103 protein-coding genes, 3 tRNA genes and 4 pseudogenes (1 of these 110 running past the window's edge) are annotated in these 112928 nt (G+C 65.9%); 46 read left to right on the top strand and 64 right to left on the bottom strand.

Going from position 1 to position 112928, the window contains the following annotated elements; genetic code table 11:
- The 3 genes in view from GTK09_RS11755 to GTK09_RS11745 are tightly spaced (at most 31 nt apart) and all read right to left on the bottom strand, a layout consistent with a single transcriptional unit that may run on beyond the window.
- On the bottom strand, positions 1 to 293 hold the 5' portion of the coding sequence (locus GTK09_RS11755; protein WP_163463352.1) for a hypothetical protein. The gene continues 238 nt to the left of window position 1, outside the view; only the first 293 of its 531 coding nucleotides appear in the window; the start codon lies at positions 291 to 293; the stop codon falls past the left edge of the window.
- A 31-nt stretch (positions 294 to 324) separates the two neighbouring features.
- Positions 325 to 1632 (bottom strand): relaxase/mobilization nuclease domain-containing protein, encoded by a 1308-nt coding sequence (locus GTK09_RS11750; RefSeq protein ID WP_163463351.1) that lies wholly within the window; start codon positions 1630 to 1632, stop codon positions 325 to 327.
- The gene (locus GTK09_RS11745; RefSeq protein WP_203560992.1) at positions 1629 to 2111 is read right to left on the bottom strand and encodes a hypothetical protein; all 483 of its coding nucleotides are present in this window, start codon (positions 2109 to 2111) and stop codon (positions 1629 to 1631) included. Before GTK09_RS11745 ends, GTK09_RS11750 begins: the two co-directional genes overlap by 4 nt.
- Positions 2112 to 2482: 371 nt before the next feature.
- On the opposite strand from GTK09_RS11745, the pseudogene GTK09_RS11740 reads away from it, so the two are divergent.
- Positions 2483 to 3130: pseudogene (locus GTK09_RS11740) on the top strand (DDE-type integrase/transposase/recombinase); the annotation flags it as partial.
- A 165-nt stretch (positions 3131 to 3295) separates the two neighbouring features.
- Here GTK09_RS11740 and GTK09_RS11735 read toward each other — a convergent pair.
- The 3 genes from GTK09_RS11735 to GTK09_RS11725 all read right to left on the bottom strand — a co-directional run bounded on the left by GTK09_RS11735 (position 3296) and on the right by GTK09_RS11725 (position 5865).
- A complete protein-coding gene (locus GTK09_RS11735) occupies positions 3296 to 4186 on the bottom strand; it encodes an SDR family oxidoreductase (protein WP_163463350.1) in 891 nt (296 codons plus the stop codon).
- A gap of 78 nt (positions 4187 to 4264) precedes the next feature.
- Positions 4265 to 5260 (bottom strand): zinc-binding alcohol dehydrogenase family protein, encoded by a 996-nt coding sequence (locus GTK09_RS11730; RefSeq protein WP_163463349.1) that lies wholly within the window; start codon positions 5258 to 5260, stop codon positions 4265 to 4267.
- Complete coding sequence (locus tag GTK09_RS11725; protein ID WP_163463348.1) at positions 5257 to 5865, bottom strand: NADPH-dependent F420 reductase; 609 nt, start codon at positions 5863 to 5865, stop codon at positions 5257 to 5259. The genes GTK09_RS11730 and GTK09_RS11725 overlap by 4 nt, the downstream gene beginning before the upstream one ends.
- A gap of 151 nt (positions 5866 to 6016) precedes the next feature.
- Here GTK09_RS11725 and GTK09_RS11720 point away from each other — a divergent pair, with 151 nt between their 5' ends.
- A complete protein-coding gene (locus tag GTK09_RS11720) occupies positions 6017 to 6376 on the top strand; it encodes a winged helix-turn-helix transcriptional regulator (protein WP_163463347.1) in 360 nt (119 codons plus the stop codon).
- 53 nt (positions 6377 to 6429) lie between these two features.
- Positions 6430 to 6681 (top strand): annotated as a pseudogene (locus tag GTK09_RS11715) (helix-turn-helix domain-containing protein); the annotation flags it as partial.
- 4 nt (positions 6682 to 6685) lie between these two features.
- Here the strand turns inward: GTK09_RS11715 and GTK09_RS11710 are convergent.
- Together GTK09_RS11710 and rbbA are read right to left on the bottom strand one after the other, a co-directional pair.
- Entirely contained in the window at positions 6686 to 7798 is a 1113-nt protein-coding gene (locus tag GTK09_RS11710) for an ABC transporter permease (protein WP_163463458.1), read from the bottom strand.
- Positions 7799 to 7800: 2 nt separating this feature from the next.
- A complete protein-coding gene (rbbA, locus tag GTK09_RS11705; RefSeq protein ID WP_163463345.1) occupies positions 7801 to 10590 on the bottom strand; it encodes a ribosome-associated ATPase/putative transporter RbbA in 2790 nt (929 codons plus the stop codon).
- Here rbbA and GTK09_RS11700 point away from each other — a divergent pair.
- The gene (locus tag GTK09_RS11700) at positions 10537 to 10833 is read left to right on the top strand and encodes a TetR-like C-terminal domain-containing protein (RefSeq protein WP_163463344.1); all 297 of its coding nucleotides are present in this window, start codon (positions 10537 to 10539) and stop codon (positions 10831 to 10833) included. The genes rbbA and GTK09_RS11700 overlap by 54 nt on opposite strands.
- Before the next feature lie 321 nt (positions 10834 to 11154).
- Here GTK09_RS11700 and GTK09_RS11695 read toward each other — a convergent pair.
- The 3 genes and pseudogenes from GTK09_RS11695 to GTK09_RS11685 form a co-directional block, all read right to left on the bottom strand.
- Positions 11155 to 11325 (bottom strand): annotated as a pseudogene (locus GTK09_RS11695) (IS3 family transposase); the annotation flags it as partial.
- A 201-nt stretch (positions 11326 to 11526) separates the two neighbouring features.
- Entirely contained in the window at positions 11527 to 12927 is a 1401-nt protein-coding gene (locus tag GTK09_RS11690; protein WP_163463343.1) for a sensor histidine kinase, read from the bottom strand.
- On the bottom strand, positions 12924 to 13601 hold the full coding sequence (locus GTK09_RS11685; protein WP_163463342.1) for a response regulator transcription factor: 678 nt from the start codon (positions 13599 to 13601) through the stop codon (positions 12924 to 12926). Before GTK09_RS11685 ends, GTK09_RS11690 begins: the two co-directional genes overlap by 4 nt.
- 106 nt (positions 13602 to 13707) lie before the next feature.
- Between GTK09_RS11685 and GTK09_RS11680 the strand changes: the two genes are divergently transcribed.
- Positions 13708 to 14400: a phosphatase PAP2 family protein gene (locus GTK09_RS11680; RefSeq protein WP_163463341.1), complete on the top strand. Its 693-nt coding sequence runs from the start codon at positions 13708 to 13710 to the stop codon at positions 14398 to 14400.
- A 68-nt stretch (positions 14401 to 14468) separates the two neighbouring features.
- On the opposite strand, the pseudogene GTK09_RS27450 reads toward GTK09_RS11680, so the two are convergent.
- Positions 14469 to 14922 (bottom strand): annotated as a pseudogene (locus GTK09_RS27450) (ISAs1 family transposase); the annotation flags it as partial.
- 185 nt (positions 14923 to 15107) lie between these two features.
- On the opposite strand from GTK09_RS27450, the gene GTK09_RS11670 reads away from it, so the two are divergent.
- Positions 15108 to 16964 carry a DEAD/DEAH box helicase gene (locus GTK09_RS11670; protein ID WP_163463339.1) on the top strand — a complete coding sequence of 619 codons (1857 nt, stop codon included), beginning with the start codon at positions 15108 to 15110 and terminating at the stop codon, positions 16962 to 16964.
- A 6-nt stretch (positions 16965 to 16970) separates the two neighbouring features.
- Here GTK09_RS11670 and GTK09_RS11665 read toward each other — a convergent pair whose 3' ends face one another.
- The 6 genes from GTK09_RS11665 to GTK09_RS27990 all read right to left on the bottom strand — a co-directional run bounded on the left by GTK09_RS11665 (position 16971) and on the right by GTK09_RS27990 (position 24419).
- On the bottom strand, positions 16971 to 18227 hold the full coding sequence (locus GTK09_RS11665; protein ID WP_163463338.1) for an arsenic transporter: 1257 nt from the start codon (positions 18225 to 18227) through the stop codon (positions 16971 to 16973).
- 88 nt (positions 18228 to 18315) lie between these two features.
- The gene (locus GTK09_RS11660) at positions 18316 to 18903 is read right to left on the bottom strand and encodes a protein-S-isoprenylcysteine O-methyltransferase (RefSeq protein ID WP_163463337.1); all 588 of its coding nucleotides are present in this window, start codon (positions 18901 to 18903) and stop codon (positions 18316 to 18318) included.
- Positions 18900 to 20150: a DMT family transporter gene (locus GTK09_RS11655; protein WP_163463336.1), complete on the bottom strand. Its 1251-nt coding sequence runs from the start codon at positions 20148 to 20150 to the stop codon at positions 18900 to 18902. Before GTK09_RS11655 ends, GTK09_RS11660 begins: the two co-directional genes overlap by 4 nt.
- A 112-nt stretch (positions 20151 to 20262) precedes the next feature.
- Positions 20263 to 21270: an LLM class flavin-dependent oxidoreductase gene (locus tag GTK09_RS11650; RefSeq protein WP_163463335.1), complete on the bottom strand. Its 1008-nt coding sequence runs from the start codon at positions 21268 to 21270 to the stop codon at positions 20263 to 20265.
- 164 nt (positions 21271 to 21434) lie between these two features.
- Positions 21435 to 22475 carry a magnesium transporter CorA family protein gene (locus tag GTK09_RS11645; protein WP_163463334.1) on the bottom strand — a complete coding sequence of 347 codons (1041 nt, stop codon included), beginning with the start codon at positions 22473 to 22475 and terminating at the stop codon, positions 21435 to 21437.
- A gap of 189 nt (positions 22476 to 22664) precedes the next feature.
- Positions 22665 to 24419, bottom strand: a complete 1755-nt coding sequence (locus GTK09_RS27990; RefSeq protein ID WP_163463333.1) for a sensor histidine kinase — start codon at positions 24417 to 24419, stop codon at positions 22665 to 22667.
- Positions 24420 to 24833: 414 nt separating this feature from the next.
- On the opposite strand from GTK09_RS27990, the gene GTK09_RS11635 reads away from it, so the two are divergent.
- From GTK09_RS11635 to GTK09_RS11625, 3 genes are all read left to right on the top strand, one after another.
- On the top strand, positions 24834 to 25202 hold the full coding sequence (locus tag GTK09_RS11635) for a cupredoxin domain-containing protein (protein ID WP_163463332.1): 369 nt from the start codon (positions 24834 to 24836) through the stop codon (positions 25200 to 25202).
- A 5-nt stretch (positions 25203 to 25207) separates the two neighbouring features.
- Entirely contained in the window at positions 25208 to 26047 is an 840-nt protein-coding gene (locus GTK09_RS11630) for an FTR1 family iron permease (protein ID WP_163463331.1), read from the top strand.
- A gap of 140 nt (positions 26048 to 26187) precedes the next feature.
- Positions 26188 to 26263: transfer RNA gene (locus GTK09_RS11625), tRNA-Trp, on the top strand.
- A gap of 109 nt (positions 26264 to 26372) precedes the next feature.
- Here the strand turns inward: GTK09_RS11625 and GTK09_RS27440 are convergent.
- From GTK09_RS27440 to pedA1, 10 genes are all read right to left on the bottom strand, one after another.
- The gene (locus GTK09_RS27440) at positions 26373 to 26789 is read right to left on the bottom strand and encodes an ACT domain-containing protein (RefSeq protein ID WP_312869802.1); all 417 of its coding nucleotides are present in this window, start codon (positions 26787 to 26789) and stop codon (positions 26373 to 26375) included.
- Positions 26790 to 26791: 2 nt separating this feature from the next.
- Positions 26792 to 27601 (bottom strand): hypothetical protein, encoded by an 810-nt coding sequence (locus GTK09_RS27435; RefSeq protein ID WP_246217861.1) that lies wholly within the window; start codon positions 27599 to 27601, stop codon positions 26792 to 26794.
- Positions 27602 to 27645: 44 nt separating this feature from the next.
- A complete protein-coding gene (gene pedC / locus GTK09_RS11615; protein ID WP_163463456.1) occupies positions 27646 to 28458 on the bottom strand; it encodes a lanthanide ABC transporter permease protein PedC in 813 nt (270 codons plus the stop codon).
- A gap of 35 nt (positions 28459 to 28493) precedes the next feature.
- Positions 28494 to 29291 (bottom strand): lanthanide ABC transporter ATP-binding protein PedB/LutE, encoded by a 798-nt coding sequence (gene pedB, locus GTK09_RS11610; protein WP_163463330.1) that lies wholly within the window; start codon positions 29289 to 29291, stop codon positions 28494 to 28496.
- A gap of 126 nt (positions 29292 to 29417) precedes the next feature.
- Entirely contained in the window at positions 29418 to 30059 is a 642-nt protein-coding gene (locus GTK09_RS11605) for a cupredoxin domain-containing protein (RefSeq protein ID WP_203560991.1), read from the bottom strand.
- A 55-nt stretch (positions 30060 to 30114) separates the two neighbouring features.
- A complete protein-coding gene (locus GTK09_RS11600; protein WP_163463329.1) occupies positions 30115 to 31089 on the bottom strand; it encodes a PQQ-dependent catabolism-associated beta-propeller protein in 975 nt (324 codons plus the stop codon).
- A 73-nt stretch (positions 31090 to 31162) separates the two neighbouring features.
- Positions 31163 to 31438 carry a hypothetical protein gene (locus GTK09_RS11595; RefSeq protein ID WP_163463328.1) on the bottom strand — a complete coding sequence of 92 codons (276 nt, stop codon included), beginning with the start codon at positions 31436 to 31438 and terminating at the stop codon, positions 31163 to 31165.
- Between the two features lie 143 nt (positions 31439 to 31581).
- Entirely contained in the window at positions 31582 to 32217 is a 636-nt protein-coding gene (locus tag GTK09_RS11590; protein ID WP_163463327.1) for a response regulator transcription factor, read from the bottom strand.
- Positions 32214 to 33671, bottom strand: coding sequence for a sensor histidine kinase (locus tag GTK09_RS11585; RefSeq protein WP_246217860.1), 1458 nt, complete (start codon positions 33669 to 33671; stop codon positions 32214 to 32216). Before GTK09_RS11585 ends, GTK09_RS11590 begins: the two co-directional genes overlap by 4 nt.
- Before the next feature lie 87 nt (positions 33672 to 33758).
- Positions 33759 to 35045 carry a lanthanide ABC transporter ABC transporter substrate-binding protein PedA1 gene (gene pedA1, locus GTK09_RS11580; RefSeq protein WP_246217859.1) on the bottom strand — a complete coding sequence of 429 codons (1287 nt, stop codon included), beginning with the start codon at positions 35043 to 35045 and terminating at the stop codon, positions 33759 to 33761.
- Between the two features lie 125 nt (positions 35046 to 35170).
- Here pedA1 and GTK09_RS11575 point away from each other — a divergent pair, with 125 nt between their 5' ends.
- From GTK09_RS11575 to GTK09_RS11555, 5 genes are all read left to right on the top strand, one after another.
- Positions 35171 to 35719 (top strand): DUF3280 domain-containing protein, encoded by a 549-nt coding sequence (locus GTK09_RS11575; protein WP_163463326.1) that lies wholly within the window; start codon positions 35171 to 35173, stop codon positions 35717 to 35719.
- A complete protein-coding gene (locus GTK09_RS11570) occupies positions 35716 to 36846 on the top strand; it encodes a (5-formylfuran-3-yl)methyl phosphate synthase (protein ID WP_163463325.1) in 1131 nt (376 codons plus the stop codon). The genes GTK09_RS11575 and GTK09_RS11570 overlap by 4 nt, the downstream gene beginning before the upstream one ends.
- Positions 36847 to 37182: 336 nt before the next feature.
- A complete protein-coding gene (locus tag GTK09_RS11565) occupies positions 37183 to 37830 on the top strand; it encodes an amino acid kinase family protein (RefSeq protein ID WP_246217858.1) in 648 nt (215 codons plus the stop codon).
- A 111-nt stretch (positions 37831 to 37941) separates the two neighbouring features.
- Positions 37942 to 39390 (top strand): DUF6513 domain-containing protein, encoded by a 1449-nt coding sequence (locus GTK09_RS11560; protein WP_163463323.1) that lies wholly within the window; start codon positions 37942 to 37944, stop codon positions 39388 to 39390.
- A 4-nt stretch (positions 39391 to 39394) separates the two neighbouring features.
- Positions 39395 to 39970: a DUF447 domain-containing protein gene (locus tag GTK09_RS11555; RefSeq protein WP_163463322.1), complete on the top strand. Its 576-nt coding sequence runs from the start codon at positions 39395 to 39397 to the stop codon at positions 39968 to 39970.
- 21 nt (positions 39971 to 39991) lie between these two features.
- Here the strand turns inward: GTK09_RS11555 and GTK09_RS11550 are convergent, their stop codons facing one another.
- Positions 39992 to 40420, bottom strand: a complete 429-nt coding sequence (locus GTK09_RS11550; protein WP_163463321.1) for a type II toxin-antitoxin system HicB family antitoxin — start codon at positions 40418 to 40420, stop codon at positions 39992 to 39994.
- Positions 40421 to 40456: 36 nt separating this feature from the next.
- Entirely contained in the window at positions 40457 to 40648 is a 192-nt protein-coding gene (locus GTK09_RS11545) for a hypothetical protein (protein WP_163463320.1), read from the bottom strand.
- A 228-nt stretch (positions 40649 to 40876) separates the two neighbouring features.
- On the opposite strand from GTK09_RS11545, the gene GTK09_RS11540 reads away from it, so the two are divergent.
- Genes GTK09_RS11540 through GTK09_RS11530 form a run of 3 tightly spaced genes read left to right on the top strand, consistent with a single transcriptional unit; the run spans position 40877 to position 44585 of the window.
- On the top strand, positions 40877 to 41386 hold the full coding sequence (locus GTK09_RS11540; protein WP_163463319.1) for a 2Fe-2S iron-sulfur cluster-binding protein: 510 nt from the start codon (positions 40877 to 40879) through the stop codon (positions 41384 to 41386).
- Complete coding sequence (locus tag GTK09_RS11535; RefSeq protein WP_163463318.1) at positions 41383 to 42354, top strand: FAD binding domain-containing protein; 972 nt, start codon at positions 41383 to 41385, stop codon at positions 42352 to 42354. The genes GTK09_RS11540 and GTK09_RS11535 overlap by 4 nt, the downstream gene beginning before the upstream one ends.
- Positions 42354 to 44585, top strand: coding sequence for a molybdopterin cofactor-binding domain-containing protein (locus tag GTK09_RS11530; protein WP_163463317.1), 2232 nt, complete (start codon positions 42354 to 42356; stop codon positions 44583 to 44585). The genes GTK09_RS11535 and GTK09_RS11530 overlap by 1 nt, the downstream gene beginning before the upstream one ends.
- Before the next feature lie 112 nt (positions 44586 to 44697).
- Here the strand turns inward: GTK09_RS11530 and GTK09_RS11525 are convergent, their stop codons facing one another.
- The 4 genes from GTK09_RS11525 to GTK09_RS11510 form a co-directional block, all read right to left on the bottom strand.
- Positions 44698 to 45642: a Hint domain-containing protein gene (locus GTK09_RS11525; RefSeq protein ID WP_246217857.1), complete on the bottom strand. Its 945-nt coding sequence runs from the start codon at positions 45640 to 45642 to the stop codon at positions 44698 to 44700.
- A 349-nt stretch (positions 45643 to 45991) separates the two neighbouring features.
- Positions 45992 to 46681 (bottom strand): Hint domain-containing protein, encoded by a 690-nt coding sequence (locus GTK09_RS11520; protein ID WP_246217856.1) that lies wholly within the window; start codon positions 46679 to 46681, stop codon positions 45992 to 45994.
- Positions 46682 to 47884: 1203 nt separating this feature from the next.
- Positions 47885 to 48439 carry a GNAT family N-acetyltransferase gene (locus GTK09_RS11515; protein ID WP_163463314.1) on the bottom strand — a complete coding sequence of 185 codons (555 nt, stop codon included), beginning with the start codon at positions 48437 to 48439 and terminating at the stop codon, positions 47885 to 47887.
- Complete coding sequence (locus GTK09_RS11510; RefSeq protein ID WP_163463313.1) at positions 48436 to 49470, bottom strand: hydantoinase/oxoprolinase family protein; 1035 nt, start codon at positions 49468 to 49470, stop codon at positions 48436 to 48438. The genes GTK09_RS11515 and GTK09_RS11510 overlap by 4 nt, the downstream gene beginning before the upstream one ends.
- Positions 49471 to 49638: 168 nt before the next feature.
- Here GTK09_RS11510 and GTK09_RS11505 point away from each other — a divergent pair, with 168 nt between their 5' ends.
- The 5 genes from GTK09_RS11505 (at position 49639) to GTK09_RS11485 (ending at position 52574) form a co-directional block, all read left to right on the top strand.
- A complete protein-coding gene (locus GTK09_RS11505) occupies positions 49639 to 50385 on the top strand; it encodes a HisA/HisF-related TIM barrel protein (RefSeq protein WP_163463312.1) in 747 nt (248 codons plus the stop codon).
- Between the two features lie 101 nt (positions 50386 to 50486).
- A tRNA-Thr gene (locus GTK09_RS11500) sits at positions 50487 to 50561 on the top strand.
- Positions 50562 to 51046: 485 nt separating this feature from the next.
- Complete coding sequence (locus tag GTK09_RS11495) at positions 51047 to 51556, top strand: DUF2306 domain-containing protein (protein WP_163463311.1); 510 nt, start codon at positions 51047 to 51049, stop codon at positions 51554 to 51556.
- Between the two features lie 271 nt (positions 51557 to 51827).
- Positions 51828 to 52031, top strand: a complete 204-nt coding sequence (locus GTK09_RS11490) for a hypothetical protein (RefSeq protein WP_163463310.1) — start codon at positions 51828 to 51830, stop codon at positions 52029 to 52031.
- 285 nt (positions 52032 to 52316) lie between these two features.
- Positions 52317 to 52574: a DUF2171 domain-containing protein gene (locus GTK09_RS11485; RefSeq protein ID WP_163463309.1), complete on the top strand. Its 258-nt coding sequence runs from the start codon at positions 52317 to 52319 to the stop codon at positions 52572 to 52574.
- Between the two features lie 199 nt (positions 52575 to 52773).
- Here GTK09_RS11485 and GTK09_RS11480 read toward each other — a convergent pair whose 3' ends face one another.
- From GTK09_RS11480 to GTK09_RS11455, 6 genes are read right to left on the bottom strand one after another with little or no spacing between them, the layout of a single operon-like run.
- The gene (locus tag GTK09_RS11480) at positions 52774 to 53460 is read right to left on the bottom strand and encodes a LutC/YkgG family protein (protein WP_163463308.1); all 687 of its coding nucleotides are present in this window, start codon (positions 53458 to 53460) and stop codon (positions 52774 to 52776) included.
- Positions 53457 to 54884, bottom strand: a complete 1428-nt coding sequence (locus GTK09_RS11475; RefSeq protein ID WP_163463307.1) for a LutB/LldF family L-lactate oxidation iron-sulfur protein — start codon at positions 54882 to 54884, stop codon at positions 53457 to 53459. Before GTK09_RS11475 ends, GTK09_RS11480 begins: the two co-directional genes overlap by 4 nt.
- Positions 54885 to 54894: 10 nt before the next feature.
- Positions 54895 to 55353 carry a DUF29 domain-containing protein gene (locus GTK09_RS11470; protein WP_163463306.1) on the bottom strand — a complete coding sequence of 153 codons (459 nt, stop codon included), beginning with the start codon at positions 55351 to 55353 and terminating at the stop codon, positions 54895 to 54897.
- A 4-nt stretch (positions 55354 to 55357) separates the two neighbouring features.
- The gene (locus GTK09_RS11465) at positions 55358 to 55822 is read right to left on the bottom strand and encodes a DUF29 domain-containing protein (RefSeq protein ID WP_163463305.1); all 465 of its coding nucleotides are present in this window, start codon (positions 55820 to 55822) and stop codon (positions 55358 to 55360) included.
- On the bottom strand, positions 55819 to 56358 hold the full coding sequence (locus GTK09_RS11460) for an O-acetyl-ADP-ribose deacetylase (protein ID WP_312869800.1): 540 nt from the start codon (positions 56356 to 56358) through the stop codon (positions 55819 to 55821). The genes GTK09_RS11465 and GTK09_RS11460 overlap by 4 nt, the downstream gene beginning before the upstream one ends.
- A complete protein-coding gene (locus tag GTK09_RS11455; protein WP_203560998.1) occupies positions 56355 to 57155 on the bottom strand; it encodes a (Fe-S)-binding protein in 801 nt (266 codons plus the stop codon). Before GTK09_RS11455 ends, GTK09_RS11460 begins: the two co-directional genes overlap by 4 nt.
- A 186-nt stretch (positions 57156 to 57341) precedes the next feature.
- On the opposite strand from GTK09_RS11455, the gene GTK09_RS11450 reads away from it, so the two are divergent.
- From GTK09_RS11450 to glcF, 7 genes are all read left to right on the top strand, one after another.
- Entirely contained in the window at positions 57342 to 58643 is a 1302-nt protein-coding gene (locus tag GTK09_RS11450) for a DUF3422 family protein (protein ID WP_163463304.1), read from the top strand.
- A gap of 100 nt (positions 58644 to 58743) precedes the next feature.
- Positions 58744 to 60237 (top strand): FAD-linked oxidase C-terminal domain-containing protein, encoded by a 1494-nt coding sequence (locus GTK09_RS11445; protein WP_163463303.1) that lies wholly within the window; start codon positions 58744 to 58746, stop codon positions 60235 to 60237.
- 15 nt (positions 60238 to 60252) lie between these two features.
- Positions 60253 to 60843: a Uma2 family endonuclease gene (locus GTK09_RS11440; protein ID WP_163463302.1), complete on the top strand. Its 591-nt coding sequence runs from the start codon at positions 60253 to 60255 to the stop codon at positions 60841 to 60843.
- 14 nt (positions 60844 to 60857) lie between these two features.
- Positions 60858 to 62084 (top strand): glycolate oxidase subunit GlcE, encoded by a 1227-nt coding sequence (gene glcE / locus GTK09_RS11435; protein WP_163463301.1) that lies wholly within the window; start codon positions 60858 to 60860, stop codon positions 62082 to 62084.
- Positions 62085 to 62108: 24 nt separating this feature from the next.
- Positions 62109 to 62324 (top strand): DUF433 domain-containing protein, encoded by a 216-nt coding sequence (locus GTK09_RS11430; RefSeq protein WP_163463300.1) that lies wholly within the window; start codon positions 62109 to 62111, stop codon positions 62322 to 62324.
- Positions 62321 to 62674, top strand: a complete 354-nt coding sequence (locus tag GTK09_RS11425; protein WP_163463299.1) for a hypothetical protein — start codon at positions 62321 to 62323, stop codon at positions 62672 to 62674. Before GTK09_RS11430 ends, GTK09_RS11425 begins: the two co-directional genes overlap by 4 nt.
- Positions 62675 to 62687: 13 nt before the next feature.
- The gene (gene glcF, locus GTK09_RS11420; RefSeq protein WP_163463298.1) at positions 62688 to 63989 is read left to right on the top strand and encodes a glycolate oxidase subunit GlcF; all 1302 of its coding nucleotides are present in this window, start codon (positions 62688 to 62690) and stop codon (positions 63987 to 63989) included.
- 12 nt (positions 63990 to 64001) lie between these two features.
- Here glcF and GTK09_RS11415 read toward each other — a convergent pair whose 3' ends face one another.
- The gene (locus GTK09_RS11415) at positions 64002 to 65027 is read right to left on the bottom strand and encodes a DNA topoisomerase IB (protein ID WP_163463297.1); all 1026 of its coding nucleotides are present in this window, start codon (positions 65025 to 65027) and stop codon (positions 64002 to 64004) included.
- Positions 65028 to 65217: 190 nt separating this feature from the next.
- On the opposite strand from GTK09_RS11415, the gene GTK09_RS11410 reads away from it, so the two are divergent.
- Positions 65218 to 65436, top strand: coding sequence for a hypervirulence associated TUDOR domain-containing protein (locus GTK09_RS11410; protein WP_163463296.1), 219 nt, complete (start codon positions 65218 to 65220; stop codon positions 65434 to 65436).
- 51 nt (positions 65437 to 65487) lie between these two features.
- On the opposite strand, the gene GTK09_RS11405 is transcribed toward GTK09_RS11410, so the two are convergent.
- Positions 65488 to 65934: a YqaA family protein gene (locus tag GTK09_RS11405; protein WP_163463295.1), complete on the bottom strand. Its 447-nt coding sequence runs from the start codon at positions 65932 to 65934 to the stop codon at positions 65488 to 65490.
- Between the two features lie 264 nt (positions 65935 to 66198).
- On the opposite strand from GTK09_RS11405, the gene chrA reads away from it, so the two are divergent.
- Positions 66199 to 67578, top strand: a complete 1380-nt coding sequence (chrA, locus tag GTK09_RS11400; RefSeq protein ID WP_163463294.1) for a chromate efflux transporter — start codon at positions 66199 to 66201, stop codon at positions 67576 to 67578.
- A gap of 21 nt (positions 67579 to 67599) precedes the next feature.
- Here the strand turns inward: chrA and GTK09_RS11395 are convergent, their stop codons facing one another.
- On the bottom strand, positions 67600 to 69162 hold the full coding sequence (locus GTK09_RS11395; RefSeq protein WP_163463293.1) for a DUF2125 domain-containing protein: 1563 nt from the start codon (positions 69160 to 69162) through the stop codon (positions 67600 to 67602).
- 141 nt (positions 69163 to 69303) lie between these two features.
- Positions 69304 to 71085, bottom strand: a complete 1782-nt coding sequence (locus GTK09_RS11390) for a hypothetical protein (RefSeq protein WP_163463292.1) — start codon at positions 71083 to 71085, stop codon at positions 69304 to 69306.
- A 345-nt stretch (positions 71086 to 71430) separates the two neighbouring features.
- Between GTK09_RS11390 and GTK09_RS11385 the strand changes: the two genes are divergently transcribed.
- Positions 71431 to 72258, top strand: coding sequence for a DUF1194 domain-containing protein (locus GTK09_RS11385; RefSeq protein WP_163463291.1), 828 nt, complete (start codon positions 71431 to 71433; stop codon positions 72256 to 72258).
- Between the two features lie 164 nt (positions 72259 to 72422).
- On the opposite strand, the gene GTK09_RS11380 is transcribed toward GTK09_RS11385, so the two are convergent.
- The 4 genes from GTK09_RS11380 to GTK09_RS11365 all read right to left on the bottom strand — a co-directional run bounded on the left by GTK09_RS11380 (position 72423) and on the right by GTK09_RS11365 (position 76102).
- Positions 72423 to 73433 (bottom strand): GlxA family transcriptional regulator, encoded by a 1011-nt coding sequence (locus GTK09_RS11380; RefSeq protein ID WP_163463451.1) that lies wholly within the window; start codon positions 73431 to 73433, stop codon positions 72423 to 72425.
- A 203-nt stretch (positions 73434 to 73636) separates the two neighbouring features.
- Positions 73637 to 73927 carry a hypothetical protein gene (locus GTK09_RS11375; protein WP_163463290.1) on the bottom strand — a complete coding sequence of 97 codons (291 nt, stop codon included), beginning with the start codon at positions 73925 to 73927 and terminating at the stop codon, positions 73637 to 73639.
- A gap of 168 nt (positions 73928 to 74095) precedes the next feature.
- Positions 74096 to 74740: an exopolysaccharide biosynthesis protein gene (locus GTK09_RS11370; RefSeq protein ID WP_163463289.1), complete on the bottom strand. Its 645-nt coding sequence runs from the start codon at positions 74738 to 74740 to the stop codon at positions 74096 to 74098.
- 213 nt (positions 74741 to 74953) lie between these two features.
- Complete coding sequence (locus GTK09_RS11365) at positions 74954 to 76102, bottom strand: patatin-like phospholipase family protein (protein WP_163463288.1); 1149 nt, start codon at positions 76100 to 76102, stop codon at positions 74954 to 74956.
- A 187-nt stretch (positions 76103 to 76289) separates the two neighbouring features.
- Between GTK09_RS11365 and GTK09_RS27165 the strand changes: the two genes are divergently transcribed.
- Together GTK09_RS27165 and GTK09_RS11360 are read left to right on the top strand one after the other, a co-directional pair.
- Positions 76290 to 76436 (top strand): entericidin domain-containing protein, encoded by a 147-nt coding sequence (locus tag GTK09_RS27165; protein WP_203560989.1) that lies wholly within the window; start codon positions 76290 to 76292, stop codon positions 76434 to 76436.
- Positions 76437 to 76614: 178 nt separating this feature from the next.
- Positions 76615 to 78183 (top strand): adenylate/guanylate cyclase domain-containing protein, encoded by a 1569-nt coding sequence (locus tag GTK09_RS11360; protein WP_163463287.1) that lies wholly within the window; start codon positions 76615 to 76617, stop codon positions 78181 to 78183.
- Here GTK09_RS11360 and GTK09_RS11355 read toward each other — a convergent pair.
- The gene (locus tag GTK09_RS11355; protein ID WP_163463286.1) at positions 78110 to 80077 is read right to left on the bottom strand and encodes a glycosyltransferase family 2 protein; all 1968 of its coding nucleotides are present in this window, start codon (positions 80075 to 80077) and stop codon (positions 78110 to 78112) included. The genes GTK09_RS11360 and GTK09_RS11355 overlap by 74 nt on opposite strands.
- A gap of 290 nt (positions 80078 to 80367) precedes the next feature.
- Here GTK09_RS11355 and GTK09_RS11350 point away from each other — a divergent pair, with 290 nt between their 5' ends.
- Entirely contained in the window at positions 80368 to 81216 is an 849-nt protein-coding gene (locus GTK09_RS11350) for a transporter substrate-binding domain-containing protein (protein WP_246217855.1), read from the top strand.
- A 21-nt stretch (positions 81217 to 81237) separates the two neighbouring features.
- Here the strand turns inward: GTK09_RS11350 and GTK09_RS11345 are convergent, their stop codons facing one another.
- Complete coding sequence (locus GTK09_RS11345; protein ID WP_163463284.1) at positions 81238 to 81648, bottom strand: tellurite resistance TerB family protein; 411 nt, start codon at positions 81646 to 81648, stop codon at positions 81238 to 81240.
- A 207-nt stretch (positions 81649 to 81855) separates the two neighbouring features.
- On the opposite strand from GTK09_RS11345, the gene GTK09_RS11340 reads away from it, so the two are divergent.
- Positions 81856 to 83511, top strand: coding sequence for a lysine--tRNA ligase (locus tag GTK09_RS11340; RefSeq protein WP_163463283.1), 1656 nt, complete (start codon positions 81856 to 81858; stop codon positions 83509 to 83511).
- Between the two features lie 74 nt (positions 83512 to 83585).
- On the opposite strand, the gene GTK09_RS11335 is transcribed toward GTK09_RS11340, so the two are convergent.
- Together GTK09_RS11335 and GTK09_RS11330 are read right to left on the bottom strand one after the other, a co-directional pair.
- Positions 83586 to 84350 (bottom strand): thermonuclease family protein, encoded by a 765-nt coding sequence (locus GTK09_RS11335; protein WP_163463282.1) that lies wholly within the window; start codon positions 84348 to 84350, stop codon positions 83586 to 83588.
- 8 nt (positions 84351 to 84358) lie between these two features.
- A complete protein-coding gene (locus tag GTK09_RS11330; protein WP_163463281.1) occupies positions 84359 to 85012 on the bottom strand; it encodes a S24 family peptidase in 654 nt (217 codons plus the stop codon).
- A gap of 264 nt (positions 85013 to 85276) precedes the next feature.
- On the opposite strand from GTK09_RS11330, the gene GTK09_RS11325 reads away from it, so the two are divergent.
- Together GTK09_RS11325 and GTK09_RS11320 are read left to right on the top strand one after the other, a co-directional pair.
- Complete coding sequence (locus tag GTK09_RS11325; protein WP_312869799.1) at positions 85277 to 86293, top strand: YihY/virulence factor BrkB family protein; 1017 nt, start codon at positions 85277 to 85279, stop codon at positions 86291 to 86293.
- A gap of 78 nt (positions 86294 to 86371) precedes the next feature.
- Positions 86372 to 87751, top strand: coding sequence for an L-serine ammonia-lyase (locus GTK09_RS11320; protein WP_163463280.1), 1380 nt, complete (start codon positions 86372 to 86374; stop codon positions 87749 to 87751).
- Here GTK09_RS11320 and GTK09_RS11315 read toward each other — a convergent pair.
- The gene (locus tag GTK09_RS11315; protein WP_163463279.1) at positions 87738 to 88625 is read right to left on the bottom strand and encodes a LysR family transcriptional regulator; all 888 of its coding nucleotides are present in this window, start codon (positions 88623 to 88625) and stop codon (positions 87738 to 87740) included. The two genes, GTK09_RS11320 and GTK09_RS11315, sit on opposite strands and share 14 nt — an antisense overlap.
- 95 nt (positions 88626 to 88720) lie before the next feature.
- On the opposite strand from GTK09_RS11315, the gene GTK09_RS11310 reads away from it, so the two are divergent.
- The gene (locus GTK09_RS11310) at positions 88721 to 89125 is read left to right on the top strand and encodes a tautomerase family protein (protein WP_163463278.1); all 405 of its coding nucleotides are present in this window, start codon (positions 88721 to 88723) and stop codon (positions 89123 to 89125) included.
- 48 nt (positions 89126 to 89173) lie between these two features.
- Here the strand turns inward: GTK09_RS11310 and GTK09_RS11305 are convergent, their stop codons facing one another.
- On the bottom strand, positions 89174 to 90475 hold the full coding sequence (locus GTK09_RS11305) for an SH3 domain-containing protein (RefSeq protein ID WP_163463277.1): 1302 nt from the start codon (positions 90473 to 90475) through the stop codon (positions 89174 to 89176).
- Positions 90476 to 90795: 320 nt separating this feature from the next.
- Complete coding sequence (locus tag GTK09_RS11300; RefSeq protein ID WP_163463276.1) at positions 90796 to 93003, bottom strand: 3-hydroxyacyl-CoA dehydrogenase NAD-binding domain-containing protein; 2208 nt, start codon at positions 93001 to 93003, stop codon at positions 90796 to 90798.
- A gap of 157 nt (positions 93004 to 93160) precedes the next feature.
- On the opposite strand from GTK09_RS11300, the gene GTK09_RS11295 reads away from it, so the two are divergent.
- Positions 93161 to 93964: an EAL domain-containing protein gene (locus GTK09_RS11295; protein WP_163463275.1), complete on the top strand. Its 804-nt coding sequence runs from the start codon at positions 93161 to 93163 to the stop codon at positions 93962 to 93964.
- Here the strand turns inward: GTK09_RS11295 and GTK09_RS11290 are convergent.
- From GTK09_RS11290 to GTK09_RS11280, 3 genes are all read right to left on the bottom strand, one after another.
- Positions 93947 to 94279 carry a hypothetical protein gene (locus GTK09_RS11290; protein ID WP_163463274.1) on the bottom strand — a complete coding sequence of 111 codons (333 nt, stop codon included), beginning with the start codon at positions 94277 to 94279 and terminating at the stop codon, positions 93947 to 93949. The genes GTK09_RS11295 and GTK09_RS11290 overlap by 18 nt on opposite strands.
- 2 nt (positions 94280 to 94281) lie before the next feature.
- The gene (locus GTK09_RS11285) at positions 94282 to 95490 is read right to left on the bottom strand and encodes an acetyl-CoA C-acetyltransferase (protein ID WP_163463273.1); all 1209 of its coding nucleotides are present in this window, start codon (positions 95488 to 95490) and stop codon (positions 94282 to 94284) included.
- Positions 95491 to 95854: 364 nt separating this feature from the next.
- Positions 95855 to 96382, bottom strand: a complete 528-nt coding sequence (locus GTK09_RS11280) for a MerR family transcriptional regulator (RefSeq protein ID WP_246217854.1) — start codon at positions 96380 to 96382, stop codon at positions 95855 to 95857.
- 251 nt (positions 96383 to 96633) lie between these two features.
- On the opposite strand from GTK09_RS11280, the gene GTK09_RS11275 reads away from it, so the two are divergent.
- From GTK09_RS11275 to GTK09_RS11260, 4 genes are all read left to right on the top strand, one after another.
- A complete protein-coding gene (locus tag GTK09_RS11275; RefSeq protein ID WP_163463272.1) occupies positions 96634 to 100539 on the top strand; it encodes a peptidoglycan-binding protein in 3906 nt (1301 codons plus the stop codon).
- A gap of 127 nt (positions 100540 to 100666) precedes the next feature.
- A complete protein-coding gene (locus GTK09_RS11270) occupies positions 100667 to 101596 on the top strand; it encodes a sulfite exporter TauE/SafE family protein (RefSeq protein WP_163463271.1) in 930 nt (309 codons plus the stop codon).
- Positions 101593 to 102522 (top strand): TIGR02186 family protein, encoded by a 930-nt coding sequence (locus tag GTK09_RS11265; protein WP_163463270.1) that lies wholly within the window; start codon positions 101593 to 101595, stop codon positions 102520 to 102522. Before GTK09_RS11270 ends, GTK09_RS11265 begins: the two co-directional genes overlap by 4 nt.
- 59 nt (positions 102523 to 102581) lie before the next feature.
- Positions 102582 to 103106, top strand: a complete 525-nt coding sequence (locus GTK09_RS11260) for a DUF3429 domain-containing protein (protein WP_163463269.1) — start codon at positions 102582 to 102584, stop codon at positions 103104 to 103106.
- A gap of 31 nt (positions 103107 to 103137) precedes the next feature.
- Here the strand turns inward: GTK09_RS11260 and pdeM are convergent, their stop codons facing one another.
- The 4 genes from pdeM to GTK09_RS11240 all read right to left on the bottom strand — a co-directional run bounded on the left by pdeM (position 103138) and on the right by GTK09_RS11240 (position 109310).
- Positions 103138 to 103851 (bottom strand): ligase-associated DNA damage response endonuclease PdeM, encoded by a 714-nt coding sequence (gene pdeM, locus GTK09_RS11255; protein ID WP_163463448.1) that lies wholly within the window; start codon positions 103849 to 103851, stop codon positions 103138 to 103140.
- Between the two features lie 210 nt (positions 103852 to 104061).
- A complete protein-coding gene (locus GTK09_RS11250) occupies positions 104062 to 105696 on the bottom strand; it encodes an alpha-amylase family protein (protein WP_163463268.1) in 1635 nt (544 codons plus the stop codon).
- Between the two features lie 73 nt (positions 105697 to 105769).
- Positions 105770 to 108325, bottom strand: coding sequence for a ligase-associated DNA damage response DEXH box helicase (locus GTK09_RS11245; RefSeq protein ID WP_312869796.1), 2556 nt, complete (start codon positions 108323 to 108325; stop codon positions 105770 to 105772).
- Between the two features lie 67 nt (positions 108326 to 108392).
- Positions 108393 to 109310: a DMT family transporter gene (locus GTK09_RS11240; RefSeq protein ID WP_246217853.1), complete on the bottom strand. Its 918-nt coding sequence runs from the start codon at positions 109308 to 109310 to the stop codon at positions 108393 to 108395.
- Between the two features lie 338 nt (positions 109311 to 109648).
- On the opposite strand from GTK09_RS11240, the gene GTK09_RS11235 reads away from it, so the two are divergent.
- Together GTK09_RS11235 and GTK09_RS28140 are read left to right on the top strand one after the other, a co-directional pair.
- A tRNA-Gln gene (locus tag GTK09_RS11235) sits at positions 109649 to 109722 on the top strand.
- A 105-nt stretch (positions 109723 to 109827) separates the two neighbouring features.
- Positions 109828 to 110016, top strand: a complete 189-nt coding sequence (locus GTK09_RS28140) for a DUF6538 domain-containing protein (protein WP_376767995.1) — start codon at positions 109828 to 109830, stop codon at positions 110014 to 110016.
- Between the two features lie 409 nt (positions 110017 to 110425).
- Here GTK09_RS28140 and GTK09_RS11230 read toward each other — a convergent pair whose 3' ends face one another.
- Positions 110426 to 111565: an FAD-dependent monooxygenase gene (locus GTK09_RS11230; RefSeq protein ID WP_203560988.1), complete on the bottom strand. Its 1140-nt coding sequence runs from the start codon at positions 111563 to 111565 to the stop codon at positions 110426 to 110428.
- A 330-nt stretch (positions 111566 to 111895) separates the two neighbouring features.
- Positions 111896 to 112928: response regulator (locus GTK09_RS11225; protein ID WP_163463267.1), on the bottom strand; the 1033-nt coding region annotated here is incomplete at its 5' end.

The raw sequence follows: 112928 nt of genomic DNA, 5'->3' as shown, positions 1-112928 counted from the left end.
CACCAGTTGGGGTCAATCCGGAAGCCGATGAGGATGGCGGAGAAGACGACGAAGGCCGGGACGAGGACCGCGCCGGCGAGGCCGCGATAGATGAACAGCCGCGCTTCATGCGGCTCTATGGTGATGGAGCCGAGCTTGAGCGGCGTCATCCAGGCGCACAGCGCCAGGATGGTCATGATGACGGCGAGAAACGCCAGCACGGCAAAGAGAAAGATGCCGATGAAGGCGAGGCCTGCTCCGACCAGCGCGATGGCAAACGCCATCCCCCCGTCATTGCTGTTGTTCGATGACATGCCCGTTCACTCCTCTTGATAAGAGCGCGGCCTATCGCTCCAGGCGAAGCCCCCGGCTTCTCTGGCGTCCGCTGCCGCGTTCCGGTTGACGGGCGCGGCTTGGTTCACGCGCCGGGCCATCCCGCCCGGTCGTGAAGGCGAGGAAGCGCCCGATCTCCCCGCGCAATTCTCGAAGCTGCCTGGCCTGCTCGTCCCGCAGCGCCTTGATGCGGTCCTGCAAAGCGGCCCGCTGGCTCAGCTGTTTGTCGATCAGCGCCTGACGCGCATCCGCCTGGCGTTGCCACAGCGCGGCCATCGCCGACTCGTTGCGGCGGCGCATGTCCTGGTACTGCCCGCTCACACGCTGCCAGATACCGGGCAAACCGCGCGGCAGGGACGCGGAGCGGCTTCTGATCTCCGCCTGCCATTGCGCTTTATGCTCGGCCTCAAGGCGGACCCTTGCGCGGCGGTGCCGGGCGGTCATCTCCGCCTTCTGATCGTTCAGCGCCTTGGCGGTTTCCGCAAACTTCGCCTTGCTCTCCGCCACATGGCGGCGGATCGCCGGCGTCATGCGCTCGGCAATGCGGGCTTTGGTCTGATCGACGGACCGAAGATCGGCCCCGTCGCCAAGCCGGGCGCGGACGTCCTTGGTCTTGAGGTCCAGCATCCGGGAGAGGGCATGAACGCTGCCGTCATGATCGACGACGACATGCCCCCGCCGGTCGCCGCGTGCCAGGAACAGGCCTTTGCTTTCCAGCGCGGCCTCGAACCCGCGCTGGCAGTCGGAGGTTTTCCAGCACTCCTGGATGATGAGCTTCTGCCAGCGCGGATCGACGCCCTGGCGTTTGCCTTGCTGCCATTCGGCGAGAGTAAAGCCGGTGGGATCGCGCGCGGCCTTGTCCAGCATGCCGCGCGGCATGTCCCAGCCGTGATCGAGATAAAGCGATTGCGAGACGCCCTGCAGTTTGGTCTTGAAGAACGACATCTGCTTGGCCGTCATCGTCTCGGCGTCGATGCGGCTCCACACACAATGGCAATGCCGCCGGCCTTCCTTCTCATGGAAGACGACCGCGCGCGGCTGGCCGGTCAGCCCCAGCTTCTCCTCGACCTGGCCGATGGCTGCCTCGAACTGCGCCGCACTGACGCGGGCGCTCTCCGGCGGGCTCAGGCTCAGCGAGAAGAGATATTGTTTGCAGTGCGTCCCGCGCGCGATGGCTTCAGCTTCCTTGAATGCGCCCTTGAGGTCATCGGAGGCAAAGCCGCGCAGCTCGTGCACCCGTACATGCTCGTTATCTTCCACCTTCATCAGATGGCGGGCGAGGTCCTGTCCCCCGCCGCGCTGCGAGCCCTTGAGGATCATGGTGCCGCCCCGCCCATCTGCAGGCCGAGCGCCTCCATGAGCAGGCGGCGGAGTTCCCGCACATCCGCCAGCGTCTCTTGCAGCTGGGTTTGCGTTTCAGGATCGACGGGCAGGGAACCGGAGCGGGCGGCGCTGGCCAGTTCCGCGAGGTGCGCGCCCAGCTCGGATTTGCCGAGGAGGCCGAGCAGCCTCGCAAGCGCCTTCCGGTCCTCAATGGGTTGGCCGGTGCGCCGCTTGCGCTGACCGCTGCCATCCAGGACCTTGACCCGGATATAGGTGCCGAGCGGTTCGCCCCCGGCTTCTCGCGCCAACTGGGCGCGCTCCTCTTCACTGAGGCGAATGCTGAACGGCGCGGCGCGTTTGCGCTTCGGCCCGTTCGCCGCTTCAGGCGGCGCAAGCCGTACTGTAGGCCGAGGTTTGGAAGGCGGTACGTCCGGCAGGCCGGTCGCACTGGCGAAGACATCCCCTACGGAGAGCATGGCGGCACCTGAAAATCCGAGGATTTTGGGTGCTCAAGCAGGGTATTCCACGCCTCCAGCGTCTCGAACAGCTCGTTCGAGGTCTCGCTGTCCAGGCGCACCACCATTTCTCTTGTTTAGACAGGATTGAACCGCGCCAGGTCCTCCGAAGGCTCCAACGCTTGAGAGACTGGAGCGATGACAAGCAAGAGGACGAACAGGTTTTCACCTGAGATCCGCGAACACGCTGTGCGAATGGTGCTCGGACAGCAGAGCGAGCAAGCCTCGCAATGGGCGGCGATGGGTTCGATTGCAGCGAAGATCGGCTGCATGGCCGAGACGCTCCGGAACTGGTTCGGCAAGCGGAGCGCGACCAGGGTCTTTGAGCCGGCACGACCAGCGGGGAGCGTGACCGGATCAGGGCGCTGGAGCGGGAGAACCGCCAGTTCAAGGCGCCGTGTCCGAAACCCCGTGGGTTTCCGATTTTTACGTATGTCGCCACCTGGCCCGGCAGGGCCGGCCCAGGTGTCTACGTCGCTTTCGTGATCGATACCTTCTCCCGGCGCATTCTCGGCTGGCGGGTGTCGCGCTCGGCGCGGACGGACTTCGTTCTCGATGCTCTGGGACAGGCGCCTCACGATTACAGGCCCGTTCGCAAAGGCGGCCTCGTCTATCACGGCGATCGCGCCATGCAATACGTCTCGATCAAAAACACCGAGCGCCTCGCCGACGCCGGCATCGAGCCATCGGACGGACGCGTTGGAGATTGCGAGGACAACGCCGTCGCCGAGACGATCAACGGCCTCGACAAGACCGAAGTGATCCATCGGCGCGGCCCCCGGAGAAGCTGCTGGGCCGTCGAATTCGCCACCCTCGAATGGGTCGACCGGTCCAACAACCGCCGCCTCCTCGAACCCATCGGATACATTCCCCCCGCCGAGGCGGAGGATCGCTCCTACGCTCAGCTCAAGATGACCTCGATCGCAGCGCAGCACGCAAACAAATCAGCCTCCGGAGAACCCGGCGCGGTCAGCAACTGACATTTTCATTATTGCCGTCCAGCTGCCCGAACGGGCATTTTTTGTGTCTTCCTCCGGTGACCAAAGATCAAACACTCAGGGTTTCCAGTCGAGATCGTGGCGGAGACTGGCGCAAAATTCGCACGCGCCGATCCCGATATCATGGTCCAATGGAATTGTTGTAGACTAATTCTTGGTCCCAAGTTCGAGCGAAGCATAGTTGGCTCGCAGGAACTCGGCCGGCGTCGTCGGCTTGCGACCAAGGAGTTTCTCCAGGTCGCCGGTCTGGCCCTCCCATTCGCCGACGTTGACGCCCTGGACCCAAGTAAGCACAAACCTTGCAGCCGGTTCGGGCATGCCTGCCGAGACGAGATTGGCGATATACTCCTGATCGGAGACGGCTTTCAACGGCACAGGCTTGCCGCTGATGTCCGACAGGATCTGCGCGATATCCGAAAACGACACCGCCGGTCCGCCATACAGAGAGTAGGACTTGTTCTCATGGCCAGCCTCGGTCAGCACGACGGCATGGGCTTCGGCCAGCTCCTCACGGGAGGCATAGCCCGCCTTGCCTGTGCCGGCCGGCGTAAGAACACCCTTCTCCAACGGATTGCCACCGACATAACCCTGAATATTTTCGAGAAATGGCGGATGGCGCACCAGCGTATAGGTCAGGCCGGAAGCCTTGAGTTTTTCCTCGGCAAAGATGTCCTCTTCGGTGACGTGGGGCAGCTTGATGGTCGATTCGGGATTGTGGATGATCGGCATGTAGACGACGTGTCTAACGCCCGCCTGCTTCGCAGCCTCGATGACGTTTTGATGCTGAGTATTGCGATCGGTAAAGGCGTGGGTGGACACGAGCATGACCTTGTCGATCCCTTCAAAGGCGCGCACCAGCCCCTCACGGTCGAGGTAGTCGCCCTTCCGGATCTCGATTCCCCCAGCAGCAAGATCTGCAGCTTTATCCGGATCGCGCGCGAGGCCAACGATATCGTTGGCGGGCACGCGCTTCGAAAGATGCTTGAGGGTCATGCGGCCGATGTTGCCGCTCGCGCCGGTGACAAGGATTCTCGTCATTGATTTTCCTATCGATTCATGGAGTTGCTGCAGCACAGTTGCGCCGCAAGTGAGTTGATTTCGGGGGGCGAAGAGTGGTCAGACGACGATCACGATCTTCCCGACCGTTCGCCGGCTCTCGAGCTGTTCGTGTGCGGTCTTCATGTTCTCGGCGGTCAGTCCCTCGAACTGCGTCGAAACGATCGTGCGCAGCCCACCAGAGACGGCGCGATCGGCGATCTCGGCGTGGATTTTGCCCTGACTGGCCAGATCGAACCCGCTGATCACTTTTGCGAACACCATCTCGGTATGAAGAGAGATGGATTTCGACACGATTGGGCTTGCGTCGAACGGCGGTGCGATATCGACGGCAGACAAGTGGCCGAAGGGCCTCAACAACTCGGCGAACCAGCTCAAATTTTCCGCAGTTCCGGCGGTCGAAAACACCATGTCCACCTGGTCGATGCCGGCGGCTCCGAGCTGGGCGATCACATCCCGGCTGTGATCGACGACCAGATCTGCCCCCATCATCTCGCACCAATCCTTCGATTCCGGACGTGAGGCGGTGGCAATGACGAACGCGTCAGTTTTGGCTTTCAGCAACTGGATTGCCATGGAACCCACACCGCCGGCGCCGCCGACAACGAGCACACGGTCGACACCGGCTGGCAGCGTATCGCGGTCCCGGAACACCGCCTCCCATGCCGTCAGCCCCCCGATCGGCAAAGAAGCGGCATCGACGAATGCAAGCCGATCGGGAACCTTGGCGACGACGCGGTGGTCGACGGCAAGGCGTTCTGCCCAGCATCCGTCGCGGGTAACGTCGCCGGTGCCCATGACGCGGTCGCCAATCGCGAAACCTTTCGCATTCGGACCGACCTGGAGCACCACACCCGTGAACTCCCAACCCAGAATGACGCGCCCACCGCGTTCCGCGCTGCGCACGCTTCTGATCAACGCCTCGCCGGGATTGAGCCCGATCGCTCGGATATCGATCAGCAGATCAGAATCACGCAGCTTCGGTTCAGCGACGTCCATATCCTGGATCGCATAGGCATCCAGAGCATGCGCCTTCTCGTAAGCGAGCGCCTTCACAGCACGAACCGATCTATGAGGGTCAGGTTGAGACCCGCCAAGGGACCACCGACCTGCTGCTGCCTGCCGCCGATCGCGAGTGTGCCGAGATCGACAGCGGCGAAGCCGACCTGTTCGAGCACTGTGATCAACGTGTTCTTCGCGCCGGCGTCGTCACCCGAGACGAAGAGGACGGTTCTCGGCTTTTCAGGTGACGCGTCATCGATCCACTGCATGGGGATCGAGTTGAACGCCTTGATCACCTTGGCGCCGACCGCCTGATCGGCGACGATCTCGCTCGATGTGGGGCCTGAGAGGTCGCCGAGATCGCTCGGGTTCTCGGGGTTGATCCGGTTGGTGGCGTCGACCAGGGTGCGGCCGGACCAATCCGGGACGGACGCGAGCGCCTCCGGGACCCGTGACCACGCGACGCTCAGGACGACTACGTCCTGCTCGGCGGCCTGTTGCGGGGTGCCGGCCGATGCACCGCGACCCAATTTTCCGACAACATCAGCCAAGGTGTCGGGCCCCCGGCTGTTGCTGAGCAGGACCTCGTGGCCAAATGGCAGTATGCGGCGCGCAATCGTCTGCGCAACGGCACCTGCCCCGATAAATCCGAATTTCATGAAGGCCTCCTGGAACTCCGCATGCGCTGTGTTGGCTCACGGATCATCGACCGCCTTGCGCGTCGACACCGTCGTCCAATCCACTTAAGACAGAGCAGACTCTGGCTCCAGTACTGACTATTTTGTAAGTGTCGAGATTAGGAAGATCCCAATGACCGAGGCGACTTTCCAATGTGGCCTGGAAGCGGTTCTGGCCATCCTTGGCGGTAAGTGGAAGCCGCTTATCGTCTATCATCTCGCCGGCGGCTCAAAGCGAACCGGCGAACTGCGCCGGCTGGTCACCAAGGTGAGCGAAAAAATGCTGATCCAGCATCTGAAGGAACTGACGGACGACGGCGTCATTCGCCGTATTGATTACCGGAAGGTGCCGCCACACGTTGAGTACGAACTGACAGACTTTGGCCGGAGCCTTGCGCAGGTACTCGCGCCGCTTTGCGAATGGGGAACGCACCACAATGCGGAAGTCGCGATGATCGTACAAAAGCGGGAACACGCAGCGAGGGTGGCTTAACGGCGTCGAGCCCGCACGACCAGCGAGGAGCGTGACCGGGCTTCCACGACCGCTTCCAGAACGCGGGGGGCATGGCGCCGACGGAATGCCTCACGGCGTGGCGGCGGACTTTGGCCAAGGACTTCTTGCGCAAGCGCGAGTTGAGCGTGAGCGCAGTTGCCCGGCAGGTGGAGTATCGCTCCGCCAGTGCCTTCAGCGTGGCGTTCACGCGTGAGGTAGGAGTGTCGCCGGCACGCTTTGTGCGGGAGGCCGCCGCCGCATTGGCCGGCGCCACGGCAGAGGAATTCGAAGGCGCCATCGCCTGATGGGCTAGCGCAGCGACCAACGGAATCTCCATAGCGAGAACGAAAAGAAGGCAAGGCCGATGGCGACGAGGCTCAGAAGCTGTGGCCAGATGACGTCGAGCCCTGCGCCTCGAAACATGATCGATTGTGAGAGCGCGACGAAATGCGTGTCGGGCGCGAGCGACAGGAGGATGCGCAAGCCCGGGGGCATGTTCTCGACCGGCGTCAGCCCGCCGGCGAGGATCTGGAGCGGAAACAGCACGAGCATCAGGAGCAGCCCGAACTGCGGCATCGAGCCGGCGATGGTGGCAAGGAAGATGCCGAGCGAGGTCGTTGCAAAGAGCTGGAGCGCCATTCCGAGCATCAGGAGCCACAGCGAGCCCGCCACAGGAATGGCTAGCCATGTCTGCACCACGACGGTGATGGAGAAGAACGCCGCGCCCATCACCACCACTGCCATCGGCCAGATCTTGCCGAGCATGATCTCCGCAGGCGTCACTGGCATAACGAGAAGGTGTTCGATCGTGCCGTGCTCGCGCTCACGGATAAGCGCCGCGCCGGCCAGGATGACCGAGAGCAGCGCGACATCGTTGACGACCTCCATCATGGCGCTGAACCAGTTCGGATTGAGTTCCGGGTTGAAGCCGGCGCGCAGCACCAGATCAACGGAGGCGGATTCGGCGACGCGGTAGCGCTGGAGGAACTCAGAAATTTCGCCCGATACGATAGCCTGCACGTAACCAGCGCCGGTGAAGGCCTGCGTCATCCGCGTTGCGTCGACATTGAGCTGCATGGCCGGTTCGCTCCCAGCCAGAAGGTCGCGCTGGAAGTTCGGCGGGATGACGAGCGCAAAGGTATCGATGCCCTCGTCCATGCGCCGGTTCATCTCCGAAAGGGTAATCGCTTGCGGCGGGCCGAAATGGGGCTGGTAGAACGCCGAGGCGATGCGCGCCGACACTGGCGAGGCGTCCTCGTCCACGATGGAGATCGGCGCCCTGTTGAGCGTGAAGGGCATCGAGACCGCCGCCGCATAGATCTGGATCGTGAACACCACGCCGATCAGCGCCAGCAGGGTTGGCGTGCGCAGGAGGTTCCACAACTCCTTGATACCCAGACGCCAGATGGTCGAAATCCGTATTGTCACCGCGCCTGTTTCCGCAGGAAGAACACGCTCAAGGCGAGGAGGACCGGTCCGGCCGCGAGCAGCGACAGGAGCGAGGCGGCGAGATCGCCGAAGCCAAGCGCCTTCGAGAAGGCGCCGCGCGAAACGGTCACGAAATGGCTCGCCGGGTTGATCGCCCCGATCAGCGCGGCCTCGCCCTCCATGGAGGCGACGGGGTCGATCATGCCGGAATACTGGACGGCCAGCGTCATGGTGACGACGGTGGTGAGGAAGATCGCGGCGATCTGGCTGTTCATGAAGCTGGAGATGAACAGCCCGAGCCCGGTCGCCGCGATGGCGTAGAGCAGGCCTCCCAGCGCGTACGCGAGCAAGCTGCCGGTGAAAGGCACGCCCTGCACGAAGATGGCAAAGATGGTCAGCATCGCGAGATTCACCATGGCGAGGCCGACATAGGGGATCTGCTTGCCGAGCAGGAACTCCAAGCGGGTCACGGGCGTGACGTAGAGATTGACGATCGAGCCGAGGTCCTTTTCCCGCACGATCGAGAGCGTCGCCAGCATGGTGGGTATGAACAGCAGCACCAGAGCAATGACGGCCGGCACCATGGCGATGAGGCTCTCGACGTTGGGATTGTAGCGGAACCGCGTCTCGAGCTGAAAATCCGCTTCCAGTGCCCGATCTCCATGGGTTTCCCTTGCCTGCCGCATCAGCCAGTGGGCGTGCAGCCCTTCCACGTAGCCTTGCGCGGTCTCGGCGCGCGAGGCCATGGAGCCGTCGATCCATCCGCCGATTTCCACGTCGCGGCCAGCCGCCACCTCGCGCGCGAAGCCAGGCGGTATCTCGATGGCGAGGCTGAGTTCGCCGCTGCGCATGCGCCGGTCCATGTCGGCATGATCGAGGATCGGAGGACGCTCGGTAAAATAGCGTGAGCCCGAGATGTCGAGCGTATAGTCGCGGCTGAGCGTCGTCTGGTCGTGGTCGAGGACCGCGAAGGGCAGGTCTTCGACATCCATGCTGATGCCGTAGCCGAGGACGAACAGGAGCACCAAGCTGCCGATGAAGGCGAAGGAGGCGCGGATCGGGTCGCGGCGCAGTTCAAGCGCCTCGCGCCGGGCATAGCTCATGATCCGGCGCAGATCGAGCCAGCGCCTCTGCGCCGGCTGATGCCCAGGCCCGATCGCATGGACGATATCAGAGGCGACGTCCGCTTTCGGCTTGGTGTCAGACACGCCGCCCTCGTCCTCGATCGCCGCCTCAAGATAAGAGACGAAGGCTTCTTCGAGATCGGCGCTGCCGCGCTTCTCGACGATGGCGGCCGGCGTGTCCGACACCAGCACCTTGCCGGCGTGCATCAACGAGATGCGGTCGCAGCGCTCCGCCTCGTTCATGAAGTGCGTTGAGATGAAGATGGTCACGCCGTCCTTGCGCGACAGATCGGCGAAGCTTTGCCACAGCGCATCGCGCGCGATGGGATCGACGCCAGAGGTCGGCTCATCGAGAATCAGGATTTCGGGGGCATGGATCATGGCGACGGCCAGCGACAGGCGCTGGGTGACGCCGAGCGGCAAGGCGTCGGGCAGCGATTCCAGCACCTCGATCAGATCGAAGCGCCTCGCCATCTCCTTAATGCGGCCCGGTATGTCCTTGGCCCACATCTGGAAGAGGCGGGCGTGCAGGTCGAGGTTCTGCCGAACGGTCAGCTCAAAATAGAGCGAGAAGGACTGCGACATGTAGCCGACGCGCCGGCGCGTATCGAGATCGTGCGGATCGACCTCGCGCCCGAACAGCTTGGCGGTGCCCTCGCTGGCCGGCAGCAGGCCGGTCAGCATTTTCATGGTCGTCGTCTTGCCGCAGCCGTTCGAGCCGAGGAAGCCGAAGATCTCGCCGCGAGGGATGCGAAAGCTGACATTGTCCACCGCAGTGAAGGTGCCGAAGCGGATGGTGAGCCCATTGGCCTCGATCGCCGGTTCTTCGCCATCGCTCTGCGGGCGCGGCGGAATCTCGACCTGGCGATGTTGGCTGCGTTTTTCCTCCGGCAAGAGAGCGATGAAGGCCTCGTCGAGCGAGGAACTCGCAGTCTTTTCCTGAAGCTCGGTCGGCGTGCCCGTCGCGAGCACGCGACCGCCGTCCATGGCGACGAGCCAGTCGAAATCGGCCGCCTCGTCCATATAGGCGGTCGCAACGATCACCCCCATGCCCGGCCGGTTCGCTCTTATGTCGTTGATCAGTTCCCAGAACTGCCGCCGGGCCAGCGGGTCGACGCCGGTTGTCGGCTCATCGAGGATGAGGAGGTCAGGGTCGTGAATCAGCGCGCAGCACAGGCCGAGCTTCTGCTTCATGCCGCCGGAGAGTTTACCGGCCGGGCGATCTGGAAAGGGATCGAGACCGGTGGCGGCCAGAAGCTCGTGGATGCGGCGCTCGCGCTCCTTGCGGGCATGGCCAAAGAGACGGCCGAAGAAATCGACATTCTCGAACACGGAAAGCGTCGGATAGAGGTTCTTGCCGAGCCCTTGCGGCATATAGGCGATGCGTGGCCCGATCTCGCTGCGATCACGTGCCTTTCGCATGTCAGCGCCCAGCGCTTCGATCTCGCCGGCCTGGACCTTGCGCGCCCCGGCGATCAGCGAGAGGAGCGTCGATTTCCCGACGCCGTCGGGCCCGATCAGGCCCAGCATCTTTCCCGCCGGGAAGTCGAAACGATGAGTCTGCGTGAGATCATGCAGGTGTACCGCAGGCCTGAGACGATAAAGATCATGTTGAGCTACACCCGATTGATGGCGCGGCTCATCGGTTCGGTCTGCGATCATCCGGAGATCATGGCGGCTTACGACGCGACCTATATGGAACCGAGACGCGTCCTGTTTGGAGAGATCCTCGATCGCGCGAAAGCCGAGGGGGCCCTGCGGCCGGATGCAGATATCGAGAACATCATGGACATGTTCATCGGCGCGATGATCACTCGTCTTCTTCTGCGCGGCCGTCCGGAGGGCATCGAGGAGGTGCGCGACTATATCGATCGGCTTTTCGCGCAGCTCTTTGCCGAGCCGTAACGGAAGGCGGCTACACGACATGACGGCCTCCTCGCCGGGACCACAGTCCGGCGAGTCCGCGAACAACAACCCGTTCGTGATGGCAAGGGGCCGGCAGGACGAGCGACCCTCGCTCGACTAGCGGACGGCGGCGGGATCGGTCGTTGACGAGATTGCTTGAAGTGACAGGGCCGTCGCGGCGTTCTGCAGCACGAAGGCCCCCTGTCTTGCGCTTTCCATTGCCCCAGGGCTGGTCAATGCAGGAACCCTTGACGCGACGGCGGCCAACCGCACGAAACGACTGTGTCGCGTGCGGCCGACCGGTTCAACGGATGAGATGTCGACGCCGGCGGCACCTTCCAGACGCTGGGAACGCCTCTGCGTGATCTGATTGGGATGGACATCACCCGGTTGGGTCAATTCGACCAGCGTCTTCTCGCCGCGTACCGCCGCGAGCGCTGCCTTGGCCGTGAAGGCCGGGCCGTGCTTCCGCCTGGCTCGTCGTCTCTCCAGATCGCTGCCATTCTGGCCGCCTTCAGGCAGACAATCCCCGCAGTGCGCTGTGCAGATTTGCCGAGCCATCTCTCACCGCATCAGTTCAACGAGCCGGTGCAGGAAGAACTTCGCGATCGTCGTGCCGTTGGCGGAAAGATGACGCCCAAACTACTACGAACGTTGCCGTGGATCGCGTCGATGGCTTTCTGACCGATGGTTTCAAGACATTTGTCCGATTTCAGGCCTTTGGTCCGAGCTGAAGGCCATTCGAAATGCTGCGCCGCTCACTGTCGGGTCGAGGCTGAAGGTTCCCCTCATGCGCCGCATGGCAGTTTCACAGATCGAAAGTCCTAGCCCGCTTCCGGAGCGTGTATCGTCGTTCCCCCGGACGAATCGGGCGAAGTTCGAACGGGGAAAGCCACGAGGCAGGCCCGGACCGCTATCGGCGACCAGCAGCGTTCCGTCGTCGGAGATGGACACGTTGACGGTGCTGCCGACCGGCGTGTGTTTGCGGACGTTCTCCAGGAGGTTTCGCAGGATCAGGGCGATCAGTGTCGGATCGCCGATTATATGCACCGGTATGTCCAGGCCGTCTGCCTCGATCGACCAGCCGGCGGATACCAGCCGCGGGGCCGCCTCCTGCAGGACTTGGGCGACGGTCTCGCCGAGATGGAGCGACTGAAGGGAGAAAACCGTACTGCCATCCAGCCGGGCGATCTGCAGCAACTGCTCGATGAGGCGGGCCATGGCATCGATGTCCTGCATGGCCGCATCCCTGTCCGGGTCGGAGGCGAGGCTTTCCAGCCGCAGCTTGAGGTCGGCCAGCGGCGTCCTCAGCTCATGGGCGGCATGGATGGAGAAATCGCGTTGAACGACGGCACCAGTCCTGATGCTGTCCAAGGCATGGTTGACGGCCGCAATCAACGGCTGAACCTCCGCAGGTGCCGACGCGCCGGCAAGCCGCTGATGCCCCAAATTGTCAAAGGTGATCCGTTCGGCCTGCGCCGCCACGCGCCTCAATCCCCGGAGACTGACGCGAACGATGGTCACTGCAGTGATGACCATGACGACGAGCATTGCCAGCGCCGCCCATCCCAGCTCTTCGAGAGACTGGGCAAAGAACGTGTTGGTCAAAGCGGTGACATCCGAACGCGGTCGCGCCAGCCGGAGCCATACCCCTAACTCCGGCACAAAAAGTTCGGCGATGAGGACTGGTCCGGTGCCATCAAGCGTCAGCCCGCTCAGAAGAACCGGTTCCGGGTCTGCCGGTCCAGGGCGTCCGGCTGGAGCATTGGTGTCGGAGCGATCCAGCACCGTCCCCGCCCTATCCGTGACGGTGTAGCCGTAGACGGGCCGTGTGCCCGACAGCAGCCCGGTATAAGGCGGGTCGAGCTCCACGGATGGCTCGGCCGGGCGGTCGAACACGACCGTTCCGTCCGGCTCGCGCCGAAGCAATTCCGCCCATTCCTCGACTTGAGACGATAAGCCGCGTTCTTCTATGGCGAATTGGCCGCGCGTGAACTCCATGGACAGGATCGTACCCGCACCGATCAGGGTCAGCGCAGACATCACGGTCACGACGACCGCGAGCCTCACATCGAGGCGATAGGCCCGTCTCATGATCGGGTCTCGCTCAGAATGTAGCCCAGCCCTCGCAGCGCCTTGAGCTCGACCGTCGCCCCCGCGTCCGAGAGCTTCCTGCGAAGCCGATGAACCAGCGTCTCGACCGCGTTGTCCGACCAGTCCTGGTGAAGCGCATAGAGATGCTCGCCCAGCATCCGCTTCGGGGTCACGCGGTCGCCGGCACGGATCAGCTTGTCGAGGGCTGCATGCTCCTGGGCGGTCAGCCTGACGTCCCGATCGGCCACGGTCAGGCTCGTGCTGTGAGGGTCGTAGAGAAGATTGCCGATGCGAAACTCGGCCGCCGTGATGTCTGCGGAGCGTCGTCGCAGCGCCCTCATTCGGGCCAGCAACTCTTCGGTCGCAAACGGCTTGACGAGATAGTCGTCAGCCCCAGCATCCAATCCGGCCACCCGGTCTCCGATCTCGTCCCGCGCGGTGAGCATCAACGTCGGGGTCCGCAGGCCGGCGGCGCGGATGGACCTGACGAGCGCCCGCCCATCGCCATCGTCGAGCATGACGTCCACGATGCAGAAGTCGTATGGCGCTATTTTCCAAGCCGCCTCGGCGTCCGCGACCGTTGCGAACACATCGACCGCATGACCGGCCTCGGTCAGCCGTCGCCCCAAGGCCTCGGAAAGCAAGCGATCATTTTCGACCACCAGAATTCGCACCGCGACTCTCCCTAACCTTCCGTTGGCTGGTCAACGCGAAGCTCTCACCGTGCTGGGCCCGAGCCTGCAAGTGTTCTGCAAGCTAGCCAGCGCATGCGCCGGCGCCATGAGCGCATCCCTATCCAACCCCGTTTCATCTGGCGCGAAATCGGACTTTCTGATTATCGCGTTCTCGATTGGCATTTTGGCAACCAGCACGTTTTTCTGGTTCTTTCCAGAAGTCGATCTGGTTGTGAGCCGCTGGTTTTTCAGCCCCAGCGACGGCTTCATCTCGTCCAGCAATTCGAACCTGCAATGGCTCCGGAAAAGTTCTCCCTGGGTCCTGGGCGGGGTTGTTCTCGTTCTCTTGAGCCGCATTCTCCGGGATGCCATCCACGGCGCCTTGACCTGGTCACGGGTGCGCAAGCCGATCTGGCTGCTGTCCGGATTAGCCGTTGGTCCGGGCCTGATTGTGAACGGCCTCTTGAAGGAGCATTGGGGCCGACCCCGACCAAGGCAGGTCGACGCCTTTGGAGGGGACGCAGTTCACCAAATGGTCTGGGTCATCAGCGATTGGTGCGATCGAAACTGTTCCTTTGTCAGCGGAGAGGCTTCCTCGTCGGCGTGGCTCGTCGCTGCGGCCCTCGTTACGCCCAAGCCGATAAGGCTGGCCGCAACAGCAACGGCCCTTATCTATGCGGGAGCGTTGTCGCTCAACCGGATCGCCTTCGGCGGACACTTCCTTTCGGATGTTATCCTCGCCTGGCTGATCTGCGGGCTCGTCTTTGCAATTCTTTATCGGCTTATTCCAGACACGTGATCGCAAAGCGAAAACGTGGACGGGTGCCGCTCAGTGAGCCGAGATAGGCTCCCGTTCCGGCGCAATCCCGGTATGGCTTCCGCGCCGAGCATCGGACTGCTCGGGGTGGCGAAGGCCGAGAGGAGGTGGACAACCCGGCGCTCCGGTCGTGGCTGCGGTGCGAGGTCTTGCCGTCGATGGCAACAGGGTCGACCCGCTCGAGCCATGTCGCCCGCACCCAATCGCTGAAAGCCCGAGAGAACAGCGCCGGATTGATCCGGTTCATCAGGGTAGTCAGCCGGCATTCGCCCGGAACGCCATGCTCATGGGGCAGAAAGCGCTACAGGAAGTGCAGGTGCGCCGCGCTCCGGGCGGTGATGTTCTCGTCGTCGTCGCAGTCGGCCATCGAGCCGCAGACGATCAGCAACAGAACCTCCCGCAGATTTTCGATCTCGGCAAATCCTCCGCCAGAACCCACAGGTGGGAAGTCCGGCTCCAATCCTCGGCAGAATGCTCATGGGTACGGCTCCTCGGCTCAACCACTTTCGTGGAACCAGCCTTTCCAAAAGTCGTCAGCTACCCTCACATGAGTTCGAGGTGCTTGCGGATACCGTCTCCATTTGAACCGCTCGCGTCGCTGTGCCATAGGAACGGGCAGGGTGGAGATTTTCGATGTCTGGATGCCGCGCATCGCGCGTCGCGCCGACCCGCCGTTCCAAGGACGTTTCATGCCGTTTCGCACTTCCATCACCCCGCTCGTCCGGGCGCTTTCCGAGCGCGGCTACGAAGAGCCGACACCCGTGCAGGACGCGGTGCTGGAGGAGGGGACGGCGGAACGCGACCTCCTCGTCTCGGCCCAGACCGGCTCCGGCAAGACCATCGCCTACGGCCTCGCCATCGCCGGAACGCTGCTCGGCGACGAGGAGCGCTTTGCGCCCGCCGGCGCGCCGATGGCGCTGATCGTCGCGCCGACGCGGGAGCTGGCGATCCAGGTCACCGCGGAACTCACCTGGCTCTACGCCCATTGCGGCGCCGAGATCGTCACCTGTGTCGGCGGCATGGATCCGCGCGCCGAGCGCCGCAAGCTCGAGCGCGGCGCCCATATCGTCGTCGGCACCCCGGGCCGGCTGCGCGATCACCTGGAGCGCAACGCGTTGAAGATCGGCGGCCTGAAGGCGCTGGTGCTCGACGAGGCCGACGAGATGCTCAATCTTGGCTTCCGGGAAGATCTGGAGTTCCTGCTCGAGGCGACGCCCGCCGAGCGGCGGACCCTTTTGTTCTCCGCCACCTTGCCGAAGACCATCATGGCGATGGCCAAGCGCTATCAGCGCAATGCCCAGCGCATCGAGGTGGCGAAAGGCACGACCGGCCATGTCGACATCGAATACCGGGCGATCCGCATCGCGCCGAACGAGGTCGAGCATGCCATCGTCAACGTGCTCCGCGAAGCCGAATCGCCGAGTGCCATCGTCTTCTGCAACACCCGCGAATCCGTCCGCCATCTCTCCTCCGGCCTTGCCGAGCGGGGCTTTTCCGTCGTGACCTTGTCGGGCGAGCTCGGCCAGGCCGAGCGCAATCAGGCGATGCAGGCCCTGCGTGATGGCCGGGCGCGGGTTTGCGTGGCGACCGACGTCGCGGCGCGCGGCCTCGACCTGCCGAGCCTCAACCTCGTCATCCATGCCGAACTGCCGAGCGACGCCGAGACGCTGCAACACCGCTCGGGCCGCACCGGCCGGGCCGGCCGCAAGGGCGTGTCGGCGCTGCTGGTGCCGATTTCGCGCCGCCGCAAGGCCGAGCGCCTGCTTGCCGAGGCCAGCATCCGTGCCGTCTGGTCGGGCGCGCCGTCGGCCGAAACCATCCGCCGCCTCGACGAGGAGCGGCTCCTGTCCGATCCGCTCCTGACCGAGCCGGCCAGCGAGGAAGATCTGACCGCGGCCAAGCGTCTCCTCGAGACCCGCAGCCCGGAGGATCTCGCCGCCGCGCTGGCGCGGATCTACCGCGCCCGGCTGCCGGCGCCGGAGGACGTGTTCGATCCGGGCTTCGGGCCGGACCTGAAGGTCGCCAAGGACAGGGACTACGCCGCCAAGAGCCGCCGCCCCGACCGCGACGGCGACGGCGACCGCGGCGGCCGGGAGCAGGTGCGCGGCGGGCCGGTGGTCTGGTTCCACATGGATGTCGGCCGGCGCAACAATGCGGACCCGAAGTGGATCCTGCCGCTGATCTGCCGGCGCGGCAAGATCACCCGCCAGGAGATCGGCGCGATCAAGATCTTCGATCGCGAGACCAAGTTCGAGATCGCCGAGAGCGTCGCCAAGAAGTTCGCCGCCTCGGCCGAGGTCAGCGACGGCGACGACATCACCATCTCCTTTGCCGACGGGCCGGCGGGCGATGCCCCGCGCGGCAAGTCGGGCCCGGGCCGGGGCGGCAAGCCCTTTGCCGGCGGCAAGCCGGGCTTCGACCAGCCCCGGGGCAAGAAGCCGTTCCATCGCAAGGGTGGCAAGCCCGAGGGCGCCTGGGCGCCGGGCGGCGCTCCGTCCGGTGCGCCGCAGGGCAAGCCGCGCAAGCCGAAGCGTCCGCAGGGCTGAGGCGCGTCAGACCATCGACGCCGCGAGCGCCAGAGCCAGCGCCGGCAGCGTGACGACGATGCCGATTTTCAGGAAGGCGAGCGCGCCGTAGCGGATACCCTCCCGGCGCAGCGCCAGGAGCCAGAGGATCGTCGCCAGCGACCCGGTGACCGAGACGTTCGGGCCGAGATCGACGCCGATCAGCACCGCGTCGACGATCTTCGGCGAGACGTCCGCCGCCGCGACGACGCCGCCGGCGACGAGGCCGAGCGGCAGGTTGTTGGTGAGGTTGGCCGCGATCGCCGTCGCGGCGCCGACGATCGGCGCGGCCCAGGCGCCGGCTTCCAGAGACACCCATCTCAGCGCCGCCACCAGTTCCGCTTCGAGGCCGATCCGGTCGAGCGCGCGGACGATGACGAACAGCCCGGCGACGAGGACGAGGGTCGTCCAGGAGACGCCACCGAGCGTGGGCCACGGGCTCCGCCTTTCGCCGAGCGAGACGAGCAGCAGCGTCGCGAGGCCGGCAAGCGCCGTCGGCAGGCCGAGATCGGCGCCCAGCGCCGAGGCCGTCAACAGCGCGGCGACCGCAAGGCCGAGGCCGAAGGCCGCAACCTTGCCGCCGCGCGACAATTCCGGCGTCTCGTTTTCCGGTTCGATGCGCTTTCTGAGGCTCCTGCGCGTGACGAGAAGGAGCACGGCATAGGTGACGAGGATGGCCGCGAGCGACGGCAGGGCGAAGCGCGCCAGCCATTCGCCGAGGGGCGGCATGTCGGAACCGAAGACGACGATGTTCGCCGGGTTGGAGATCGGCAGCACGAAGGAGGCTGCGTTGGCGACGAAGGCGCAGACGAGGAGATAGGGGATCGGGTCCTTCGCCTTCGCCGCCCTGGTGACGGCGATCACCGCGGGGGTCAGCACCACCGCCGTCGCGTCGTTCGACAGGAAGACGGTCACCAGCGTGCCGACGCCGAAGATCAGCGTGAACAACCGGACCGGCGAGCCCCCGGAGGCCCGTGCGGCGCGGGCGGCGAGATAGTCAAACAGGCCCTCGCGCCGGGCGATCTCGGCAAGCAGCATCATCCCGGCGAGAAAGAGATAGACGTCGGTGCCCGAAGCGATTCCGGCGACACCCTCCGAAACGGGCAAGAGCTGCGCGATGATCAAAAGGGCGGCGCCGAGGGTCGCGAAGATCCATTCCGGCCAGCCGAAGGGCCGGACGATCACGCCGGCGATGGCAAGCGCCGCGATGGACGACGTGGCAAGCGTCGCAAGTTGCTGGGTCATGGGAAGGGCTTCATCCGGCTTTTGCGAAAGGAGCCGCCGGGGGATGGTGGAGACGGACGGAGCTTGCCACGAAAGGTCCGGCCTCGCCTCAGTAGATGCCGGGAACGAGCCGGGCGGTGCGGGCGCGATAGTCGCGGTAAGCCTGTCCGAACGTCTCTTCCATCATTGCTTCTTCCGGCCCGACGCGCAGGAAATACAACGTTCCGAAGCCGACGAGCCCGGCGAGCCCGGCGACGAGGTTGGGCAGGAGCAGGGCCTGGGCGAGCGCCATGGTCCAGAAGGCGGTGTACATCGGGTGGCGCACCTGCCTGTAGATGCCGCTGGTGACGAGTTCGTGCTTCTCGCGGATGTCGAGGGAGACCGACCACATCCTGCCGAGCGCCTTGTGGGTCAGGCGGAAGAGGACGAGGGCGGCGATCATCGCGGCGACGCCGAGACCGGTCTGGACCGGCGAGGGAGAATAGGTCGCAAAGCGCGGAAAGCCCGTGGCGACGAAGATCCCCGGCAGGATGCCGAGGCCCGACAGAGAGATCAACATGCGGACCGTCTCGGCCCGGCCCCGTGCGGTCTTCTGGACACGCCTGCGCTTTGCCCGTCGCTCGAACGGATAGCGGATCACGTACCAGCCCGCGACCAAGAGCACCCAACAGATCTTGCCGAAAAGCGCCGCGCTCATGCCGAGCCTCCCGTCGCCGGGGCTGCAGCCGAGACGTCCTTCGGCGGTCCCGGCAACGGCTTCAGCGGCGGCCGGTCGAGGCTTGCCTCATAGGCGAAGTCGCCGAGCGGGTGCGGACCGGTGAGGAGCAGGTGGAAGGAATAGGGCGCGCGCCGCTCGACCGGCAGGACGAACTGGCGGTGCAGCCGGAAGAAGTCGCGCTTGATGCGCTTGTAGGTCTCGGGCTTCACCAGCTTCCTGAAATGAATGCGCACCACCCGCGGCGTGCGGCCTTCTTCGATGTCGAGGGAGGTGGCGGGATTGGACTTGTAGAAGTTGATCGGATCGGACAGTCCCTGGCAGTCGGTCCAGGGAACGAGCCGCTCGGTGACGAGGCGCTTCACCGCCGCGCGCTCATCGCGCGCCGCCGGATGCAGCGCCGTCTTCATCAGGCTCGAACCCACGGTGAGGAGGTGCGGCTGGCAGCCCGCCAGATCCGGCCGGCTCAGCGCGTCGTCGAGCGCCATGACCGCCAGGACGGCGCCGAGGCTGTGGGCGGCGACCACGAGTTCGGTGCCCGGCTCTTGCGCGCCATCGGCGAGCCGCCGGGCAAGTTCCTCGGCCTGCAGGCGGACGCGTTCGCCGATCGCGGTGTTGCGCCGGCGGCAGATGTCGCGTGCCATCGCCCAGTCGTCGAGGGCCGTGAGGAGGTGCAGCTTCCTGTTGGCGAGATGGAGAAGGCCGACGAAGACGGCGATGGCGATCGCAATGCCGAGGAGGGACGCGGCCAATGGGCCGAGATCGGCCGCAAGGCTGGCCGCCAACCAGCCGAGACAAAGGCCGAGGGCGAGGGAGGCGAGCAGCACGACGATCGGGTAAAGATAGAACAGGCCGTAGCGCCAGCTCACCGTAAAATAGCGAAAGACCGTGCCGGAAAACAGGAAGTCGGCAAGCGCCACGTAGCCCGAGAGGAACCGCCGCCAGAACGGCCGGGCCGCATAGGACAGGATGAGATCGCCCCAGTCGAAGAAGACGATCTCGGTGTCGGTGCGCCAGGGGCGATTGCCGGGCGCAGCGCCGCCGAGCCGCACGTTCAGCTTCGGAAACAGACCGCCTGGGCCGTTCGCGCCGGCCGGCTCCTCGAGACCGACCGTCAGGTCGAACAGCGCGGCGGCGGATTCGGCGCCGCGGCGAAAGCGCCTGACATGGGCGTCGCCGCGTAGCGGCTCGAAGCCGGGAAAGAGGCAGACGAGCCGGCGCGTGATCATGCTTCTCCCCGGGCGCTGTGGTTTGGACCGCGGAGGAGGCTCTAACGCACTCAGGCGGCAATAAAAAGTGCCCCCTGCGCCGGCCCGGCGCCTTGGCGCGAGCGAGGGCGGCTCAGGCCGCCCGCCGCGCCGCACCAATTCGTTTCATCGCGCCGGCGGCGATCTCGAAGGACTTCAGCCGTGCCCGATGGTCGTGGATCTGACCGGTGAGAATGACCTCGTCCGGCCGATAGCGAGCGACGAGCGCGGTCATCTGGCGTTCGACCGAGGCGGGCGCGCCGACCGCAGAAATGGCCAGCGCATCGTCGAGCATCGCCTGTGCCGGCCTTTCCAGCGATTGATAATATCCCTCGACCGGGCGCGGCAGTTTGCCGGGATTTCCGGTGCGCAGGTTGACGAAGGCCTGTTCCATCGAACTCTTGAGAAGAGCGCCTTCCTCGTCCGTCTCTGCGGCAAAGACGTTGGCGGCGAGGATGAAATAGGGCTCGGGATGGCGCTCGGAGGGGCGGTAGGTCTCGCGGTAGATCTCCACCGCCTGGTCGAGGGCGGCCGGCGCAAAATGCGAGGCGAAGGCGTATGGCAGGCCGAGATGGGCGGCGAGCTGCGCGCCGTAGAGGCTCGATCCAAGGATGAAGACCGGAATCCGCGTACCCTCGCCGGGGATCGCCCGGAGCTTCTGGCCAGCGCTCGACGGCTCGAAATAGAGCATCAGCTCGAGAACGTCCTGGGGAAAGCTGTCGCTCGCCTCGAGATTGCGACGCAGCGCCCGCGCCGTCATCATGTCCGTTCCCGGCGCGCGGCCGAGGCCGAGATCGACCCGGTCCGGATAGAGCGTCGCCAGCGTGCCGAACTGTTCGGCGATGACCAGCGGGGCGTGGTTCGGCAGCATGACGCCGCCGGCGCCGACGCGGATCGTCCTGGTCTGACCGGCGATATAGGTCAGGGCGACCGAGGTCGCGGCGCTGGCGATGCCCGGCATGTTGTGATGCTCGGCCATCCAGAAGCGCTTGTAGCCGAGGTTCTCTGCGAGCTGCGCGAGTTCGGCGGAGTTCTTCAGGGCGTCTGCCGCATCGAAGCCGTCCGGTACGGGCGAGAGGTCGAGGACGGAAAAGGCTGGCATCGCATGCTCCGGAATCGGATGAACTGTGTCTGCTCGCCTTATCACATGGCCATGCGCCGTCCCGGTGGGAAGGCCGGCAGCCGAGGCTGACCGCAGCGTTCACCTTTCGCGACGTCCAGCGCCGCCCGCCCGAGCAAGCCCGGGTCTGGGCCGAGTCTGACCGATCAGAGCCAGTTCTTGTAGCGGAAATAGAGCATCGGCAGAACCGCCGAGAAGACCATGAGGCCCAACGCGTAGGGATAGCCGTAGTCCCAGCCGAGTTCCGGCATGTGCTCGAAATTCATGCCGTAGACCGAGGCGACCAGGGTCGGCGGCAGGAAGGCGACGGCGGCGACCGAGAAGATCTTGATGATGGCGTTCTGCTCGATCGAGATCATGCCGACGGTGGTGTCGAGCAAAAACGTCGTCTTGTTGGACAGAAACGACACGAAGTCGTTGAGCGAGTGGATGTCGCGCGCCATCACCTTCACCCGCGCCTTGCCGTCCTTCATGCCGTTGCCCTTCTTGCGGTCGAGGACGAGCTGCAGGAAGGGGAGCAGTCGATCGAGCGTGGCCAGGCTTTCGCGCACCCTGGAGGTCAGATCGCCCGCCGCCCCGATGCGTTGCAGAAGCTTCTTGAAGTCGGCCGTGCCCGTCGGCTTCTTCTTCGCCGAGGAGGAGAAGATGTCTTCGCCGATGCGGTCGAGGTCGGACGAGATCAGTTCCAAAAGGTCGGCGACGCGATCGATCACGGTCTCGAGCAGGCCGATGAGCAGCTGTTCGGCGGTCGGCGCCTTGCCGGCAGCCCGTTGCACCTCGCCCGCTTCCGTCGGGTCGTAGTGGGGCGGCAGCGCCGCAGGATCCCGGCAAAGCTTGGCGACGAAGATGCGGAAGCTCTTCGGCTCCGAGTATCGAACGGTGATCAGCCGGCCGCGCGCGAGCATGAAGGTGACCGGCGCGAAGGCCGGGGCGCCGGTCTGAACGCCATGGACGACGCTCGCGGTCATCACGTCGGCCCCGTCCTCGGAATAGAGCCGGCTCGACACCTCGATCTCGCTCATCTCCTCTCTGGTCGGGATGGCGATGGCGCAGCGTGCCTCGACGGCGGCGATCTCCTGCGACGTCGGCGACTGGAGGTCGATCCAGATGGCGTTCTCGGGCAGACCGCCGGGACCGACCGTCTCATGGACGACCTTGGTGCCGTCGAACGAATAGGTTTCGATCATCCGCGCTCTTTCGCATGGCGCCTGAGCCAATCGGCTATTGCAGTGTCTTCGGGCATTGGACCGCAACCATGGTCAAACATCGTTGACGGCTCTGGCGGCGTTCGCTTCGGGGCGTCCCGGGGAACCGAGCGAAGGTTACGAGCTTGGCATGAAAAGCAGGTGAACGAGAAGCGGGGATGCGGACTGCGTTCAGTCGCCGCTCTTGGCGGCCTCGCCTCCCTCAGCCGCCTCCTGGCGCGGCACCACGGCGTCGAGGGGGGCCGTCAGCACCCAGACGACACCGGTCGCCGCATAATCCATATCGACGGAGCCGCCGAGCCCGCGGGCCGTCATCTTCTGCGTGACCAGCGTGCCGAAGCCCGAATGCCGTGGAGGCGTCACCGATGGTCCGCCGCTCTCGCGCCAGGACAGCGTCAGCTTCTCGCCGCAGGTCCAGGTGATGGCGACGTGGCCGTCGGGGCACGAAAGGGCGCCGTATTTGGCGGCATTGGTGGCGAGTTCGTGCAGGGCAAGCCCGATCGTCTGCGCCGCCGTCGCATTGAGAGAGATGGCCGGCCCGTCGTGGAGGATCTGCTCGTTGCCGGACTTGAACGCCTGCAGCTGGGTCTTGACGAGTTCCGCCATGGAGACGCTGTGCCAGCCTCCGGAGGAGAGAAGATCGGCGGAGCGGGCGAGCGAGTTGAGCGCTTCGGACAAGGTCGCCAGAAACTGCGTCGTGTCGGCACTCTCGTTGGCGGCGCGGCGGGCGATCGCGGCGATCAGCGCATACTGATTCTTGGCGCGATGGCTCATCTCGCGCATCAGGAAGCGGTTCTGCTCCTCGGCCTCGCGCCGCTCGCGCGATGCCTGCGCCAGCACCTTCGAGACCTGGGCGATCTCGGCGATGTCGGTGGCGATCATCGTCGCCGGGTCGCCGCGGCCGATCTTTTCGGCCTGCTGCGAGAGTTTCAGGATCGGATCGGCGAGCCGGCGACCGAAGGTGATGCCGAGGGCGACGGAGAAGGCGAGAAGCAGCGCGCCGACACCGACGAGAAGCAGCCAGGAGCGCATGACCGGCCGGCCGATGACGGCACTCGGAACGGCCACCGTCGTCGTCCAGCCGGAGAGGTTCGACACGGTCGAGGCCCGGATCAGGTCGTTGCCCATTCCGTCATTGCCGATGGCCTCGATGATCGAGGGATTGTCGTAGGAGATCTGGCGCGCCCGCGTCCCCCCGTCGCTGGTCACCGCGGCGAAGACCTGCTTGCCGGCCCCGTCCTTGATGATTGCAGACCAGCGGCTCGGCAGGTTTCGGTCTGCGATTACCGCTTCGAAGGACGTCGTGGCCTTGGAGAGGACGAGGACGTAGTTGACCTTCGCCCTGTATTTGATGGGCAGACCGACCTGATAGACGAACTCGCCGCGTTTCTCGCGGAAGCTGATGCCGGAGATCGACGGCTGTTGCGTGTCGAGGACCTTCTGGACGAGAGCCTCGTCGCCGAAACGCTCGGTGGCCGACGGGAAACTCGCTTGCGTGTCGACAAGAACGTTCATGTTGCGGTCGACGAGTTCGGCCGTCGTGAACGTGCCGGCCAGCGCTGCCGCGGTGCGATCGTGAAACTGGCCCAGTCGATCGTCGACGAGGGTCGGCGAAGCCGCCAGTACCCGGCCGGAGGTCAAGAGGCCGTAAATCTCCCGGTCGACGGCATTGGAGATGATGTCGGCCGTGTCGTTGACCTGCGCGGCGGCGATCTCCTGCTGCTGCTGGGAGAACTGGACGATCAGATAGGCGCTGAACAACAGGGCCGGAACGAGGACGATCAGGGCGAAGCCGATGAGATGGACGAGCAGCGTCCTCCGGCGCCATAGACGCCAGTGTGCCAGCCGCCGCCATCGCGCCGGCGGCGCGACGTTGCGTTGCCGCCCGGCTCCGGCCTGTCCCTCTGATCGCGTGTGAACGCTCACGACCGCCTTTCCCAATCATGCGAGGGCTTGGCAATCACGGGCCACCGCGCCGGCTGAATCTCGAATTTCCCCACTCGGAAAGCATCTTAAGCGAATCGGCCGAAATTTACCACAAGCGCGAGGGCATTCCTGCACGACAATTGCCGTGTCATGCAGCTCTGCGGTGGACGCGGCCGCTGTTGCGCCGGTCGCGATCGGCATCAGAAGAAGCGATCGTGGGGCGCGTCGATCCGTGTGCGCGATCCCTTGAAAGGTGGGAAACACCAAGCTCGACAGATTGTAAATATGACGAATATTTAATCTGAGCGGAAGTGTCGACATTGCCGCGCGGGTGTATCTCTTGCCGGCAAAGGCGGGACGATCCTCCGGGTGGATCGCCCCGTGCCGTCAGCTTTAACTGCATCAGGATCTCCCATGGCTTCGCTCTCCCCGGCTGCATTCTTCAGGACCGCTCTTTTCACGGCCGCCTGCCTCGCCGAATTCGCGGTCTCGCCAGTTTCGTCCGCCGCGGCTGCCGACGTTCCGACCTTCGAGATGACGCTCAAGGACCACGTGTTCACCCCGTCCGAGATCGAGGTTCCCGCCAATCAGCGCTTCCAGATCAAGCTGACCAACGAGGACGCCACTCCGGACGAGTTCGACTCCCACGACCTTCGGGTCGAGAAGGTCGTCGGCGGCGGCCAGACCGGCATCATCCGCATCCAGCCGCTCGTTCCGGGCCGCTACATGTTCATGGGCGAGTATCATGCCGCGACGGCCCGAGGCGTCGTGACGGCGAAGTAGCCGCCATGCTCGCGTCCTTCGTCATCGTCTTTCGCGAGGTCATCGAGGCGGGCCTCGTCGTCGGCGTGGTGCTGGCCGCGACGCGGGGGCTTGCCCATCGCGGCGCCTACGTCGCCGGCGGCGTCTTTGCCGGGTTCCTCGGCGCCTGTCTCGTCGCCGCCTTCGCCGGGGCCATCGCCGATCTCTTCGAGGGCTCGGGCCAGGAAGCGCTGAATGCGGCCGTACTGCTCGTCGCCGTCGTCATGCTGATCTGGCACAATGCCTGGATGGCGAGCCACGGGCGGGAACTCGCGCGCTCGCTGAAGTCCGTCGGCGAAGAGGTGAAAGCCGGCCACCGCTCGCTGATGGCGCTCGCCATCGTCTGCGCCGTCGCCGTCCTGCGCGAGGGCTCGGAAGTGGTGCTGTTCCTCTATGGCGTCGCCGCGGCCGGCCAGACGACGGCGAGCGGCATCCTCGGCGGCGGGCTGCTCGGCATCGCCGGCGGCGCGGTGATCTCGGCACTTCTCTATCTCGGCCTCATCGCCATCCCGCTGCGCCATCTCTTCGGCGTCCTTACTGCGCTGATCACGCTGCTGGCGGCGGGGCTTGCGGCGCAGGCGATGCGCTTCTTGGCGCAAGGGGGCTGGCTGAACGACTGGGTGACGCCGCTCTGGGATACGAGTTCGGTGCTTTCGGAAGAAAGCCTTCCCGGCCGGATCGCCCACATCCTGGTCGGCTATGCGTCGCAGCCCTCGGCGAGCGAACTCGCCGCCTATCTCGCGGTGATCGCCGTGATGCTCGTCGTACGCTGGTTTGCCGGCCAGGAGCGGGACGGCCATCGCGGCGGCATGCGGGCCTCGGCCTGAGGCATGAAGCAGAGACTTGGCAGAGCATGGCCCGGCCGGCGTTCCGAGCGATTTCGCGCGGCCACCCCGTGCGGCATGGTAGATGCCTGAAGATTGCTGTTGCATCCCGCCCGCCGAGGCTTTATTTCCAGCCCGGTCGTAGGGGTATAGCTCAGTTGGTAGAGCGGCGGTCTCCAAAACCGCAGGTCACAGGTTCGAGCCCTGTTGCCCCTGCCATTTTCCAGACGACGTTTCAGCAGTCCGAGATGACGGGCCGACATGACGGGGGCCGAGCGGCGTTCCGCTGATGACGCAGCGCGGGCCTGGGACCATGGCGCGTGCGTCTTCAGCCACTCGGCGCCGCGACGTGTCCGGCGGCGGTGAGCGCTTCGGCGGCGCGGCCGGCCTGTTCCGTCTTCACGAACAGGTAGTCGGTGTCGAAGGTGGAAACGAGGACGATGCCGATTCCGGCATCGGCCAGCGGCTGAAGTACCGAGGCGGCGATGCCGGTCTCGTCGAAGGCGAAGGGGCCGACGAACTGAAAGCCGCTCCAGCCGGGCTCGGAGCGGACGCCGAGCGGAACGCGCTCGGCCTCGCAGAGGATCGAGAGCTCGTCCACCGTCCGTGCGATCGAGACGAAGCCGGGACCGTCGGCCCAATCGGGAAGCGCGGCGTCTGGCTCCAGCCGGCTGATCGCGTATTCGCCCGGAAGGACGCGCAGCGTGACGCTGAAGCTTGCCGCTCTGCCGGTTCCCGCCGCCACCGTCACAGCGCCTGTTGCGCCGCGCGGCCGAGGGCGAAGGCGCGCTGCTCGATCAGCGTCGGCACCTCGCAGACGAAGCTCAGCGACTGCCGGCGTTCCTGAAAGATGCGGGTGTCCCAGAGCATCTGCTGACGCGCCTCGTCGAGTTCCAACGGATTGGCGGTCGGGTTGTTCTGGTTGGTGGAGAAGGCCTTCGTCTCCTCGCGCAGCCGCGCCGCCATCGCCTTCTGCTTGGCGCCGTAGCGTTCGATCCCGCGCATGATCTGGCTGCGCTCGGCATTGAAGCGATCGAGCATGACGGCGACGAAGGCACTCGCCTTGTCTTCGCGCTCGGCGTCGGAGAGGCCGGCAAGATAGTCCTTCACGGCCTGCTCGGCTTCGGGGAGCGGCAGTCGCCGCGCCGTCACCTCGTCGACCAGCCGGCCGATCTCGTCGCCGGCGGCGACGGAAGCTGCGTCGGGCAGAGGCGGCCCCCCCCATATCTGGCCGGCGGAGATCTGGTCGACCCGCCGCTGCATGCAGGGCCAGTCGGTCGTCGCCGCGGCGGGCGCCTTGGCGAAGTCCATCGGGTTCCTGGCGCTTTGGCCGCCGCCAACTTCCTCAGCTGCAGGCGGAGTGCTCGGCGCGTTGCCGGTTGCAGCTGGTGCATTGGTCGGCGCGGGGCCGGGGACGACGAAGTCCTTGGGGACCTCGCGCGGGCTCGCCCCGTCCTGGGCGTTCGCCGCCGCAAAAGTCGCCGCGACGGCGAAGGCTGCGAGCGAGACACCTCGCAATGCCGCCGCCAGCCGTCCTCGATTGATTTCGGACCTCATGACGTTCCTCCCATTCGTTTTCGTTCGACCGCTTGGCCGTCCGCCTACTGACGCTTGCGGCTGATCAGGCCGCGGGCCGGATCATAGGCGACGATCGCCCCGCCGAGGAACAGCACCGTGCAGCCGAGGACGATCAGGAACGCGTCGCCGTTGAACTGTTGATAGAGCGCGAAGCGGATCAGTTCCACCGCATGGGTGAAGGGATTGAACTGGCAGATCCGGTAGAGCAGCGGGCTCGACTCCTGGACGCGCCACAGCGGATAGAGCGCCGAGGAGGCGAAATACATCGGGAAGATGACGAAGTTCATTACCCCGGCGAAGTTTTCGAGTTGCTGGACGAGCGACGAGAGCAGCATCCCGAGCGCGCCGAGCATCAGCCCGGCGAGAACGATCGCCGGCAACGCCGTCAGATAGCCGAGCCAGTCCGGCTGCACCTCCCAGAACCAGGCGATGGCGAAGAAGACGTAGACCTGCACGACGCCGACGGCGACGCCAGCGAACAGCTTGGCGACCAGCAGGAACCAGCGCGGCAGCGGCGAGACCAGCAGGGTTTTCATCGTGCCCGTCTCGCGGTCGTAGACCATCGAGAGCGAGGACTGCATGCCGTTGAAAAGAAGGATCATCCCGACGAGGCCGGGGGCGATGTAGACCTCGTAGAGGATGTAGGTCTGGTAGGGCGCGATGATCGAGACGCCGAGCACCTGGCGGAAGCCGGCGGCGAAGATGAACAGCCAAAGGAGCGGGCGCACCAGCGCCGAGACGAAGCGCTCGCGCTGATGGATGAAGCGCAGCGCCTCGCGCCAGACGATGCCGCCGGCACAGATCAGATAGGCCGAGAGCGGAAAGCCGCGGCGCATCGGCGCGGCACCGGTCCGTTCGAGCGTCGTGTCGCTCACGGGCGCACCTCCTCGAGACCTTCTGCCCTCACCGAGAGGCCGGTCAGCCGCGTGAAGGCGTCGCCGATCGACTTCGCCCGCTCCGCCGCGACGACCTCGGGCACCGGGCCTTCGGCACGCACCGTGCCCTGATGCAGGACGATCACGCGGTCGGCGGGGTCGATCTCGTCGATCAGATGGGTCGCCCAGAGGACGCTGACGCCTTCCTCCTTCACCAGCCGGCGAACCTCGGCGAGGATCGCCGCGCGCGAGCGGATGTCGAGGCCGACGGTCGGCTCGTCGAGCAGGATGAGCCGCGGGCGATGCATGAAGGCGCGGACGATCTCGATGCTGCGAAGCTGCCCGCCGGAGAGGTTGCGGGCCTTCTCCTTGAGCCGGGTGCGAAGCTCCGACGTGGCGAGGATCTCGCCGATACGCGTTCTTGCCGCGGAGGCCGGCAGGCCGTGCAGCGCCGCGTGATAGATCAGGTTCTGGCTGATCGACAGGTCGAGGTCGAGAGTGCGGGCCTGGAACACCACGCCGAGCCGGCGCAGCGCCTCGCCCGGCTCGCCATTGAGGTCGAAGCCGAGAATGTGGATGGCGCCGTGGCGGACGTTGAACAGCCGGGTGACCAGCGAGAACAGCGTCGACTTGCCGGCGCCGTTGGGCCCGAGAAGGGCGGTGAAGGAGCCCTGCGGCACCGAGAAGGAGACGTCGTCGAGCGCCTTGCGCTGGCCATAGGAATGGCTGACCCGCTCGACCGCAAGGGCCGGGATGCCGGGGGCTTCCGCGTGGCTCAGAGTCCCATCCTGCATGCTTGCATCGCTCTCTTCGGCGCCTTCGCCCTCATTATAGCGCAACGAGTTGGTAAGGCAGAGGCTTGAAACGGCGCAAGGCCGCGGGACGACCCGCGGCCTCTTCGTCGGTGCGATCTATGAGGATCACGGAACGACGGTGATCGTGCCCTTCATCTCGTGCTCGGCGTCGAGGCCGCCGACATGCCAGTCGTAGCGGCCCGGCCGCACGGTCTGGAACTGCACGGTAATGGTGCCGTGAGCGTCGTATTCGAGCCAGGCGGGTGCACCGGCCATGTGGATCTCAAGATCGTCGATGACGATCTGGTTCATCCAGACATTGCGGAAGAAGTCCGGCGCGTTGAACTTGTACTCGATGTCGCCCTCGGACTTGATGTCCCAGCGATAGGCCTGGCCGGCGCGCAGATAGAAGTCGGTGTGGTTGACCGTGAAGGGCTTGCCGCCTTCGCCGAGGATCAGCGGGGTGACGATCTGCGAGGACAGGCTGTTCTTCGGCAGGCCGATCTGGTCGCCGTTGAGGGCGGCCGCCGGCATCATTTCCGAACCGGGAGGAATCTTCAGCCCTTCGGCCGCCGGCACCATGTTGGCGCCCTGAGCGCCGTCGTCGTCGTCATCATCATCGTTGTCGTCCGCCTGGGCGGCCGCGGAGGCTGCAGGCTTGGCATCGTCGTCGTCATCGGCCTGCTGCGCGAAGGCGGGGCCAGCCGGCGCCAGGGCGATGCCGAGGCCGAAAAGCGCGGCCATAAGGGCGAGCCATGGTGATTTCATTGCAGTTCCTCCCGGTGGTTTGTCATCGATTTCGCGCAGAGACGGTCCCACGCGATCATTCCGGCGTGGCGGCGACGCCCCATGGCTGCTGGCCGACCTGAACCGACTTCACGGCACGGTCCGACGCGACGTCGATGATCGTGACGTCGTTCGACAGGCCGTTGGTGGTGAAGAGGTACTTCTGGTCCGGCGAGAAGGCGAGCTGCCACACCCTCTGGCCGACGAGGAGATAGTCGAGCACCTCGTAGGTCTTGGCATCGACGACGGCGACGCGATTGGCCGGTCCGAGCGCGATGTAGGCCTTGGTTCCGTCGTCGGTGATGCGGATGCCGACCGGCTGGATCGCCTCGGAGCGGATGCCCGGGATCTCGAAGGTGACCTTGTGCTTGATCTCCTTGGTCGCGGCGTCGATCACCGAGACGGTGCCGCCGATTTCCGCAGACACCCAGATCTCGGTACCGTCCTTCTTGTACTGGGCGAAGCGCGGCCGGGAATCGACCAGGACGTTGGCGGTGATCTGCTGGCTGTCGCGGTCGATGAAATGGGCCATGTTCGTCGTTTCCGACGTGTTGACGATGGTTTGGCCGTCGGGCGACACGCCCATGCCTTCCGGCTCGACGCCGACCGGGATCTCGGCGAGGCGCGCGCCGCTCTTGAGGTCGATGACCGTGACGAGATTGTCGTCCTCGTTGGCGGCGTAGAGCTGATCGCCCGAGGGGGACACAACCAGGAGCTCGGGATCGGGGCCCGAGGGAAGCGTCCGGACGAACGCATGGGTTTCGGTGTCGAATTCCTTGATGATGTCGTCGTCGCTGGTACAGACGTAGAGCGACTTACCGTCCGGGCTGACGGCGATGCCGCGCGGTCGCTGGCCGACGTCGAAGGTGTCGACGACGGCGAAATCCTGTTCCGAGTCGAGCACGGTGACGTCGTTGCCCTTCTCGTTCGACACGAAGACCTTGTAGGCATAGGCCGGACTTGCCGACAGCGCGAGCGTCGCGGCGAGAGCCGCAAGTGACAGTCGTCTCAATCATTCCTCCCATCAGCCGAAGCAGACCGCGGATGCGCGCCCCGCTCGTCCACGCAGGATGCGCGACGGCTCGTCATTCGTCGATCGACATTACGATGATCTTGTAGTCGCCGTTCAGCTTGATGTCGTACTGGCCGATTTCGCAGGTCGCGTCGTCGATCTCGAAGAGATCGTCGCTCTCCTTCTCGACCGCAGGCGCGGTGCAGCCGATCTTGGAGAGCGTTTCGGCGACCTTGGAGACTTCCTCCGGCGAGGCCATCTCTTCGATCGTTTCCGATTCCTGGGCCAGTGCGGCGCCGGTGGCGAAGAGGAATGCGCAGGCAAATCCGATGCGTGCGATCGTCGTCAAAGCGAGCCTCCCGTCTCGTTCGTCGGTGCCCGGCGTTCCCCGCAACTCGCCTTTGGGAGAGACGGGTCGCGGAGAACGCCAGCAATGGAATTGCTAGCTTACAAGATTGCCCTGGGGCAACGGGACTACTTCCCGGATTGTCATCAGTCGCCGCCCTCGAGCATGCGCCCGCCCTTGGTTTCGAGGGCGAAGCGCACGAGGTCGGAGGTGCGTTCGACGCCGAGCTTCTCCTTCATCCGCGTCGAGGTATTGGCGACGGTCTTGTAGGCGACGCCGAGGCCCTCGGCGATTTCCGACAGGCTCTTGCCGTCGCCGAGCATGTGGAGGATCTGCAGCTCCCGACGCGTCAGGTCCGAAATGCCGGTTTCGCGGTTGGTGTGCACCTTCATCAGTGCGGCAGTTTCGGAATCGACATAGGTCTCGCCCGCCATCGCCTTTTCGAGCGCGACGAGAAGCTCGTCGGACTGGGCGCTTTTCGAGACGTAGCCGAGGGCGCCCTCGCGCCGCGCCGAGACGGCGTAGACGACGTCGGAATACATCGAGAAGATCACCACTTTCGCCTTCGGATCGTCCGCCCTCAGCCTTCGCAGGACGTCGAGCCCCGAGCCGTTCTTCAGGTTGATGTCGAGGATGGTGACGTCGGGGCGCAGCTTGCGGAACTGGCCGAGCGCCTCGGACGGTGTCTCGGCCTCTTCGATCGCGGTGACCGTCGTGCCTTCGACAAGCCGGCGGATGCCGTCCCGAACGACCTTGTGGTCGTCGACGATCAGAAGCTTCATCGCTCGTCCTTCACAAATGCCATGGCGGCCGAGGCGGCCGCGTCGTCGAGACCAGTTGGGGGGGCGGTCTCGCCATGTCGAAGCTGGCTGCGTCCGGCGAGCGGAACGGTGCCGGTAATCCGCACCCCCCTCGGCGAGGCGATTTCTTCCGCCCGCATCCGGCCGCCGGCCGCCTCGGTCCGTTCGCTCATGCCGACGAGGCCGAATCCGCTGCCCGGCTGTCGTGGCCCGGCAAAGCCGCCGCCGTCGTCGGTGATCGAGAAGGCCAGCACGCCGGAGCGCGCCTCGATCCGGATGGAGATGGTGGCCGGTCTGGCGTGGCGCAGCGCGTTCGTCACCGCTTCGCGCACGGTCCGATAAATCAGCGTCTCGATCGTCGCGCCGAAGTCGCCCTCGGGCAGGTCGAGGTCGAAGTCGACGTCCGGATGCCGTGATTGCAGGTCGGCGACCATCTCCTCGATCGCCCCCTTCAAGCCAAGACCCGAGGTCGCGCTGGGCCGTAGATTGCCGAGGATGCGTTTCAGCTCCTTGCGGGCCTCGTGGGTCGCAGAGACGATGGCGGCGGCGCGATCGGCGATGGCGTTCCGGTCCGGCATTTCCGTCTTCGCGGCGCGCCGGATGCCGGAGGCGTCGACGTCGATGGCAAAGAGCAGCGGCCCGACGTCGTCGTGGAGATCGCGGGCGAGGCCTGCCCGCTCTTCGTCCTCGAGGTGGAGGAGCCTGTCGGAGAGATTTCGGTTGCGGCTGGAAATCACGGCGAGCCTGTCGGTCATGGCGTTCAGACCTTCGGCGAGTTCCTGCATCTCCGGCGGGCCCTTCGGCGCGACTTTCGCCGAATAATCGCCGCCGCCGATGCGAACGAAGGCTTCGTGGATCGCCCCGAGCGGCCGCAGTGCGCGGTCCGCGACGATCCAGATCGCGCCGAAGGCGATCGCCAGGAAGAGCACGAGCAGCCCCAGCGCAGTCAGGAGATCGAGCCAGGCGTCGGCGAGCTCGTTGCGGGGATCGACGACGATGGCCACCGAGGTGATCGGAGCCGACACGGTCGTCAGCGGCATGACGGTGACGGTCGGGTCGGGCGCGAGCAGCGTGACGAACCAGTCGGGCAGGGTGCTGCCGAACCCTTGCGCCATCACCGACTGGTCGCGGATCACGCCGACGGAATCGATCAGGATGACCTTCACCCGCCGGTCGCCGTTGAAGGTCCGCACGAAGCCGGCGAGCTTGCCCCGGACGTCGGGGGAGGCGGGCAGTTCGGCGACGAGCTGGGCCACCCGGTTGCTGGCGACGCTCCGCGCCGCCTGGAGCTCGGCACGGATGTTGTCGCGCGCCTGGTAGAAGGTCAGCACCGCGCCGATGATGAGGATTGCGACGAAGGCGCTGGCGAGGGTGGAGGCGAGGCGGGCCTTCAGCGACATCGCGTTGACGTCAATGCGTGGTCGCCACCCGGCCATCGGTTCGTCTCATCGTCTTCCATCGCCGGCTCCGCCCGCTTCGGGGCAGAAGATCCTCCGTTCCCCGAAGCCCTATGCGACGCAGACCTAATTGTCGAACTTGCAGGTCGATTCCGGCCGGTCGTAGCCGAGCGTGTCGAGCTCCGACACCTGATGCAGGAAGCCTTCCTGCGGGGAGGAGGTGACCACCGAATCCTCTGTCCCGAGAAGAACCGGCTGGCGCAGCTGCCAGTCCCAGTCGCGGAAGGTCAGGCGCTGTCCCTTGAAGGCGGCGACCGTGAAGTCGTCACCGCGGATGAAGGCGTCGATCTTTTCCGGATCGGTCGACTGTGTCCGCGAGGCGGCCTCGCCGATGATCCGCACCGCCGTCCAGGCCTGCATGTCCTTCGATTCCATCCGCCGGCCGCTGGCGTCCTCGAAGCGGTTCTGGATCTGCGCGCCGCCCCACTGCTCGCTCGCTGGATGCCAGGAGCCCGGCACGAGCCCCGCCGTGCCGGCGACCGGCCGGGGAATCCAGTTGCGCCAGGGAATGTAGGTGCCGAAGACCTCGCTCTCGTCGGCGACGAGGAGGACGTCGTGGTCCGGCAGGTCCTGCAGGAAGACCGGGATCTGCCGCTGCACCTGCGCCTGGCCGGAATCGGTCGCCCGCGCGCCGCCCGCATCCTCGAAGACCTTTTCCGCCACGATCTTGCCGCCGAACTTCGTCGCCGAACGCTTCAGCGCCTCGGCAAAGAGCTTGTCGTTCTCGTGCTCGCCCTCGACCAGCGCCCAGTTCCGCCACTGCTTCCACATCAGATATTGCGCCAGCCCGTCGGTCAGCATCGACCGGGACGGGGCAGTGTGGAACATGTTGTAGCGGCAGTCGTCGTTACGCAGCCGGTCGTCCTCGGCCCCCGCATTGAGGATGATCGCGTTCTTCGCCTTGGCAAGGTCGGCGGCCTTCAACGTGTCCGCGGCCGAAAGGTCGGTGACGATGTAGTGATCGCCGTCCGCCAGCATCTTTTCGACCGCCGGCCCGACATCCTCGCCGGGCTTCAGCGTCACCACGTCGAGAAGGAATTTCTGGCCCATGAAGGAGCCGGTCGTGTCGTTGTCCTTGATCGCGACATTCGCGCCGGCGAGGCCGATGTCCTCCGGCGGAATGTCGAGGACGGAGAGGGCGAGGGTCCGCTCGTAGGTCCTCAGATAGCCGATCCGGACCGTCTCCAGCTTCTTCTGGCCAGGGGCCGCCGCTGCGGGCGCCGCAGCGCCGGCGGAGGGCTCGGCACTGTCGCCGGTGCCCTGCGCGGCGCTACCGAGCGTCGCCGCCGAGATCATCAGCGGCGCGAGGACGAGCGGCAAAAGCCCGCTTCTCAGGCGATCGAAATCGAACATGGTGATTTTCCTCCCGCATGGGCGAAGCTGTCCGGCGATCCTCGCGCCGCACCTCGCTTCGCATTGCTCCCCCCGGCCGGCGCACTATCACTAGACCTCGGGCACCACACTCAGGGAGGAGCCGAATGTCTGCACCCACCATCTCTCGTGGAGCCAAGTTGATCAGGCAAGCAAGATTTTTTCCCGTTATTCTGCTGGCGCTGGTCTCGGCAATGCCGGCCGCGGCGGCCGAGCGCAGGGTCGCGGTCTTCGGGTTCGAGCTGATCGATTCGAGCCTGGAAGGCTCGATGCTCGGCAAGAACGACGCCCAGGAATCCCGTGTGAAGCGGATGGCGCCGATGTTGAGAGAGGATATCGGCGGCCTCGACGGCTACGGGATCGTCGACGTCTCGCCGGTTCGGGCGAAGGCGGACGCCTCCAACCTCCAGAGCTGCGGCAACTGCGCCTTGAAGTTCGCCGAAGAGGTCGGCGCCGACGTTGCCGTGATCGGCACCGTCCAGAAGGTCTCCAATCTGATCCTCAACATCAACGCCTATGCCTTCGACCTTACAAGCGGTAAGGAGATCGCCCGCGGCAGCGCCGACATCCGCTCCAACACGGACGAGAGCTGGGACCGCGGCCTGAACTATCTCTTCGAGAACATCTTGAAGAAGCAGCTGGAGGCGGCGCGTTGACGAGACTGCTCGCGAGCGTCACCGGTCCCGAAGAGGCCGCAATCGCGCTCTCGGGCGGTGCCGACATCATCGACCTCAAGGACCCTGCGCAAGGTGCTCTCGGCGCGGTGACGCCGGCTGTTCTCGCCGCGACGATCGCCGTGGTGGCCGGCCGCCGGCCGGTCTCGGCGGTCGCCGGCGACCTGCCGATGCAGCCGGAGGCCGTCGTCGGCGCCGTCGACGCACGGAAGGCGGCCGACTTCGTCAAGGTCGGGCTGTTCCCGGCGGCTCGGGCCGAGCGTCTCGCCGTAATTTCTGCACTGGGCGAACTTGCCCGCGACATCCGCCTCGTCGCGGTCTTCTTTGCCGATGGCGACCCGGATTTCACGCTTCTCGGGCCGCTCGCCGGGGCGGGATTCCGCGGCGCAATGATCGACACGATCGGTAAGGGCGAGGGCGGTAAGGCCGAGGGCGGTAAGGGCGGGGGCGGGCTCCTGGCCCATCTGAGCATCGGCGCTCTTGCCGGCTTCGTTCGGACCGCCAGGGATCTCGGCCTGATGACCGGCCTCGCCGGTTCGCTGGAGGCGCCGGACGTCCCCCGTCTTCTCGTCCTTCAGCCGGACTATCTCGGCTTTCGCGGCGCGCTCACCTCCGGTGCGCGCGGCGATGCCATCGACGCGGCGAAGGTGCGACGCATGGCAGGGCTCGTCGGCGCTGGGCGGGCGGCCGTCGGAGCAGCCGATCCGGTGGCATCGGCGAGACCTGCGCCGGGTTCTGCCGCCGAGGCCGCCTTCGACCGCATCTTCGTCCGCGACCTGGTGCTCGACATGGAGATCGGCGCCTACGGCCACGAGCGCGGCCGGCGGCAGAAGGTGCGCTTTTCGGTCGATGCCCTGATCGAAAAGATCGCGACCACGGCCGACGACATCGCCGAGGTCTATTCCTACGATCTGATCACCGACGCGGTCTGCGCCCTCGTCGAGATGGGCCACACCGACCTCGTCGAGACCCTCGCTCTCGATCTCGCCCGCACGATCCTGTCGGACGGCCGCGTTTTCGAGGTCAATGTGCGCGTCGAGAAGCTCGAACTCGGCCCCGGCGCCGTCGGCATCGAGATCCGCCGCCGCCGCGGCGATTTTTCTGGCTGACGCCGGACGCTTCTTCCCGATTGGCCATCTGTCCGGCCGCCATGCCGCAGCGCGTGCCGGCCACCGAAGCATGCAGGAATTTCGGGGCAGGCATGCGCTGCCCCATCGGGCGGGCTTCGATCTTGCAACGTGACGCAAGGTGGCGTTCACTTCGACTTTCGAGGCGGGCCTTCGATCGTGGTCCGCCGTGCCGCCATTCGGCGGGCTGGACCGGACGGGCGCGAAAACCACTTAAGGTTCAAATGGCAAGCGGTCCGCAGAGGCCGCGGGATAGGGAGGGGAGGACGCCCTTGCGACGGCCGCCCCGATGAAATGACAAGACAAGGGGCAGGCACGATGGGCAATTCCAAGCAATTACTGGTCGTCAAACTCGGCGGCAGCTCTGCCTCCTCATCCGATCTGTCACGTTGGGTGAGGGCGCTGGACCAGGCGAGTATTCCGATGGTGGTCGTGCCGGGCGGCGGGCCCTTCGCCAACACCGTCAGGCGCTATCAGCCGAAACTCGGCTTCGACGACCGCGCCGCCCACGAGATGGCGATCCTCGGCATGGAACAGTTCGGCCTAGCGCTGATCAGCCTGTCGACGCGGATGGTGAGCGCGAGAAACCGCGGAGAGATCGAGGCGGCCATCGAGGCGGGAGACATACCCGTCTGGCTGCCCCGCGACGTCGCCTTGAGCGCGCCGGAGATCGCCCAGGACTGGAGCGTTACCTCCGATTCCCTCGCCGCCTGGCTGGCATCCCGTTTGACGGCGAAGCATCTCTGCCTGATCAAGCAGATCGACGTGCCGGAAGGCGCCGACGTCGAGGCGCTGATCGGCGCGAAGATCGTCGACGACGGTTTCGCCGATTATCTCGGTCCGACGTCGAGCGTCCATGTGGCGGGGCCAGGCGATCTTTCGAGCGCCGGCATCCGCCTTGCCGAGGGCAAGGTTCCCGGGCACGTCCTGCAGCGCCATGCGGCGGCGCTGGCGGCTGCGGTCTAGGCTGTCGGTCGCGGGACGTGTTCCCGGCGACTGTCGATTGACGGGGATCCCGAGCCTTTCGTCCCGGCTGGCGGACTTTCCAACGGCCGGCGAATGACCGACATAGCCGAGATGGCAAAACCGCGTCTTCTCTTCCTGACCGGGCATCTCGCCCGCCCGCGCCTCGAGCGGATCCTCTCCGGCCTCGGGGTGACGGACTTCGAATGGGCGATCGCCGACATCGGCGTGAAGGTCGCCGCGCTCGCCACCGGCGACATCATCGAACGGCGGCTGCAGCGACCGGTGGAGGCGGATCGTGTCGTCCTGCCCGGCCGCTGCCGCGCCGATCTCGAACGGCTGGAGGGCAGCTTCGGCGTTCCCTTCGTTCGCGGGCCGGACGAGCTGGCCGACCTGCCGGCCTTTCTCGGCCGCAAGGGCGGGCCGCCGGATCTCTCCCGCCACGCCATGCGGATCTTCGCCGAGATCGTCGATGCGACGGCCCATCCCGTCGACGCGATCCTTGAGCGAGCGGCGAAGATGCGGGGGGAGGGCGCCGACGTCATCGATCTCGGCTGCCTGCCGGATACGCCGTTTCCGCATCTGGAGGAGACGATCCGCGCGCTGAAGGCGGCCGGACACCGGGTGAGCGTCGACTCCGCCAATCCGGACGAGCTGTCGAGGGCGACGCGGGCCGGCGCGGACTATCTCCTCAGCCTCACCGAAGAGACGCTCGACATCGCCAGTGAGGGGGACGCGGTGCCGATCCTCGTCCCGGCCGTGCCGCACGATCTCGACTCTCTCGACCGGGCGATCGAAACGGCCAAGTCGATGGGGATCGACTTCATCGCCGACGCGATCCTCGATCCGATCCATTTCGGCTTTTCGGCCTCGCTCGTTCGCTACCACGAGCTGCGCCGGCGGCATCCGGACATTTCCATCCTGATGGGCACCGGTAATCTCACCGAGCTGACCGATGCCGACACCTCGGGCATCACAGCGACGCTGCTCGGCATCTGTTCGGAGCTTGCCATCGACAACCTCCTGATCGTCCATGTCAGCCCGCATACCCGCGCGACGATCGCCGAGCATGACGCGGCGCGGCGCATGCTCTTCGCCGCCAAAGAGGACAATGCCCTGCCGCGCGGCTATTCCAACGCGCTGCTGCAGGTGCACGACGTCAAACCCTTCGCCGCAACGCCTGAGGAACTCCGCGACCTGGCGGCGACGATCAAGGATCGGAATTACCGCATCGAGACCGCCGAGGACGGCATCCATCTCTACAATCGCGACACGCACGAAGTCGCGACCGACGCCTTCGAGCTCTTCCCCCATATCGAGGTGGACGGCGATACCGGCCACGCCTTCTATCTCGGCGCGGAACTCCAAAAGGCGGAGATCGCCTTCAGACTCGGCAAGCGCTATGCCCAGGATGCGCCGCTCGACTTCGGTGTCGGCGCGCCCCGGGACGAGGAGGACCGCACCCGGCTCGAAGAGGCGGGCCATACGCTGAAGGCGAAGAAGAAGACGTCACAGACGACCGGCGCCGCGTCAGCGGCCGACGAGACCGGCGAGGGGAGTTGAGGCCGTGGCCTATATTCGCGAGACCATCCTGACCACCATCTCCGAGGCCGGCGAGGTCCACATCGCGCCGCTCGGGATCATAATGGAGGGCGACGGCTGGGTGATCGCGCCGTTCCGGCCGTCGACGACGCTCGCCAACATCGAGGCGAGCGGCATCGCCGTCGTCAACTACACCGACGAGGCGAAGATCTTCGCTGGCTGCCTCACCGGCCGCAAGGACTGGCCGCTGACACCGATCGAGGGCTGCCCGGTGCCGCGGCTGGAGGCGGCGCTGTCGCACGACGTCCTGAAGGTCGAGCGCGTCAGCGAGGACGAGACCCGGCCGCGACACTTCTGCAAGGTGATCGGCTCGGGGCAGCATCGGCCCTTCACCGGCATGAACCGCGCCAAGGCGGCGGTGCTGGAGGCGGCGATCCTGGTCAGCCGGCTGAAGATGCTGCGGGCCGAGAAGATCGAGACCGAGATCGCCTATCTGAAGATCGCCATCGACAAGACTGCGGGGCCGGATGAGGAGACGGCGTTCTATTGGCTGCTGGAGAAGGTGATCGAGCACCTGGCGGAGGTGGAGGGAAGCGCCTGAACGGCGGCTTGCCTCATGCCATCAGGCTGCGACGACAGCGACGGACGCCCGTTTGCCGAGGGCACGCAGCGCCAGTTCCAGCGTCCGGATCTTGGTCGGATGATCCGGATCGAGGATCCGGCGAGCTTCGCTTTCGACCATGCCGAGCCGTTCTGCGAGTTCCGTCTTGCGCAGGCCAGAAGCTCTGAAACTTTCGATTACCGCGAGCTTGAGGGCGTCGGCTGCCGCGACTTCGACCGGCATCAGATCGGCTGCGCTGGCGTTTGCCGGCGGCAGGTCATGACCGCTTCCGAGGTAGTGCCGCAATGCAAAGCCGAGAGCTTCCGAGGCATTCGCCAGTGCCTCCTCACGGCTCGCGCCCTCGGTGATCGCCTCCGGAATGTCCGGGAAGGTGACGAGCAGGCCGCCCTCGCCATTGTCTTCCAAGAGGGCGTTGTAGATGTAGTTCATGGATCCACTCCTTGGGAACCGGCCACTGGCACCGTGCTAGACGCCCAACTGCTTTCTGATGGCGCGGACATAGACTTTCGACAGTTCTCCAGATTTGATGATCGTGGCACGATCACCGAGAACGACCTTGTAATGTGAGCCTTTCCCTTCGTTCTTGATCACGGTGAAGGTGACGCCCATGTCCTTGGCGGACTGCCGGAGCTCTCTGATCAAGGCTTCGCGCTTCAATGCAGGTCTCCTGCCAGCTCGGATATAGATCGCGCATTTATGTGCGCTTCTCAACCCGAGCGATTTTCATTCAGGCGCTACGCCCCCCGCCTCCGGCCGCTGAACACTTCGTCACCGCACGAAACCATCCCGCCCGCCGCCCGTTGACGAACGGATTTCGAACCGTTCCAAACTGGGCGTGGCCATGCCTCACGCCCGACGGACGCCAACGAAGGGCAACCCAACGCGATGAAGTTGAAGATCAACGGAACCGAGCACGAGCTCGACGTCGACACGCGGACCTCGCTGCTCGACGCCTGCCGTGACCATCTCGGCCTCACCGGCTCCAAGAAGGGCTGCGACCACGGCCAGTGCGGCGCCTGCACCATGCTGGTCAATGGCCGCCGCATCAATTCCTGCCTCACCCTCGCTGTCATGCACGAGGGCGACGAGATCACCACCATCGAGGGCCTGGGTGATCCGGGCAACCTCCATCCGATGCAGGAGGCCTTCCTCCATCACGACGGCTTCCAGTGCGGCTACTGCACGCCGGGCCAGATCGTCTCCGCCGTCGGCATGCTGGGCGAGGTTTCCGACGGCTGGCCGAGCCACGCCACCGCAGACGTCAAGGACGGCGCGTCGCTGTCGCAGGGCGAGATCCGCGAGCGGATGAGCGGCAATCTCTGCCGCTGCTCGGCCTATCCTAACATCGTCGACGCCATCGAGACCGCCAGCGCCAAGATGAAGGAGACCGCATGAGACCGTTCGAATATTCCCGGGCCGGTAACGTCTCTGAAGCCGGCGCGCTTGCCGGCCGCTTCATCGCCGGCGGCACCAACCTCCTCGACCTGATGAAGCTCGAGGTCGAGACGCCTGAAAAGCTCGTCGACATCACCCGGCTGCCGTTGCGCGAGATCGAGGAAACTGTCGATGGCGGCCTTCGCATCGGGGCGCTTGTGACGAATTCGGATCTCGCCGCCGAGCCGCGCATCCGCCGTGACTACGAAGTCCTGTCAAGGGCGCTGCTCGCCGGCGCATCAGGCCAGCTCCGCAACAAGGCGACCACCGGCGGCAACCTCCTGCAGCGCACCCGCTGCAGCTACTTCTACGAGACCTCCCAGCCCTGCAACAAGCGCGAGCCGGGCTCCGGCTGCGGGGCCATTGGTGGCTTCAATCGCATCCACGCGATCCTCGGGACGTCGGAGAAGTGCATCGCCACTCACCCCTCCGACATGGCGGTCGCCATGCGGCTGCTGGACGCCGTCGTGGAAACGCTGAAGGCAGACGGCTCGAGCCGTGAGATCCCCGTCGGCGAGTTCTACCGGCTGCCCGGCGAGACGCCGCAGATTGAGTCGGTGCTCGACCAGGGCGAACTGATCACCGCCGTGCGCCTGCCGAAGCCGCTTCAGGGCGAGCATCGCTATCGCAAGGTGCGTGACCGCGCGTCCTACGCCTTCGCCCTCGTTTCCGTCGCTGCGGTCGTCCGCATGGATGGCGGCAGGATCGCAGAGGCGCGGCTGGCCTTCGGCGGTCTCGCCCACATGCCGTGGCGCGACGCAGCCGTGGAAGCGGCCCTGATCGGGCAGGCGCCGTCGATGGCGCTGTTCGACAAGGCCGCCGACATCCTCCTCGCCGAAGCCAAAGGCCAGGGCGAGAACGACTTCAAGATCCCGCTCGCCCGGCGCACGCTGAAAGCGGTGCTGGCCGACGCGACCAAGGGAGCCTGATGATGAACGAACACGTGATGAACCAGCCGATCGGCGAAACGCGCCTCGATCGGAACACCCAAGGCGTGATCGGCAAGGGCGTCGATCGCTACGAGGGCAAGCTCAAGGTCTCCGGCAAGGCGCCTTATGCCTATGAGCACCTGATCGGCGAGAAGGTCGCCTACGGCTTCGTCGTGCCGGGGCCTGTCGGCCGCGCCAAAGTTCGCTCGATCGACACGTCGCGGGCGATGGCCGAGCCCGGCGTCCTCGCCGTCGTCACCGGCGACGGGCTGCCGCGCTCCTCCGCCCAGCCGATGTCTCCGGCCGGCCAGACGATGGACGGCGAGATCTTCCACTACAACCAGCCGGTCGCGCTGGTGGTGGCGGAAAGCTTCGAAATCGCGCGCCATGCCTCGCATCTTGTGAAAGTCGACTACGAGGAGATCGAGGGCCGCTACGAGATCGAAAGCCGGCGCGGCACCGGTCGCGCCACCGACGCCGGCCCGATGGCCGCCGACACCAAGCGCGGCGACTTCGAAAAGGCCTTCGCCGCGGCCGAGGTGCAGTTCGACCAGACCTACCGCACCCCGTCCTACCACTCGGCGGCGATGGAGCCGCACACCTCCGTCGCCAAATGGGACGGCGACCAGCTGACCGTCTGGTCTTCCTGCCAGCTTCTGGAGACCAACGTCCAGCAGATCGCCAGCGGCGTCGGCGTCGACGTTTCCAAGGTGCGGCTGCTCAGCCCCTATATCGGCGGCGGCTTCGGCTCCAAGCTCGGAATCGGCCCGGACGCGGTTCTGGCAGCCCTTGGTGCCCGCGAGGCAGGCCGCCCGGTGAAGCTGGCGCTCACCCGGCAGAACGTCTTCCAGACGACGTCGCGGCGCGGCGAGACGATCCAGCGGGTGCGCATCGGCGCAACCAAGGACGGCAAGATCACCTGCTTCGCCCATGAGACGGAGACGCCGAATTCGGAAGGCGAGGGCTTCTTCGAACCCTCCGGCATCTCCAGCGTCTTCCTCTATGCCGGCGCCGACCGGCTGGTGACGCACCGGGTGATCACCTCCGACGTTCTGATGTGCTCGGCCGTCCGCGCGCCGGGCGAGGCGACGGGCATGCTGGCGACGGAAAGCGCGCTCGACGAGCTGGCGGTACGCTTCGGAATCGATCCCGTCGAGTTCCGCCGGATGAACGAGCCGGACAAGGACCCGCAACAGGACGTGCCGTTCTCCTCCCGCAAGCTCCTCGAATGCATTGAAACGGGGGCGAAGCGCTTCGGTTGGGCGGACCGTCCGAAGACGCCGGGTTCCCGCCGCGAGGGCGAGTGGCTGATCGGCTACGGCATGGCGTCGGCCAGCCGCGCCAATTCGCTGATGCAGTCCTCGGCCGAAATCGAGATGACGCCGGACGGCCGCGCCACCGTCAAGACGGCGATGACCGACATCGGCACGGGCACCTACACGATCCTCCAGCAGATCGCCGCGGAGATGCTGGGCATGCCGCTGGATCAGGTGGACGTTCTGCTCGGCGACACCTCGTTGCCTTCTTCTTCCGGCTCGGGCGGTTCCTGGGGCGCCAACTCGGCCGGTTCGTCGGTCTATGTGGCGGCCGAGGCGGTCATCGAGGAATTCGCCAAGCGTCTCGGCGTCGAGGCGGATGCCCTGACCCTGAAGGACGGCCATGCCATCTCCGGCAACCGGCAGATCCCGTTCTCGGAGATCCTGAACGGCGATACGATCAGAGTCGTTGGGACGATCAAGCCTGGAGACACGTCCGACAAGACCAACCAGGCGAGCTACGGCGCCCATTATGCCGAGGTCGCGGTCAACGCCACGACCGGCGAGACGCGGGTTCGGCGCCTGCTCACCGTCGGCGCGGCGGGCCGCATCCTCAACGAGAAGACCGCCACGTCCCAGTGCTATGGCGGCCAGATCTGGGGCATTGGATACGCACTCGAGGAGGACCTCGTCGTCGACGCGCGCAACGGCCTGATCGTCAATCACGATCTCGCCGAGTATCACGTGCCGGTGCATGCGGACGTGCCGAAGCTCGACGTCGTGCTGCTTGAGGAGCGGGACCGGCATGCCAGCCCGCTAGCCGGCAAGGGGATCGGCGAACTCGCCATCGCCGGCGTCGGCGCGGCGATCAACAATGCCATCTACAACGCCACCGGCGCCCGCATCCGCGAATATCCGGTGACGATGGACAAGCTCCTGCCGCATCTGCCGGAGGACGTCGGCGCGGCGGCCTGAGCTGAGCCGACAGGCACAGAATCGAAAGGGCCGGCGTCCGCACGCCGGCCCTTTCTTTGGTTGGTCTGTCGCCGCCGGGGCCGCCGCTTCTCAAGGAAAGCGAGCGCGTCCGTTACTGGACGGCGTATTCGCCCGGGCTCGGCCAGACACACTGGGCCGAAAGATCCGCATAGAACAAATCGGCGAGGCGTTTCCTCTCGGCCTCGACCAGCGGGCCGTCGATCGCGACTTCCCGGCAGCGGCCATGCTGGCCGGCGGGGACGAGGTCGGGATTGGCGAGGACGTCGTCGAGGTCGTGGTCGAACCAGGCCCGCGAGCCCATGTCGAAGAAACTCTCGGCCGGCAGGCCGTCGGCGAGCAGCACGTCGTGCTGGTCGAGTTCGATGTGCCAGTAGGTGACGGACTGCATCGACGTGCGCGCGATGGTCGTGCCGTTGATCAGGTTCATGATCGGCACGAGAGCCTCGACGCCGCCTTGGCGCACAAGGACGGGATGGCCGGGGGAGAGGAGCACGTCGCGCTCGGGCACGCCGGCGCCGAAGGCGTTCGTGCGAATGCGCACGGGGGCCATGTGCGACGTGTCGCCCGCGCAATTGACGGTTCGCTGACCGATCCAGCGGATTTCACGCTCGGCGCCTGTGGCAGTAACGGCCCGTTCTCCGACTGAGAGGCGTTCCACAGCGACAGGACCGCGAGTAGTCAGGATTTGCGATACGCCCGTGAAGCAAATGACATAGTTCTCATCCGTATCCGCGGCGATTATATCGGCATAAGAATACACGTTTTCTGAGAAAAGATAAAAAATAGAATTGTATTCTCCAATAAATCCATTGCTTGAAGCTGCATGGTATGTTAGAATTACTGATGGAAAACTTGCGGATGAAAGATTTATCGTGTCGCCCGCTATGTCTCCCAGGATGGTCAAATCGTCCTGATTATTGTCGTAAAAATCGGAAACGGTCCAGGGGTTGTTTTGATCGCTGTCGTGATCGGCGATGTAAGTCCCATTTCCGTTCGCGATGAGCCTAACTATATAGAGATTTGAACTTGCGGACATATTCGCTTCCATTCACGCTGCGGCGCCCATCGCCGCGACAGGTTCGTCCGTCGTCTTGAGCGGTGACGGATTTTCTGTCCGCCCTTCGTCTTTGCAAGGTCTTGGCCAATGATCTGACGGACAGACGTTCCGCATTCGCCGAGATAACTCGCTCCCCACACCTCGCCGACGGCAGCAGGACCTCCACCAAGGGGATTTGGAACGAAATCAACCTTAACGTCTCTGAAACGGTATCTTCTGGCAACTTGATTCGATTGCGCGAAGCTCGTTTTCCCCGGATGTGGCATAAAGGCACCGATCCGGGGCATCATTCTCTCGAAACTGAGTCTTCGACTGAGGACGTCGCCGCTCACGCGTCGGCGTATTGACCCGTCGTCGGCCAGGCACACTGCCCCGCAAGTTCGGCATAGAAGAGGTCCGCGATGCGCTTGCGCTCGGCGTCGACCAGCGGGCCGTCGATCATGACCGCCCGGCAGCGGCCGTGCTGGCCGGTGGGAACGAGGTCGGGATTGGCGAGGACGTCGTCGAGATCGTTGTCGAACCAGGCCCGTGAGCCCATGTCGAAGAAGCTCTCGGCCGGCAGGCCGTCGGCGAGCAGGACGTCGTGCTGGTCGAGTTCGATATGCCAGTAGGTGACGGACTGCATCTGCGTCCGCTCGATGGTCGTGCCGTTGATCAGGTTCATGATCGGCACGAGAACTTCGCGACCATCCTGCTTCACCAGCACCGGATGGCCGGGCGACAGCAGCACGTCGCGCCTGGGGACACCGGCGCCGAAGGCGTTGGCCCGGATCCTGACCGGTGCCATATGGGCGTTGTCGCCCGAGCAGTCGAGCGACCGCTTGCCGATCCAGATGATCTTGCGGGTCGTTCCCGAGGCCGTCACCGCTTCGTCACCGACGCAAAGGCGCTCGATTGCGACGAGGCCGCGGGCAGTCTCGATGTGGGCTCCCGTGGTGAAGCACTGGATCGTGAAATCGGCGTCTGGGTCCACCGTAATCAGGTCAGTCGAATAGCTCTGATTATATGATAGAAGCATGTAGTTTCCGCCCCACTTGAAGGCTATGCTATTGCTATTCGATCCCAGGTAAGTCGAGGCAAGGGTGCTTGAAGGATTTCCTACGTTCACTGCCGTGAACGTGTCAGGGTCTACATCGCCCAGGATGAAGAGGTTGTCTCCCGGGTCATCGCTCGTTTCTTGAGCATACCATTGCGCTCCAAAGCCTGATATTTGGTATTGTCCCTCGCTTATTCGAGTCATCGAATAAAGCTTCATGCTTCCAGTCTGGGCCATGCCGCGAAATCTTTCCTACATGTATCTACCCGGCGCGATACGGCCGAGTGTACGCGTTGAGCTTCAGGAGCCCGTCCCCAAAGTCCCTTCGGCCGGTAAGCGGCGTTCGTTGCCTCACAAGCCGCTCCGCGCCAAGGTGAAGGACCTTGGCCGAGTACGGCTTCTTGCAAGGAGACGAAAATCTCGCGACCACCCGCTGTCGAGTACTTTTTCGAGCGACTCAAAACCGGATCGCCTTCTTGGACGAAAACGCTCATACTGCCGAGAATGACAAGTCGCAATAACTACGTCCGGCAGAAAGTCAGTTTTAAATCTGATGTTGCAGTCGTGCAGACGGTCTCGTCAGCTGCGGGGTCGGAACCATCCGGTCTTCGTTGGACGAGAGACTTGCAGCGCGATGCCGCGCCGTCTTCCGTTGCCGCGAAGACTGCTGGCGGAGCGGCGGGACCTTCGACAGGGGGCGCGCTCAGCACGATCGGGTCGACGTCCCGCAAGAGTGTCAGCCACGCGGCCACGCCTTGACTGAGTTGGGACGGCTTGCGCGGAGGCATAGTGCCCCGGCCCGTCTGCCTCGGCCGCGGTAAGCACTTCACCTCGCTTCTTGGCTGCGATGCGACGATGGCGAGTTGGCCGACAGCAAGCGCAGGCAACTCTGCTGAATGCAATGGGAGTATAAAGGAGCCGATTGTGACGGAATGCGTTGAGCAGGCCAGACGTATAACGTCGTCGATGCGCCGAGGAGCAGTCGAAACCGCGTTTCGCCGCTTCCGTCACCCGCGCCCCGCCAGCACCGCCGTCGCCGCCGCGGGCGCTGCGCGGCAAACCGCGTCGCGCAGCTCCGCCGAGCAGTCGAAGAGCTGCGGGAAGTCGACGATGCCGCGGTCGAGACTGGCGGCGAGGCGCCGCAGCGCCGGACGACCCGTGCCGGCGCCGACGCGCCGGCTCTCGTCATTCCATGGGCTCTCGGCCGAGCCGCTTTTCGAAGTGGAAACGGCGGATGCCGCCGCCGATCGTCTTGTTGCTGGCGGTTTCGGCGATCTCCTCGCGGACGAGGTCGAAGCCGGCCGACGAATAGAGCCCCAGCGCCGCCTGCTGCAGTTCGGATGTGCTGAGGACGAGCTTTTCGTACCCCCTCGAAGCAGACTGGCGTTCAGCATCGAGGAGCATTTGCCTTGCGAGGCCCCGTCTTTGAAAATCGGGTGCGACATACATGCGGCGCAGCTCGATGCGGGCTGCATCCTGTGGCTCCAGCCCGTACATGCCGCGCAATGTGCCGCCCGCGACTGCCAGCCGGAACAACCCGCCGGCCCTCGCATAGTAGTCCTCGATCCGGCCGATTTCTTCCTCGAGTGATCTCGCGATGTAGGCTTCGAACGTCTGGCGGCGATCGGCCGGAGCCAGCATGCGATTGATCGCCACGAACAGGGCGCGGACGTCTCCGGCATATTGGGCGGAGAAGGGAACGATCGCGGCGGCCTCGCCGACACTCGCAGGGCTGTTCATTTCGCGCGCCCCGCCAGCACAGCGACCGCCGCCGCGGGCGCCGCCCGGCAGACCGCGTCGCGCAGTTCGGCCGGGCAGTCGAAGAGGTCGGGGAAGTCGACGATGCCGCGGTCCAGCCTCGCAGCCAGACGCCTCAGGACCGGGCGCCCCGTACCGGCGACGACGACGGGGGCGTCTTCCGAAATGTCTTCCCGCGACAGGACGAGCAGCACCGCGTCGTGGACCTTGCGCAGCTGTTCTTCGGCAAAGCCGTGGGCGAGCCATTCCCAGGCGCCGTCCATGCCGTCCTCGGCATCGAGGCCGATCATTCTGGCGATGCGGCGGCGTGAGGCCTCGACGGTCTTCTCGTTGCCGTCGGCGGCGGGATAGAGATCGTCGGCCTCGTCGAGGATGCCGACGATCCGCTGGACGTCCGCCATGGTGGCGAAGAACTCGTTCATCACCGGCACGATCCGCCCGGCGAAGGCGGCACGGCTCGCCACCGCCATCAGGGGCGTGCGGGTGTAGCCCTGATAGACGAGTTCACCGCAGGCGAGGCGCGCATTGTCGGTGAAGCCGGCGGATTTCACCGCGCCACCCGTGACGGGAACGACGTCGGTGGTCGTCGAGCCCATGTCGATGAACACCGCCTCTTCGATACTGGCCGCCGCGAGAGCCGCGCTGGCGTGCCAGTTGGCCGAGGCGATCTCGTCGGCGTGGGAGCGGGCATCGCCCGGCGACAGGAAGCCGGCCGCCCCGCCATAGAGCGAGACGTCGCCCGACAGCTTCTCGGCGAAGAGCCGAGCCAGTTTCTCCACCCCCTCGCGGCGGGAGGCAAAGACGTCGGAGAGTTCGCCGCTCATGGTGATGGCGTGGCGCTCGACGGCTTCGAGATCGCAATCTTCGAGGATCGCCGCGAGGCCGGTCTGGAGATGTTCCAGGCCCTGCCAGATCGGCGTTCGCTCCTGCCAGACCTTGAGGATGCGGTCGTTCTCGGCAAGGGCCGCCTTCAGATGGGCGCCGCCGACATCCCAGCCCAGTGTTCTCGTCATGACATCAACGTCTCGCATTCATCCTGCTGCGCCGGGCCTGTCCGGCTGCGGCAAGAAACCCTTCGGTGGCCGGATCCGCCCGTCCGGGCGATCGTCGAGGCCACCCTTGGTCCTCTGCCCGGCCATGCGTATAAGACCATCGAACCTGTTGCTGTCTCAAGGTCGAAGATGCAAGTCATCCCGGTACTCGACGTCAAGAACTCGCTCGTCGTGCGCGGCGTGATGGGCGATCGGGCCAACTACCGGCCGATCGAGACGCCGCTGTCGTCGGGTGCCGGGCCCCTCGACGTCGCCCGGGGGCTTTTGGCCCTGCACCCGTTCGAGGCGCTCTACATCGCCGATCTCGACGCGATCGAAGGTCTGGCGGTCGAAGGCGTGGTGGCCGAGAGCGAGAAGCATCGCCGGCGGGGCGAGCCCGACGCGGATCTGATGGCCGCCCTCGTTGCGGCCCATCCCGGCGTCACACTCTGGCTCGACGCCGGCGTCGGGAGTTTCGACGAAGCCATGGCGATCGAGGCGCTGCCGGGCGTGCTGTGCGTCGTCGGCAGCGAATCGGTGGAGGATGCCGAGACCGTTCGCCGGCTCTCGCAGGAAACCGATCTTGCGCTGTCCCTCGACTTTCGCGGCGACGTCTTCCTTGGGCCGCCCGAACTCTTAGACGACGAAAGCCTGTGGCCCGAGACGCTGATCGTCATGACCCTGGCCAAGGTCGGCAGCGGCGCCGGACCGGACTTCGCACGGCTTGCCGAGATCGTTGCGCGGGCAGGGGGGCGACGGGTCTTCGCCGCCGGTGGCGTGCGCGGCCCGCAGGATCTTGCGGTGCTGAAGGAGATGGGCGTCGCCGGCGCCCTGATCGCCACGGCGCTGCACGACGGCCGCATCTCGGCTGCCGATCTCGCCCGTCTCGCCGGCTGAGGCGCTCTCCCCAGCGACCGTTGCCGGCGCGCTTCAGGCGTGATCGCCGAGCGCGTTTTGGGGTGTTTCCGATCATTGCGATGTGATATCGCAAGCACCGCGCCGGCGTAGCACAGCGGTAGTGCAGCGGTTTTGTAAACCGAAGGTCGGGAGTTCGATCCTCTCCGCCGGCACCATTCGGACCAGTCGTTCAGAAACGCTTCCGCCCGATTTCATGTCGCCTGCATGCTGCTGCGATTTCCCTTGGTTCGCAGAAGGCCGAGTAAGCTCGGCAGCTCCACGACATGGGATGCGACATGGCTACCCGGTCAGACGTCGCGGGCCTGCTTCGACTGTGATGGTCCTGCCGGACACGACGAGACGCTCGGTGATGAAGCTCGCCGTTCCTGGCCTCGATCATCGTCTCGACTTCCTCGCGCATTTCGATCGGGGTCTTCGGGGCGGCGGCGAGTTCTGAGAACGCCTTGGCGTTCAACCTGCTCACAGTGGGTATTTTGCCTCCGTAGACCTTTGCCATGATGGTCAATAGCGGTCGTCGAGATCATCGTCTGCCAAGCGCAGGAAGCGGAACCTTCTCGTCGCAACCTTCTCCGTATGCATCCTTCATGCTAGCGGAGAATTGGAGATTCCCGATTGCGATCGGTAACTGGTGGTGTTGACGATGAGCGCGACTGCGGCGGAAGTGCACGTCCGGAATCCGGCGCGCGCGAGCTCGTTCGATCGGGGCCTGTCGCTGGCGGCTCTGGCGCTGCTGTGCGTCGTTCTCGTGGCGATTGGTCGCGGACACGCCCGTTGGGCGGAGGCGCCTGTGCTCGTTTGGGCGCATCTGCTGACGATCGTCTTCGCGCTGGCGCTGACGGTCGTCCAGCTCTGGCGACCGAAGGGCGGATCCACCCACCGGGCCATAGGCCGGATATGGGTGACGCTGATGTTCGGAACGGCGCTGATCACCCTCTTCATCGTGGGCGCGGACGACAGCGGCTACAGCATCCTCCATGTTCTTTCGGTCTGGGTCATGATCCAGGTACCGACGATCGCGATAACCGCCCGAAGGAGACAGATCGGGCGCCACCAGAGTGCTGCCCGGGCGATGGTCGTCGGTTCCCTGCTGATCGCCGGTTTTTTCACGTTCCCTTTCCACCGCCTGCTCGGGACGTGGCTCTTCGGTTAGCTGCGGCTCCCGCCGTTCAAGCCAGTTATCCTGCCGTCGATACTCTCGCGCATCGACGGGATCTGCCGGACGCGAAAAGCCGCCGTCGGCACCGGGGAGGGACGGCGCGGGCCGTATGTGGGCGCGCTTTTGCTGGGCCCGATCCTTCGGCCCTCGGGCTGGATGCTTGCGTTCTCCATTGCGGATGGTGCGAGCGTCGCTGATGTCGTGATGACGGATTCCTGCGCGGCTGCCCTATATGCCGGGGACGACCAACGACGAAAGATATTTCATGGCCAAGGAACACAGCTCCGTTTTCCAAGCGCGTGCGGATGACGCCGACGAGGAAATGAAGGCAGCCAGTCTGGTATCGGTGAAGGGCCGGTTCGAAAGCGCGCGCGATGCTTGGCAAGGTCTTGCGGACGGCGCTCGAGACCGCGAGGAAGAGGAATTCAAGATCGCCGAACTGAAGGCGGCACGTTCGGAAGCCGAATAGGTCGATCTGTTCGAGCGGTTCACCCATCCGCCGACGATCGCGGCAGGCTCCGGCTCCCGGCCGCAACTCTGCGGCGCGGTAACGACGAGCATCGCCCATCGGACCTTCGCGTCCATGCTGGCCGCTCCCTCCTTCAATAGGAAGATGGCTGCAGGACAGGAGAGGGTTTCGCTGAGGCCAGGGCGCCACCGCGCTCTTCGCCGGCGTGCTCGATTGCCGGACGCCCGGCTCTATGTGACACCGCGACGGTGCCCGCCGGGCGCCTCATGAGGACGGAGCGCAGCTATGGCTGACCATCACGGAATTCGCGAGCACATGGAAGTCATCGGAGCCGACGGGGTTCACGTCGGGACGGTGGACAAGGTCGAGGACGACCGGATCAAGCTGACGAAGAAGGACGCCGGCGAGGGATCGCACCGCGGGCACCATCACTTCGTCCCGCTTGGGCTTGTGGCGGAAGTCGAAGGCGATCGCGTCCGACTGTCGGCGAATGCGGACGTCGCCGTTTCCTTCGAGGAGGAGGAAGACGGGCGACAGGCCTGACATCGCCGCGCGAGCGGAACTTCGGGGCAGCTTCCTTCGGATCATCGGGCTTCGCCCCAAACCCCGCCGGGGACTTTTGGTCCCAGGAGAGGCGGGTCGTCGGTCTCGATCAGCAGATCGCGATCCCGGCGCTCGGCATCGTCCTGCCGCTCGCGGAGATCTTCGACGGGATCGAATTCGTGCCGGGACCGCTGCTCGGCTAGGCCGGCTCTCCCACCACCACGATGTGCAAACTCCGCGGCCCGTGGGCGCCGAGAAGCAGGGTCTGCTCGATGTCGGCCGAGCGCGACGGGCCGGTGACGAAGTTCACCGAGCGCGGCATGACGCCCTTGCCGTGACGCTCCCTTACCCGCGTCAGCACCGCCTCCATGTCGCCGGCAACGTCCGCGGCGTCGAGAACGACGAGGTGGTATTCCGGCAGGAAGTTGAGGCTCGTCGGATTGTCCGGCCCCGAGGTCAGGACCAGCGTGCCGGTCTCGGCGATGCCGCCCATCGCATGGGAAAGGCTGGCGAGATCGTCGCCCTCGCTCGGACCGGTCGTCACGGTCAAAGCGGTGTCGGAAAAGTCGAGGCTGGCAAGGCGCGGATCGCGCCCCATCCTGATCGCGGCGGGAAGGTTGCGCTCGCGCAGGAAGGCGGCGACTTCTTGCGGAACCTCGGCATAGGCCTTCAACCGCGTCACCGTCGCGTCGGCCCTGGTCGCCATGGCGATGAACAGATCGAGCCGTTCGGCGGGCGGCAAATGCCCGCGTTCGGGAACGATCCCCTTCGGCGCGCCCGAGAGCCGCCCCGACACGGCCGCCCGCCGCGCCGCATCGTTCGCCGGGGTTGCCCCGACGGCGCGGCGAATGCGCCCCATCACCGCGTCGCGCGTCGATCCGCTCATTTCGCATCTCCGTGGCCGCTCTGGGCATAGGCCTGCATGAAAGTGCGGCCCTCCGGCGCCGGCAGATCGCGCCATTTGGTCCAGCCGCCGGCAAGCGGCAGCGAGCGGAAGCGCCCCTTGCGCCCGGCCAGAAGCTTCAGCGCCGGCATGGCGAAGGAGACCGCCGCCCGGTAGAGCTTCGGCCGCCGGGCGAGATAGGCCCAGACGCCGAGCCCGGCGCGGGCCGTCTTTGGCTGCAGATGGCTCTCGAACTCCTTCTCGCGCCAATGCCGCATCATCTTCGGCAGCGGAATGCGCATCGGGCAGACGGCCTCGCAGCGCCCGCAGAAGGTGGAAGCGTTCGGCAGATGCCCGGCCTTGTCGACGCCGATGAGGGACGGGGTGAGCACCGCGCCCATCGGGCCGGGATAGACCCAGCCGTAAGAGTGGCCGCCGACGGCGTGGTAGACCGGGCAGTGGTTCATGCAGGCGCCGCAGCGGATGCAGCGCAGCATCTCCTCGAACTCGGTGCCGAGCATGTTGGAGCGGCCGTTGTCGAGGAGGATGACGTGATATTCCTCCGGCCCGTCCTCGTCCTCGGCCCGCTTCGGGCCAGTCGACAGGGTCGTGTAGACGCTCATCTCCTGGCCGGTGGCCGAACGGGCGAGGACGCGCAGGATCTGCGCGGTGTCCTCCAGCGTCGGCACGAGCTTTTCCAGCGATGCGAGCACGACGTGGCACTTGCCCATCAACTGAGTGAGATCGCCATTGCCCTCGTTGGTGACGATCACCGAGGTGCCCGTCTCGGCGATGAGGAAATTTGCGCCGGTGACGCCGATGTCGGCCTCGCCATATTTCTGGCGCAGGATCTGACGCGCCTCCGACAGCAGCGTTTCCGGTTTCACCAGATCCCGTTCCGGGTCCAGGTGGACGTGGAACCTGCGGAAATCGGCCTCGACCTGGTCGCGGTTGATGTGGACCGCAGGCGCGATGATGTGGCTCGGATGCTCGCCTCTGAGCTGGATGATGTATTCGCCGAGATCGGTCTCGACGGGGAGGATGCCGTTTTCTTCCAGAAAGGCATTCAGCCCGATCTCCTCGGAGATCATCGTCTTGCCCTTGGTGACGGTCTTGGCCTTCCGGCGCTTGGCGATGTCGAGGAAGATCCGCCGCGCATGGTCGGCGTCCTCGGCGAAATGCACCTTGCCGCCCGACGCCTCGACCTTCGCCACATAGGCCTCGATGTAGAGGTCGAGATGCTTCAGCGTGTGGTTCTTGATCTTCACCGCATTGTCGCGCAGCGCGTCGAACTCCGGCAGGGCGTCGGCCGCCTTCTGGCGCTTGCCGATGAAGCCCTTCTCGACGTGGCGCAGCGCCCGCTGCAGGTCGACGTCGGCGAGCGCCTTGACGGTGTTGGCCTTGAAGGTCTGTGAGGTGATCTGCATGAAGGGGAGCCTATTCGGGCAGGTAGTCGCGGTCGCGAAGCTGGTTGGCGGTATAGGGGCAGGTATCGGGAAAAGTCGCGAGAGGAAGGCAGGTTTCGTCGGCCGCCTGCTTTCTGGCGAGACGATAAGCCGAGACTACGATCGCGTCGGATTCCGCCTTGAGGGACGGGTTGTCCTCCTCGTCGGATTCGACTTCGGTCCGCTGCGTCCTGATGGTATCCGCCCACGATCGCGAACGCCGCTCGGGCTGAAACTGCCATTTCAGAAGATGCTGAATGAGCACCCGATAACTCGATTTCAACGCGCGCCGTTCGGATTTTCCCACGCTCTCGATCTCCTCGATGACGTTGGCGAGGTCAACTTCCGCAAACCGGCGCTGGCGCAAAAGCTCGGCTTCGCGCTTAGACCAAGCGTATCCGTCCTTTTCATAGAGATCGTCGGCCGGTTCGATCCTCGGTGCGTTGCTCATCGTCTCACTCCGGCATTGCGTTCTGATCGCGCAAGAAGTCGAGCGAATAGGGACAGGTCATGGGGAAGGTGTTGATCGGCCGGCCGATTTCCTTGGCCGCTGAACCACGGGATTGGGAATAGATGTCGTTGACGATTTCTTCCGCGCCAGCGCGCAGGGTCTGATTGCGCTTTTCCCCTCGGGCGATCTGGCCTCGCGCATTGTGGATCGTTAGATCCCACGACCGCGTTCGCCGCTGCGGTTGAAACTGCCACTTCAGGAGATGAAAGATCAGCAGCGTATAAAAGGACTCCATCGCGTGGATCTGCTCATTGCCCAAGCTCTCAATCTCCTCGGCGAGATGGGGCAGATCGGCATCCGCGAGTTGGCCGCGCCGCAGCAGCTCGGCCTGTTCGAAGGCACAGGCGGTGAAGTCCTCGTCGTAGCGGGCTGTGCCTGCGATCTGCCGGCTGTCCTTGGCAAGGCTCATGACGTCGCCTCCCGTGTCAGCGCAGCGGCGTGGATTTCCGCGTCGCCGCTGGAAAAGCAGCAGAGCACGATCCGCTCGAACTTGCCAGAATCGGCTGCGGCCAAGCACTGCAAGACCGCGATCGTTGCCGCGCGCTCTTTCGGGAAGCCGTAGATGCCGGTCGAGATCGCCGGGAAGGCGATGGAGCGGACGCCGTGTTCTGCAGCCAGCGTGAAGGAGTGGCGGTAGGCGCCGGCCAGCAGATCGTCCTCGCCCTTCGTCCCGTCCTTCCAGCGCGGGCCGACCGCATGGACGATGGAACGGGCCGGCAGGTCGAAGCCCTCGGTGATCCTGGCTTCACCGGTCGGGCAGCCGCCAATGGTGCGGCAAGCCTCCTGAAGCCTGGCCTTGCCGGCGGCGCGGTGGATCGCGCCGTCGACGCCGCCGCCGCCCTTGAGCTGTTGGTTGGCGGCGTTGACGACGGCGTCCACCTCCAGCGTGGTGATGTCGGCTGTTATCACCTCGATCGCCGTATCGCCGCGCCGGATGGTCGTCACAGCTTGCCCCCGATCGGCGGCTTGTCGGTCATGCCAGCCAGTACCTCGGCGACGTGCCGCACCTCGACGCCGATCTCCTCGCGCTTCAGCTTGCCGTCCATGTTCATCAGGCAACCAAGATCGCCGGCGAGCAGCATCTCGGCGCCCGTCGAGGCGACGTGCTTGGCCTTCTTGCCGACGATGGCGTTGGAAACGTCCGGATATTTGATGCAGAAGGTGCCGCCGAAACCGCAGCAGACGTCGGCCTCGGGAAGCTCCTTCAGCGTCAGGCCCTCGACGCTCTTCAATAGCCGCCGCGGCTGCTCGCGGATGCCGAGCTCGCGCAGGCCGGAGCAGGAATCGTGGTAGGTGACCGTCGTGGAAAGGGTGGCATTCACCGCGGTGACGCCCCTAACGTCGGTGAGGAAGCTGACGAGCTCGTAGACCTTTTGGGAAAACCGCTCCGACCGCTCGTGCCATGCCGGGTCCTCGGCGAAGAGCTCCGGATAATGCTTCCGCAGCGTCGAGCCGCAGGAGCCGGACGGCGCGACGACGTAGTCGTAACCCTCGAAGGTCTCGATCACCTGCCGGGCGATCGCCTTGGTGTCCTCGCGGTCGCCGGAATTATAGGCCGGCTGGCCGCAGCAGGTCTGGGATGCGGGGACGACCACCTTGCAGCCGGCGCCCTCCAGAAGCTTGATCGCTGCAAAGCCGACGCTCGGCCGGAACAGGTCGACGAGGCAGGTGACGAACAGCGCCACGGTCGGCGTTGTCTGTGCGGGGGCCGTCGAGGGGGCGCCGTCTGTCATGCCGTTCATGGTCAAGGCACTGAAACTCCACTGTCATCTCCGGCCGGCACCGCGCTCGGTAAGCCTCGGTCGACCTTTGTCGAGATGGTCCGACTCATGTAACGATCCTGAGCCGGATTTGGAACGATCGCAAATTGGCGTTTTCTCCCGAACCGCCATCCTGTAGCAAGGGCGGTCTCTCGGGGAGGGGGCCGCATGACGTCGATCACATTCGCACGACAGTCGCTCGAACGCTTTGAACAGGATCCGCGCCGGGCGCTCGTCCTCGGCGAATTACACGCGCGCCCGTTTCCCCTGATGAAGCTGCCGCGGGCGCTCATCGTCCTCGCCTTCATGAACGCCGACCATGGTGTGCGCGACCATCAGATCCTTTCCGACATGTCGGTACGCCGGGGCGTTCCGCCGCCGGCCAAGGACGCGCGCACCCATGCCTTCGCCTTCGGCAAGGGCAAGCTGCGCTGGGAACGCCACACCGAATTCTGCACCTATTCCTGGGAAGGCCCGGTGCCGGAGCGGTTCGGCGATCCGGTGGCGGGCCATCCCTTCGGCGCCGATTTCGAGGCGCCAGGCCCGCTGATCGGCGGCGTCCATCTCGAAATGCGGCCGAACGACGCGGACGGCCAGGCAGCCCTCGAGATCTTCGACAAGACGAGCTTCTGCTTTTCGGTGATGGAGGCGGGCCTCGCCCATGCCGCGACCGATTTTCGCCAGGACGGCGACGGCCTGACGCGCATCCTCGTTCTCGACGACGGGTTGCCGCCGGCCCGCGCGGGGGCGCTGGCGATGCGTCTCGTCGAGATCGAGATCTACCGGACGCTCGCTTTGCTTGGCCTGCCTCTCGCCCAGTCAGTGGGGCCGGAGGTCCAGGCGCTGGAGGGCCGCCTGATGCAGATCACCGAGGAGATGAAGGCGGGGCCGGGCCACTCGCGCGAACTGTTGCAGGAGATCACGCTGGCCGCCGCCGCAGTCGAGGCGTCGGCCGCTTCGGTGCTTTACCGGTTCGGGGCGAGCCGGGCCTACGACGAGATCGTCCGCGAGCGCCTCGCTGGGGTGGTCGAGCAGCCGCTCGCCGGCCAGGAAAGCTGGAGCGCGTTCCTGAAGCGGCGCATGGCGCCGGCGATGCGCACCTGCCGATCGGTGGAGGAGCGCCAGGCCAATCTTTCGGAAAAGCTCGCCCGATCCGCCAATCTCCTGCGCACCCGGATCGACGTCGAACTCGAACACCAGAACCGCGATCTCCTGTCGTCGATGAATCGCCGGGCGCAGCTGCAGCTGCGGCTGCAGCAGACCGTCGAGGGCCTGTCGGTGGCGGCGATCGGCTATTATGTCGTCGGGCTGTTCGGCTATGTTGCGAAGGGGCTGGAGCACGAAGGCTTTCCGGTCTCCTCGACGGTCCTGACCGCGCTCTTCGTGCCGATCGCGCTTCTCGCCGTTTGGACGGTGGTCGGGCGTATCCGCCGCCGTCACGTCCGTCCGGGAAAGGACGGCGACCATTGAACCTGGCCGATCTTCGCCCCGCGCAGTCGTGAGCCTGCCCGGTCTTGTGGACGAACCTGCCGCGACTGCATAAGCTGAGGCAAAGACTGGGAGATTGCCGATGTCCGTGATGATGCCGAAGCCGTCCGAGGCCATCCTCGCCCGTCGGCGTGCGATCGTCGAGGCGTTGCGCGCGATCGTGCCGGGGGAAGGCGTCGTCGATGCGGCGAACGAGATGGCGGTCTTCGAGAGCGACGGCCTGACCGCCTACCGCCAGCTGCCGCTCGTCGTCGTCCTGCCCTCCACCGTCGATCAGGTCGCCGCCGTGCTGAAATACTGCCATCGGGAGGATATCGCCGTCGTGCCACGCGGCTCGGGCACGTCGCTGTCCGGGGGCGCGCTGCCGCTCGAGGACGGCGTGCTGCTGGTCCTGTCGAAGTTCAACCGGGTGCTGGAGATCGACTACGACAATCGCTGCGCCGTGGTGCAGCCGGGCGTCACCAATCTCGGCATCACCCATGCCGTGGCTGGCCATGGTTTCTACTATGCGCCGGACCCCTCGTCGCAGATCGCCTGTTCGATCGGCGGCAATGTCGCGGAGAATTCGGGCGGCGTGCACTGCCTGAAATATGGCCTGACGGCGAACAACGTCTTGGGCATCGAATTCGTCACCATCGAGGGCGAGGTGATGCGGCTCGGCGGCAAGCATCTCGACGCCGAGGGCTACGACCTGCTCGGCCTGATGACCGGCTCTGAAGGGTTGCTCGGCGTCGTCACCGAGGTGACGGTGCGCATTCTGCAGAAGCCCGAGACCGCCCGGGCGGTGCTCATCGGCTTTCCGACCTCCGAGGAAGCCGGCGAATGCGTCGCCGCGATCATCGCCAAGGGGATCATTCCCGGTGGCATGGAGATGATGGACCGGCCGGCGATCCGCGCGGCGGAGGATTTCGTCCATGCCGGCTATCCGACCGACGTCGAGGCGCTGCTAATCGTCGAGCTCGACGGGCCGGGGGCGGAGGTCGACCATCTTCTCGCGGAAGTCGAGGGCATCGCCAATGCCAACGGCGCGGTCACCTGCCGGGTGTCGCAGTCGGAAGAGGAACGCGCCGCCTTCTGGGCCGGGCGCAAGGCGGCCTTCCCGGCCGTCGGGCGCATTTCGCCGGACTACTACTGCATGGACGGCACGATCCCGCGCAAGGAACTGCCGAAGGTGCTGGCCGGCATGAAGGCGATGTCGGAGAAATACGGCCTGCGGGTCGCCAACGTCTTCCATGCCGGCGATGGCAACCTCCACCCGCTGATCCTCTACGACGCCAACAAGGAGGGCGAACTCCACCGGGCGGAGGAGTTCGGCAATGACATCCTCAGGCTCTGCGTGGCGGTCGGCGGTGTCTTGACCGGCGAGCACGGCGTCGGCGTCGAGAAGCGCGACCTGATGCCGGAAATGTTCGACGAGACCGACCTGAAGCACCAGCAGCGGGTCAAGTGCGCCTTCGACGACAAGCACCTGCTCAATCCCGGCAAGGTGTTCCCGACGCTGCACCGCTGCGCCGAACTCGGCCGCATGCATGTCCACAAGGGACAGGTGGCGTTTCCGGATTTGCCGAGGTTCTGAAGGGAGGAGAATGCAATGAGCGCGATCGAACGACTTCCCTCGCTGCGCGACGAGCCGCCGATGGACGAGGCGCGATTCCTGAAGTTTTTGGAAGCACGTGGCGAGGACGAACGCTGGGAACTGATCGAGGGGGAGCCGATCCAGATGATGCATCCGCCGAGCCTGAAGCATCAGCGTATTGGTTCGAACCTCGAGCGTCTCCTGAACGATGCGCTCGATGTCGTGCGGCCCGATCTCGACGCCATGAGAGAGATCGGTCTTTGCGTCCCGGGTCATCCGGGCTTTCGGCCGCAGGTCGACGTCGCCGTCGTCGATCGTGTTCCGACCGGCGTCTATTTTGCCGAGCGCTTCTATCTTGCCGCGGAAGTTCTTTCCGACTCCAATGCCCCTGATTTCATCAGCACCAAGCGGATGCGCTACGCCGATCACCCCGATTGCCTCCACGTCCTGATTTTGTCCCAGACCGACGTGGCGATCGAGGTTTGGTCTCGCTCGAACGGATGGAAGGGGCTGGTCTACCGCTCGCCGGACGACCGCATCGACCTGCCGGAATTCGGCTTCTCCTGCCTTCTCCGCGACCTCTATGCCCGGACCGATCTCGGATGAGCAGTGCCCGATCGATGACGCAGGACGATAGCGCCGCCACCATCCTCCACCCCCAATCCGAAGCCGACATCCGCGACATCGTCGCCGCCGCCGTCGCGGCCGAGGAGCCGCTGGCGATCGAGGGGACGGGTTCCAAGGCCGGGCTCGGCCGGCCGGTGCAGGCGGCGCGAACGCTGTCGCTCGCTAAGATGTCCGGCGTCACGCTGTATGAGCCGGAAGAGCTGGTGCTCTCAGCCAAAGCCGGCACCCCGATCGCCGAGATCGAGGCGCTGGTCGACGCGCATGGGCAGCGGCTGGAATTCGAGCCGATGGATTACGGCCCGCTGCACGGGCTCTGCGCCGGGCAGGGGACGCTGGGCGGCGTCGTCGCCTGCAACCTTTCCGGTCCGCGGCGGCTGAAGCAGGGTGCCGCCCGCGATCACGTCCTCGGCGTCCGGGCCGTCTCGGGGCGGGCCGAAATCTTCAAGTCCGGCGGCCGGGTGGTCAAGAACGTCACCGGCTACGATCTGTCGAAGGGCCTCACCGGCTCCTACGGGACGCTGGCGGTGATGAGCGAGATCACCATCAAGGTCCTGCCGAAATGCGAGACCGAGACGACGCTGGTGCTGCGCGGCCTGTCGGACGCAGAGGCGGCCGGCGCGATGGCCGCTTCCATGGGCTCCTCGGCGGAGGTCTCGGGTGCGGCGCATCTGCCGATGTATGTCGCCGCCCGCGTCGCCGACGGCGCGCTCGGCAACGATGCCGCGACGCTCATCCGCATCGACGGCTTCGGCCCGTCGGTCGAGGCGCGGGCCGCCCATCTCGGACGGGGGCTGGAAAAGGTCGGAAAAGTCGAGCGGTTGGATCCGCAGGCTTCGCGGCGGCTCTGGCGCGACGTCCGCGACGTCCGCCCCTTCGTCGACGGAACGCAGAAGCCCGTCTGGCGTCTGTCGGTCACGCCGACGCGGGCGCACGAGATCGTCATGAGCCTGAGGATGCAGGCGGCGATCGACGCCTTCTATGACTGGCAGGGCGGCCTCGTCTGGCTGAAGATGGAGACGGGCGAGCCCGAAGCCGATCTGGTTCGCGCAACGCTCCGCCGCTTCGGCGGCGGCCACGCGACGCTGGTGCGGGCGTCGGAGAGTGTTCGGGCGGCGACGGCCGTGTTCGAGCCGCAGCCGGGGCCATTGGCAGGGCTGTCGCACCGGCTGAAGGAGCAGTTCGATCCGAAGGGCGTGCTCAACCCGGGGAAGATGGGGTAGAATGCCAGCAAAGAGGGTTCGGTCATGGACGTGAACGATATCATGGCACGCGATCCCGACATCATGTCGGGGGCACTCGTGTTCAAAGGGACGCGTGTGCCGGTCGAGGCTCTGTTCGGGAATCTCGCATCGGGCATGTCCCTGGCAGAATTTTTGGATAACTTTCCGACTGTGACGCGCGAGCAGGTCGAGGGGGCGCTTGTCGCGGCGAGCGAGGACCTCGAGCGATTGGTCGCTTGAGCCCACATGCCATTCTCGATGAGCCGGTGCCTCGGGACCTCATCGCTGCGCTTGCCACATTCAACTGTGTCGTCGCGCCGTTCCCGAACGAATGGAAAGGCTTGAGGAACGGCGATCTGCTGGCCCGTGTCGAGGCGGAGAGTATTTCGGTCTTGATCACCTGTGACCGGAACATGCGGTTTCAGCACACGATCGGAACACGGCCATTCGCCCTCGTCGTGCCGCCCGATCAGCGATTGGTCAGGTTGTTGGCGATCTGCGAGCAGATATCGCAAGCCATAAAATCCGCTGCGCCGGGTCATGTTGTTCTGTTGAATCGGACCGGCCAATTCGACGTCCTCGCTCCATAAAAGACATTGACCGATGCAAACCGCCTTCACCGCCGATCAGCTGCAGCAGCCCGACGTCGCCCATTCCGAGCAGATAATCCGCAAATGCGTGCATTGCGGCTTCTGCACGGCGACCTGCCCGACCTATGTCACCCTCGGCAACGAGCTCGATTCCCCGCGCGGCCGCATCTACCTGATCAAGGAAATGCTGGAGAACGACCGGCCGGCGGACGACAAGGTGGTCACCCATATCGACCGCTGCCTCTCGTGCCTCGCCTGCATGACGACGTGCCCGTCGGGCGTGAACTACATGCATCTCGTCGATCACGCCCGGGCGCATATCGAGCGGACCTACAAGCGGCCCCTGGCGGACCGGATGATCCGCACGATCCTGGCGATGACGCTGCCTTATCCGGCGCGGTTCCGGGCGAGCCTGACGCTGGCGCGGCTCGGCCGGCCCTTCGCCGGACTGTTCGATGCGGTCAAGCCGTTGAAGCCGCTTGCCGCCATGCTGAAGCTGGCGCCCATGTCGATGCCGAAAAAGTCGGTGGTCAACGAACCGGGCGTGCGCAAGGCCGAGGGCGCGCGCGTCAAGCGCGTCGCGCTGCTGAGGGGCTGCGCCCAGTCGGTGCTCGATCCGAAGATCAACGAGGCGACGGTGCGGCTTCTGACCCGGCTCGGTGTCGAGGTGGTGGTGCCGGAGGGCGAGGGCTGCTGCGGTGCGCTCGTCCATCACATGGGCCAGGAAGAGCCGGCGCTCGACTTCGCTCGCCGCAACGTCGACGTCTGGATGCGCGAGATCGAGCGTGGCGGCCTCGACGCGATCGTCATCACGGCGTCGGGCTGCGGCACGACGATCAAGGACTATCACCACATGCTCCGGCTCGATCCGGCTTATGCGGAAAAGGCCGCCAGGGTCTCGGCGCTGGCGAAGGACGTGACCGAGTTCCTGACCGACCTCGAACTGCCGGCGCCGCGCGACGTCGGGCCGATCGTCGTCGCCTATCACTCGGCCTGCTCGATGCAGCATGGCCAGCGCGTGGTCCGCCAGCCGAAGGCGCTTCTGTCGAAAGCCGGCTTCGCTGTCCGGGACGTGCCGGAGGGGCATCTGTGCTGCGGCTCGGCCGGCACCTACAACATCCTGCAGCCGGAGATCGCCGACCGGCTGAAGACGCGCAAGGTGAAGAACATCGAAAGCGTTTCGCCGCATGTCATCGCCACCGGCAATATCGGCTGCATGACGCAGATCGGCGGGGGGACGAAGATTCCCGTGGTGCATACGGTGGAATTGCTCGACTGGGCGTTCGGCGGCGAGAGGCCGGCGTTGCTCGGGTGAGGGCGCGCCGGGTTACCGCGCCTGTTCCAGAAACCGCATCAGCCCGGTTTCGGGCGCTGTCAGCCGCTCGCGCCGGCGCCCCTGCAGGAGATCGGCGGGGAGCATGCCCGCCTCGTAGGCCTCGACGATCGCCGGATGGACATAGGACGAGCGGGCAACGGCTGGCGTGTTGCGAAGCCTTGCGGCGACCGAGCGCATCGCCGCCGCCACGGCGCGCTTCTTCTTGTTCGGCGTGTCGGCGTCGCCGGCCTCCTCGATGAGGAACCGCAGCGCCTCGGCAGAGCCGTGAAAGGTGCGGAAGTCCTTGGCCGATATCGCCGCGCCCGAGGCCTCGTGCAGATAGTCGTTGAGAGCGTTTGCCGTCAGCTCGCGCTGCTTCTTGGTCTTGCCGGGATAGCGGAACAGCCGCTGGCCGCGGCCCTGGCGCATCTTTTTCAGCGAGGCGACGAGCGGGCGCTCGGCAATCTCGATGCGATGTTCCTTGTTGGACTTGCCGACGAATTTCAGCACCGCGACCTTGTCGACGATCTTCAGGTTCTGGCGACGCAGTGACGCGACGCCGCGGCCGCCGTCGGCGGCGTATTTCTCGTGGCCGGGGCGCATCGCGGCGACGTCGACGAGGCGGGTGGCGACGGCCGCGGTCATCCGCCGATCGGCCTTGCGGCGGCGGAGATCCCGCTCGATCTGGCCGCGCAGCTTCGGCAACGCCCGACCGAAGCGCAGCAGCCTTTCGCTCTTTACGGCGTTGCGCACGTTCACCCAGGCATCGTGATAGCGATATTGCAGCCTGCCCTTCTCGTCCCGCCCCACCGCCTGGATATGGCCGTTCTCGAAGACGCAGATCTTCACCTGCGTCCAGGCGGGTGGGATCGCCAACGCCTTGATACGGCGCCTGATTTGCGCGTCCCGGATGGTTTCGCCACCGCCGAAACAGACCCTGAAGCCGCGGCCGCATTTGTGCCGCTCGATCTCGAAACTCCCGGGATCGACCATTTCGAGCCCGTGACGTTGGGCATGAAGGGCAAGATCGTGATGCATCGGCGTCTCGGACTCGGCGCTCGCCGAAAGTTGGGTTGCTCGGAGATGCGCTAACGCAATTTCGCCCGCCGTCGTTCCGACCCCTGCCTGCGACGATTTCGCTCCCCGGATCAACCGCTTGCCCGGGAACCGTCTCCGGCTTTTCGCCTTTCACGCGGCAACGTGAAAACCCATCGGAGGTGAAAGAGCCATGACGCAATTTCGAAAGGGCCAGCATGTCGCCTGGTCGTGGGGAAACGGCGAGGGGACGGGGCAGGTGAAGGAGCATTTCAAGGAAAGGGTCACACGCACCATTGCCGGCAGCGAGATTACCCGCAACGCCAGCGACGACAATCCGGCCTATCTCATCGAGCAGGAGGACGGGTCCGAGGTGCTGAAGTCGGAATCGGAACTGAAGAAAAGCGGCTGACTGCCGATCCTGGGCGAAGGTCGGACGCTCTGGCGGATGAACGCCCTGTCCTCACCACCAGGGCCAGGCCAGCACCCCTGCCGCGACCACCAGATAGCGCAGCAGCTTGCCGGCCCCGACGAGGACCAGGAAGAGGCCGACGTTGACACGGGCGATGCCGGCGACGACGGTCAGCGCATCGCCGCCGATCGGCGCCCAGGCGAAGAGCAGGGTCCACACGCCGTAACGCTGGAAGAGGGAGGAGAACCGCTCGACGTGCCGAGGCGAGACCGGAAACCATCGGCGGTCCTGGAAGCCGATCAAGAAGCGTCCACAGACCCAGTTGAACAGGGAGCCGAGGGTATTTCCGGCAGTGGCGAGCGCAATCAGGACCCAGGGATCTACCGTCCGCTCGACGAGGGCGGCGGCGAGCACGACTTCGGACGCCCCCGGCAGCAGCGTCGCCGCCAGGAAGGCCGACCAGAACATCGCCGCGGCGGAGAGGAACTCGCTCGTCATGGCCGCCCTGATAGCCGAACGGACAAGGTCGCTGAAGCGCCCTCGCTTCCGTTCGCTTCGATGGCGGTGCACGATGGAGGCAAATGCCGCACCGTCACACGCCTGACACGCATGGCTGGCTCCATCGGCAGATGAAGATCACCATGAGCCCGGATGCCCTCGTCACGCAGCCCCTCGGACGGAAAAGACCGGCCGCGATCCGCCTTCGCGCGGATTACCTGCCGTCGTGCCTTGCTGCTCGCGGCTACGCCATCGGTTGCCTTGATGCAGCGTGATGCACCGGCAACGGTCGGCGATCTCGCTACCGGTCACGGGATCTCCCTTGGCGAGGCGACCAAGACCTTCGCGCGGATCGCCTGCCTCTCCTTCGGCGGGCCGGCGGGGCAGATCGCGGTGATGCACCGCATCCTGGTCGAGGAGAAGCGCTGGATCGGCGAGGATCGGTTTCTGCACGCGTTGAACTTCTGCATGCTCCTGCCGGGGCCGGAGGCCCAGCAACTCGCGACCTATTGCGGCTGGCTTCTGCATCGCACCCTCGGCGGCCTCGTCGCCGGGCTCCTCTTCGTCTTGCCCGGCTTTCTGGCGATCATGGGGCTCAGCATCGTCTATGCCGCCTATGGCGAGATGGCGATCGTCTCTTCGCTGTTTCTCGGGCTGAAGGCGGCGGTGCTCGCCATCGTCGTCCAGGCGGTGCTGCGGATCGGCGGGCGGGCGCTGAAGAACGGCTGGATGATCGCCATCGCCGCGGCCGCCTTCGTCGCCATCTTCCTCTTCGCCGTCCCCTTTCCGGCGATCGTCGCGGCAGCGGGCCTCCTCGGCTTCGCCGGCGGGCGGGCGGGCCATCCGGCCTTTGCAGCGGCGGGAAAAGGCGACGTGGCGGTGACGGACGGCGATCATGCCGTCGGAACCCATTCCGGCACGGTCCGGTCCTCGGCCCGATCGGCCTTTCTGACGGCCGCGGTCTGCCTCGCCGTCTGGCTGCTGCCGGTGGCGGCGCTGCTCTTCGCCTTCGGCCCGGACAACGTCTATTCGCAGATCGCGGTGTTCTTTTCCAAGATGGCAGTGGTGACCTTCGGCGGCGCCTACGCGGTGCTCGCTTATGTCGCGCAGGAGGCCGTCGGTACCTATGGCTGGATGCAGCCGGGCGAGATGCTGGACGGCCTCGGGTTGGCCGAGACGACGCCGGGACCGTTGATCATGGTGACACAGTTCGTCGGCTTTCTGGCGGCCTTCCGGGAGCCCGGGTCGCTCAATCCCTATCTCGCCGGTGCGCTCGGGGCGTGCCTGACCACCTGGGTGACCTTCGCGCCCTGCTTCCTCTGGATCTTCGCCGGCGCGCCCTTCATCGAGCGGCTGAGAAGCAACCGCGCGCTGTCGGCGGCCCTGTCGACGATCACCGCCGCCGTCGTCGGCGTGATCCTCAATCTCGCCGTCTGGTTCGCCCTGCACGTTCTGTTCGCGCGGGTGGAGGAGGTCGAACGTTACGGCTTGTCGCTCGACGTGCCGGTGCTCTCCAGCCTCGATCTCCTGGCGCTCGCCTTGGTCCTGACGGCGGTCGTGGCGATCTTCGTCCTCAGGCTCGGCATGCTGCCGACTCTCGGCCTGTGCGCGGCCGGCAGCCTCGGCGCGTTTCTCCTCGGCTGACGGCAGTGCGCGCGGCGACGATCAGAGCGGCTGGCCGGCGCCGTCGTCGCCCTCCGGCGCTAGGGGCGCGGGTTCGATCTCGGGAGACGGCTGCGGCTCCACCGACGGCGCATCGGGGCCCTTGATCGTCACGCCGTTGATCTTCACCGAACCGTCCGCTGCGGTCTCGATCACCCACTGGGTCTTGCCGTCCGCGATCTGTCTGCCGAAGCCCTTCGCCATCGAGCCGAAGGCAAAGCCCTGCAGCGCCTGCGGATCCTCGGCGCCGGCGTCCTGGAGCGACTTCAAGGCCGCGTCGAGGCCGGTCGCGACGATGTCGAACCGCGTCTCGGGCTTGGCTGCGTCGAAGGTGATCTCGCCGTCCACGGTTACGTCGTAGTCGCGGGCGGCCAGCCGGACGTTTTCCAGCCGCAGCCGCGGCCGCTTCTCTTCGAAGGTCGCGAGGATCTCCCGACCGGCTTCCTCCGAGAGCGGCTCGTCGGTGGACAGGTCGAGGCGCGAGATCATGATGCGGGCCGGTGTTTCGAGATCGATGCCGGCGCCGACGACGTCCATCGTCATGTCGCTCGGGATGAGCGGCTTCGCCCAGCCGGGGATCTGCGGGAAATCGTAGGTCATGCCGCTGGCGGCGAAGCGATATCTGTAGGTGCCGTCGGTGACGATCCCGTCGCCCGACAGTGCGAGGTCGAGGCGGCCGATCGCGGCGGTTCCAAAGGGTGTCTTGACGGCGATGTCATCGAGGCTGGTGTCGCCGGCGATCCGGCTCCACAGCGGCATCGCCTCGCCGATCAGGCGCTTCAGCTCGGGCTCGGACTGGCGCAGTGTGTCGTCGCCGGCCTTCCTCAAGAGAAAGGCGGCGAGATCGGTGATCGGCCGCGCCTGGAGGTCCGCGGCGTCCGTGGTGACCGTATAGGCGCCGGCGGAAAAGACGATGTCGATGAACTTGTCCGGCTGCGCCGGATCGAGCGCGGTGCGGATCGTTTCGGTGAACCCGTCGACGACCTGGGAAAGGCTGTAGTCGACGATGCCGTCCTGCTTCGGCTGGCTCGTCGACTGAATGCGCATCGGCCCGAACTCGGCCCGAACGTCGCCGTTCGGCTGGGCCTGCGACATCTGCATCCCGTCGATCGTTCCGGTCGACGTGAGGAAGCTGCGGATGTCAGTCGCCCAGATCCCTGCAAACTCGATCCCGTTGATCGCGTAGTCGGTGTCGACCTTCCCACCATCGACGTCGAGGCCGTAGGAGAAGGCCACCGCGCCATCGCCGTTCACCTGCCAGTTGCCGTCGCTGCGCTGGCTGACGACGAGCGAATAGGGGCTGACATTGGTCTCGGCGCGGCCGCCGCCGGGCAGGGCGGTCGAGAAACTACCTTTGGCCGCGAGGGTGATCCGATAGCCCTTCGGGTCCGGCTCGATGGTGACGAAGCCGTCCTTGAACGGCAGCGGGCCGAGATAGTCCTTCAGGGCCGCGGTCAGGGCGGCGGCGCCGAGGGCCGTCCCTGCCTCGCCGGAACCGTCGCCTTGCGCATGGGCTGCGGCCGGGACGAGGAACGGGAGGGCGGTGAGAGCGGAGCGAAGGCGCATCTTGTCGAGGGTCCGGACGAGGGTTCTGTCGCAATGGTGCGAAGTGGAAGGTCGAGACCCGCTTTTGTGGCGGCAAACTGCGACCTTGGGAAGGCGTCGTGGAAATCTCGCGCAGTGCCCGGCAACGCGTCTCAACGCGACTTATTGTACCGCCGAGACCGCGCCGCGCAATTTGGGCGCCGCACCGGCGGAGGCTGCGGCAGCCACCGCGGGATCCACATAGGCGTCCCAGCAGGGCGACAGCGTGATCTTCGTCTTCGTCTGAATCGCCACATCGTAAAGGGACCGGAGCCGCTCGTTGGCGCCGGTGACCGGGCAGCGGGGGTAGAGGATCAGGTCGGTGTCCTGCACGGCGGAAATCACCGTCCCGTCCGGGTCCGGCACGGCGCGGTAGGGATCGGCGCCGATGGCGATCGCGTGCGGCGCCTGCCGCTCCAGCAGCCATGGGAACGGGTTGACGAAATTGAGGCTCATGATCGTCTCGAAGCGGACGCCGTGGCTTGCTTCGAAGGCCTTGATCGCACCCGCCGCCTCATCCACCGCCATCAGCCAGGTGAGCTGGAAGTCCGGCTCGCTGTAGAGGGTGAAGTTCGGCAGTTCGCCGGCTCGGGCGATCGCCTCGTAGGTTTCGGGATGATCCATATAGATCTGCTTCATCACCTCGGCGTGGTGGATGATCTCCGGCCGCTGGGTGACCTGGCCGAGCGGACCGAGATGATCGTTCGCCAGCCTCTGGTATTTCATCTGGCCGACGAAGGCGCGGGTGGCGCGGCTCGTCACCTCGACGAAATAGGGAAGCGAAGAGGCGGCGATCAGGAGCGCGACGAGGCCGAGGCGCGTCCCGGTCATTGCGCCGCGCCGCGTCCAGGCCATCAGAAGCATCGGCCACAGGAAGATGAAGCCCTGGCCACCGGTGTTCTGGGTCTCGACGAAGAGGGCCGCGAAGGTCGCTGCCGCGATCCATACGATCGGCCGGTCGACAAGCCTTGCAAGCGACGTCCAGCCGGGCGACCGGGCGAGGGATTTGGCCGCGCCGGCGATTTCGCGCCCGTCGAAGACGGCGAGGGCGAGCATCAGGAGGCAGAGCGGGCCGAAGACGGTGAAGTGGATCGAGGCGGCCTGCAGGAAGCGCGGCAAGAGGCTGCCCTCGTTCATCGAAAGCAGCGCGACAATGTCGCCGACATAGGCCGAGACGATGCCGAGGAAGAGCTCGAGGACGGCGAGGACCGCCAGGAAGGCCGCGGCTGCTGCCAGCGCCAGGCGCAGCTCGATCCGCCGCGCCGCAAGCGCCACGACGCAGAGGAGCCCGCCGGCGAAGAAGCCCGTGACCTTGGTCAGGAACAGCGCCAGCATCGTGCCGACGACGACGGCGAGGATCACCCGCCGCGACGCCGCGAAGACGAGCCCCGCCGCAAGGACGTAGAGGATCTCGGTGATCTGCCGGTTGTAGATGCCGAACCCGTCGACGCTCGGAAACGAGTAGTAGGAGGTGACGTTGAACGGCAGCAGCTGGAAGACCAGGAACGGTCCGAGCAGCGCCAGCGCTAGGCCCCGCGAGCGCTTGTCGACGTCGGCGACGACGAGGGCGATCAGCGGGCCCGTGACGAGGAACAGCGACCACTGGGCGACGAGGAGCGGCTGGCCCTTGGGGAAGATCCATTCGACGAGGGCGAACAGCCAATAGCCGAGCGGCCCGACCGGGGTGAAGAAGTCGACCCCCGGCACCTGGCCGCCGAAGATCCGGTTGGCCGCGTCAAAATAGATGAAGAGGTCCCAGTACATCGCGCCGATCGGGACGGTCAGCGGCAGGAGCAGCAGCGCGACCAGGAGGATCGACACGGCCGCCAGGAGGACGAGCGGCGAAGCGAGAGGGGAAAAACGTCGCGCCGAATGAGCCTGGGCGGCGGTCGAGGTGAACGTCACGGTGAACGGTCCCGCATTGCGATGGATTGCCGCATCATGGCGCGGCCGACTTAAGAAAGGCTGATGATACTGTGGCAAATCCGGTCGTTGGGCAGTCTCGTTGGCCGGGCACCGCGGCGGGCGCCCCCGGCGGACGGCCGGTGTGACGGCTTTGTGAATTGCGCACAGACGTCTTCGGCGTAGCGTGTTGCGATGCAAGAGCGGCATTGCACCCGAGGGGTCGGCGGCCGGATTTTTCAGTCAGGCGTGCCCGCAGAGCCCCGTTCCAGAGACCGACGACCCGGATCGTTCCCGTGGCCGTTCGGCGGTCTGGTCCGCCCGTTCGCTCTTGCCGCCTTCTTCGCCATGCCGTTGCCGGCAGTCGCCATCGAGCGCGGGTTGTCGGATTTCGGCGCCGGGACGAAGGCCGCGCCGGAGGGGACGGCCGTCGACGTCGAACTCGTCCTCGCAGTGGACGTTTCCTGGTCGATGGATCAGTCCGAGCAGGCGATCCAGCGCGACGGCTATGCCGCCGCCTTCCGCGATCCGAAGGTCCAGGAAGCGATTTTCGACGGGGTCAATGGCAAGGTCGCCGTCACCTATGTCGAATGGGCGGGCACGGTGTCGCAGACGGTGGTCGTCCCATGGACACTGATCGACAGCAAGGCCGCCGCCGACGCCTTCGCCTATCAATTGACGACGGAACTTCCCGACCGCGAACGCCGCACCTCGATCTCCGCAGCCATCGACACCATCGTGCCGATGTTCGCCGGCAACGGCTACGACGGTCTGCGCCGGGTGATCGACATTTCCGGCGATGGACCGAACAATCAGGGCCGCATGGTGACGATGGCGCGCGATGGGGCCGTCGCCGCAGGTATCACGATCAACGGCCTGCCGCTGATGACCTCGGGCAACGGCTTCTCCTGGGGCTCGATCCCCGATCTCGATCGATACTATTCCGATTGCGTGATCGGCGGGCCTCGCGCCTTCGTCATTCCGGTCAACGACTGGTCGCAGTTTCCCGACGCCGTCAGGCGCAAGCTGATCCTCGAACTCGCCGGCGGCTGGCCCGTCGATCAGGAGGAGACGAGGCCGGTCGTGAAGACGCAGGCGCTGCCTCCGGCCGACTGTCTCGTCGGCGAAGCCATGTGGATGGAACGCCAGCAGCGCTGGATGGACGACGCACGCTGAACGCGCCGCCTCGGTCGGCCGGCCGCCGGCCTGCCGCTTCGGTTCCTTGCAAGCCTTTCCGGGAGTTCCGTTTCCTGGCGCGGGCTCGGCGTTTCGTGTCCTGTGCGTCGACGGTGGGCGACGCCCGCCAAGGCGCAGCCAACCTCCCGTCCCCGCCCGCTTCGTCATGCCAGCGACGCGGCCTTCTTCAGGCGGCCGGCACGCTCCTGCTGCGGCGATCGATCGTAGAGCTCGCGGTAGCACTTGGCGAAATGCGAGGCCGAGACGAAGCCGCAGGCGATGGCGATCTCGACGATCGGCAACTGCGACTGGCGCAACAGATGCCTGGCCCGATCGAGCCGCATTTCGAGGTAATAGCGGGCCGGCGAGAGCCCCATCTCGCGTTCGAACAGCCGCTCCACCTGCCGGCGTGACAGGCCGACGTGATAGGCGATCTCGGCCAATGAGAGGGGATCGGCGAGATTGGCTTCCATGATCTCGATCGCCCGGACGACCTTGGCGTGCTGGACGCCGAGCCGCGCCTTCAGCGGCAGCCGCTGGCGGTCGTGCGATCCGCGTACGCGGTCGGTGATCGCCTGTTCGCAAACCCGGTTGACCGCCCCGTCGCCGAGATCCTCGCGGATCAGCGCGAGCATCATGTCGAGCGCCGCGGTGCCGCCGGCGCAGGTGTAGATGTTGTGGTCGATCTCGAAGAGATCCGCATAGACCTCGACCATCGGAAAGGCCTCGGCGAAGCCGGCGAGATTCTCCCAGTGGATGGCGCATTTGCGCCCGGAGAGGAGCCCCGCGCGGGCAAGAATCCACGCGCCGGTGCACAGGCCGCCGACCGAAATGCCGCGCTGATGGGCTTCCCGGAGATAGGAGAATACCGGCTTGTCCTCATACTCCTCGACGAAGACGCCCGAACAGGCCAGCACCATCGACGGCCGATTGCTCGAGACGAGGTCGCGCCGCTCCGCGTCGAGGGACGAGGAAACGGCGCAGGCGATGCCGTTCGACGCGGCGACGGCAGCACCGTCCGACGAGGCCAGGCGCCAGCGATAGACCTCCCGGCCGACGATGCGATTGGCGATCCTCAGCGGCTCGATCGCGTTCGCAAAAGCGATCATCGAGAAATTCGGGACGAGCAGGAACAGGATCGTCCGCTTCGGACCATCCCCGGTCGCATCGACCATGACGATCTCGCTCGCCGCGCCAGCGTCATCAAAATAGCTCATCGACCCGGCCTTCGACCCAAATCGCGACGATCACCTCGCCTTTGCCCGGCGACGGTGACGAAAATTCGTCGCCTGTGCAATGCAAATGGATAGGTCGTTTCGATGGTGGGCCGAAGGACCGTCAGCAGCCAATCATGCGGTCGTCTCTACGACGGCGAGGGCTATCGCGAGAGCCTGCGATGATTGGCGCGGACCCGCTTCGCATAGGGCCGCAAGCCGGCGCTGACGATGGCATCCATTGGATTGGCACTGCGCCGCCCCGTCATCGCGGCGATTGCAGCCTCGCCGGCGGCCCTGGCGATGGCCGTCTGGACGGCGATCACGGCTTCGGCCGTCGCCACGATCTTTTCGTCGACCATCCGGATCGCCTCGGCCTCGTCCCTGGCGGTGGGCGCCGTCGCCATGGCGAACCAGAGTTGTCCGACGCGGCTTGCGATCACAAAGGGGGACAATGTCGCAAGAGCCACGAATTCGGCAGTGCTTCTGCTTGCCCGGAAGCTTCGAGCGTCGGCAGAGGGATCGACTGGGCTCATACAGCGGACCTCGCATGTCGAGAGGAATTTCAAACCGGCAGAAACAGTCGTCCGCCGAGGGAATTTCCATCGGTCGAAGGCGCGACCTTAGAACAGTTGCAGGACGGCGAAGGCGGCGGCTCCGTAGAATCCCCCGAGAACGACGATGCCGATCACGCCGGTGATCAGCGCAGCGGCGAGCCACAGCCCGTCGCGGGTGCTGATCGCGACGCCGACGAGAGCGACCGATATGCCCGGAATGAGATTGGTCAGCGGAAAGGGGATCGCGACGATCGTCGCCATGATGAAGGAGTACCAGCCGAGGAGCGGCAGGAGGAGGCGTTCCGGCTCCAGCCAGTAACGGTGCCGCGCCAGCCGCTCGATCCGCCGCAGCATCGGGCCGATCTTGTCCATCACAAGCGCGATGCGGTCCGGGCTGAGCCTCATGCGCCCGACGAAATTCGGCAGCCACAGCCGGTGACGTCCGATCGCCAGCTGGAAGGTGAAGAACATCAGCGGTAGGCCGATGAAGAAGGACGCCGGCGGCGGCAGGGGAACGAGGTTCAATCCCCCGAACAGGATGAAGAAGGCACCGAAGGCGCGCGTGTCGAAGGCCTGCGAAAGTTCGCCGATGGTGGGTTCTTCGCGGCGCGTGTGGCTGAACGTGCGAAGGATCGCGGAGATCCGCTTCTGGCGCTTGCCACCTTGCCGGCGGATGGCGCGGCGCAGACTGGAAAAACCACCAGGGGGCACGGACGAGACTCTGTGGTGTGACACTGTAAAAGCTGCCCAACGAGGCGCGGGATGTTGCCGGCCGCTACGAGTCTCCCGAGTTAAACGGATGCATCTCGAACGATCGGCACTGGGCTCACTATGCCCATTCCCCCGTTAAGTCGAGGTTTCCGGCGCCGGTCGGCGATGCAAAGAATCGCGATGTTGCCGAGTCGCCCCCGGAACGACCGGCATCTACTTCCGGGTCAGATCCAGCACTTCGACCGAGTGCGGTGGCATCCGCCGGTGCAGGAAGCGCTCGTCCTCCAGCGTCTCCTCGGCGTCGGCGAGACCGTCGTTCCACCTCGCGTCGACGGAGCGGCGGGAGAATTCGTAGTCCTTGGAATCCCGGCTCGCGGCTTTGCGGCGATTGATCATGTGAACGATCGTGACGCAGGCGTCGTTCGACCGGTCGGCGAGAAGCTTCACGTCCGGATCGTCGGCGAACTCGGCCGGCAGCTTGCGCAGCAGTCGGTGCAGCGCCGCTCGCAACTTGCGCTGCTCCTTCATCATGTCGGTGTTGAGGCGCGTCCGGCTCGAGAAGCGGATGTCCTTTTCCCGTTCGGCGATCTCGGAGATCGTCCGGGGAACGGGACCCGTCGCGCAGAACAGATCAACCTGAAAGACGCACATGTCGTGATGATGGTCGCGTTCGAGGACGTATTGCAGCGGCGTGTTGGAGACGAGGCCGCCGTCCCAATACCACTCGCCCTCGATTTCGATCGGCGGAAAGCCCGGCGGCAGCGCGCCGCTGGCCATGACGTGTTCGGGGCCGATCCGCGTGTCGTTGGTGTCGAAGTAGCGGAAGTTGCCCGTACCGACATTCACCGCACCGAGGCTGACCCGCGTCTCCCCATTGTTCAGCCGGTCGAAGTCGACCAGTCGTTCGAGCGTCGCGCGCAAGGGCCCGGTGTCGTAGTAGCCGACGTTCCCGGGCGTCCCGCCGGGCAAGAGATAGGTCGGCGGAAAGCGCGGTTCGAAGAAACCGGGGATGCCGTAAAGCGCCGTCGAGGCAGCGCTGACCTCGTTGAAGGTCGTCTCCATGAAAAGACCCGGAAGCGGCGCGCCGAAGGTGATGTTGGAAGAAACCTCGTCCCAGAAGCTGCGCAGCGCCCGGGCCTGCTCGCCGGGCTTGTTGCCGGCGATCAGCGCCGCGTTGATCGCGCCGATCGAAATCCCCGCGATCCATTCCGGCCGCGCGCCCCGCCGCTCCATCGCCTCGAACACCCCACCCTGATAGGAGCCGAGCGCGCCTCCGCCCTGGAGGACGAGCACGAGCATTTCGTCGGGCTTGGTGATTGTCGGATCGCTGGTCACCGCCTGAGCCGTCTGATGCTGGTTCATGAACTGGAGCCTTCAATGCCGGTGCGTCTGCGGGATGGCCCGCGCTCGGAGCAACGGACGGCATCAGGTTTTGTTGCACTGCAACAGGGCGAAATTGGTCGCGATCGCCCCGCGGGCGAGACCTGCGGGAACCTCGCAGGCTCGTAGGCGTTAGACTGCCGACCAAGTTGTTTTTCCGGAGTACACCATGACCAGGCGCAGTGTTTTCCTCGTCACTCTTCTCGCCAGTGCCCTGATGCTGTCGGCCTGCGCAAACACGGTTCGCGGCGTCGGTCGCGACGTGGGCAACACCGTCGACGCCACGGGCGCCGCCGTCAACGACGTGGCGCGGTAACCACTTCGGCGCATATCCAGGCGGGAGTGACCGCCAGAATGAGGCCGTCGGCCGACCCCGGCCCGATAGGGCAGTCTCGGCCGGGCCGACCGGTGTAGCCGCGGGTACGTCCCGCGGGTGACCAAGCTTCAACCGTCCGGTATCATCCCTCGGCATATCGTCATGTGCCGAGGGCTCCATGTCCACCTTCTTCAACGCCCTGATGGGGCGACCAGCGATCTTCGCTTTCGTCGTCGTCGCCGCACTTGCGCTTCTACCGGTGGCGGTCTGGCTCGATCTCCGACATTTGTCGGACGTGTCGCTGCGCGAGCAGGCGCAAAGCCTCGATGCGATGATCTCCGACATTCGCGGCTATTACGCCAAGAACGTCGTCGGCCGGATCAATGCCGCCGAGGGCCGCGCGGTCCCAGTGCACAACTATCAGCTGGTTTCCGGCGGGATTCCCATCCCGGCGACGCTGTCGCTCGAACTCGGCGAGGTCATCGGCCGGCGGGGCGAGAACATGCGTTATCGGTTCGTCTCGGATTACGTGTTCAAGTCGCGCGAGCCGCATCCGTTGGACGCGTTCGAGCGCGGGGCCCTCGAGACGTTTCGCGCCGAAGGCACTGACAAGCCGGCGATCATGGCGGTCGGCGGGTCGCTCTTCGACCGCAACATCCGCCTGGCGGCACCGGTCCTGATGGGCGAGGCCTGCGTTGCCTGCCACAACATCCATCCCGAAAGCCCCAAGCGCGACTGGAAAGTCGGCGACGTGCGCGGCCTCCAGGAGGTCGAGATCGCCCAGCCGATCGCCGCCAACATCTTCTCCTTCAAATATCTGCTCGCCTACTTCGCCGGCGCGGGCGTCTTCGGCATCGCCTTCGCATCGATGCAGTGGCGGCAGGCGAAGGTGTTCCAGCGGCTGAACGGCGACCTGGAGGAGGCCAACTCCTTTCTCGCGGCGGTTTCGATGAAGATCTCGAAATATCTCTCGCCGCAGGTCTATCGCAGCATCTTCTCGGGCGAGCGCGACGTCGTCATTTCCACCGAGCGCAAGAAGCTCACCGTGTTCTTCTCCGACATCAAGGATTTCACCGTGACGTCGGAGCGGCTGCAGCCGGAAGAGCTGACCCAACTCCTCAACGAGTATTTCACCGAGATGTCGAAAATCGCCCATGAGCACGGGGCGACGGTCGACAAGTTCATCGGCGACGCGATCCTGGCCTTTTTCGGCGATCCGGAAACCAGGGGCGCCAAGGAGGATGCCCAGGCCTGCGTCAAGATGGCGATCGCCATGCAGCGGCGGATGGCCGCGCTCAACGATGACTGGCGGCGGCGCGGCATCGAAAGGCCGTTCCAGACCCGGATGGGCATCAATACCGGCTATTGTAACGTCGGCAATTTCGGCAGCGAGGATCGTATGGACTATACGATCATCGGCGCCGAGGCGAACCTCGCCGCGCGGCTGGAATCGATCGCCGCGCCCGGTGGCATCGTGCTGAGCTACGAGACCTATGCGCTCGTCACCGATGTGGTGAAGGCGCGGCCGCTCGAGCCGATCTCGTTGAAGGGGATCAGCCGCCAGGTGGTGCCTTATCTGGTGGAAGGATTGATCGACGATGCGCCGGTGGATGCCGGCGAAGTCATCAACGAATATTCCGATGGCGCCCGCATCTTTCTCGATATCGGCCAGGTCAGCGAGCGTGAACGCGAGCGTCTTGCAGGGGTGCTGAAAAAGGCCATGGAGCGGCTGCAAGCGGCTGGGTAGACGGGCCACTGATAAGTCGGTCGGCGCCGACCGCGTCTACCGCGAGTGGGAACGCCTCGCCGAAGAACGGCTCGATGCGATAGCGGTGGTCGTGCGAATGGGCTCGTGAGTCGATCCCGTGGGGTGTTTTTTCCCATTTGTGCGGAGCGATCAGCAACTGCAGGAAGGCGCGCCCGGAGGCGAATGCGAGCAGGACCCAGTAGGCCGGCAGAAGCAAGTAGCGCCGCCGCGGCGGCTTCGTCTCCGCGGAGGCCAGTCCCTGCACGGCCAATACCACGAACAGCGCATAGGCAGCCGCCACGTTTAAGAGGTCGATGGCCGTCAGCGGGCCGAGATCGCGAAACGAGGCGAAGCCGAGTGCGATGGCGCCGAACTGGATGGCGACGAGGCCGAGCAGTAACGGATGGGCGAGCGAGGAAACGAGCATGCCCAGGAACATCAGCTGGAAGGCCAGCATGGTGCCGATGCCGAGTTCGTTCGTCAGCTTCAGCGGTCGGCGCATGTGCAGGAGATAGGTGACGAACCAGCCCTTCATCCATCGTGTGCGCTGGCAATGCCAGACGTGCCAGCGTTCCGGCGCATGTTCGAAGGTCGGCAACGTCAGCGTCCCGATCCGGTAGCCGGCCCGATGGAAGCGGATGCCGAGATCGGCATCCTCGGTGACGTTGTGCGAATCCCAGCCGCCGATCGCCACCAGACTTTCGCGGACGAAATGGTTCGACGTCCCCCCGAGCGGGACGGGCAGGCCCTTCCGCGCCAGCCATGGCAGGAGCCGGCGAAACAGCGCGGCGTACTCCATCGCGAAGAGCGCCGAAAGCCAATGCGCTTCGCCGTTGGTGACGACGAGCGGGGCCTGCAGGCAGGCGAGATTGGCCGGCCCGGTGCGGAACCGCAGATAGGCCTCGCGCAGCTGGCCGGGATCGGGTTCGTCCTCGGCGTCGTAGAGCACCAGGAACTCGCCATGGGCCAGCGGCAGGGCGTGGTTGAGCGCCTTCGGCTTCGTTCGCGGCGCGCCCGGCGGCACCAGCACCAGCGAAAACTGCGGCTTGCCGGCGATCGCGCGGGATACTGCGGCGCTCGTCGCCTCGTCGTCCGCCTCGCAGACCAGCTTGACGTCGAGCCGCGTCTTCGGCCAGTCGAGCGCCTCCAGCGCGGCGACGAGTTTCGGCACCATGGCGGTTTCGTTGTGCAGTGCGACGAGGACGCTGTAGACCGGCACACCCTGCCATCCCTCCTCGAGAACGCCGGGCGCCGGCAGGTCGGTCGCGGAAACCGGCTCCGACCTCGGCGCGATCGCGGCGGGGATGCGGATGGCGAGGCAGGCCATGAAAAACACCGTCCCGGCGCCGTGACCGATCGCCCAGGTCCAACCGGGCAGGAACCATAAGCCGAGGGCAGTCGCCACGAGGGCGGCGACGAAAAAGGCCGCCTGCAGGGGTTCGATCGCGGTGCGGGCGGAAAGCTGCGGCGTTTCGGCCGAAAGGCTCGCACGGGCGGCACGATAGCGTTCGGCCATCGTCTGGCGATCGAGCGCTTGCGCGGCCACCGAGCGGGTGGTGATCCTCGTCATCGACCGCATCTCCGGCAAGCGGGCCAGATAGGCGGCGAAGGCGTCGAGGCTCTCGATGGTCGGACAGACGAAGAGACGGGCGTTCAGCCGGTCGTTGCAGACCTTGACCAGGCGCGGCGGCGGGCGCCCCAGCAGGTCGGCGCCGCCCAGGATCCGGTCGTCCTCACCGATGGTGTCGAAGCGAAGGGCGAGCTGGGCGGCGAGGCATTCGCCGTAGCGCCTCTCGGTCAGCAGGCCGGCAACGATCAGCTCCGCAGCGATGTCGCTGCCGTTGCGCCGCGCCGCGATATTCGCTTCGACCGCATCGATGCGGGAAATCCCCATGGCGTCGAAAAGCTGAAGCTGTCTCGGGCTGAAGGGGGAGCCCAAACGCCATCCGCCATCCAGCCGGGAAGCCCGCTTCGAGGCGGGCTGAGACGGATCTTGGCACGGAGCGCGCTTGCCGGCGCCTCTCAGGGTCGGATAAGGCTGCGCATCGAGGCCGTGAGCGAGATCCAGATTCCCCCACACGTGAGCGCGTCCCATCTTTCCAGGTGCATTCGCGTCAGATGCAATTTCTGGGGATCGTGTTGAAGTTTAACTATTCAGTAAACTAACCAATGGGCGAAAAATTCTTGCGCTGGTTGATTCTCGTCATCGTTTGGCTGCTGGGCGCGGCTGGTCCCTGCTGGAGCGCCGAGGTGGGCGGCGAGAGCGTCGCGACCCCCAATTTCGTCGATCAGCACCAGCGGATCGCCAAGCCGGACCTCGCCGATCGTCAGCGCATCCGCTTCCTGACATCGACGGACTACCCGCCGTTCAATTTCCTCGACGGTGAGGGCCGGCTGACCGGTTTCAACGTCGATCTCGCCCGAGCGATCTGCGAGGAACTGGGCATCCTTGCCCGGTGTCAGATCGAGGCATTGCCGTTCGCGGACGTCGTCCCGGCGCTGAAGCGCGGCGACGGCGAGGCGATCGTCGCGGGCCTGGCGATGAACCCGACGACGCGAGCCGAATTTGCCTTCAGCCAGCCCTATTTCCGTTATCCGGCCCGGTTCGTCACACGCAAGGACCGAGCGATCGAGAGCCCGATCGCCGATCATCTGGCCGACAAGGTGGTCGGCGTGACGCTTGGAAGCGCTCATGCGGCGATGCTCGGTGCCTTCTTTCCGGCAGCCAAGGTGCAGACCTATCCGGATCGGTTTCAGGCGCTGAACGCGATGCGTGACGGCAAGATCGACGCCTTCTTCGGCGACGGGGTCAGCCTGTCCTTCTGGCTGGAGAGCGAAGCCGCCGGCGATTGCTGCGCCTTCGCGGGCGGACCGTTCCTGTCCGACCGGTTTCTCGGCGAGGGGCTCTCGATCGCGGTTCGGCCGGACGATGCGGCCCTCGCCGAGGCGGTGGACTATGCCATCGCCCAACTGGTGGCCAAGGGCCGGATGACCGAGCTGATGCTGCGCTATTTCCCGATCAGCGCCTTTTGACGACGAGCGCGAGCCGGAAGGTCAGAGCTTGCGATAGCGTACCCGCGCCGAATGCTCGATGGCGCCCGCCGTCAGCCGGTCGAGTTCGAAGGCGTCGCGCAGCATTTCGAGCAGCCTGAGTTCCGGCTGGGAGGCCTCGACGTCGGCCGATACGACCTCGACGGCCAGGGCATAGGCGGTCTCGTAGAGCGTTTTCGGGACGGCGGCGCGGACATTCGCGATGATCCGGTCGATGCCGTCGTCCTCGTCGAGCAAATCGCCGCAGTCGTGGGCGATCTCCGCCAGACGGCTTCCGTCGAAGCCTTCGAAGACGGGGAGGGTGGCCAGCAGCACGGTGAATTCCCTCCGCTCGATGCCGCTGATCTGCCCGTCGGCCGCAGCGACGGCAATCATCAGATGGACGAGCGCGTCCTGCGGGTTCATTGCGGCCATGCTTCCTGCTCCTCAAAGGTCGAGTGCGGCCAACCTAGGAGTGGAGGGGGCCTGCCACAAGGGCGAAGGCCGGCCGCAGGCGACTTTGCGGGCGTCCGGGTTTTGTTGACGCCGGACCGGCTTCTTTCTAGACCACTCGCCAGATCGCTCGCTGCCGCCTCCTTGCGACCGCGCGCTCCTTCCTTTCTCGATCTTCTGGAATCTCGAATGCCGACGCCCGCCGACCATGCCGAACCGATGCGCGAGGAGGCGCTCGCCTCGAATGCCTGGCCGTTCGAGGAGGCGCGCAAACTCCTGAAGCGCTTCGAGGCTTCGGGAATGCCGGCGGAGGTGCTGTTCGAGACCGGCTACGGCCCCTCGGGCCTGCCGCATATCGGCACCTTCGGCGAAGTCGCCCGCACCTCGATGGTCCGGCATGCCTTTCGCGTCCTCACCGAGGACGCGGTCGCGACCCGGCTTCTCTGCTTTTCCGACGACATGGACGGGCTGCGCAAGGTGCCGGACAACGTTCCCAACCGCGAGATGATGCTGACCCATCTCGGCAAGCCGCTGTCGCGGGTCCCCGATCCGTTCTCGAACGAATATCCGTCCTTCGCGGCGGCCAACAACGCCAAGCTCCGCCGCTTCCTCGACGGCTTCCGCTTCGACTACGAATTTGCCTCGGCGACCGATTATTACACTGCCGGCCGCTTCGACGAGACGCTGCTGAAAATGCTCGCCGCCTATGACGAGGTGATGGAGATCATCCTGCCGACGCTCGGGCCGGACCGGCGTGCCACCTATTCGCCCTTCCTGCCGGTCCATCCGCAGACCGGCATCGTCCTGCAGGTGCCGATGGTCGAGCGCGATCCAGCCGCCGGCACCATCGCCTATCTCGATCCGGACACCGGCGAGCGGATCGAGACTTCCGTCACCGGCGGCAAGGTGAAGTGCCAGTGGAAGGCCGACTGGGCGCTGCGCTGGGCGGCGCTCGGCGTCGACTATGAAATGGCCGGCAAGGACCTGATCGACAGCGTCACCCTGTCGTCGAAGATCTGCCGGGCCCTCGGCGCGAAGCCGCCGGAGGGCTTCAACTACGAGCTCTTCCTCGACGATAGCGGCCAGAAGATCTCCAAGTCGAAGGGCAACGGCCTGACGATCGACGACTGGCTCGCCTATGCCTCGCCGGAGAGCCTGTCGCTCTACATGTTTCAGAAGCCGAAGACGGCGAAGAAGCTGTATTTCGACGTCATTCCCAAGGCGGTCGACGACTATTACGCCTTCCTCTCGGCCTATCAGCGGCAAGATCAGAAGCAGCGGCTGCAGAACCCGGTCTGGCACATCCACGACGGCAAGCCGCCGTCGCAGGGCATCGCCGTGCCCTTCGCAATGCTGCTCAATCTGGTCTCCGCCTCGAACGCTTCCAACACCGAGACGCTCTGGGGCTTCATCAGCCGCTATGCGCCGGGCACGACGGCCAAGACCGATCCGGAACTCGACCGGCTGGTCGGCTATGCGCTCCGCTACTATGACGACTTCGTCAAGCCGGCGAAGCGTTTCCGCGCGCCGGATGCGGTGGAGCGGGAAGCCTTGGCGGCACTCGATGCCAAGCTCGCCGAACTGCCGGAGGACGCCGACGGCGAGGCGATCCAGAATGCCATGCTCGACGTCGCCCGGCCGATCGAGCGCTACCAGGACCTGAAGAAGAAGGGCCCCGAGGGCGGCCCGGGCGTCTCGGTGGAGTGGTTCCAGGCGCTCTACCAGATCCTGCTCGGCCAGGAGAAAGGGCCGCGTTTCGGCTCCTTCGTGGCGCTCTACGGCATCGGCGAGACCCGCTCGCTGATCCGCCAGGCCCTCGACGGTACGCTCGCCGGCGCGAACTGATGCCCCGGCATCGAGCCGCGCGGCGCTTGAGCGTAAACCCCTTGGCGCCGCTCGAAGACCGGCGCCGGACGATATCATTGGGTTTCGGTCGGCGTGGCGTCGTCGTATTGCCAGACGCCGCGTCGCGCCTTCTTCGCCGCGGCTTGCGCCTCGACATAGGGCCCGCCAGCCGTCGCCTTGCCCCAGCCGTTCTCGACCACCCAGCGGCCGATGTCGTCCCCTGCGACGGTGCAGGCACTGGTCGCCTCGCCGCGCCTGACGCCGAAATCCGGCGGCACGTCGCATTCGATCGACCGGCCGCGCAGGAAGCGGCGCAGCTCGGTGCGCGCCATGACGCCGCAGGGAAAGGCGTCCGCGCCCGTGCCGCAGCGCTGGTCGAGGGGCATGGCCTCCACACCGGGCAGGATGATGACGCCCTGGCGGTAGGCGATGCGCGCGCCGTCGAGGGCGACGGGGCGGGGGAGAAGCTGCGGCTTCGGGGTATCGGCGCGGAGCGATTCGTCCGACAGCGGCGGGCGCGGCGGCAGCCGCTCCAGCGGAGCATCCTTTGCGGTGCTTCCGGGCTCGGCCGAGGTGCCCGGCTCGGGTGAGATGTTGCCGGCACCGGCTCCATCCTCTCCGCCCGCTGACGCGCCTGCCACACTGCCTTGCCGCTCGTCGGCCGCCCTGCGTTCGGCCGCCCGTTCGCGCGCTTCCGATTGCGCCAGCCGGCTGGATCGGACCGCCTCGAAAACGGTACGCGAGCCGTCCTTTTCCGGCGCGAGCCACAGGAGCGGGAGGGTGACGAGGACGAGGCCGGCGAAAACGACGATGACGCGCCGGATATCCTCGACTTGCAAGCCCAACCTCACTGGCTCGCCCAGAGGATGCGTGCCATCCAGTCGATCTCGTCGAGGCGGAAATGCCGGTCGGGATATTCCGGATTGACCGAAGCGAGCTCGATCGTCCGCGCCGTCTGGCGCTGCAGGATCTTCGCCATCACCTCGCCGTCGCGGGTGCGCACCACCACACGGTCGCCGCGGCGCACGGAGGCGCCGGGCGCGACGATGATGACGTCGCCGTCGCGATAGAGCGGCAGCATGGAATTTCCGGCGACCTCCAGCGCATAGGTGGTTTCGTCCGACCGCGCCGGCAGCCGGATCTCGTCCCAGCCCTGGCCGACCGGATAGCCGGCATCGTCGAAGAAGCCGCCGCCGCCGGCCTGGGCGAAGCCGAGCAGCGGCACCGAGACTGCGGCGCGGCGCGCCTGGAGGCCGGCATCGACTGCGCCGCTGCCGGCCATCAGCGTGGTGAATTCCTCGATCGTCGAGCCGGTTGCCTCGATGACCTTGGCGATCGATTCCGTCGAGGGCCAGCGCGGCCTTCCGTCCCCGGCGCTGCGTTTCGAGCGATTGAACGTCGTCGGATCGAGGCCGGCCCGCCGCGCCAGACCGGAGGCCGAAAGGTTGTTGCGCGCGGCGAGCGCGTCGATCGCAGCCCAGATGCGGTCATGGGAAAACATGGCGGAAGATCCGTCGTCAGGCGGCCAAGGAAAATATCCCTCGATTGCTTCATAAAAGCGCATCGTGTCGTTGTCCATAGGAAATGACGGGACGTCAGGAAGGGGCGCGGGATCTTCCCGGGTCGGGCGGGAACGAAGACCGCCCTGCGGCATTTGGCGAGCGCGGGCCACGGCTGGCGAGGATATGCTAATCCTCTTCCGACGAAGGTTCGCGACGGGCGGCCCCGAGTCGCCCGAAAACCGTTCCAATGGAGTCGCAACGAGGTGAGTGAGACGCGGTTCGCCGCCCAGACCAGCGAGGAGATGCGCCATCGGGCGAGCGAGCCGGGCCGCGGCCGCGACGCCGACTTTCCGACCAGAATCCCATGGAAGGGCTGGAAGGACATCGCGGCACGGCTCTACGTCTCGTTCTTCGAAGACCGGGTGATGCTGATCGCCGCCGGCGCCACCTTCTATCTCCTGCTCGCCTTGTTCCCCGCCTTCGCGGTCTTCGTCTCCTTCTACGGCTTCGTCAGCGACCCGACGACGATCAGCGACCACATCGCCTTCATCGGTCAGTTCCTGCCGCAGGCCGGGACGGACCTCCTGGAAGCGCAGCTGACCAATCTCACCGAGCAGAATTCGACGTCCTTGTCCTTCGGCTTCGTCTCCGGCCTGATCTTCGCCATGTGGAGCGCCAACAACGGCATCAAGACGCTGTTCGAGGCGATGAACGTCGCCTATGGCGAGAGCGAGAAGCGCAGCTTCATCCGTCTCAATCTCATCGCCCTCGTCTTCACCCTCGGGGCGATCTTCATCGGCATCGTCCTGATCGCCGTCGTCGGCGTGGTGCCGGCCCTGATGGCGATCTTCGGCCTCAGGACGCTCTCCGAGGCGGTGATCGCCGCGGCCCGGTGGCCGGCGGCCTACCTGCTCATCGTCGCGTCGATCGCGATCATCTACCGCTACGGGCCGAGCCGGAAGCGCGCCCGCTGGCGCTGGGTGACGCTCGGCGCCGTCCTGACGGCGAGCGTCTGGCTCGTCGCATCGATCGGCTTTTCCTGGTATCTCCAGAACTTCGCCAATTACGGCGCCATCTACGGCTCGCTCGGAGCCGTCGTCGGCTTCATGATGTGGGTCTGGATCTCGTCGCTGATCTTCATCATCGGGGCGGAGATCAACGCCGAGATGGAGCACCAGACGGCGGTCGACACCACAGACCCGCCGCCCAAGCCGATCGGCAGGCGCGGCGCGCGGGTCGCCGACACGGTCGGCCGGCGCATCGGCGGATCAAAGGCTTGACGCGGCAGCACTCTTCAGGCTCCCCTTCGACCAGGCGTTGCCAATCTTGGCAGCGCTGCGGCCAGATCGGAGCACCGCATGTCGATCAGCCTGTTCGATCTCTTCAAGATCGGCATCGGACCCTCCTCCTCGCACACGGTCGGGCCGATGTGGGCGGCACGGCGGTTTCTCGACCGGCTCGAGCAGAAGGGCCGCAAGGGGGAGGTCGCCGGCGTCAAGGCGGAACTCTACGGCTCCCTGGCGCTGACCGGCGTCGGCCACGGCACCGACAAGGCGGTGATGCTCGGCCTGCAGGGCATGCGGCCCGACCAGGTCGATCCCGATGCCGCCGAGGTTGCCTATGTCGAGATCTGCCGGACTGGCGAGCTTTCCTTCGACGCCGGCCTAAAAATGCCGTTCCGCGCGGGGGAGGAACTCACCTTTCTCAAGCGCGAGCGCCTGCCGCATCACCCGAACGGCCTGAGATTCAGGGCCTTCGACGAGGCCGGGCAGGAGATCGACCGCGCCGACTACTATTCGGTGGGCGGCGGCTTCGTCCTCTCGGCGGAGGAAGCAAGCAATGAGACTCCGGTCCTAAGGAATGCCGTCGCCCCCTACGAGTTCGCCGATGCCGCCGAAATCCTCGTCCATTGCGACGTGGAGAACTTCGCAATCGCCGATCTCGTCCTCACCAACGAGGAAACCTGGCGCAGCCGCGCCGAGGTGCGGGCGGGCATCCTGTCGATCCGCGACGCGATGATGGCCTCGATCGAGCGCGGCTGTCGGATGGACGGGCTGCTCCCCGGTGGGCTGAAGGTCAAGCGCCGGGCAAAATCGCTCTATGAGGGTCTCGTCCACCGGCCGGAGCGGGCGCTGCGCGATCCGTTGACGACGCTCGACTGGGTCAATCTCTACGCCCTTGCCGTCAACGAGGAGAACGCTGCCGGCGGGCGCGTCGTCACCGCTCCGACCAACGGGGCTGCCGGCGTCATCCCGGCGGTTCTCGCCTATTACGAGAGGTTCATCCCCGGCGCCGACGACGACGGTTCGATCCGCTTCCTGGCGACGACGGCGGCGATCGGCGCCCTCTACAAGCAGAACGCCTCGATCTCGGCGGCCGAGATGGGCTGCCAGGGGGAGGTGGGCGTCGCCTGCTCGATGGCAGCGGCGGGGCTGGCCGCCGTTCTCGGCGGAACGCCGCGCCAGGTCGAGAACGCCGCCGAGATCGCCATGGAGCACAATCTCGGCCTCACCTGCGATCCCATCGGCGGTCTCGTGCAGATCCCCTGCATCGAGCGCAACACCATGGGCGCGGTCAAGGCGATCAACGCCGCGCGCCTGGCGCTGAAGGGCGACGGGACGCATTTTGTCTCGCTCGACCAGGTGATCGAGACGATGCGCCAGACCGGCGAGGACATGAGCGAAAAATACAAGGAGACCGCCCTCGGCGGCCTCGCCGCGAACGTCACCTTGTGTTGAACTTCCGGCGAGGCTTAGCCGCGGTCGCCGGATGCTTCAAAGTTTCCCGCACGCTGGCGGCCAGGGCCCGGGCAGCGATGGCCTGAGCCGGCGTCGCCGTCCGCGCCAGCATGACGATCTGCGAGGCAGGGAGCGCCGGCAGCCCCCATGCGACGTTTGCAGCCGGCAGATCGCCACCCACCATCCGGCCGAGCGGGGCGACGCCGAGACCGGCCCGAACCGCGGCGGCGAGGGCAAGACAGCTTCCGCCGACGAAGGCTTCCCGCCATGGCAGCCCAGCGCGATCGAGGGCCTTTGCCGCGACAGCGCGAACCCCGCAGGGCGGTGGCAGGCTGATGACGGGAATTGGACCGTCCGGCATCGCCCAACCCTCCGGAGCGTGCCAGGCGAGAGGGTCTTCGCCCAAGACTTCGCCTTCGCCGGTGTTCGCCTCCCGGCGGATGATCGCGAGATCGATCGATCCGCCTTCGTAGAGGTGCCGGATGTCGCCAGATTGTCCCAGCCGGACGGTGATCGGCGTACGCGCCGGCAGCGTCGACTGAAGCCGGCGCAGCAGGCCCTCGAAGGCCGTGCCGAGAGCATGGTCGCTGATGCCGAGCGCCAAGGCGGGCGGCTGGTCGTCGTCCCATCTCAGCGCGGCCTCGTGAGCGGCCAACAGGCGGCGCGCCGGGTCGATGAAGGCTGTGCCCGCCTCGGTCAGGCGAACATGCCGGGGACCGCGATCGAGAAGCCGTTTGCCGAGCGCCGCCTCCAGCGACTTGATCCGCTGGCTGACGACGGGCTGGACGGTCCCGGCCGCCTCGGCAGCGCGGGTCAGGTTGCCGTATTCGGCAGCCAGGACGAACAGGCGGACGGATTCCAGATCGAGAGCCATAAAAAATCACTATAGTAGATATTGATTGTCATGCAATTGAGTAATGGCTGACATGTGTCAACATCGGCAACATCAACATGATGAGGAGAATGCCGATGCCGATGATCACCGTGCGCTTCGTCACGCCGACGCCGCGCCCCGAACTGATCCAGCAGATCGCCACCCTTGTGGCGCAGCTCGGGGCGGAAACGCTCGACAAGGATCCGGGCGTGACGGCCGTGCTGGTCGAGCCGGCCGATCCGCAGAACTGGTTCATCGCCGGCAAGCGGCCGACCGATGCGGGGCTGTCGGCGTTCTGGCTCGACATCAAGATTACCGCCGGGACGAACACCAAGGGCGAGACGACGGCCTTCGTGTCGGCGGCCTACGATGGCATGCGAGCGCTGCTCGGGCCGCTGCACGAGGAATGCTACGTCCATGTCCACGCGACCGACGGCGACGCCTATGGCTATGGGGGCCGGACGCAGAACGGCCGGTGGGCGGCAGCCCATCCCGGTTGAAGGGGGATGCTACGAGGAGCGCGGACCGGTCTCCGCGTCCGCTCCTCCTCAGCCCTCCGACCCGCGGGTGATGAACTTTTCGTAGACGTAGCCCTTCTGTCCGCTGGCCGTCTGGACCTCGCACCATCCCTGGCAAGAGACGACCGTCACGGCCTCGTCCTTCGACAGGACGGCGACGATCCTGCCCTCGTTGGTCGGCTCGGCGCGCAGATTGACCGAGGCGGTGGCGCGGCCCTTCGTGACTGCCTCGGGCGTGCCGGTCGCCGCGGGATCTGCGTTCGCTCCGTCGGTCGCGCTTGGCGTTTCGACGACCCCGGCCGCGGATGGCGAGACCGACGCCGGCCCGCCTTCATCCGAGGTGGCGATCAGGATCGAGGGGGAGACCGTAATGAAACTCTTGGCTGGACCGGCCGTTTCGATGCCTGGCAGGGCGGTGCCGGGGGCATCCGCAGTGGCATCATGCGAGGGAGCCGTCGGTGCTGCGGCAGAAGAGATGCTGCCAGTCGTTGCCGGATCGAGGGTGGTCGGGGCTGCTGCCACGATACCTGAGACATCCTCCGGCAGCCGCAAGGCGAGGGCCGCTGCGACGGGATCGATGCGGGTTGCCCCTGCGGGATCAGCCGCCCCGCCGGTCCCGTCTGCCGCCCGCTCGGGCAGGGCGGGGGCGACCTTCCGAAGCGAGGCGGTTTCGAGGAGATTCGGATCTGTAGCCGGCGAGCTGCCGGTTTCGCCCGACTTCGCGATCGTAGCGTTCTGTTCCGCACCATCGGGTCGATCGGAAGGCGCGCCGATGGCGGCGGCTTCCTCGCTTTCGAGCGTCTCGAACATCGAACCGTCGGGTGCGCGGGGCGCGATCGGAGCGCGGACGTCTGTTGTCTCCGTCGGCTCCAAGTCGGCTTGCGGACTGGAGGATGCGGCCACCGACGGAGGCGATGGCTCGTCTTGCATGGCGATCGTGGAAGGTGCGGAAGGGGTCGCGGCCGGCAGCGGCATCTCGCCCGGCAGCGGCGCGTAGGAGGAGAGCGCCAGCGGCACGAGAATGACGGCGGACATCGAGGCCGCGAGAACGAACGCGATGATCGGCCGGTTCCGCAGCCCCGCGGCGAGGCGCGACACCGTCCGCGCGGGGGCGAGTGCCCGCCGCGACCAGGACACCGAAGACCCGCCGGCGCGCATCTGCTGGCGAAAGCGATTGGCCAGCGTGCGTCCCGCCTCGGCCTCGTCGAACGCCTTGCGCCGATCGATCAGCCGGCTGCGGATGGCCTCTTCGCTCGGGCGTTCGCCCTTTCGCCGGTAACCGTCGTCACTGATGCCATCGCCGTCGCGGGACGGCCGATCCCCCGTTTCCATCGATCCCCGTCTCCATGCCTGTTCTCGCCGGCGTCGCCTTCAGGCGGCATGCCGGAGATCGCGGCCTTGCCCGACCGAGTGGCGCGTATCCGATCGGATTTCGCCCTGCACGATCGGTTTCGGCGCATGCCGGATGGCTCGTCCCCACGTGCCCACCCGTCATCCGTTGCAAAGTCCGCGACGAATCCCTTCGTTCGGATTGGAACTGGTAAACATGGCGAACGTCTGACGCCATCCCATTTTGAAACAGGGACGGCATCGGACGGCGGGATCACGGGACGGCGTTTCGCCGCCCCGGTGACGCTCGAAGGTTGCGAGCCTTACGCCGCCTTGGCGGAGGTCCCCTGCGGATCGAACCGCTGGTAGAAGGTTTCGCCCTTTCGGGCCATCTCGCGCAGCAGCGGGGTGGGCGAGAAGCGCTCGCCGAACCTTGCCTCGAGCTTTTCGCACAAGGCGACGAAGGCCTTGGCGCCCATGCCGTCGATGTAGCTGATCGTCCCGCCGGTATAGGGGGCAAAGCCGAAGCCGAAGATCGAGCCGATGTCGGCCTCGCGCGGGTCAGTGACGACGCCTTCCTCCATGGTGCGCGCGGCTTCCAGCGCCATCGTCACCAGGAAGCGCTGCTTCAGCTCCGTAAAATCGATCGTCTCCGGGTCTTTCTGCGCGAACATCTCCTTCAGCCCCGGCCACAGCTTCTTCTTGGCCGGCTTTTCCGGATAGTCGTAGAAGCCCTTGCCCGCCTTGCGGCCGAGCCGCCCGTTCGAGACCATCGTCTCGACCAGCTTGAAATGGCGCGGATCGACGGCGTCCTCACCCATGTCGCGCATCGTCGCCTTCATGATCTTCTGCGACAGATCGACCGCCGTCTCGTCGTTGAGGGCGAGCGGCCCGACCGGCATGCCGGCGAACTTGGCGGCGTTCTCGATCATCGCCGGCGGCACGCCCTCGACCAGCATGTCATAGGCCTCGTTCATGTAGCGAAGCACACAGCGATTGGCGAAGAAGCCGCGCGAGTCATTGACGACGATGGGCGTCTTCTTGATGGCCCGGACGAAATCGAGGGCGACGGCGAGAGCCTTGTCGCCGGTCTTCTCGCCGAGGATCACTTCGGTGAGCGGCATCCGGTCGACCGGCGAGAAGAAGTGGATGCCGATGAAGCGCTGGGGATCGGCGAAAGTTTCTGCGAGGCTGGAGATCGGGATGGTTGAGGTATTAGAGGCGTAGATCGCGTCCTTGGAGAGCACCTCGGCGACCTTCTTCGTCACCTCGGCCTTGACGTCGCGGTCCTCAAACACCGCCTCGATGACGAGACCGGCATCGGCCAACTGGCCATAATCGGTCGTCGCCGTGATACGCGAGACCAGCGCTTCGCCCTTGGCCTCAGCCATCCGGCCCTTCGACACAGCGGCTTCGACGAGCTTCTGCGAATGCGCCTTGCCTTTGTCGGCAGCGGCTTGCTCCTGGTCGATCAGCACCACATCGAGGCCGCCCATGGCGGCGACATACGCGATGCCGGCGCCCATGAATCCGGCGCCGACGACGCCGATCTTCTTCAATTCGCTCGGCGGAACGTCCTTCGGGCGACGGGCACCCTTCGCCAGCGCCTGGGAGGAGACGAAGAGCGAGCGGATCATCATCCGCGCCTCGGTGGTGCGCAGCACTTCGGTGAAGTAGCGCTGCTCGACCTTCAACGCCGTATCCATCGGCAGCAGCAGGCCCTCATAGACGCATTTCACGATCGCCTTGGCTGAGGGGTAGTTGTCGCTGGTCTCCTTGCGATAAAGCGAGGCGACCGCCGGCCACACCTTTGCGCCAGCGGGCGAATAGACCGGGCCGGAGGGAAGCTTGAAGCGGTCCTCGTCCCAGGGCTTCACCGGCGAGACGCCCTTCTTCAGCATCGCCTTGGCGGCCGCAACCAGCTCGCCGTCCTCGACCACGGCGTCGATCAGCCCCATCTTCAGGGCATCCTCCGCCGAAAGGGTCGAACCCTTCATCAGCATCTGCAGCGCACCCTGGGTGTCCATCATCCGGGGCACGCGCTGGGTGCCGCCGGCGCCGGGCAGGATGCCGACCTTCACCTCGGGCAGGCCCATATTGGCCGAGCGCGCGGCGATGCGGCCGTGGCTCGCCAGCGCCAGTTCGAAGCCGCCGCCCATGCATGTGCCGTTGATCGCCGCGACGAAGGGCTTGCCGCAGGTCTCCAGCTTGCGCCAGATCCAGGACATCCGCCCGGCCCGCTCGAACAAGGTGGCGATCGCCGCGTCGTGGTTCTTGTCGACCTCGGCGTAGAACGCCTCGAACATCGCGCTGACCGACTTGAGGTCGGCCCCGCCGGTGAACGAGCCCTTCTTGCCCGAGGTGATCACCGCCCCCTTGATCGCGTCGTCGGCGACGATCTGGTCGATGATCGCGTCGATCTCACCCGTCGCCTCGTCGGTGAAGACGTTCATCGAGCGCCCCGGCATGTCCCAGGTGACGAGGGCGATGCCGTCGGCGTCGGTCTCGACGGTGAAATTCTCGTAAGTCATGGCTGGCTCCCATCCCATTCCTGGCCGAATATTATCCGGCTATCAATTCTCTTACGATTAGAATGTCTTATCGCGCGCAAAGGGGCGACTGTTGAGACAGTTTCAATCTTTGCGAAGCATTTTCAGTCTTGCGAACGAATGCAAGGAAACGCCCGTCATGTCCGCGACTGCCTGCCCCGGCTGCCAGACCTCCAAACCGCTCGACTTCGATTTCTCGATGGCATTTCAGCCGATCATGGATGTGAAGGCCGGGCGCGTCTGGGGCTATGAGGCTCTCGTGCGGGGCGAAGCGGGTGAGGGCGCCTATTCCATTCTGAACCGGGTCGCGGACGACCAGAAGTACCGCTTCGATCAGGCCTGCCGGGTCAAGGCGATCGATCTCGCGGCACGCCTGTTCCCGGATCCTGACCTGCATCTGTCGATCAACTTCCTGCCGAACGCCGTCTACGAACCCGCCGCCTGCCTCAGGGCGACGCTCGCGGCGGCCCGCAAGAGCCGGTTTCCGCTGCAGTCGATCATGTTCGAATTCACCGAATCGGAAGAGATGACCGATGTCGGTCATCTCCAGCGCATCATCGCCGAGTATCGCCGCATGGGCTTCATCACGGCGCTGGACGATTTCGGCGCCGGCTATGCCGGGCTCGGCCTTCTGGCCGACTTCCAGCCCGACCTCATCAAGATCGACATGAAGCTCGTCCGGGACGTCGACACCTCCCGGTCCCGGCAGGTGATCCTGTCGGCGATCCTCTACGTGGCGCGGGAACTCGGCATTACGGTACTGGCCGAAGGCGTCGAGACCGAAGGCGAGTTCGGTGCGCTCAAAGCCGCCGGCGTGAACCTCTTTCAAGGCTACTACTTCGCCAAGCCGGCGTTCGAGGCGCTGCCCAGTCCCAGCATTCAATGCGTCTCCGCCCATTCAGTCAACTCAAGCAGAGCGCCAGCACTATGTCGGTTTGTATGAAAGGTGCGACAGCGTTTCACTAAAAACTTTCGCAGAGAGCCCAAGTCCGTTGAGAATGCTGATCTCCAACTGAGGATCGACCTCAAACCAGGACGAATGGCCAAATGAGTTGGGAAAGCCTAATCCTGAATTGCCGGACCCATGCCAGCGCATAGCCAGACGGCGCTCTTCTGGCTTATAATTTTCATCGCACGTTTCGATTACCGCGACTTCGTAGGTTACCGGACCTCTGCCGTTGTCCCAGTCCTGCAACTTGCTCGAAACGCTGTAGATGAACTTTCCACCACCTCTAATCGTGACTTTCTCAACCGACATTTTCAAACCCTTTCGATGATCGTCGCCGTGCCCATGCCTGCGCCGATGCACAGCGTGACGAGGGCCGTCTGCTTGTCCTGGCGCTCGAGCTCGTCCAGCACTGTGCCGAGGATCATCGCCCCGGTGGCACCCAGGGGATGGCCCATGGCGATGGCGCCGCCATTGACGTTCATGATGGCGTGGTCGATGTCGAACGCCTGCATGTAGCGCAGGACCACGGCGGCGAAGGCCTCGTTCAGCTCGAAGAGGTCGATGTCCTTCAAGGACATGCCCGAACGCTCGAGCAGCTTCTTCGTCACGTCCACCGGGCCGGTCAGCATCAAGGCCGGATCAGAGCCGATATTGGTGAAGGCGCGGATGCGGGCCCGCGGCTTGACGCCGAGCGTCTCGCCGCCGGCCTTCGAGCCGACGAGAACGCCGGCTGCGCCGTCGACGATGCCCGACGAATTGCCGGCATGGTGGACATGGCTGACCGCCTCGATCTCGGGATGAGCCTGGATGCCGACGGTGTCGTAGCCGCCCATCTCGCCGATCTGGGCGAAAGACGCCTTCAGGCTGCCGAGGGACTGCATGTCCGTCGACGGACGCATGTGCTCGTCCTTGTCGAGGATGGTCAGGCCGTTCTGGTCCTTGACCGGAACGACGGACCTTTCGAACCGACCCTCGGTCCACGCCTTGCCGGCGCGCTTCTGGCTCTCGACGGCATAGGCGTCCACGTCGTCGCGGGAAAAGCCGTATTTCGTCGCGATCAGATCGGCCGAGACGCCCTGCGGCATGAAATAGGCCGGAATGCCGACGGAGGGGTCCATGACCCAGGCGCCGCCGGACATGCCCATGCCGACGCGTGACATCGATTCGACGCCGCCGGCGATGACGAGATCGTCGGCGCCCTGCGCGACCTTGGCGGCCGCCAGGTTCACCGCGTCGAGACCGGAGGCGCAGAAGCGGGAGATCTGCATGCCGGGCGCCGCGAAGGCGTAGCCAGCCTCGAAGGCGGCGGCTTTCGGAATGACGCTGCCGGCCTCGCCGACCGGGTCGACGCAGCCGAAGATGATGTCGTCCACCGTGGCGGTGTCGATGCCGTTGCGGTCTCTCAGAGCTTCGAGGACCTTGGCGCCGAGACGGACCGCCGGTACTTCGTGCAGCGCGCCGTCCTTCTTGCCGCGCCCGCGCGGGGTGCGGACGTGATCGTAGATGTAGGCCTCGGCCATGAGCGTTGCCTCCTCTCCCATGATCCTGCCGCGGTGGCCGCCTGGAAGGGCGAAGCATCCGCAGTCTCTAGCTTCGCCGAGTTTATGACTTGCATTGACGTAAACGTCAATTGTTCCGCCGCGGCAAGGCGGCAATTCCGCTCGCGAGGAAGGCTGACGCTCGGCCTCGCGGATTAAGCGCGGGAAGGCAAGGCAACTGCAAGAGCAGCCGGGGAAATGGTCGACGGGCGGGCCGCTTTGAGGGCCGCCCCTCGGCGCCGCGGTAGCTGCCCGCTGCGTCCACTAATCGGGTGAGGCGCCGGCCGGTGGCCGGCGCGATGCGAACCTGGCCGCATCCCCGCAATGCGCCGCGGTGGCGCTTGCGTCACTCGGCGGCTTGCTGCTGCAAACGGCTGCGTGCGAAGTCGATCGTCTTGTCCATTGCCGCGATGGACTCCTCGATCTCCCGCTTTTGCTCGAGCAGAATGTGCCGCTGTTCTTCAAACCGTTCGAGAGAAACTTCCAGCTGCTTCTGCTTGCCGTTCGGCTGATGATAGAGCTCGATGAGCTGCTTGGCCTCTGTCAGCGAAAAACCCAGCATCTTGGCTAGGAGGATGAGCCGGAGGCGCGCGCGGTCGCGGCGGCTGTAGAGGCGCGTCGTGCCGCGACGTGCCGGCGCCAGAAGGCCGCGGTCTTCGTAAAAACGCAGCGTTCTCAAGGTGACGCCGAATTCCTGGGAGAGGTCGCCGATCCTGAAGGTCTCCTTGTCGGCGTTTGGGTCTCCGGCGAGGCCCAGGAGAAAGTCGATGTCGACTTGGGATTCTTCTTCTTCCGGCCTTTCGACCGCTGATGGTTTAGACATTGCGAAATTCCATTTTTGCCCCGAGACCCGGGTCCACCTGCCGATAAGCAAGCCCCGGGTCCCTACCTAGAGGAATATGGATCGAATTGCGGCTCTTCAAAGACAGATTTGTTACGGAGGGTGACGGAATCCAGCTTCAAACCGGCTTGCCGGTCTAATCGCTAACAAGGCGTGTGTGGATCGTCACGGCGGCATCGGTCGGAAAGCGGCTGGTTTTGCGGGCGGTAGCAAGACGAAACGCGATGCGAGCCGAGGGGGGGGCCATAGGGCCCGAAGCCCCGAAGAAGCGGGAAGTGCGGGACATGGCCGACCAAAGAGGGATGGAAGCAGGCAGGCGCCAGGCGTCGGACGAAACGTCCTCGCTCGAATCGCTGAGCCGGACTCTCGAACAGCTCGAATCCCGCCTATCGAAATTGACCGCCAGTCATGCGCGTGCCGCCGCCGATCTGCGACAACACGAAACCGAGACGCCGCTTCCGGCCCCGGCGGCCGAATCGCCGTCCGGCCCGGTGGACGTGCGAAAGGTCGCGGGTGCCGGGCGCCAGTCGCCGCGCAGCGACCTGGCCCAGGCCGTCTCGGAAATCGTCATGCGCCAGCGCACCTTGAACCGGACGCCTCCCGCTTCGGCCGCCTCCGGCGCGACGCGGACGGATGCGCAGGCGGAGAGCGTGAGCCGGCCTGCCGAACGGCGCGAGCGGGTGGCCCGGCTGCCGGTCGCCGAGGGAGCGGCCGCCGCCCGGCTGGCGGCGCGGCCGGCGTTGCCGACCGGACCTAGCATCACCGAACAGCTGGAGCGGCTGCGGGAGGAGTTGCGCGCCGACATGGCGAAGAGCTTCCAGCCGCGCTTCGACGACATGCGCGCGGCGGTGGACGAACTGCGCCGGATGATCGCCGACCGGGCCAGCAGCGACAGGATCGACGCCGAAATCGCCCGGGTTCACGAGGGCCTGGCGCAGATGGCGACGAGCGGCGCCGACGAGCACGGCGTCAAGGGGCTGCGCACGGAACTCGACTCGATCAAGTCGCTGGTGAGGGACCTCGCCCGCGAGGAGAGCCTCAAGCTCGCCGACGAGAAGTGGGACGGCATCCGTCAGTCGATGGACGACCGCGATGCCGCCTCCACCACCGAGCGCCGGGACATCAAGGACGAACTGGAGCGGCTGCGGCAGTCGCTGGGCGGCCTTGCCAGCGAAGAACACATCAAGGCCGTCGAGCGCCGCTGGGACGAGTTCGAGACCCGCTATCTCGACAAGCCGGAGCGGTCCGAGGGGCCGGATCTCACCGAGCTCCTGAAGTCGGAGATGGCGAGCCTTCGCGACAAGCTGGAGACGCTGGCTTCCGAGCAATCGGTCAAGGCCGTGGAGGAGCGCTGGGGCTCGCTCGAGGAGCGCTTCGCCTCGCGGGCGATCGAAGAGAACATCGAGGCTATGGCGGGCCGCATGGAGCAGCTCGAGAAGGCCCTGAGTAAACTGCCCGACAGTTTCGCGCTGGGCCCGATCGAGGCGCGCCTCCAGGCCTTGTCGGACGGGCTGGAAACCCTGGGAAAAGCTTACGAACGCGAGGGCGACGACGCCAATTTCCAGGCGCTGGAAGAGCGTCTCGACGAGATTTCGCGGGCCATCGTCGCCGCCGCTACCAAGGCGCCGCCCGTCGACATGTCGCCGGTCGAGCGGGTCGAGGCGCGGCTGCAGTCGCTGCAGACCCGTGTCGACAGCCTCGGCGAGGCCGATGTCGAGGCGATGTCGGCGCGGATCGCCGAGCTCGCCGATCGGATCGAGACCCTGTCCAACGGCCCTGCCATCGCCGCTCTCGGCGAGCGGATCGAGACCTTCTCGACGCAACTCGATGCGCTCGCCAATCTCGGCGTCGCGCCCGGCCACGACGTCGGCGCGATCGAGGCGCGGCTCGCCAGCCTGCACGAGCGGCTGGAGGCGATGGCCGCCCCGGGGCTCGATCCGGAGATCGTATCGGCGCTCGAGACGCAGATCTCTCGTCTGTCGGAGCGGATCGCCGACGTCGGCAGCGCCGGCGCTCTCGCCGATCCCGAACTCGACGAGCGCCTCGCGACCATCGAATTCCGCATCGAGGAGAACCGCGAGGCGATCCTGGAATCGGCGCAGGCCGCTGCCGACGCCGCCGTCCGCCGGATGATGGAGGAAGGCGAGGGGCAGCAGGGCGCCTATGTCGAGCAGCTCGCCGGCGATCTGCGCGCGCTCCAGGAAATGTCCCGCGCCAGCGGCGAGCAGAGCCAGTCGTTTTACGAGGCGATGCACGCGACGCTCCTGAAGCTCGTCGATCGCATCGACCGGCTCGACGCCGAGATCGTCGGCGGACGGCAGAACGACGTGGCGGATGCCTTCGACGAGACGCCGTTCGTCGAGGAGGCTCCGCGCGGTCTTCGCGCCATGCTGAGGCGCCGCACCGGCAGGGTCGCCGAGACGGCCGCGCCGCGGGACGAGCGGCCCGAATATTGGCAGGAGCCGGAGTTTGCCGCCGACCCGTCGCATGCCGTCGCCGGCCACGCCGCCGATGATGGCGAGGACGAGGCTGAAGACGATTCCGGCGCCTTCGCCGCCAGCGACGCCAACCGGCCCTTGGCCGTCGGCTCGGGCCAGCCCGACATCGTTTCGTTGATCGAGCGTGTGCGGGCTCAGCAGGCGGGGCGGGCCAGCGAGGACGATACCGGCAAGGCCGACTTCATCGCCGCCGCCCGCCGGGCGGCACTGGCCGCGGCGGCGGAAGCCGACGCCATGCGCAACGCTTCGGAGGTCGACGACGACACCGCCGACGAAGAGGGCTTCGTCGCCAAGGTCCGGCGCCGCCGCAAGCCGATCCTTCTGGCGGTCAGCGCCATCCTCTTGGCCGTTCTCGCCAGCCAGATGGCGCCGCGGCTGTTTTCCGCCACCGTCTCCCCCGATCCGGCCATGCAGGACGACCTCGCGATCGACCGGAACGACGGACGGACCGGCGAGCCCGCACCGCGCCGCGCCGCCGAGATGGCCCCGGCCGCGCAGGGCGTTGCCGCCCCCTTGGAACGCGCCGACGATACCACCGCCACCGCGCCCCCGGTCGTCGATGGCATCGCGATACCTTCGGTGCCCGCAACGGACCGGGCCCCGAAGGTCGGCTTCTCGCTGAATGACGGCCCGCGCCGGTCGGGCTTTGCCGACACCGCAAATTCCTCAAGCGTCGCCGCTGCAGAGCCGGCGTTGGCATCCGTGCAGGCCGCGCCGGGTTCGGGCGAGGCTGCTGCGCCGGCAGGGCCGGAAGCCGCCGGCAGCCAGCCGCAGGCAGCCGGCGCGATCGCGTCGGTCCAGCCGCAGGCGGTGGTGCCCGCCGATCTTCCCTCGATCCCGGAGGGCCTTGCAACCGAGCCGCTGACGAACGCTGCCAAGGCGGGCGATCCGAAGGCGCTGTTCGAGATCGGTCTGCGGCTGATGGAGGGCCGCGTCGGCGAGCCGGATCCGAAGGCGGCGGTAGACTGGTTCGAGCTTGCGGCCGCGCGCGGTTTCGCACCGGCCGAATACAGCCTCGGGACGCTCTACGAGAAGGGCAACGGCGTCGACCGCGATCTCGCCAAGGCACGCGACGCGTATCTGGCCGCCGCCGGCAGCGGCAACGTGCGCGCCATGCACAACCTGGCGGTCCTGTACGCCACCGGCATCGACGGCAAGTCGGATCCCGCGCAGGCCGCCCAGTGGTTCGAGAAGGCGGCAAGCTACGGCATGCCGGACAGCCAGTACAATCTCGGCATTCTCTATGCCCGCGGCGCCGGGGTCGATCAGGACCTCGCCAAGTCCTACAAGTGGTTCTCGATCGTCGCGGCCAATGGCGACGCCGATGCCGCGGCAAAGCGCGACGAGATCAGGAACGGCCTCACGCCGTCGCAGTTGAAGACCGTCGATGGCCAGATCGCCGGATTCGAGCCTCTGGAGCGAAACGACGCGGCCAACACGGTCGACGTCCCCCAGGAATGGATGGGGAAGTCGGAATCGACCGTGACGTCCTCGATCGACATGACCCGGGCGATCCGGAACATCCAGGCCATCCTGATCAAGATCGGCTACGATCCGGGGGCGCCGGACGGCGTCATCGGCGCCAAGACGACCCAGGCGATCAAGGCCTTCCAGAAGGATGCCGGAATCGAGGCCACCGGCAAGGTCGACGAAACGCTGATCCGCAAGCTCCTGGAGCGCAAGGACGGCTGATGCCATCTGCGCGCCACGTCACGAGATCGACGGGGGCGTTTCGGCATTTGACACTCGCCGGGCTTCGGGCGAGAACGATTGGATACACCGCGCTGCGGAATCTCGAAAAATCCATCGGCCGAGCCCCGTGAATCTGTACCTGCCGATCGCGGAAATTTCGCTCAACGTCTTTGTCCTCGTCGGCATGGGCGCGGCAGTCGGATTCATCTCCGGCCTGTTCGGCGTGGGCGGCGGCTTTCTGATCACGCCGCTGCTGATCTTCTACAACATTCCGCCGGCGGTGGCGGTCGCGACCGGGGCGAACCAGGTCATCGCGGCGTCGTTCTCGGGCGCTCTCGCCCATTATCGTCGCGGCACGGTGGATCTGCGCCTGGGGACTGTGCTGCTCATCGGCGGCCTGTTCGGCTCGCTGGCCGGCGTCCTGTTGTTCACGCTGCTTCGACGGCTCGGCCAGCTCGATCTCGTCGTTTCGCTTCTCTACGTCGTCTTCCTGGGCGGCATCGGCGGGCTGATGCTGGTCGAGAGCGTCCAGTCGATCCTCAAGTCCCGGTCGCAGGGCAGCGGCGAAGTCCGCCGGCCCGGGCAGCACAGCTGGGTGCACGGCCTGCCGCTGAAAATGCGGTTTCATCGCTCCAAGCTCTACGTGTCGATCATTCCGGTGCTGCTGCTCGGCTTCCTGATCGGCATTCTCGCCGGCATCATGGGCGTCGGCGGCGGCTTCATCGCGGTGCCGGCGATGATCTATCTCCTCAGGGTGCCGACCAGCGTCGTCATCGGCACGTCGCTCTTCCAGATCATCTTCACCGCCGCCGCGACGACCATCCTGCAGGCCGCGACCAACCGCACGGTCGACGTGGTCCTCGCCTTTCTCCTGATGCTCGGGGGCGTCATCGGCGCGCAGTTCGGCACCCAGGCCGGGCGCAAGCTGCGCGGCGACCAGTTGCGGGCGCTTTTGGCCCTCCTGGTCCTCGCCGTCGGGCTGCGCCTCGGCTACGAACTCGTCGTCACGCCGGTCGAGCGGTTCACCATCACGCTGCCGACGGGAGAGATCGGATGAGGGGCGGGAGGCGGCGAAACCGGTCGTTCACGCTGAAAGGCCTCGCGATCGCCGCCGGCTGTCTGGCACTGACGGTTTCCGGAAGTTTCGCGCAGGAGGGCATCGAAACCTTCGAGATTGGTCTGTCCACCAACACGATCTCGATCAGCTCCGATTTCACCGGTGCAAGGCTGGTCGTCTTCGGCGCGCTCGACAATGCGGATGCGAAGCTCCTCAGGCAGCAGCGCTACGACATCGTCGTCGTCCTGGTCGGACCGCGAAGCCCGGCCGTGGTGCGTGAGAAGGAGCGAACCTTCGGGCTGTGGATCAACCGCGGCTCGGAGACCTTCGACGCTGTGCCGGGCTCCTACGCCCTTGCGGCGACCCGGCCCCTCGCCGACATCGCGCGGCAGGAATTGCGCCAGCGCCTGTCGCTCGGCATCGCCGATCTGAGGCTGGACAGCGCGACGACGACCGGAGCGTTCGGCCAGCCGGCGCCGGAAAAGCCGGAAGAGGCGAAGGGCCAGGTGAATGTCAGCCTTGCCGAACGTCGCGCCAAGGCGGCCCAGGACGCCGGTGCAAGTCCGCCGGGCGCGGACATCGTCACCGTCGACGACTATGCCGAGGCGCTGAAGCGCATCCGCCAGGCGAAGGGCCTCTACAATCAGAGCGTCGGCGCCGTCCAGTTCGTCAGTCCGACGCTGTTTCGCGCCGACCTCTATCTGCCGGCCGACCTGCCGACGGGCACGCACATGGCGCGGGCCTATCTGTTTCGCAGTGGCGTCTTCATCCGTGAGAGTTCTGAACCGCTTTATGTGCGCAAATCCGGCTTCGAGAGCTATATCGACGACATGGCGACCCGCTACGGCGCCCTCTACGGCGTCGCGGCCGTTCTTCTCGCGATCTTCACCGGCTGGTTCGGGCGCCTGGTCTTCAAGCGTGACTGAACGGTCGGCGCACTGCGCCCGATGATGACCCGCGGCCACGACCGCCTATCTTCCATCCGATGACAAAGACAGACGACGGCGACCTCGATTTGGAACAGCCCAACGCCGCCCCGGCGCCCGGCAACCGCCGGCGCAACGACCATCGCCCTGACCATAGGCGATCGGCCTGGGTGCTGGCGCTTCTGGGCCTCGTGCCCTTCGTGATCATGACCGGCCTGCTCGCCTATGCCGGCCGGGACTTCATCGCCTATCCGCAATTGATCCTGGCGCTCGCCGGCTATTCGGCGACGATCCTGGCTTTTCTCGGCGGCATCCGCTGGGGCTTTTCGCTCGCCCCGGCCCATCAGGGGATCGGAACGCTCGTCGCCTCGGTCGTCCCGTCGCTGCTCGGCTGGGTGCTTCTGTTCGCGCCGAGCCCCTATGTCTTTGCCGGTTTTGCACTGGGCTTTGCAGCGACCGGCGCATGGGACGTCCTCTCGGCGAGGCGCGGCGAACTGCCGGGCTGGTTCGGCCGGCTGCGGCTGGTTCTCTCCGGCATCGTCACGCTCTGCCAGATCGTCGCTTTCGCCTGCACCTGGGCGTGAGAGCTCACTGCGGAGCGCGCCGGACGCAGCATCACCCCCTCGCGAGCGATCCAAACCGCACGGGATAGATGCCCGCATGACCGATCATGCACGCGAGCGCCCGCGGCATGTCGAACAACCCGTGAAACGCCCGGTCGAGGACGTTCAGCCCGCCGGTGGTGACGCCAAAGGAAGGCAGGATCATCCGGGCGCCGTCGGTGGCGAAACAGGCGCGGCGTGAGCCGCGGCCGGCAAGCCGCGCCACCGGGTGGAGATGGCCCGAAACCTCGCCGCGGCGAAGCCCGGCGCTGGGCTCGTGGCGGAAGGCGAGGGCGCCGATCGTCATTTCCAGAAGCGTCTCGCCGCCGATGCCCTGCGGCGGCTCGGGATCGTGATTGCCGGCGATCCAGACCCAGTCACGCCCGCGCATGAGGCCTGCCAGCGTGTCGCGCTCGCTGGCCGGCATCAGCGCCGCGCCCTTGCGATCATGGAAGGAATCGCCGAGGCAGACGACGCGGGCAGGGGAATAGCGATCGAGGCAAAGGGCAAGCAGCGAAAGCGTCGCCGCCGTGTCGTAGGGCGGCAGGAACATGCCGCGCCGGGCAAAGGCTGCGCCTTTTTCCAGATGCAGGTCGGAGACGACGAGGCAGTCTTCGGCCGGCAGGTAAAGGACGCCGGACGGATCGCAGGCCACCCGCTCCCCCGCCAGCGCGATTTCCAGCGCCGCGCATTCGCCCTGCGATCGCCGCCGCGCCAAAGCATTCATCGCCCGCATGTCTCGCTGCTTGATTCGCGTTTCGTTCCCATTTGGCCGAGATGACGGGCGGATGGCAAGGGTGGGCGCGCGACTTCGCTGCGGCAGGAGGGCGCAGAGACAGACCTCGCCGGCATGGGACAGAGCGTAGGCGTGGGGCTGCAACGTCACCGCTTCGTCATCCTGGCCCGAGCCGGGGTCCCGGCGCGGCGATGATGGCGATCATTCCGGATCGGCCGGCGCCTCCAGTCGCAGCCACTCGTACCCATAGGCCCCGAGCCGCAGCGTCAGCCCGTCGCCCGTCCGGTCGATGTCGATGCCAGCCCGCAGCACCGGGCGGACTTCGCAACCCTCGATCAGCGGTGTGATTTCCACGGTTTGCGGCTCGTCGGACAGGTTGTGCAGCGTCACCAGCCGGTTGCCGCGCCAGGAATAGCGCAGGGCGATGACCGACGGCCCGTCGATGTCGAGCACTTCGGCTCGGCTCCAGCCGATCTCCGGGCAACTGCGCCGCGCCCGGATCAGCCGCTGCACCGTTGCAAACAGCGAGGTCGGGTCGATCCGCTGCGCGTCGGCATTGACGTGGGCATAGCCGAACGGCCCATCCGTCACGGGGGTGCGGACGCAGTCTTCCGGCCTGGCGGAGGAGAAACCACCCGAGCGCTTGTCGGACCACTGCATCGGCGTGCGGACCGCGTTGCGCTCGGGCAGGTCGAGATTGTCGCCCATGCCGATCTCGTCGCCATACCAGATCACCGGCGTTCCCGGCAGCGACAGCATCAGGGAGAACGCCATGGCGATCCGCCGCTCGTCGCCGCCAAGCATCGCCGCGAGCCGCCTTCTGATGCCGCGATCGTAGATCTGCATCGACTTTTCCGGCCCGAAGGCGGCGAAGACCGCCCCGCGCTCCTCATCCTCCAGTCGGCCGAGATCGATCTCGTCGTGATTGCGCAGGAAGGTCGCCCATTGCGTCGTCTCGGGGATCTCCGGCAGTGCCTTCAAAAAGTCGCGCACCGGCACCGCCTCGCGCCTCGCCAGCGCCAGGAACAGCTTCTGGTTCAGGGGGAAATTGAAGACGACGTTCAACCGGTCGTCATTGCCGAAATAGTCGCCCGCTTGGTCCATCGGGATGTTCGCCTCGGCGAGCAGGATCGCCTCGGCCCGCCGCCAGGAGAGGAACCGGCGGATCTGGCCGAGATAGCCATAGGGAGACTGCCCGTCGTCCGGCCCCTGGAGATCCTCGAGGATGAACGGCACCGCATCGACGCGAAAGCCCGAGACGCCCAGCGCCAGCCAGAAGCCGATGATCCGCTCGATCTCTTCGCGCACGGCGGGGTTGGCGATGTTGAGATCGGCCTGGTGCTTGTAGAAGCGGTGGAAATAATAGGCTTGGCGCTTGCGGTCGTAGGTCCATGTGGATTCCTGCACGCCGGGAAAGATCACGCCCTTTTCGGCGTCGGCGGGTTTTTCGTCCTTCCACAGATACCAGTCGCGATATTTCGGATGGCCCTCGCGGCTTTTCTGAAACCATGGATGCTCGATCGAAGTGTGGTTGACCACGAGGTCGACCATGATCTTCAGGCCGCGATCCTTGGCGGCCTGGGCGAATTCGACAAAATGGCCCAGATTGCCGAGCCGCGGATCGACCGAATAGTAGTCGGTGATGTCGTAGCCGTTGTCCTTGTCCGGCGAGGGGTAGAAGGGCAACAGCCAGATCGTGTCGCAGCCGAGCGCCTCGATATGGTCGAGCCGGTCGGCCAGCCCCTGGAAGTCGCCGACGCCGTCGCCGTCGGAATCCATGAAGGCATCGACGTCGAGACAGTAGATGACGGCGTTCTTGTACCAGAGATTATACATGGCTTAGGGCTCCTGGGCGGGTCGCCCGGGAGCTAGGGCGTTGAACGATAAGGGCGAGTGACCGTCCCGCGGCTCAGCCGCCGGGCTCACCCATCGCCAGCGCGATCATCGCCTCCCGCGAGGCGTCGCGCAGATCGGCGTCGCGGGCCTCGCCGACGACGCTCTCGCGGCCGATTTCCAGCATCACCGGCACGGCCAGCGGCGAGATCTGGTCGAGATCGATGTGGACGATGTGGTGCTTGACGCGGGCGAGGAGATCCGAGACGCGGGAAACGTCTAAAAGCCCGGTCGCGGCATCCGCCCAGGTCGCCTGCATCAGGATGTGATCAGGCTCGTGGGCGCGCAGGACGTCATAGACGAGGTCGGACGAGACGGTGACCTGCCGTCCGGTCTTCTCCTGGCCCGGATGGCGCTTTTCGATCAGACCGGAAATGACCGCGCATTGCCGGAAGCTGCGCTTCAGGAGCCATGAATCGGCCATCCAGCTTTCCAGATCGTCGCCCAGCATGTCCTCGTCGAAGAGGGCGTCGAGGGAGAGCGATCCGCCTGCGATCATCTCGCCTATGTCCCGCCGGCCCCAGATCGAGATCGAATAATCCGTCGCAACGAAGCCGAGCGGCATCGCCCGTGCGCGCTCGAGGCGCCGGGTGAGCAGCATGCCGAGGGTCTGGTGGGCGAGGCGACCTTCGAACGGGTAAAGCACCATGTGAAACATCCGGCCGTTCGGAAAGGTCTCGACCAGGAGGTCGTTCGGGCCCGGAATGACCGACTTCAGCTTCTGGAGCGACAGCCAGTCGCGCACCTGGTCCGGCAGCGCCGACCAGCGGGCGGGGTCGGCCAGCATCGCCCGCACTTCCTTGGCGAGGTACGTGGTCAGCGGAAACTTCGAGCCGCCGTAATAGGGCACCTTCGGCTCTTCGCTGGCCGCCTTGGTGACGAGGCACGACGTCTCGTGGATCCCCTCGAAGCGCAGCACCTCGCCGGCGAAGAGAAAGGTGTCGCCGGGCGAGAGCGTCTCCAGGAACGCCTCCTCGATCTTGCCGAGCGCCCGGCCGCCGCGGGCAATCGCCGAGGCCGTGCGGCGCCGGATCATCCGGATCTCCAGCATCGGTGCTTCGATAATGGTGCCGGCATTCATCCGGTACTGCTGCGCGAAGCGCGGATGGGTGAGCCGCCAGGTGCCGTCCGCGGTCAGCCTGATCTTGGCATAGCGCTCATAGACCTTCAGCGCATAGCCGCCGGTGGCGACGAATTCGACGATCCGCTCGAAGGTCTCGCGGGCAAGGCTCGCATAGGGCGCCGCTGACGTGACTTCTTCATAGAGATCTTCGGTCCGGAACGGTGCCGCCACGGCCATACCAAGGACGTGCTGGGCCAGCACGTCGAGCGCGCCGTCCCGCAGCGGCGGCGTATCCTGATGCCCCAGATAGTTGGCGTCGAGCGCCGCCCGGCACTCCATCACCTCGAAGCGGTTGGCCGGCACGAGGATCGCCTTGGACGGCTCGTCCATCCGGTGGTTCGCCCGGCCGATCCTCTGCGCCAGCCGCGAGGCACCTTTTGGCGCGCCCACGTGGATGACGAGATCGACGTCGCCCCAGTCGATGCCAAGATCGAGCGTCGAGGTGGCCACGACGGCGCGCAGTTCGTTCCGCGCCATCGCCGCCTCGACCTTGCGCCGCTGCCCGACGTCGAGCGAGCCATGATGCAGCGCGATCGGCAGCGTGTCGTCGTTGATACGCCAAAGCTCCTGGAAGAGGAGCTCCGCCTGGCTGCGGGTGTTGACGAAGAGCAGCGTCGTCTTGTGCGCCTTGATCGCCTCGTAGATCTCCGGCAGCGCATAGCGCGCCGTATGCCCCTGCCAGGGCACCCGCTCCTCGGATTCGAGGATGGAGATGTCGGGCTTCGCCCCGCCCTCGACAGTGATGAGATCGGCTTCCGGAGCCGCCCCAGGCGTCTGCGCCACCAGCCAGCGGCAGAGCTCCGCCGGCTCGGAGACCGTCGCCGACAGGCCTATTGTCTGGAGCTCCGGCCTGAGCTTGCGCAGCCGCGCCAGGCCGAGCGCCAGGAGATGCCCGCGCTTCGACGTGACGAGCGAATGCAATTCGTCGAAGACGACGTAGCGAAGGTCGGAAAAGAAGTCCGCCGCGTCCTTGCCGGCGATCAGCAGCGCCAGCTGCTCGGGGGTGGTGAGCAGGATGTCCGGCGGCTTCAGCTTCTGGCGCTGCCGGCGGACCTGCGACGTGTCGCCGGTGCGGGTCTCCATCGTGACGGCAAGCCCGATCTCCTCGACCGGGCGCTCCAGATTGCGGGCGATGTCCGTCGCCAGCGCCTTCAGCGGCGAGATGTAGAGCGTGTGCACCCCCCGCGGCCGCTCGCCGGGCTTGCGGCGCCTTCGCCGCGACAGATCGACCAGCGCCGGCAGGAACCCCGCCAGCGTCTTGCCCGCCCCGGTCGGCGCGATCAACAGCACCGAAGCGCCGGTCTCCGCCTTCGACAGCAGCTCCAGCTGATGCGGCCGCGGCGCCCAGCCATGCTGCGCGAACCACCGGAGGAATGGCTCCGGCAGGTGGATGGGGGCGCTGTCGGGCGCAATGAGGCCGAGCGCAAAAGGGGAGGGATGAGCGGTCACGGGGATGAAGTAGGAGCGGCGCCGGCGATGCGCCAGCGCGGCGCTCGCCGAAATCGGAGGATGACGGTCACCGCCGCTTCGACACTAAAGCAAAGCCGATGCCGAGGATGACGAGGCTGCCGGCGACGGCGAAGCGGGCCGTCAGCGGCTCGCCCAGGAACAGCACCGCGCCGACGGCGGCGATCACCGGCACCGAGAGCTGGACGATCGCCGCGGCGAGCGCTGTCAAGCCCGCCAGCGCCCGGTACCACAAGATGTAGCCGAGAGCCGAGGTGACGGCGCCGGAGAGGCAGGCGATGAGGGCACCTTCGAGGGTGATCACACCACCGAAGAGGGAGCCGGCAGGTCCCCGCGCGGCGAGAATGGAGGCGGCCAGCAGCGGCAGAGCGAGGGGGACGGCATAGATGAAGTTGCCGGCCGTCGCCGCCACGGGATCGCGGGCGCCGCGACCTTTAAGCGAATAGACGCCCCAGGCGATGCCGGACGCGACCATCATCGACAGCCCCAGCGGATCCGGCCGCGTCAGCCCCGGCGCGAGCCACCAGACGAAGGCGCCGAAGGCCAGCGCCAGGCCCGCCGCTTCGCGCGGGCTCGGGCGTTCGCCGCGGGCAACACCAACGGCGATCATCGTCGCCTGGACGGAGGCGAAGAGAATCAGCGCGCCGACCGCGGCGCCGAGCCTGAGATAGGCGAGGGAGAAGAACAGCGCGTAGGCGGAAAGCGCCAGCGTCGCGACCAGGCTGCCCTCGAGTCTTGCCGGAGGAGCGCTCGCCACCGCTGCATCGCTGCCTCGCCGGCCCCGCGGCGATTGCGCGGCGAGACGAGGCGCAAAGACGATGACGGCCAGCACCGCCGCACCGGAGAGGAGCCGCAGTGCCGTGAAGCCCGCCGCATCGACGGCGCCGTCGGCCAGCGCCAGCCGCGCCAGAAGGGAATTGCCGGCAAAGGCGATCATCGCGAGGATCGTCGGCCACAAGCTGCGCAAGATCGGGCCGCTCCCTCGTCCGCCTCCGACCGAGATTGAAGCCGGAGAGACCCATGTGGTCAATCGCCGGCGCCACGTCGGAGCATGCGCCACGACCCTTCCGCCACCGCGTGCGGCCTGATGACCCCGCTGCGGCCGGCGGCGCATCTCCAGCACGCGGCGCGGCATCCCCAAAAAAACCACCGCGAAGGGTTCACATCGCCGCGTGACCCCGTTATATGACGCCCGGTCGGCGGCAGTCAGAGCCGCGCGGCAAGTCCGGCGTCAGCATCATCCGTTATCGGCCTGAGGGGTCCGGTGTCGGACGCACCTCTGGACACGGCGCCCTGGGCGCCAGTTGGGGAATAGGTTAACGGTAGACCCACGGACTCTGACTCCGTTAGTCCTGGTTCGAATCCAGGTTCCCCAGCCAAAAATTTCCCAAGCCTCTGATTTTGCAGCGTTTTGATCAGGCGATCGTCCGTCGGACTCCCAGCGGGTCCACCGGGCTGGTCCACTCCGGTCAAGAGTGCATGCCATGGCATATGCGGCGAACCTTCGCCTGAAGGGCTCCCGATTCCATTTTCGCCGGAAGATTCCGTATAATCTCGTCGAGCGATTCGGTTGCTCCGAAATCGTGCGTTCGCTGCATACGGGCGCGCGTCGGACGGCGGTCGTACGAGCGCGTGCGGTTGGTTTGGCTCCTGACATTGCCACCTCGGCTTAATCCAGTTCCGAACGCGACGAGCTCCGGCGCTGCACTCGATGCATGGCTCTGCGCCGAAGCCCGTCACGTACCAAGCCAATCAGGGAACCCAAATGACGTGCCTCCAGGAGTCCGCCCCATGCCTCGCTGCTCCTACGAAGAATGATCAGCCGTCATTGCATTGCCGGAGCGATGCGGGGCCAGGGCTGGAACGGGCAGAGCGTGAAACGGGTCAGCGCCCTCGGTGGTGGAGCCGAAAGCGCCGCGCGACCGCAGAAGGCAGGACCATCTTGGCCGATCCTCTCGATCAGTATCGCTGAATCGGAACGCCGATAGACATTCCGCACCGCGCGCCGAGGGTGGCGGCGAGCTTTGCACATAACTTGCGTCGCGGTGGCCCGGCTTCGCGCCGAAAGCTCTCCTGCCGGGACTATACTGTCAGCATATCGGCAACAGGTTTCTTCAGCGGCTCGAAAGTGGCCCGATAGCTGCGCGGCCCCAGGAAAGGCATCAGGACCTGTCGGAGGGCAACAGGCAGGCGGGCGGCCTTCGCCATGCGATCCGTCATCGTCTGGACATGCTCGACGCGGTCACGGCGCAGGCGCTCGAAGTGTTCACCGACGTCGCTCCAATCTGGACGTGATGCGAGAAGGCCCGCAAGGACGATGGCATCTTCCATGCCAAGAGCCGCCCCCTGCGCCCAGACCGGCGCTGTGGCATGGGCGGCGTCACCGATGAGGATCGACCCGTTGCGGCTCCACTTCGGGAGCCGAACCTCTTCGAGTGGCGAATAGTGCATACGGCCCTCCTCGGAGAGCGCCCAATCGACGGATGTGCGCACGGCGTCCGGGAAGCTGTCCAAAAGGTGTCTGAGGTCGGACAGATCGGTTCGCGGATGCTGCTTTCCGGTTGCTGCCGCCCAGCCGTACACTTCGTCCGGACCGACCGGGATCAGGAGCGCCGTCGCATGCGCGTCCGCCCATACCGTCCAGGCGTCAACGTCGGGGTTGGGCGCCATGAACCGCCAGCTCGCCGAAGCAAGACGAGCCGAGGCCGGCGAACCGGATTCGAACCGCAGCCCCCTGACGGTCGAGTGGACGCCATCGGCACCCACCAAGACCTTGCCGCGAAATTCGGCTCCGTCCTTGGTGCGAACTGCGATATCGCCCATCTCTCCTTCGACGGCGACAATCTTGACGCCCCGCCTCACTCTCTCGGTGGGGAATTCGGAGGCCAACAGGGCCGTCAGGTCGCCGCGGCGTACACATCGTGGCGTGATCGCATCGCCCCAGAATTGCTTCTCGTCGACGGCAAAGAGCAGACGGTCCCTGGCCGATCGATACTCCCGGCGCTCGACCGGCCGTCCGTAAGATCCGATCGCGTCTCCACGGCCGAGCTGTGCCAGGGCAGCGATGGCGTTGCCGGGGAGGTTGATCGCAAGACCTGCGTCCCCGTCGTTTGTAAGTTGTTCGAGGACGAGCGCGTTGATGCCGAGCCTGTACAATGCGCGGGCCAGGGCAAGCCCGGAGATACCTGCTCCGGCGATGAGGACGTCGTAGATTTCACTCAAGTTCTCTTTCCTTCGATACGCTGTGCGAGGCGACCTCCCAGCTCCCTTGCATGTCCCGGCTGCGGTGAGATTAGGCCGGATGGCGCAAGCGGCTCATTCGCAAAGGTCAGCCGGCGCACCCGGCGGTTCGATCCCGGCCGCCGCCTGTTCGGCCGGGCTGGCGTTGGAGAAACCGTCGTGGGCGGTGATTGCGGCAAGAGGGGCGAGGCGCTCGGGCGCCATGCACGAACCAGACTGGCCGTTGCTGGGTTTGCGACAAGCTCTGGTGCAGCATCGGCAGCACCGCCGTCGCCCCGACACCGGCACTGACGAGCACGAGCGGCGCCTCGATCAACCTCCTGCGTGATCGGGCGAAGGACCAACTCCCGGCGATGTCGGTGCGCGCGTTGCCTGCCGCATTCTTTGGCGCAGGAACGTCACGTTGTCGGCGCGTGACACCGACAGGACCGCGTTTATCGCGTCAGTAAGTTCATCCAGGGAGAACGGCTTCGACAAACGTGGAAGGCTTTGATCTGCGCCCGCAGGCAATTCAACGTAACCAGTGGCAAGCAGCACCGGCAGATCCGGGTAGTCCTGCCGTATGGCGGCGATGAGCTGCAGACCCGTCATCATCGGCATAGCGTGGTCGGTGATGACGAGATCCACGGTCGTTTGCCGGAGTGTCTCAAGAGCCTTCTTGCCGGAAGTGGCTTCGACGACCCTGTGGCCTAGATCTTCGAGCATGGCGACGGTGCCCATTAGAACGATGGCATCGTCATCGACGGCAAGAATGGTGAGAGGACGGACCGGCGTTGGCTGCGTCTCTTGTGGAGAGGCAGCCGAAGCCTCATCCGCCATGGGCAAAGCGGTCGCGACCGGGAGCCAGATCTCGGCAGTTGTCCCGACACCGACCGTACTCGAAAGCACGAATTGGCCGCCGGACTGTCCGGCGAAGCCATGGACCATGGAGAGGCCGAGACCGGTGCCCTTGCCGACGCCTTTGGTGGTGAAGAACGGCTGCGTCGCCGCGGCCAGCGTCGCTGCATCCATGCCGTGGCCCGTGTCGGTGACGGTGAGGCAGACATAGTCCCCGGCGGCAAGATCCGCATCGGCGGCCACTTTGCTGAGGCCTTTGGTCGAGATCGTGATCGTACCGCCCTCCGGCAAAGCGTCGCGGGCGTTGACGGCAAGATTGACCAGAGCCAGTTCGAGCTGATTGGCATCCGCCTTCACGAGCGGAAGACCGATCGGGAATTTGGTCTCGATCTGCACGTGGGGCCCGATGGAGCGCTGCAAGAGATCGGCCATGCCATGAACGAGTTCCGGAAGATTGACGGCGATGGGGCGCAGGTCCTGCCGCCGTGAGAACGACAGCATCCGTTGC

Origin of the sequence: Jiella pacifica (assembly GCF_010500815.1) — a bacterium.
In the GTDB taxonomy this organism is placed as follows: Bacteria; Pseudomonadota; Alphaproteobacteria; order Rhizobiales; family Rhizobiaceae; genus Jiella; species Jiella pacifica.
This window is presented reverse-complemented; position numbering and strand designations above follow the sequence as displayed.

Excerpts from the sequence above, each read along its gene's own strand:
- GTK09_RS11750 (WP_163463351.1), bottom strand. The coding sequence starts at position 1,632 with ATGATCCTCAAGGGCTCGCAGCGCGGCGGGGGACAGGACCTCGCCCGC.
- GTK09_RS11745 (WP_203560992.1), bottom strand. The coding sequence starts at position 2,111 with ATGCTCTCCGTAGGGGATGTCTTCGCCAGTGCGACCGGCCTGCCGGAC.
- GTK09_RS11735 (WP_163463350.1), bottom strand. The coding sequence starts at position 4,186 with ATGACGAGAATCCTTGTCACCGGCGCGAGCGGCAACATCGGCCGCATG.
- GTK09_RS11725 (WP_163463348.1), bottom strand. The coding sequence starts at position 5,865 with ATGAAATTCGGATTTATCGGGGCAGGTGCCGTTGCGCAGACGATTGCG.
- GTK09_RS11720 (WP_163463347.1), top strand. The coding sequence starts at position 6,017 with ATGACCGAGGCGACTTTCCAATGTGGCCTGGAAGCGGTTCTGGCCATC.
- GTK09_RS11700 (WP_163463344.1), top strand. The coding sequence starts at position 10,537 with ATGTTGAGCTACACCCGATTGATGGCGCGGCTCATCGGTTCGGTCTGC.
- rbbA (WP_163463345.1), bottom strand. The coding sequence starts at position 10,590 with ATGATCGCAGACCGAACCGATGAGCCGCGCCATCAATCGGGTGTAGCT.
- GTK09_RS11690 (WP_163463343.1), bottom strand. The coding sequence starts at position 12,927 with ATGAGACGGGCCTATCGCCTCGATGTGAGGCTCGCGGTCGTCGTGACC.
- GTK09_RS11680 (WP_163463341.1), top strand. The coding sequence starts at position 13,708 with ATGAGCGCATCCCTATCCAACCCCGTTTCATCTGGCGCGAAATCGGAC.
- GTK09_RS11670 (WP_163463339.1), top strand. The coding sequence starts at position 15,108 with ATGCCGTTTCGCACTTCCATCACCCCGCTCGTCCGGGCGCTTTCCGAG.
- GTK09_RS11665 (WP_163463338.1), bottom strand. The coding sequence starts at position 18,227 with ATGACCCAGCAACTTGCGACGCTTGCCACGTCGTCCATCGCGGCGCTT.
- GTK09_RS11660 (WP_163463337.1), bottom strand. The coding sequence starts at position 18,903 with ATGAGCGCGGCGCTTTTCGGCAAGATCTGTTGGGTGCTCTTGGTCGCG.
- GTK09_RS11655 (WP_163463336.1), bottom strand. The coding sequence starts at position 20,150 with ATGATCACGCGCCGGCTCGTCTGCCTCTTTCCCGGCTTCGAGCCGCTA.
- GTK09_RS11650 (WP_163463335.1), bottom strand. The coding sequence starts at position 21,270 with ATGCCAGCCTTTTCCGTCCTCGACCTCTCGCCCGTACCGGACGGCTTC.
- GTK09_RS11645 (WP_163463334.1), bottom strand. The coding sequence starts at position 22,475 with ATGATCGAAACCTATTCGTTCGACGGCACCAAGGTCGTCCATGAGACG.
- GTK09_RS11635 (WP_163463332.1), top strand. The coding sequence starts at position 24,834 with ATGGCTTCGCTCTCCCCGGCTGCATTCTTCAGGACCGCTCTTTTCACG.
- GTK09_RS11630 (WP_163463331.1), top strand. The coding sequence starts at position 25,208 with ATGCTCGCGTCCTTCGTCATCGTCTTTCGCGAGGTCATCGAGGCGGGC.
- GTK09_RS27435 (WP_246217861.1), bottom strand. The coding sequence starts at position 27,601 with ATGAGGTCCGAAATCAATCGAGGACGGCTGGCGGCGGCATTGCGAGGT.
- pedC (WP_163463456.1), bottom strand. The coding sequence starts at position 28,458 with ATGCGCCGCGGCTTTCCGCTCTCGGCCTATCTGATCTGTGCCGGCGGC.
- pedB (WP_163463330.1), bottom strand. The coding sequence starts at position 29,291 with ATGCAGGATGGGACTCTGAGCCACGCGGAAGCCCCCGGCATCCCGGCC.
- GTK09_RS11605 (WP_203560991.1), bottom strand. The coding sequence starts at position 30,059 with ATGAAATCACCATGGCTCGCCCTTATGGCCGCGCTTTTCGGCCTCGGC.
- GTK09_RS11590 (WP_163463327.1), bottom strand. The coding sequence starts at position 32,217 with ATGAAGCTTCTGATCGTCGACGACCACAAGGTCGTTCGGGACGGCATC.
- GTK09_RS11585 (WP_246217860.1), bottom strand. The coding sequence starts at position 33,671 with ATGGCCGGGTGGCGACCACGCATTGACGTCAACGCGATGTCGCTGAAG.
- pedA1 (WP_246217859.1), bottom strand. The coding sequence starts at position 35,045 with ATGTTCGATTTCGATCGCCTGAGAAGCGGGCTTTTGCCGCTCGTCCTC.
- GTK09_RS11575 (WP_163463326.1), top strand. The coding sequence starts at position 35,171 with ATGTCTGCACCCACCATCTCTCGTGGAGCCAAGTTGATCAGGCAAGCA.
- GTK09_RS11565 (WP_246217858.1), top strand. The coding sequence starts at position 37,183 with ATGGGCAATTCCAAGCAATTACTGGTCGTCAAACTCGGCGGCAGCTCT.
- GTK09_RS11560 (WP_163463323.1), top strand. The coding sequence starts at position 37,942 with ATGGCAAAACCGCGTCTTCTCTTCCTGACCGGGCATCTCGCCCGCCCG.
- GTK09_RS11550 (WP_163463321.1), bottom strand. The coding sequence starts at position 40,420 with ATGAACTACATCTACAACGCCCTCTTGGAAGACAATGGCGAGGGCGGC.
- GTK09_RS11540 (WP_163463319.1), top strand. The coding sequence starts at position 40,877 with ATGAAGTTGAAGATCAACGGAACCGAGCACGAGCTCGACGTCGACACG.
- GTK09_RS11535 (WP_163463318.1), top strand. The coding sequence starts at position 41,383 with ATGAGACCGTTCGAATATTCCCGGGCCGGTAACGTCTCTGAAGCCGGC.
- GTK09_RS11530 (WP_163463317.1), top strand. The coding sequence starts at position 42,354 with ATGATGAACGAACACGTGATGAACCAGCCGATCGGCGAAACGCGCCTC.
- GTK09_RS11525 (WP_246217857.1), bottom strand. The coding sequence starts at position 45,642 with ATGTCCGCAAGTTCAAATCTCTATATAGTTAGGCTCATCGCGAACGGA.
- GTK09_RS11520 (WP_246217856.1), bottom strand. The coding sequence starts at position 46,681 with ATGCTTCTATCATATAATCAGAGCTATTCGACTGACCTGATTACGGTG.
- GTK09_RS11515 (WP_163463314.1), bottom strand. The coding sequence starts at position 48,439 with ATGAACAGCCCTGCGAGTGTCGGCGAGGCCGCCGCGATCGTTCCCTTC.
- GTK09_RS11510 (WP_163463313.1), bottom strand. The coding sequence starts at position 49,470 with ATGACGAGAACACTGGGCTGGGATGTCGGCGGCGCCCATCTGAAGGCG.
- GTK09_RS11505 (WP_163463312.1), top strand. The coding sequence starts at position 49,639 with ATGCAAGTCATCCCGGTACTCGACGTCAAGAACTCGCTCGTCGTGCGC.
- GTK09_RS11495 (WP_163463311.1), top strand. The coding sequence starts at position 51,047 with ATGAGCGCGACTGCGGCGGAAGTGCACGTCCGGAATCCGGCGCGCGCG.
- GTK09_RS11490 (WP_163463310.1), top strand. The coding sequence starts at position 51,828 with ATGGCCAAGGAACACAGCTCCGTTTTCCAAGCGCGTGCGGATGACGCC.
- GTK09_RS11485 (WP_163463309.1), top strand. The coding sequence starts at position 52,317 with ATGGCTGACCATCACGGAATTCGCGAGCACATGGAAGTCATCGGAGCC.
- GTK09_RS11480 (WP_163463308.1), bottom strand. The coding sequence starts at position 53,460 with ATGAGCGGATCGACGCGCGACGCGGTGATGGGGCGCATTCGCCGCGCC.
- GTK09_RS11475 (WP_163463307.1), bottom strand. The coding sequence starts at position 54,884 with ATGCAGATCACCTCACAGACCTTCAAGGCCAACACCGTCAAGGCGCTC.
- GTK09_RS11470 (WP_163463306.1), bottom strand. The coding sequence starts at position 55,353 with ATGAGCAACGCACCGAGGATCGAACCGGCCGACGATCTCTATGAAAAG.
- GTK09_RS11465 (WP_163463305.1), bottom strand. The coding sequence starts at position 55,822 with ATGAGCCTTGCCAAGGACAGCCGGCAGATCGCAGGCACAGCCCGCTAC.
- GTK09_RS11455 (WP_203560998.1), bottom strand. The coding sequence starts at position 57,155 with ATGAACGGCATGACAGACGGCGCCCCCTCGACGGCCCCCGCACAGACA.
- GTK09_RS11450 (WP_163463304.1), top strand. The coding sequence starts at position 57,342 with ATGACGTCGATCACATTCGCACGACAGTCGCTCGAACGCTTTGAACAG.
- GTK09_RS11445 (WP_163463303.1), top strand. The coding sequence starts at position 58,744 with ATGTCCGTGATGATGCCGAAGCCGTCCGAGGCCATCCTCGCCCGTCGG.
- GTK09_RS11440 (WP_163463302.1), top strand. The coding sequence starts at position 60,253 with ATGAGCGCGATCGAACGACTTCCCTCGCTGCGCGACGAGCCGCCGATG.
- glcE (WP_163463301.1), top strand. The coding sequence starts at position 60,858 with ATGACGCAGGACGATAGCGCCGCCACCATCCTCCACCCCCAATCCGAA.
- GTK09_RS11430 (WP_163463300.1), top strand. The coding sequence starts at position 62,109 with ATGGACGTGAACGATATCATGGCACGCGATCCCGACATCATGTCGGGG.
- glcF (WP_163463298.1), top strand. The coding sequence starts at position 62,688 with ATGCAAACCGCCTTCACCGCCGATCAGCTGCAGCAGCCCGACGTCGCC.
- GTK09_RS11415 (WP_163463297.1), bottom strand. The coding sequence starts at position 65,027 with ATGCATCACGATCTTGCCCTTCATGCCCAACGTCACGGGCTCGAAATG.
- GTK09_RS11410 (WP_163463296.1), top strand. The coding sequence starts at position 65,218 with ATGACGCAATTTCGAAAGGGCCAGCATGTCGCCTGGTCGTGGGGAAAC.
- GTK09_RS11405 (WP_163463295.1), bottom strand. The coding sequence starts at position 65,934 with ATGACGAGCGAGTTCCTCTCCGCCGCGGCGATGTTCTGGTCGGCCTTC.
- chrA (WP_163463294.1), top strand. The coding sequence starts at position 66,199 with ATGCAGCGTGATGCACCGGCAACGGTCGGCGATCTCGCTACCGGTCAC.
- GTK09_RS11395 (WP_163463293.1), bottom strand. The coding sequence starts at position 69,162 with ATGCGCCTTCGCTCCGCTCTCACCGCCCTCCCGTTCCTCGTCCCGGCC.
- GTK09_RS11385 (WP_163463291.1), top strand. The coding sequence starts at position 71,431 with ATGCCGTTGCCGGCAGTCGCCATCGAGCGCGGGTTGTCGGATTTCGGC.
- GTK09_RS11380 (WP_163463451.1), bottom strand. The coding sequence starts at position 73,433 with ATGGTCGATGCGACCGGGGATGGTCCGAAGCGGACGATCCTGTTCCTG.
- GTK09_RS11365 (WP_163463288.1), bottom strand. The coding sequence starts at position 76,102 with ATGAACCAGCATCAGACGGCTCAGGCGGTGACCAGCGATCCGACAATC.
- GTK09_RS27165 (WP_203560989.1), top strand. The coding sequence starts at position 76,290 with ATGACCAGGCGCAGTGTTTTCCTCGTCACTCTTCTCGCCAGTGCCCTG.
- GTK09_RS11360 (WP_163463287.1), top strand. The coding sequence starts at position 76,615 with ATGTCCACCTTCTTCAACGCCCTGATGGGGCGACCAGCGATCTTCGCT.
- GTK09_RS11355 (WP_163463286.1), bottom strand. The coding sequence starts at position 80,077 with ATGGGGATTTCCCGCATCGATGCGGTCGAAGCGAATATCGCGGCGCGG.
- GTK09_RS11345 (WP_163463284.1), bottom strand. The coding sequence starts at position 81,648 with ATGGCCGCAATGAACCCGCAGGACGCGCTCGTCCATCTGATGATTGCC.
- GTK09_RS11340 (WP_163463283.1), top strand. The coding sequence starts at position 81,856 with ATGCCGACGCCCGCCGACCATGCCGAACCGATGCGCGAGGAGGCGCTC.
- GTK09_RS11330 (WP_163463281.1), bottom strand. The coding sequence starts at position 85,012 with ATGTTTTCCCATGACCGCATCTGGGCTGCGATCGACGCGCTCGCCGCG.
- GTK09_RS11320 (WP_163463280.1), top strand. The coding sequence starts at position 86,372 with ATGTCGATCAGCCTGTTCGATCTCTTCAAGATCGGCATCGGACCCTCC.
- GTK09_RS11315 (WP_163463279.1), bottom strand. The coding sequence starts at position 88,625 with ATGGCTCTCGATCTGGAATCCGTCCGCCTGTTCGTCCTGGCTGCCGAA.
- GTK09_RS11310 (WP_163463278.1), top strand. The coding sequence starts at position 88,721 with ATGCCGATGATCACCGTGCGCTTCGTCACGCCGACGCCGCGCCCCGAA.
- GTK09_RS11305 (WP_163463277.1), bottom strand. The coding sequence starts at position 90,475 with ATGGAAACGGGGGATCGGCCGTCCCGCGACGGCGATGGCATCAGTGAC.
- GTK09_RS11300 (WP_163463276.1), bottom strand. The coding sequence starts at position 93,003 with ATGACTTACGAGAATTTCACCGTCGAGACCGACGCCGACGGCATCGCC.
- GTK09_RS11295 (WP_163463275.1), top strand. The coding sequence starts at position 93,161 with ATGTCCGCGACTGCCTGCCCCGGCTGCCAGACCTCCAAACCGCTCGAC.
- GTK09_RS11290 (WP_163463274.1), bottom strand. The coding sequence starts at position 94,279 with ATGTCGGTTGAGAAAGTCACGATTAGAGGTGGTGGAAAGTTCATCTAC.
- GTK09_RS11285 (WP_163463273.1), bottom strand. The coding sequence starts at position 95,490 with ATGGCCGAGGCCTACATCTACGATCACGTCCGCACCCCGCGCGGGCGC.
- GTK09_RS11275 (WP_163463272.1), top strand. The coding sequence starts at position 96,634 with ATGGCCGACCAAAGAGGGATGGAAGCAGGCAGGCGCCAGGCGTCGGAC.
- GTK09_RS11265 (WP_163463270.1), top strand. The coding sequence starts at position 101,593 with ATGAGGGGCGGGAGGCGGCGAAACCGGTCGTTCACGCTGAAAGGCCTC.
- GTK09_RS11260 (WP_163463269.1), top strand. The coding sequence starts at position 102,582 with ATGACAAAGACAGACGACGGCGACCTCGATTTGGAACAGCCCAACGCC.
- pdeM (WP_163463448.1), bottom strand. The coding sequence starts at position 103,851 with ATGAATGCTTTGGCGCGGCGGCGATCGCAGGGCGAATGCGCGGCGCTG.
- GTK09_RS11250 (WP_163463268.1), bottom strand. The coding sequence starts at position 105,696 with ATGTATAATCTCTGGTACAAGAACGCCGTCATCTACTGTCTCGACGTC.
- GTK09_RS28140 (WP_376767995.1), top strand. The coding sequence starts at position 109,828 with ATGGCATATGCGGCGAACCTTCGCCTGAAGGGCTCCCGATTCCATTTT.